Source organism: Paraburkholderia sp. BCC1886 (genome assembly GCF_900996245.1).
Lineage (GTDB): Bacteria > Pseudomonadota > Gammaproteobacteria > Burkholderiales > Burkholderiaceae > Paraburkholderia.
Genome location: NZ_CAAJGK010000085.1, coordinates 288,358 through 403,700 on the forward strand (window position 1 = coordinate 288,358; position 115,343 = coordinate 403,700).

At 63.0% G+C, this 115,343-nt stretch carries 95 protein-coding genes (2 of these 95 only partly in view); 54 read left to right on the forward strand and 41 right to left on the reverse strand.

The genetic code is table 11. The annotated features are described in order from the left end of the window. Nucleotides 1-219 carry the 3' end of an adenosyl-hopene transferase HpnH gene (gene hpnH / locus FQ746_RS27890; RefSeq protein ID WP_144113020.1) on the forward strand. Its footprint begins 933 nt before the window's first position, so the window shows 219 of its 1,152 coding nt (coding positions 934-1,152); the start codon falls outside the window, past its left edge; its stop codon occupies nucleotides 217-219. A gap of 90 nt (nucleotides 220-309) precedes the next feature. Here hpnH and FQ746_RS27895 read toward each other — a convergent pair whose 3' ends face one another. Then, the gene (locus FQ746_RS27895; protein WP_144113021.1) at nucleotides 310-915 is read right to left on the reverse strand and encodes a phospholipid-binding protein MlaC; all 606 of its coding nucleotides are present in this window, start codon (nucleotides 913-915) and stop codon (nucleotides 310-312) included. A gap of 286 nt (nucleotides 916-1,201) precedes the next feature. On the opposite strand from FQ746_RS27895, the gene FQ746_RS27900 reads away from it, so the two are divergent. Together FQ746_RS27900 and FQ746_RS27905 are read left to right on the forward strand one after the other, a co-directional pair. Further along, nucleotides 1,202-3,823, forward strand: coding sequence for an MMPL family transporter (locus FQ746_RS27900; protein ID WP_144113022.1), 2,622 nt, complete (start codon nucleotides 1,202-1,204; stop codon nucleotides 3,821-3,823). Beyond that, nucleotides 3,820-4,767 carry a VacJ family lipoprotein gene (locus FQ746_RS27905; RefSeq protein ID WP_144113023.1) on the forward strand — a complete coding sequence of 316 codons (948 nt, stop codon included), beginning with the start codon at nucleotides 3,820-3,822 and terminating at the stop codon, nucleotides 4,765-4,767. Before FQ746_RS27900 ends, FQ746_RS27905 begins: the two co-directional genes overlap by 4 nt. Nucleotides 4,768-4,822: 55 nt before the next feature. On the opposite strand, the gene FQ746_RS27910 is transcribed toward FQ746_RS27905, so the two are convergent. The 8 genes from FQ746_RS27910 to FQ746_RS27945 form a co-directional block, all read right to left on the reverse strand. After that, nucleotides 4,823-5,302, reverse strand: a complete 480-nt coding sequence (locus FQ746_RS27910; protein ID WP_144113024.1) for an acyl-CoA thioesterase — start codon at nucleotides 5,300-5,302, stop codon at nucleotides 4,823-4,825. Nucleotides 5,303-5,417: 115 nt separating this feature from the next. Beyond that, nucleotides 5,418-6,140 carry a phosphorylase gene (locus FQ746_RS27915; protein WP_144113025.1) on the reverse strand — a complete coding sequence of 241 codons (723 nt, stop codon included), beginning with the start codon at nucleotides 6,138-6,140 and terminating at the stop codon, nucleotides 5,418-5,420. A gap of 3 nt (nucleotides 6,141-6,143) precedes the next feature. Continuing rightward, complete coding sequence (gene shc, locus FQ746_RS27920) at nucleotides 6,144-8,201, reverse strand: squalene--hopene cyclase (protein ID WP_144113026.1); 2,058 nt, start codon at nucleotides 8,199-8,201, stop codon at nucleotides 6,144-6,146. Beyond that, nucleotides 8,198-9,466, reverse strand: a complete 1,269-nt coding sequence (hpnE, locus tag FQ746_RS27925; protein WP_144113027.1) for a hydroxysqualene dehydroxylase HpnE — start codon at nucleotides 9,464-9,466, stop codon at nucleotides 8,198-8,200. The genes shc and hpnE overlap by 4 nt, the downstream gene beginning before the upstream one ends. Nucleotides 9,467-9,478: 12 nt before the next feature. Further along, on the reverse strand, nucleotides 9,479-10,327 hold the full coding sequence (gene hpnD, locus FQ746_RS27930) for a presqualene diphosphate synthase HpnD (RefSeq protein WP_144113028.1): 849 nt from the start codon (nucleotides 10,325-10,327) through the stop codon (nucleotides 9,479-9,481). Between the two features lie 220 nt (nucleotides 10,328-10,547). After that, the gene (locus FQ746_RS27935; RefSeq protein ID WP_144113029.1) at nucleotides 10,548-11,486 is read right to left on the reverse strand and encodes a diguanylate cyclase; all 939 of its coding nucleotides are present in this window, start codon (nucleotides 11,484-11,486) and stop codon (nucleotides 10,548-10,550) included. Beyond that, entirely contained in the window at nucleotides 11,483-12,106 is a 624-nt protein-coding gene (locus FQ746_RS27940; protein WP_144113030.1) for a chemotaxis protein CheC, read from the reverse strand. Before FQ746_RS27940 ends, FQ746_RS27935 begins: the two co-directional genes overlap by 4 nt. Continuing rightward, entirely contained in the window at nucleotides 12,099-12,467 is a 369-nt protein-coding gene (locus FQ746_RS27945) for a response regulator (RefSeq protein ID WP_144113031.1), read from the reverse strand. The genes FQ746_RS27940 and FQ746_RS27945 overlap by 8 nt, the downstream gene beginning before the upstream one ends. Before the next feature lie 506 nt (nucleotides 12,468-12,973). On the opposite strand from FQ746_RS27945, the gene FQ746_RS27950 reads away from it, so the two are divergent. Together FQ746_RS27950 and FQ746_RS27955 are read left to right on the forward strand one after the other, a co-directional pair. Beyond that, entirely contained in the window at nucleotides 12,974-15,292 is a 2,319-nt protein-coding gene (locus FQ746_RS27950) for a hybrid sensor histidine kinase/response regulator (RefSeq protein WP_144113032.1), read from the forward strand. Nucleotides 15,293-15,547: 255 nt separating this feature from the next. After that, on the forward strand, nucleotides 15,548-16,594 hold the full coding sequence (locus FQ746_RS27955; RefSeq protein ID WP_144113033.1) for a hypothetical protein: 1,047 nt from the start codon (nucleotides 15,548-15,550) through the stop codon (nucleotides 16,592-16,594). A gap of 41 nt (nucleotides 16,595-16,635) precedes the next feature. Here FQ746_RS27955 and FQ746_RS27960 read toward each other — a convergent pair whose 3' ends face one another. Continuing rightward, nucleotides 16,636-17,187, reverse strand: coding sequence for an NADPH-dependent FMN reductase (locus FQ746_RS27960; RefSeq protein ID WP_144113034.1), 552 nt, complete (start codon nucleotides 17,185-17,187; stop codon nucleotides 16,636-16,638). Nucleotides 17,188-17,561: 374 nt separating this feature from the next. Between FQ746_RS27960 and FQ746_RS27965 the strand changes: the two genes are divergently transcribed. After that, nucleotides 17,562-17,768 (forward strand): hypothetical protein, encoded by a 207-nt coding sequence (locus FQ746_RS27965; protein ID WP_144113035.1) that lies wholly within the window; start codon nucleotides 17,562-17,564, stop codon nucleotides 17,766-17,768. A gap of 48 nt (nucleotides 17,769-17,816) precedes the next feature. Here FQ746_RS27965 and FQ746_RS35525 read toward each other — a convergent pair whose 3' ends face one another. The 5 genes from FQ746_RS35525 to FQ746_RS27985 all read right to left on the reverse strand — a co-directional run bounded on the left by FQ746_RS35525 (nucleotide 17,817) and on the right by FQ746_RS27985 (nucleotide 20,877). Continuing rightward, on the reverse strand, nucleotides 17,817-18,098 hold the full coding sequence (locus FQ746_RS35525) for a DUF6723 family protein (RefSeq protein WP_144113036.1): 282 nt from the start codon (nucleotides 18,096-18,098) through the stop codon (nucleotides 17,817-17,819). Then, on the reverse strand, nucleotides 18,098-18,382 hold the full coding sequence (locus tag FQ746_RS27975; protein WP_144113037.1) for a hypothetical protein: 285 nt from the start codon (nucleotides 18,380-18,382) through the stop codon (nucleotides 18,098-18,100). The genes FQ746_RS35525 and FQ746_RS27975 overlap by 1 nt, the downstream gene beginning before the upstream one ends. 441 nt (nucleotides 18,383-18,823) lie before the next feature. Further along, nucleotides 18,824-18,955 (reverse strand): hypothetical protein, encoded by a 132-nt coding sequence (locus FQ746_RS35355; protein WP_260854182.1) that lies wholly within the window; start codon nucleotides 18,953-18,955, stop codon nucleotides 18,824-18,826. Nucleotides 18,956-19,134: 179 nt separating this feature from the next. Then, nucleotides 19,135-19,425 carry a DUF1272 domain-containing protein gene (locus FQ746_RS27980; protein ID WP_144113038.1) on the reverse strand — a complete coding sequence of 97 codons (291 nt, stop codon included), beginning with the start codon at nucleotides 19,423-19,425 and terminating at the stop codon, nucleotides 19,135-19,137. A gap of 75 nt (nucleotides 19,426-19,500) precedes the next feature. After that, on the reverse strand, nucleotides 19,501-20,877 hold the full coding sequence (locus FQ746_RS27985; protein WP_144113039.1) for a gluconate:H+ symporter: 1,377 nt from the start codon (nucleotides 20,875-20,877) through the stop codon (nucleotides 19,501-19,503). 246 nt (nucleotides 20,878-21,123) lie between these two features. Between FQ746_RS27985 and FQ746_RS27990 the strand changes: the two genes are divergently transcribed. Further along, nucleotides 21,124-22,107, forward strand: coding sequence for a sulfonate ABC transporter substrate-binding protein (locus tag FQ746_RS27990; protein WP_144113040.1), 984 nt, complete (start codon nucleotides 21,124-21,126; stop codon nucleotides 22,105-22,107). A gap of 24 nt (nucleotides 22,108-22,131) precedes the next feature. On the opposite strand, the gene arsC is transcribed toward FQ746_RS27990, so the two are convergent. Beyond that, nucleotides 22,132-22,491: an arsenate reductase (glutaredoxin) gene (gene arsC, locus FQ746_RS27995; protein ID WP_144113041.1), complete on the reverse strand. Its 360-nt coding sequence runs from the start codon at nucleotides 22,489-22,491 to the stop codon at nucleotides 22,132-22,134. A 748-nt stretch (nucleotides 22,492-23,239) separates the two neighbouring features. Here arsC and parA point away from each other — a divergent pair. Together parA and FQ746_RS28010 are read left to right on the forward strand one after the other, a co-directional pair. Next, nucleotides 23,240-23,899, forward strand: a complete 660-nt coding sequence (gene parA, locus FQ746_RS28005) for a ParA family partition ATPase (protein WP_144113042.1) — start codon at nucleotides 23,240-23,242, stop codon at nucleotides 23,897-23,899. A 24-nt stretch (nucleotides 23,900-23,923) separates the two neighbouring features. Continuing rightward, entirely contained in the window at nucleotides 23,924-24,979 is a 1,056-nt protein-coding gene (locus FQ746_RS28010) for a ParB/RepB/Spo0J family partition protein (protein ID WP_144113043.1), read from the forward strand. A gap of 80 nt (nucleotides 24,980-25,059) precedes the next feature. Here the strand turns inward: FQ746_RS28010 and FQ746_RS28015 are convergent, their stop codons facing one another. Next, the gene (locus tag FQ746_RS28015) at nucleotides 25,060-26,409 is read right to left on the reverse strand and encodes a replication initiation protein (RefSeq protein ID WP_144113044.1); all 1,350 of its coding nucleotides are present in this window, start codon (nucleotides 26,407-26,409) and stop codon (nucleotides 25,060-25,062) included. Between the two features lie 1,863 nt (nucleotides 26,410-28,272). Here FQ746_RS28015 and FQ746_RS28020 point away from each other — a divergent pair. Beyond that, on the forward strand, nucleotides 28,273-29,478 hold the full coding sequence (locus FQ746_RS28020) for a DNA-binding protein (protein ID WP_144113045.1): 1,206 nt from the start codon (nucleotides 28,273-28,275) through the stop codon (nucleotides 29,476-29,478). A gap of 53 nt (nucleotides 29,479-29,531) precedes the next feature. Here FQ746_RS28020 and FQ746_RS28025 read toward each other — a convergent pair whose 3' ends face one another. From FQ746_RS28025 to FQ746_RS28035, 3 genes are all read right to left on the reverse strand, one after another. Continuing rightward, nucleotides 29,532-30,614: a tyrosine-type recombinase/integrase gene (locus tag FQ746_RS28025; RefSeq protein ID WP_144113046.1), complete on the reverse strand. Its 1,083-nt coding sequence runs from the start codon at nucleotides 30,612-30,614 to the stop codon at nucleotides 29,532-29,534. A gap of 73 nt (nucleotides 30,615-30,687) precedes the next feature. Continuing rightward, nucleotides 30,688-31,095, reverse strand: coding sequence for a DUF2471 family protein (locus tag FQ746_RS28030; protein WP_144113047.1), 408 nt, complete (start codon nucleotides 31,093-31,095; stop codon nucleotides 30,688-30,690). A gap of 139 nt (nucleotides 31,096-31,234) precedes the next feature. Continuing rightward, complete coding sequence (locus tag FQ746_RS28035; RefSeq protein ID WP_144113048.1) at nucleotides 31,235-31,873, reverse strand: helix-turn-helix domain-containing protein; 639 nt, start codon at nucleotides 31,871-31,873, stop codon at nucleotides 31,235-31,237. Between the two features lie 155 nt (nucleotides 31,874-32,028). Between FQ746_RS28035 and FQ746_RS28040 the strand changes: the two genes are divergently transcribed. Continuing rightward, entirely contained in the window at nucleotides 32,029-33,234 is a 1,206-nt protein-coding gene (locus FQ746_RS28040) for a glycine C-acetyltransferase (protein WP_144113049.1), read from the forward strand. Between the two features lie 22 nt (nucleotides 33,235-33,256). Beyond that, a complete protein-coding gene (gene tdh / locus FQ746_RS28045) occupies nucleotides 33,257-34,291 on the forward strand; it encodes an L-threonine 3-dehydrogenase (protein ID WP_144113050.1) in 1,035 nt (344 codons plus the stop codon). Nucleotides 34,292-34,344: 53 nt separating this feature from the next. On the opposite strand, the gene FQ746_RS28050 is transcribed toward tdh, so the two are convergent. Beyond that, nucleotides 34,345-34,995, reverse strand: a complete 651-nt coding sequence (locus tag FQ746_RS28050; RefSeq protein WP_144113051.1) for a YceI family protein — start codon at nucleotides 34,993-34,995, stop codon at nucleotides 34,345-34,347. Between the two features lie 93 nt (nucleotides 34,996-35,088). On the opposite strand from FQ746_RS28050, the gene FQ746_RS28055 reads away from it, so the two are divergent. The 4 genes from FQ746_RS28055 to FQ746_RS28070 all read left to right on the forward strand — a co-directional run bounded on the left by FQ746_RS28055 (nucleotide 35,089) and on the right by FQ746_RS28070 (nucleotide 37,715). Beyond that, nucleotides 35,089-35,730, forward strand: a complete 642-nt coding sequence (locus FQ746_RS28055; protein WP_144113052.1) for a TetR/AcrR family transcriptional regulator — start codon at nucleotides 35,089-35,091, stop codon at nucleotides 35,728-35,730. Nucleotides 35,731-35,797: 67 nt separating this feature from the next. Then, a complete protein-coding gene (locus FQ746_RS28060; protein WP_144113053.1) occupies nucleotides 35,798-36,277 on the forward strand; it encodes a DUF1348 family protein in 480 nt (159 codons plus the stop codon). A gap of 219 nt (nucleotides 36,278-36,496) precedes the next feature. Then, on the forward strand, nucleotides 36,497-37,015 hold the full coding sequence (locus FQ746_RS28065; RefSeq protein ID WP_144113054.1) for a hypothetical protein: 519 nt from the start codon (nucleotides 36,497-36,499) through the stop codon (nucleotides 37,013-37,015). 466 nt (nucleotides 37,016-37,481) lie between these two features. Then, nucleotides 37,482-37,715: a hypothetical protein gene (locus FQ746_RS28070; protein WP_144113055.1), complete on the forward strand. Its 234-nt coding sequence runs from the start codon at nucleotides 37,482-37,484 to the stop codon at nucleotides 37,713-37,715. Here FQ746_RS28070 and FQ746_RS28075 read toward each other — a convergent pair whose 3' ends face one another. Together FQ746_RS28075 and FQ746_RS28080 are read right to left on the reverse strand one after the other, a co-directional pair. Beyond that, nucleotides 37,716-38,963, reverse strand: coding sequence for an ATP-binding protein (locus tag FQ746_RS28075; protein ID WP_144113056.1), 1,248 nt, complete (start codon nucleotides 38,961-38,963; stop codon nucleotides 37,716-37,718). Continuing rightward, nucleotides 38,947-39,687: a response regulator gene (locus FQ746_RS28080; RefSeq protein ID WP_144113057.1), complete on the reverse strand. Its 741-nt coding sequence runs from the start codon at nucleotides 39,685-39,687 to the stop codon at nucleotides 38,947-38,949. Before FQ746_RS28080 ends, FQ746_RS28075 begins: the two co-directional genes overlap by 17 nt. Nucleotides 39,688-40,111: 424 nt before the next feature. On the opposite strand from FQ746_RS28080, the gene FQ746_RS28085 reads away from it, so the two are divergent. From FQ746_RS28085 to FQ746_RS28105, 5 genes are all read left to right on the forward strand, one after another. Beyond that, the gene (locus tag FQ746_RS28085; RefSeq protein WP_144113058.1) at nucleotides 40,112-42,508 is read left to right on the forward strand and encodes a HAMP domain-containing protein; all 2,397 of its coding nucleotides are present in this window, start codon (nucleotides 40,112-40,114) and stop codon (nucleotides 42,506-42,508) included. A gap of 37 nt (nucleotides 42,509-42,545) precedes the next feature. Beyond that, complete coding sequence (locus FQ746_RS28090; RefSeq protein WP_144113059.1) at nucleotides 42,546-43,283, forward strand: methyl-accepting chemotaxis protein; 738 nt, start codon at nucleotides 42,546-42,548, stop codon at nucleotides 43,281-43,283. Beyond that, complete coding sequence (locus FQ746_RS28095) at nucleotides 43,280-43,819, forward strand: hypothetical protein (RefSeq protein WP_144113060.1); 540 nt, start codon at nucleotides 43,280-43,282, stop codon at nucleotides 43,817-43,819. Before FQ746_RS28090 ends, FQ746_RS28095 begins: the two co-directional genes overlap by 4 nt. A 19-nt stretch (nucleotides 43,820-43,838) precedes the next feature. Continuing rightward, nucleotides 43,839-44,204, forward strand: a complete 366-nt coding sequence (locus FQ746_RS28100; RefSeq protein ID WP_144113061.1) for a response regulator — start codon at nucleotides 43,839-43,841, stop codon at nucleotides 44,202-44,204. A 268-nt stretch (nucleotides 44,205-44,472) separates the two neighbouring features. Beyond that, nucleotides 44,473-45,321, forward strand: coding sequence for a class II glutamine amidotransferase (locus tag FQ746_RS28105; protein ID WP_144113062.1), 849 nt, complete (start codon nucleotides 44,473-44,475; stop codon nucleotides 45,319-45,321). 93 nt (nucleotides 45,322-45,414) lie between these two features. On the opposite strand, the gene FQ746_RS28110 is transcribed toward FQ746_RS28105, so the two are convergent. Beyond that, nucleotides 45,415-46,380 carry a LysR family transcriptional regulator gene (locus FQ746_RS28110; protein WP_144113063.1) on the reverse strand — a complete coding sequence of 322 codons (966 nt, stop codon included), beginning with the start codon at nucleotides 46,378-46,380 and terminating at the stop codon, nucleotides 45,415-45,417. Nucleotides 46,381-46,617: 237 nt separating this feature from the next. On the opposite strand from FQ746_RS28110, the gene FQ746_RS28115 reads away from it, so the two are divergent. From FQ746_RS28115 to FQ746_RS28135, 5 genes are all read left to right on the forward strand, one after another. Then, complete coding sequence (locus FQ746_RS28115) at nucleotides 46,618-47,940, forward strand: MFS transporter (protein ID WP_144113064.1); 1,323 nt, start codon at nucleotides 46,618-46,620, stop codon at nucleotides 47,938-47,940. 10 nt (nucleotides 47,941-47,950) lie between these two features. Next, nucleotides 47,951-48,730, forward strand: coding sequence for an SDR family NAD(P)-dependent oxidoreductase (locus tag FQ746_RS28120; protein WP_144113065.1), 780 nt, complete (start codon nucleotides 47,951-47,953; stop codon nucleotides 48,728-48,730). 166 nt (nucleotides 48,731-48,896) lie between these two features. Beyond that, nucleotides 48,897-50,624, forward strand: coding sequence for a dihydroxy-acid dehydratase (gene ilvD / locus FQ746_RS28125; protein ID WP_144113066.1), 1,728 nt, complete (start codon nucleotides 48,897-48,899; stop codon nucleotides 50,622-50,624). Then, nucleotides 50,621-51,544, forward strand: coding sequence for an NAD(P)-dependent oxidoreductase (locus FQ746_RS28130; RefSeq protein WP_144113067.1), 924 nt, complete (start codon nucleotides 50,621-50,623; stop codon nucleotides 51,542-51,544). Before ilvD ends, FQ746_RS28130 begins: the two co-directional genes overlap by 4 nt. Before the next feature lie 158 nt (nucleotides 51,545-51,702). After that, on the forward strand, nucleotides 51,703-53,016 hold the full coding sequence (locus FQ746_RS28135) for an MFS transporter (protein ID WP_144113068.1): 1,314 nt from the start codon (nucleotides 51,703-51,705) through the stop codon (nucleotides 53,014-53,016). Here the strand turns inward: FQ746_RS28135 and FQ746_RS28140 are convergent. After that, nucleotides 53,005-54,300 (reverse strand): MFS transporter, encoded by a 1,296-nt coding sequence (locus FQ746_RS28140; protein WP_144113069.1) that lies wholly within the window; start codon nucleotides 54,298-54,300, stop codon nucleotides 53,005-53,007. The genes FQ746_RS28135 and FQ746_RS28140 overlap by 12 nt on opposite strands. Nucleotides 54,301-54,412: 112 nt before the next feature. Between FQ746_RS28140 and FQ746_RS28145 the strand changes: the two genes are divergently transcribed. After that, nucleotides 54,413-55,300, forward strand: coding sequence for a LysR family transcriptional regulator (locus FQ746_RS28145; protein WP_144113070.1), 888 nt, complete (start codon nucleotides 54,413-54,415; stop codon nucleotides 55,298-55,300). A 670-nt stretch (nucleotides 55,301-55,970) separates the two neighbouring features. Here the strand turns inward: FQ746_RS28145 and FQ746_RS28150 are convergent. Continuing rightward, entirely contained in the window at nucleotides 55,971-56,741 is a 771-nt protein-coding gene (locus FQ746_RS28150; RefSeq protein ID WP_144113071.1) for an SDR family oxidoreductase, read from the reverse strand. A gap of 71 nt (nucleotides 56,742-56,812) precedes the next feature. Beyond that, a complete protein-coding gene (locus FQ746_RS28155; RefSeq protein WP_144113072.1) occupies nucleotides 56,813-57,787 on the reverse strand; it encodes a GlxA family transcriptional regulator in 975 nt (324 codons plus the stop codon). 231 nt (nucleotides 57,788-58,018) lie between these two features. On the opposite strand from FQ746_RS28155, the gene FQ746_RS28160 reads away from it, so the two are divergent. Next, nucleotides 58,019-58,672, forward strand: coding sequence for an HD domain-containing protein (locus FQ746_RS28160; RefSeq protein WP_144113073.1), 654 nt, complete (start codon nucleotides 58,019-58,021; stop codon nucleotides 58,670-58,672). Here FQ746_RS28160 and FQ746_RS28165 read toward each other — a convergent pair. Beyond that, nucleotides 58,669-60,291 carry a Na+/H+ antiporter gene (locus tag FQ746_RS28165; RefSeq protein ID WP_144113074.1) on the reverse strand — a complete coding sequence of 541 codons (1,623 nt, stop codon included), beginning with the start codon at nucleotides 60,289-60,291 and terminating at the stop codon, nucleotides 58,669-58,671. The two genes, FQ746_RS28160 and FQ746_RS28165, sit on opposite strands and share 4 nt — an antisense overlap. A 434-nt stretch (nucleotides 60,292-60,725) precedes the next feature. On the opposite strand from FQ746_RS28165, the gene FQ746_RS28170 reads away from it, so the two are divergent. The 4 genes from FQ746_RS28170 (at nucleotide 60,726) to FQ746_RS28180 (ending at nucleotide 71,552) form a co-directional block, all read left to right on the forward strand. Next, entirely contained in the window at nucleotides 60,726-68,957 is an 8,232-nt protein-coding gene (locus FQ746_RS28170; protein WP_144113075.1) for a hemagglutinin repeat-containing protein, read from the forward strand. Next, complete coding sequence (locus FQ746_RS28175) at nucleotides 68,954-69,223, forward strand: hypothetical protein (protein ID WP_144113076.1); 270 nt, start codon at nucleotides 68,954-68,956, stop codon at nucleotides 69,221-69,223. Before FQ746_RS28170 ends, FQ746_RS28175 begins: the two co-directional genes overlap by 4 nt. Beyond that, entirely contained in the window at nucleotides 69,220-69,345 is a 126-nt protein-coding gene (locus FQ746_RS35360; RefSeq protein WP_260854184.1) for a hypothetical protein, read from the forward strand. The genes FQ746_RS28175 and FQ746_RS35360 overlap by 4 nt, the downstream gene beginning before the upstream one ends. A 452-nt stretch (nucleotides 69,346-69,797) precedes the next feature. Next, nucleotides 69,798-71,552 (forward strand): ShlB/FhaC/HecB family hemolysin secretion/activation protein, encoded by a 1,755-nt coding sequence (locus FQ746_RS28180; protein WP_260854185.1) that lies wholly within the window; start codon nucleotides 69,798-69,800, stop codon nucleotides 71,550-71,552. A gap of 83 nt (nucleotides 71,553-71,635) precedes the next feature. Here FQ746_RS28180 and FQ746_RS28185 read toward each other — a convergent pair whose 3' ends face one another. Both FQ746_RS28185 and FQ746_RS28190 read right to left on the reverse strand, forming a co-directional pair. Beyond that, nucleotides 71,636-73,744: a phosphocholine-specific phospholipase C gene (locus FQ746_RS28185; RefSeq protein ID WP_144113077.1), complete on the reverse strand. Its 2,109-nt coding sequence runs from the start codon at nucleotides 73,742-73,744 to the stop codon at nucleotides 71,636-71,638. A gap of 59 nt (nucleotides 73,745-73,803) precedes the next feature. Further along, nucleotides 73,804-74,154 (reverse strand): hypothetical protein, encoded by a 351-nt coding sequence (locus tag FQ746_RS28190; protein WP_260854186.1) that lies wholly within the window; start codon nucleotides 74,152-74,154, stop codon nucleotides 73,804-73,806. Between the two features lie 215 nt (nucleotides 74,155-74,369). On the opposite strand from FQ746_RS28190, the gene FQ746_RS28195 reads away from it, so the two are divergent. The 10 genes from FQ746_RS28195 (at nucleotide 74,370) to FQ746_RS28240 (ending at nucleotide 92,682) form a co-directional block, all read left to right on the forward strand. Further along, nucleotides 74,370-76,343: an amylo-alpha-1,6-glucosidase gene (locus FQ746_RS28195; protein ID WP_144113078.1), complete on the forward strand. Its 1,974-nt coding sequence runs from the start codon at nucleotides 74,370-74,372 to the stop codon at nucleotides 76,341-76,343. A 56-nt stretch (nucleotides 76,344-76,399) separates the two neighbouring features. Further along, nucleotides 76,400-79,165 (forward strand): MGH1-like glycoside hydrolase domain-containing protein, encoded by a 2,766-nt coding sequence (locus FQ746_RS28200; RefSeq protein WP_144113079.1) that lies wholly within the window; start codon nucleotides 76,400-76,402, stop codon nucleotides 79,163-79,165. 132 nt (nucleotides 79,166-79,297) lie between these two features. Then, on the forward strand, nucleotides 79,298-80,917 hold the full coding sequence (zwf, locus tag FQ746_RS28205) for a glucose-6-phosphate dehydrogenase (protein WP_144113080.1): 1,620 nt from the start codon (nucleotides 79,298-79,300) through the stop codon (nucleotides 80,915-80,917). Nucleotides 80,918-80,974: 57 nt separating this feature from the next. After that, the gene (locus FQ746_RS28210) at nucleotides 80,975-81,802 is read left to right on the forward strand and encodes an ROK family protein (RefSeq protein ID WP_144113081.1); all 828 of its coding nucleotides are present in this window, start codon (nucleotides 80,975-80,977) and stop codon (nucleotides 81,800-81,802) included. A 628-nt stretch (nucleotides 81,803-82,430) separates the two neighbouring features. Next, nucleotides 82,431-84,620: a TonB-dependent receptor gene (locus FQ746_RS28215; protein WP_144113082.1), complete on the forward strand. Its 2,190-nt coding sequence runs from the start codon at nucleotides 82,431-82,433 to the stop codon at nucleotides 84,618-84,620. Nucleotides 84,621-84,693: 73 nt separating this feature from the next. Beyond that, nucleotides 84,694-85,377, forward strand: coding sequence for a Fe2+-dependent dioxygenase (locus tag FQ746_RS28220; protein ID WP_144113083.1), 684 nt, complete (start codon nucleotides 84,694-84,696; stop codon nucleotides 85,375-85,377). Beyond that, on the forward strand, nucleotides 85,374-86,096 hold the full coding sequence (locus FQ746_RS28225) for a PepSY-associated TM helix domain-containing protein (protein ID WP_144113084.1): 723 nt from the start codon (nucleotides 85,374-85,376) through the stop codon (nucleotides 86,094-86,096). The genes FQ746_RS28220 and FQ746_RS28225 overlap by 4 nt, the downstream gene beginning before the upstream one ends. Nucleotides 86,097-86,540: 444 nt before the next feature. Then, nucleotides 86,541-91,505, forward strand: a complete 4,965-nt coding sequence (locus FQ746_RS28230; RefSeq protein WP_144113085.1) for a response regulator — start codon at nucleotides 86,541-86,543, stop codon at nucleotides 91,503-91,505. Nucleotides 91,506-91,643: 138 nt separating this feature from the next. Beyond that, entirely contained in the window at nucleotides 91,644-92,333 is a 690-nt protein-coding gene (locus tag FQ746_RS28235; protein WP_144113086.1) for a nitroreductase, read from the forward strand. A 37-nt stretch (nucleotides 92,334-92,370) separates the two neighbouring features. Beyond that, the gene (locus FQ746_RS28240) at nucleotides 92,371-92,682 is read left to right on the forward strand and encodes a high-potential iron-sulfur protein (protein ID WP_144113087.1); all 312 of its coding nucleotides are present in this window, start codon (nucleotides 92,371-92,373) and stop codon (nucleotides 92,680-92,682) included. 22 nt (nucleotides 92,683-92,704) lie between these two features. Here FQ746_RS28240 and FQ746_RS28245 read toward each other — a convergent pair whose 3' ends face one another. Then, a complete protein-coding gene (locus tag FQ746_RS28245) occupies nucleotides 92,705-93,055 on the reverse strand; it encodes a DOPA 4,5-dioxygenase family protein (protein ID WP_144113088.1) in 351 nt (116 codons plus the stop codon). A 572-nt stretch (nucleotides 93,056-93,627) separates the two neighbouring features. Between FQ746_RS28245 and FQ746_RS28250 the strand changes: the two genes are divergently transcribed. The 3 genes from FQ746_RS28250 (at nucleotide 93,628) to FQ746_RS28260 (ending at nucleotide 95,617) form a co-directional block, all read left to right on the forward strand. Further along, entirely contained in the window at nucleotides 93,628-94,074 is a 447-nt protein-coding gene (locus tag FQ746_RS28250) for a hypothetical protein (protein ID WP_144113089.1), read from the forward strand. 99 nt (nucleotides 94,075-94,173) lie between these two features. Continuing rightward, the gene (locus FQ746_RS28255; RefSeq protein WP_144113090.1) at nucleotides 94,174-94,446 is read left to right on the forward strand and encodes a DUF1488 domain-containing protein; all 273 of its coding nucleotides are present in this window, start codon (nucleotides 94,174-94,176) and stop codon (nucleotides 94,444-94,446) included. Nucleotides 94,447-95,143: 697 nt separating this feature from the next. Then, a complete protein-coding gene (locus FQ746_RS28260) occupies nucleotides 95,144-95,617 on the forward strand; it encodes a hypothetical protein (RefSeq protein WP_144113091.1) in 474 nt (157 codons plus the stop codon). 83 nt (nucleotides 95,618-95,700) lie between these two features. On the opposite strand, the gene FQ746_RS28265 is transcribed toward FQ746_RS28260, so the two are convergent. Beyond that, complete coding sequence (locus tag FQ746_RS28265) at nucleotides 95,701-97,659, reverse strand: carboxypeptidase-like regulatory domain-containing protein (RefSeq protein WP_144113092.1); 1,959 nt, start codon at nucleotides 97,657-97,659, stop codon at nucleotides 95,701-95,703. 234 nt (nucleotides 97,660-97,893) lie between these two features. Here FQ746_RS28265 and FQ746_RS28270 point away from each other — a divergent pair, with 234 nt between their 5' ends. Further along, nucleotides 97,894-98,871 (forward strand): CAP domain-containing protein, encoded by a 978-nt coding sequence (locus tag FQ746_RS28270; RefSeq protein ID WP_144113093.1) that lies wholly within the window; start codon nucleotides 97,894-97,896, stop codon nucleotides 98,869-98,871. A gap of 38 nt (nucleotides 98,872-98,909) precedes the next feature. Here FQ746_RS28270 and FQ746_RS28275 read toward each other — a convergent pair whose 3' ends face one another. Both FQ746_RS28275 and FQ746_RS28280 read right to left on the reverse strand, forming a co-directional pair. Next, the gene (locus FQ746_RS28275) at nucleotides 98,910-100,175 is read right to left on the reverse strand and encodes an MFS transporter (protein WP_144113094.1); all 1,266 of its coding nucleotides are present in this window, start codon (nucleotides 100,173-100,175) and stop codon (nucleotides 98,910-98,912) included. A 34-nt stretch (nucleotides 100,176-100,209) separates the two neighbouring features. Beyond that, nucleotides 100,210-101,349 carry a M24 family metallopeptidase gene (locus FQ746_RS28280; protein ID WP_144113095.1) on the reverse strand — a complete coding sequence of 380 codons (1,140 nt, stop codon included), beginning with the start codon at nucleotides 101,347-101,349 and terminating at the stop codon, nucleotides 100,210-100,212. A gap of 317 nt (nucleotides 101,350-101,666) precedes the next feature. Between FQ746_RS28280 and FQ746_RS28285 the strand changes: the two genes are divergently transcribed. Continuing rightward, the gene (locus FQ746_RS28285) at nucleotides 101,667-102,818 is read left to right on the forward strand and encodes a porin (RefSeq protein WP_144113096.1); all 1,152 of its coding nucleotides are present in this window, start codon (nucleotides 101,667-101,669) and stop codon (nucleotides 102,816-102,818) included. A 16-nt stretch (nucleotides 102,819-102,834) separates the two neighbouring features. Here FQ746_RS28285 and FQ746_RS28290 read toward each other — a convergent pair whose 3' ends face one another. Further along, nucleotides 102,835-103,722 (reverse strand): LysR family transcriptional regulator, encoded by an 888-nt coding sequence (locus FQ746_RS28290; protein WP_144113097.1) that lies wholly within the window; start codon nucleotides 103,720-103,722, stop codon nucleotides 102,835-102,837. 100 nt (nucleotides 103,723-103,822) lie between these two features. Here FQ746_RS28290 and FQ746_RS28295 point away from each other — a divergent pair, with 100 nt between their 5' ends. Further along, complete coding sequence (locus tag FQ746_RS28295; RefSeq protein ID WP_144113098.1) at nucleotides 103,823-105,130, forward strand: MFS transporter; 1,308 nt, start codon at nucleotides 103,823-103,825, stop codon at nucleotides 105,128-105,130. A gap of 46 nt (nucleotides 105,131-105,176) precedes the next feature. Continuing rightward, nucleotides 105,177-105,881, forward strand: a complete 705-nt coding sequence (locus FQ746_RS28300) for a DUF1028 domain-containing protein (protein WP_144113099.1) — start codon at nucleotides 105,177-105,179, stop codon at nucleotides 105,879-105,881. A 30-nt stretch (nucleotides 105,882-105,911) separates the two neighbouring features. On the opposite strand, the gene FQ746_RS28305 is transcribed toward FQ746_RS28300, so the two are convergent. Then, entirely contained in the window at nucleotides 105,912-106,397 is a 486-nt protein-coding gene (locus FQ746_RS28305; protein ID WP_144113100.1) for an Lrp/AsnC family transcriptional regulator, read from the reverse strand. A gap of 130 nt (nucleotides 106,398-106,527) precedes the next feature. Between FQ746_RS28305 and FQ746_RS28310 the strand changes: the two genes are divergently transcribed. From FQ746_RS28310 to FQ746_RS28320, 3 genes are read left to right on the forward strand one after another with little or no spacing between them, the layout of a single operon-like run. Further along, nucleotides 106,528-107,658, forward strand: coding sequence for a branched-chain amino acid ABC transporter substrate-binding protein (locus tag FQ746_RS28310; protein ID WP_144113101.1), 1,131 nt, complete (start codon nucleotides 106,528-106,530; stop codon nucleotides 107,656-107,658). Next, on the forward strand, nucleotides 107,655-108,200 hold the full coding sequence (locus FQ746_RS28315) for a peptide deformylase (protein ID WP_144113102.1): 546 nt from the start codon (nucleotides 107,655-107,657) through the stop codon (nucleotides 108,198-108,200). Before FQ746_RS28310 ends, FQ746_RS28315 begins: the two co-directional genes overlap by 4 nt. A gap of 7 nt (nucleotides 108,201-108,207) precedes the next feature. Continuing rightward, on the forward strand, nucleotides 108,208-109,158 hold the full coding sequence (locus FQ746_RS28320) for an aminotransferase class IV (protein WP_144113103.1): 951 nt from the start codon (nucleotides 108,208-108,210) through the stop codon (nucleotides 109,156-109,158). Here the strand turns inward: FQ746_RS28320 and FQ746_RS28325 are convergent. Beyond that, nucleotides 109,153-109,881, reverse strand: a complete 729-nt coding sequence (locus tag FQ746_RS28325) for a pirin family protein (protein WP_144113104.1) — start codon at nucleotides 109,879-109,881, stop codon at nucleotides 109,153-109,155. The two genes, FQ746_RS28320 and FQ746_RS28325, sit on opposite strands and share 6 nt — an antisense overlap. 93 nt (nucleotides 109,882-109,974) lie before the next feature. After that, nucleotides 109,975-110,736, reverse strand: coding sequence for an SDR family NAD(P)-dependent oxidoreductase (locus FQ746_RS28330; protein WP_144113105.1), 762 nt, complete (start codon nucleotides 110,734-110,736; stop codon nucleotides 109,975-109,977). A gap of 120 nt (nucleotides 110,737-110,856) precedes the next feature. On the opposite strand from FQ746_RS28330, the gene FQ746_RS28335 reads away from it, so the two are divergent. Together FQ746_RS28335 and FQ746_RS28340 are read left to right on the forward strand one after the other, a co-directional pair. Continuing rightward, nucleotides 110,857-111,789, forward strand: coding sequence for a LysR family transcriptional regulator (locus FQ746_RS28335; protein ID WP_144113106.1), 933 nt, complete (start codon nucleotides 110,857-110,859; stop codon nucleotides 111,787-111,789). Nucleotides 111,790-111,833: 44 nt separating this feature from the next. Continuing rightward, nucleotides 111,834-112,670, forward strand: coding sequence for an alpha/beta fold hydrolase (locus tag FQ746_RS28340; protein WP_144113107.1), 837 nt, complete (start codon nucleotides 111,834-111,836; stop codon nucleotides 112,668-112,670). A 92-nt stretch (nucleotides 112,671-112,762) separates the two neighbouring features. Here FQ746_RS28340 and FQ746_RS28345 read toward each other — a convergent pair whose 3' ends face one another. The 3 genes from FQ746_RS28345 to FQ746_RS28355 all read right to left on the reverse strand — a co-directional run. After that, a complete protein-coding gene (locus FQ746_RS28345) occupies nucleotides 112,763-113,524 on the reverse strand; it encodes an SDR family oxidoreductase (protein WP_144113108.1) in 762 nt (253 codons plus the stop codon). 104 nt (nucleotides 113,525-113,628) lie between these two features. After that, complete coding sequence (locus FQ746_RS28350) at nucleotides 113,629-114,771, reverse strand: DSD1 family PLP-dependent enzyme (protein ID WP_144113109.1); 1,143 nt, start codon at nucleotides 114,769-114,771, stop codon at nucleotides 113,629-113,631. Nucleotides 114,772-114,775: 4 nt separating this feature from the next. Further along, nucleotides 114,776-115,343: the 3' portion of an HAD family hydrolase gene (locus FQ746_RS28355; RefSeq protein ID WP_144113110.1), read on the reverse strand. 122 nt of this gene lie beyond the right edge of the window; the window shows 568 of its 690 coding nt (coding positions 123-690); its start codon lies beyond the right edge, outside the window; its stop codon occupies nucleotides 114,776-114,778.

Sequence of the window (115,343 nt, forward strand, 5' to 3'; positions counted from 1 at the left end):
TTCGAAGCGACGGCCGTGATGGATACGGTCGCGCATCCGCTGAAGGCGCTGAAGGTGAGCCTGCGCGGTCCGAAGACGACCGGCGCGTTCACGGAAGACATTCCGTTGGACAAGCAACGTCCCGCCGAATACGTGTTCTCGCGTCACGTCGAGATCAAGCTCGAGGAAATCGGCCGCACGGGTAAGGGCAAGAAGGTTCAGACGGCTTCGGTCCACTGACCTGATTTCTGCACGCTGACGATAAAAAGCGCGCTAGCCTTTCGGCCAGCGCGCTTTTTTCATGGGGCATGTGGGACCAGCGAGGAAGACTCAGCCCGCGCTGCGTGCGTTATGAGCGGTCAGAAACTTGATCAGCCCGTCGACGCCGCCTTTGTTCAACTGGTCGGCGAACTGCGTCTGATAAACCTGAATCAGCCACGCGCCCATCATGTTGATGTCGTAGACCTTCCAGCCGGTGGCGCTGCGGGTCATGCGGTAATCGATTGCGTCGTCGCCGCCGTTGCTCATCACATGCGATTGCACGACGGCGTCCTTGGCGCCGGCGGGCACGTTAGCCGGCAAGAACTTGAACTTCACGTCCTGATCGCGCAGTTGCGACAGCGAAGCGGCGTATGTGCGAACCAGCAGCAGTGTGAACTGGTCGTAGAGCTGCTTCTGCTGCTCGGGTGTCGCGGTGCTCCATGCCTTACCCACTGCGATGCGCGTGGTGCGCTGGAAGTCGGTGGCCGGCAGGAAGCGGGTTTCCACCAGCTGCGTGATTTTTGCCATATCGCCGCCGCGCGCTTGCGGATCGGCTTTCATCGCGGCGACCGTGCCTTCCACCGCACTCTTGACCACCGCATCGGGGGCACTCTGCGCATACGCCGCCGTGGACACCACGGCCGCTACTACAAAAGCAGACAGATAACGTTTCATACGCTCGCCAGGATCTGAGAAAAGTCAGCGCCGACGCTACCTGCAAGCCCATGCTCGGTAAAGCCCGTTTGCGGGTCCGTCGGCGAAAGCACAATAGACCAGTATATCGGGATTGCGTTCCCGCCCGGGTTGGGCCCTGCTGGTCTCCGGGTTGTGCCCGGGGTTCGTCCCGATTGGTCCCGCCACGCGCTGCGTTTGCCAGGGAACACGAGCGGGATCGTCCGTCTCTGTATACTTGTGCACTTTCCCGAACAACTCACCCCGTGATAAGGCCCAGTCCGCCTACATGCTGAAGTCATCTATCGTCCGTCTCGTCGCCTATTCGGTGCGCCATCCGCTGCGGATCATCCTGCTCTCGCTCGTGCTCGCGGTGCTGAGCGGCTTCTATGTCGCGCATCACTTCAAGATCAATACGGATATCAGCCGTCTCATCGAAACGGACGCGCAGTGGTCCGGGCTCGAACACGCAATGGACGACGCCTTCCCGGATCGCGGCCAGACCGTGCTGGTCGTGGTCGAAGCGCACGCGCCGGAATTCGCCGATGCCGCCGCCAACGCGCTGACGGCCGCGCTCAAAGCCGACTCGAAAGAGTTCGTCGCCGTCTCGCAGCCCACCGGCGGCGCGTTCTTCGATCACAACGGCCTGCTGTTCCCTTCCACCGATGAAGTGCTGTCGACCACCTCGCAGCTGGTGCAGTCGCGCCCGCTGGTCAACGCCCTCGCCCACGACCCGAGTTTGACCGGTCTCGCCAGCACGCTCACGACGAGTCTGCTGCTGCCGCTGCAGCTCGGTCAGGTGAAGCTCGCCGACATGAGCCATCTGCTGTCGCAAAGCGCGGACACGCTCGACCGCGTGCTGGCCGGTCAGCCCGCGGTGTTTTCGTGGCGCTCGCTGGTGGACAGGAGCACGGCGAGCAATCCGGCGCGTGCGTTTGTGATCGTGCAGCCCGTGGTGAATTACGACGTGCTGGAGCCAGGCGCGAGCGCGACGCAGGCGATCCGCAATACGGCCGCGTCGCTGCATCTCGATGCGCGTTACGGCGCCAGCGTGCGGCTGACCGGCGAACAGCCGCTCGCCGACGAAGAGTTCGCCTCCGTCAAGGACGGCGCCGCGCTCAACGGCATCGGCACGATCGTCGTCGTGCTGATCATTTTGTGGCTCGCGCTGCGCTCGGGGCGCATGATCGCCGCGGTCTTCATTACGCTGTTCGTCGGGCTGGCGATTACGGCAGCGCTCGGTCTTCTGATGGTCGGCGCGCTCAACATGATTTCGGTCGCGTTCATGGTGCTGTTCGTCGGGCTCGGCGTCGACTTCGGCTTGCAGTTCGGCGTGAAATATCGCGAAGAGCGCAACCGCGACGACCGGCTCTCGGCCGCGCTCGCGCACACCGCACATAGCATCGGCGTGCCGCTGACGCTCGCGGCCGTCGCGGTCGCGCTCAGCTTCTTCTCGTTTCTGCCGACCGCTTATCGCGGTGTGTCGGAGTTGGGCGAGATTGCGGGCGTCGGCATGTTCGTCGCCTATCTGACCAACATGACGCTGTTGCCCGCGCTGCTGAAAGTGTTCAACCCGCCGGGCGAAGCTGCTTCGCCCGGCTTCAGGCAACTGGCGCCCGTCGACGATTTTCTCGCCCGGCACCGCAAGCCGGTGCTGATCGGCACGCTGATCGTCGTGATCGGCGCTACGCCTTTGCTGTTCCATCTGCGCTTCGACTTCAACCCGCTGCACCTGAAGGACCCGCATACGGAGTCGATGGAAACGCTGCTCTCGCTAAAGGATTCGCCGCAAGCCGCGGTGAACAACGTGCATGTGCTCGCGCCGTCGCTGGCCGCTGCCGATCAGATGGCCGCGCGTTTGCGCACATTGCCGGAAGTCGGCCGCGTTACGACGCTCGACACCTACGTTCCCACCGAACAGCATCAGAAGCTGATGCTCGTGGCCAGCGCCGCGCAGCAACTGTTGCCGGCGCTGCAGCAGGCCGGCGCGCCGGCCGCGACCGACGCCGTGCGGGTCGATACGCTGAAGCGCGCGGCCAACCAGCTCGCGCTGGCGGCGGACGATCATCCGGGACCGGGCGCGGCCGAGGCGAAGCATCTCTCGACGACGCTGCAAAAGCTGGCCACCGCGAATGCCGCCACGCGCGATCGCGCCGAAACCGCGATGTCGGAACCGCTGCGGATCGCGTTGAAGCAGTTGGCCGATCTGCTGCAACCGGGCGAGATTACGCGCGAGAACCTGCCTGCCGATATCGCCAAAGGCTGGGTCGCGAAAGACGGCCGGGCGCTGGTCGACATCGCACCGAAGGTTAAACCCGGCACCGATCCGAACGACGACGCGATGCTCGCCCGCTTCGCCCACGCGGTGAAAAAGGCGGAACCGGGCGCGATCGGCGGACCGATCTCGATCCTGCATTCGGCCGATACGATCATCAAGGCGTTCCTGCAAGCGGCGGGTTATGCGCTGCTGTCGATCGCCATCCTGTTGTGGATCGCGTTGCGGCGCCTCGGCGACGTCCTGCGCACGCTGGTGCCGCTGCTGGTCTCGGCGCTGGTGACACTGGAATTGTGCGTGGTGTTCGGCATGCCGCTGAACTTCGCGAATATCATTGCGCTGCCGTTGATGCTCGGCGTCGGCGTGGCCTTCAAGATTTACTTCGTGATGGCCTGGCGCAACGGGCAAACCGGCCTGCTGCAATCGAGTCTCACTCACGCCGTGCTGTTCAGCGCGGCGACCACGGCGACGGCGTTCGGCAGCCTGTGGCTATCGCACCATCCGGGGACGGCCAGCATGGGACGTCTGCTGGCGCTGTCGCTGCTTTGCACGCTGATCGGCGCAGTCGTATTCCAACCGGTATTGATGGGCAAGCCGCGCGCACGTCGCGAGAAAAACAAGGGAATTGAAGCATGAAGCTGCGTACCACCGTGCTGGCGCTCACCGCGACCGGGCTGATCTCCGGCTGCGCCACCGGCCCCGACCGAAAACCCGGCGATCCGTTCGAACCGGTGAACCGGGTCGTGTTCAGGTTCAACGACGGGCTCGACCAATACGTGGCCGTGCCGGTTGCGAAGGGTTATCAGAAGGTGACGCCGCAGCCGCTGCGCACCGCCGTCAGCAACTTCTTCTCCAATCTCGGCGACCTGAACAACGCCGCAAATGCGCTGCTGCAACTGAAGATCACCGACGCGACCGAAGATATCGTGCGCTTCGCCTTCAACTCGACGTTCGGTCTGGGCGGCCTGATCGACTGGGCGACGCCGGCCGGGCTGCCGAAGCATCATCAGGACTTCGGTCTGACGCTCGGCCACTGGGGCGTGCCTTCGGGTCCGTATCTCGTGTTGCCGCTGTTCGGCCCGAGCACGGTGCGCGACAGCATGGGACTGATCGTGGACGTGAAATTCAATCCGCTGAACTACATGGAACCGGCGGTGCGTAACCCGCTGTACGTGCTGCAGTTCGTCAGCGTGCGCTCCGATCTGCTGGGCGCGACGGACCTGCTGCAGCAGGCGGCGCTCGACAAGTATTCGTTCGTGCGCGACGCGTATACGCAGCAGCGTCAGGCCCGTCTGCGCGGCTCGAACGGTAATGCCGCGCCGCTGCCGGATTACGACGATCAGGATGGGAATGGCGCGGGAGCTGCGACGCCGAAGGGCGCGGCCGGCTCCGGCTTGCCGAATTACGACGATCCGGGCGACGGCGCCACCGGTGCGCCCGCGGCAGCCCCGGGAAGCACCACGGCAGCGCCGGCGGGACTGCCTAACTATGCGGACCCGGGCGATACCCCGGCGTCAGCGGCGGCCCCGGCTAGCACTACGCCGGGCGCGGCTGCGCCTGTGGCGCCGGCTGCGCAGTAAAACTCGGAAGAAAGGCGGAAGCGCCGGAACGGCGCTCCGCTTCGAACCATCCCACTCAATGCAGGCTGTCGACTTCGCCTCGCGTCACCACCAACTCTTCTTCCACCGCTGCGGGGCCTTGCGGCACCGGCCGCGAATCTTCGCGATAACGGTTGAACGCTTCGTCGGCGTAACGGATTTGCGTGCGGCCATGCGGCGCCGGCTCGCCGTGTTCGTCGAGATTCACGAACACCATTTTCTCGACAGTCAGAATGCTTTTACGGGTGATCTTGTTGCGCACTGCGCAGCGCAGCGTGATGGAGGTCCGCCCAAAATGCGTGGCGGTCATGCCCAGTTCGATGATGTCGCCCTGACGTGCCGAGCTGACAAAATTGATCTCCGACATGAACTTGGTGACGACCCGTTGATTGTCCATCTGGCAGATGGCGTAAATGGCCGCTTCCTCATCGATCCAGCGCAGCAGGCTACCGCCGAACAATGTGCCGTTCGGGTTGAGGTCTTCGGGCTTGACCCACTTTCTCGTATGAAAATTCATCTGGTACTCCGTGCTTGATGGCACCGAAAGCCGGTAGCGAAGCCGCCGACCTAGGGTTAACACTGACAGTTTACCAGAGATAAGGGTTTTCCCTAGTTTTTCAATAAGGGCTGAATTACAAACGGAGCGCGTCCGCCAGCGTCATTGCGTGGCGGGCCTTAACCAGCGTCGTGCGCGCCGCGCGGGCGTCGAAGGCCACCTGAATCAGTCCGCGAAGCTGCGACGGCTGGCGCAGCAATTCCCGCAAAATCGGCCCGAGCGCGGTACTGCCGTCGTCCTGCAAGCCGGCTGTCGCGGCGGACGGTAGAGTCCGCCACGCCGGATCGACAATCGTGCGGCACACGGCGAACGGCACGCCATGCGCGGCTGCCGTCGCGCCCGCGATGTGCGACTCCATATCCACCGCCAGCGCGCCGGTCGAGCCGTGCAACGCGCGCTTGTCGTCCGCGCTGATGAGCGGCGCCGTGACCGCCGCCATCGAACCGCGCCGCAGACGCGCCCCGACCGGCTGGCCGCTCATCGCCGCGGCCAGCCGGTCGGCCCATGCCGGATCGGTCGGCAATCGTCCGAACGGCCCGTCGACCGCGTCCGCGATAATCAGCGCGCCCGGCTCCAGATCGGGTGCGAGGCCGCCCGCCGTACCGAAGCTGACGATGCCCGCGCAGCCGCGCGCTACCACCGCGCTGAGCGCGCGCTCCAGCAGATCGGCGCGCGCCGCATAGACCACTTCGACGCCGTCGCCGCGCGCGATGCGCGCTTCGAACGCCATGCCCGTCACGACGATCACCGGCCGGGTGCTGCGACCGCCGGCCGCGGTCGGCGCAATTCCGGACGACATCCGTTACATCCCGACCGTGACGCGCGTCGTGCCGGCGCGCGTCAGATTGCGGTAGCGCGCGAGCGCCCACAACGGGAAGAACTTGCGATAGCCGTGATAGCGCAGATAGAACACGCGCGGAAAGCCGGTCGCCGTGAATCGCGTCTCGTCCCACAGTCCATGCTCGCGCTGTTCCCGCTGTAGATACGCAATGCCACGCGCCACCGCCTCGTGATCGACCGCGCCGGCGGCCATCAGCCCCAACAACGCCCACGCGGTTTGCGACGCGGTGCTTGGCGCGCGCTCGTAGCCGCGATAGTCGAGCTTGTAGCTCTCGCCGCCTTCGCCCCAGCCGCCGTCCTGATTCTGGATAGACAGCAGCCACTGCACCGCGCGCTGGATGCGCGGGTCGTCGTGCGGCATGCCCGCGGCGTTCAGCGAACACAGTGCGGTCCACGTGCCGTACACGTAATTCAGGCCCCACCGGCCGTACCAGCTGCCGTCCGGCTCCTGCTCCTTGAGCATGTAGTCGAGCGCGCGCTGGGCCGGCGCGCTGTTCTGCGGCAGCTCGCCGAGTTGCGCGAGCATCGACAGACAACGGCCCGACACGTCAGCCGTCGGCGGATCGAGCAACGCGCCGTGATCCGAGAACGGGATGTTGTTCAGGTAGTACTGGGTGTTTTCCGGTTCGAACGCACCCCAGCCGCCGTCGCTGCTCTGCATCCCGACCACCCATTCGCGCGCGCGCGCAATCGCGTCGCGGTCCACGTCGGAGTGCGTGAGATCCGCCGAGCGCTGCATGGCCATCGCCACCACTGCCGTATCGTCGACGTCGGGGTAATGCGCGTTGTTGTACTGAAACGCCCAGCCGCCGGGACGCACCGTCGGACGGCGCGAGATCCAGTCGCCGCGCACGTCGAGAATCTGCAAAGGACGCAACCACGCGAGACCGCGTTCAGCGGCCTGCTCGGCATGCGCCTCGCCGGTTTCGAGCAACGCGTGCGCGACCAGCGAGGTGTCCCACACCGGCGACAGACACGGCTGGCAGTACGCCTCGTCGTCCTTGATCACCAGCAGCTTGTCGATGGACCGGCGCGCGATCGCGCGGTTCGGGTGATCGGCGGGATAGCCGAGCACGTCGTACATCATCACCGAGTTGGCCATGGCTGGGAAAATCGCGCCGAGGCCGTCTTCGCCGTTCAGCCGTTCGTCGACGAAACGCACGGCTTCGCGCACCGCGCGCTCGCGCGTGGCTTGCGGGAACAGCCCGTCGACCGCGCGCAGCAACACGTCCACGCCGCGGAAGAAGGTGAACCAGCCGGCGTGCTGATGCGGCGCCCGCTCGTTCATGCCGGTGTTGACCGGCGCACCGCGGAACAGCTCGTCGATCCGCACGCGACGCGGATTGCGCGCCAGCGGCCGCTTCGCATTCAACACGAGCAAAGGCACGATGACCGTGCGCGCCCAGTACGACACCTTCGACAGATGGAACGGGAACCACTGCGGCAGCAGCGTGATTTCGACTGGCATCATCGGCACCGCGCGCCATGACACAACGCCGAACAGCGCCAGCAGGATACGCGTGAACACATTGACGTTTTCCGCGCCGCCATGCCCGAGGATCGCGTCGCGCGCGCGGACCATGTGCTCGGCATCGACCGGGTCGCCGATCATCTTCAGCGCGAAGTAGGCCTTCACGCTGGCGCTGATGTCGAGTGCGCCGTCAGTGAAGAGCGGCCAGCCGCCGTTCGCGAGCTGGATGCGGCGCAGGTAGCGGCCGATCTTCTGTTCCAGTTCGAGGTTCGGCGTTTCGCCGAGATAGTGGACCAGCAGCACGTATTCGGCGGGAATGGTCGCGTCGGCTTCGAGTTCGTAGACCCAGTGGCCGTCCGCCTGCTGCGCGGCGAGAATCGCGTCGGTCGCGCGGGTGACGACGGCGTCGAGCGCGGGGTCTTGCGTTGCAGCCTGCGAAGCCGGGGGCACGGCGGCGCTCGCCGGCAAATCGAGCGTCAGATGCGCCAGCTCGGGTAGCACGGCAGGCGCCGCGGCATCCAGTTGCGGGTCTTGAGAGAAGTCGTTCATCGGCGTTCCATCGGTTGATTCAGTAGCAGGTCCGCGGCCTTCTGGCCGGAGCGGATCGCCCCTTCGATCGTCGCGGGCAGGCCGGTGGCCGTCCAGTCGCCCGCGAGCGTCAAATTGTTCCAGCGCGTGCGCGTGCCGGGACGCAACGTGTCCTGATCCGGCAGCGCCGCGAAGGTCGCGTGTTTTTCCAGCACGACCTGCCAGGCCGGCAGCGGGTCGACCGGCAGATTCACGGCGCGCGCTACCTCGGCCCACAGCGTGCGCGCGAGCTCGTCGCGCGGCATGTCGAGTACGCGCTCGGCCGCGTTCACCGTGACGGACAAACGGCCATCGGTGGCAAACAGCCAGCCGGCGGTGCCGTTCAGCAGGCCCGTGATGGGCGGCAAGCCGAGCGGCGGCTCGACGGCAAAATGAGCATGCGCGACCGCGGCAAACCGGTTCGGCGCACGCAGGCCCGGAACGAGGGTCGGCGCGACCTCGGGCGGCACGGCCAGCAGCACCGCCTGATTCGGCGCCAGCGCGACGTGTTCGTTGGCGAAACGCAGCGCCTGCACCCGCGTGTTGTCCGTGCTGAACACGATGTCGTTCAGCCGCGAGCCGAGCTGGATCGCTGCGCCGCCGTGCTGCAACAGCCGCAGCGCCGGATCGACGAAAGCACTGCCGAGCCCGTTGCGCGCCACCAGCGGCCGGCATGCGAGGCCGCCTGCCAGCAAAGTCTCGCGCAGCATGGCGCCGGTCAGTTCCGCCGACGCTTCGCGTGGTCCGACATTCAGCAACGCGTGAAACAGCGGCCGCAGCAGCCGGTCCCACAACGCGCCGCTGCAACGCATGGTCTCGCCGACACTCCGGCCCGGCCGCGCGAACAGCAGCGGCACGAGCGCGAGGTAATCGGCGGGACCGGTGTTCGGCACGCGCGCAGCCGCATCGAAAATCCACCACGGCAGATGGCCGGGCGAGACCCGTACGGTCCAGCGCGCGAGCGTCGCCAGGTCGACGAACGGAAACTCGGGCTGATCCGGGCCGACCAGTTCGTCGACCGCGCCGATTGCACGCAGGTAGTTCATCGTCGCGGCGTTGCCGGACAGCACCATGTGATTGCCGCTGTCGATGGTCGCGCCGAGCCGGCTGTCGTAGTACGAGCGGCATCGCCCGCCCGCGTAAACCGCCGCGTCGTGCAGCACGACCTGCGCGCCGCGCCGCTGCAACTGCACGGCGGCGGCGAGGCCGGCAAGACCTGCGCCGACCACGTGGACGAGCTTCTTCATCAGCTCAGAAGCTCAGAAGAACGCGTAGCGCGCGACGATCCACAGCAGACGCAAACGCGGCTTGTCGACCTTCGTACGCGGCAGGTCGAAGCCGCGCTCGAGCGTGCGCTCGAGCAGCACGCGGTAGACGCCCGACATGATGCGCGGCGCGCGCACCTGGGCGCGCGGCTCGCGGTCCATGATCGCGTCGGCTTCGGCGAAGTGGCGTTGGGCGCGTTCGGCGAGCGTCGCGCAGACGCGCGGCAGCGCCGGTTCGGCGGCGATCTGGTGCGGGTTCGACACCGCGATGCCCTCCCGCGCGAGCAATTCGCGCGGAAGATAACAACGGTCGATATCGGCGTCTTCGTCGATATCGCGCAGGATGTTGGTGAGTTGCAGCGCGCGGCCCAGATGGTGCGCGAGCAGACGGCCGGGCTCTTCCTGCATCCCGAATATCCTCACCGACAGACGGCCCGCGGCGCTCGCGACGCGGTCGCAATACAGGTCGAGCGTGGCTTCGTCCGGGCCGCAGATGTCGGCGGCCGCGTCCATGGCCATGCCGTCGATCATCGCGTGGAAGTCGTCGCGTTGCAGGTGGAAGGTGTGAATGTGTCGCGTGAGCGCGCGCAGCGAAGCGCGCGGTGCGCCGGCATAGCAGGCGTCGATGTCCGTACGCCAGCGCTCGAGCCCGGCGGCGCGTTCGGCGCGCGGCAGGTTGCTGTCGGCGATATCGTCGACGGCGCGGCAGAAAGCGTAGACCTGATACATGGCATCGCGCTGCGCGGCCGGCAGGATGCGCATGGCGAGGTAGAACGAGCTGCCGGACGTAGCGGCAGCGGCGTCGACTTCTGTATCGTCCACGGTGATATTGGAAACAGCCAAGACGATCTCCGCTGGAGGCGCCCGCTGAAAGGCGTTCATGAAGTTGGATGCGACCCGGAATCCGTCAGGATTTGCCACGACCCCTGAGGGCCGCTTGGGACCGGCGGCCGGCGCGCGCGAACAGGCGCGAAACACCCGGCAGGCAGGCCGGAAACGGCGAAAAGTATATCAACGTTTGTAAGAGGCCGCTGTCTTGCGGCGCCCGCGCCCCGCCCGGAGCCTAGACGAACGCCACCGAGCAGTTGCGCCCTTGCCGCTTCGCGCTGTAAAGCGCCGCGTCGGCTTCGTTGATCAGCACGTCGTAGGCGGGCACGCCCTTGCGCGCAGCCGCGCCGCCGACGCTCGCGGTGACCGGCACGCTGCGGCCCTGCACGTCGATCGGTGTATCCGCAATCGTGCAGCGGATTTTCTCGGCGACGCGCATCGCGTCCTCGAGCGGCGTGCACGGCAGCAGCAACGCGAATTCCTCGCCGCCGAACCGCCCGAACGTGTCCTGCGCGCGCACCACGCCGGCGACGCGCTGCGCCATCACGCGCAGCACCGTGTCGCCGACGCCGTGGCCAAACTGATCGTTGATGGTCTTGAAGTGATCGAGATCGAACAGCAGCACCGACATCTCGCCGCCGTAGCGCTGCCAGCGCGTGTATTCGTCGCGCAGCCGCGCTTCGAAGAAACGGCGGTTGGCGATGCCCGTCAGGCCGTCGAGATTGGCGAACTCCTGCAGCTTGGCGACCGCTTCCTCGCGCTCGCGCTGCACGATGCTGACGTGCGTCACATCGGAGATCGTCACGCACACGGCCACCACCTCGCGATCGCGCACGAGCGGCATGAAGGTGCAGTCCTGCTGCATGAAGTCCACGCCGCCGGTAATCGGCCGGTCGTGATCGAACTTGAACAGATACGGGCGCTGTTCCCACGAGCTGAATGCAAAGCTGCCCAGCTGGAATACGCTTTCGATCTTGCGCGACAGCCACACGCGCGGCAGTTCGGGAAAGTGCGTGAAGAGCGACTGACCGACCACCTGCTCCGCGGTCAAACCGCTGTGGTCCTGCATGAAGCGATTCCACATCAGCACGGTCATGTCGCGGTCGAGCACGAACAGACCGAAGCCGACCCGCTCGACCACCAGGTCGCTCAACGAAACGGCGGACAGCGTCATAGGCTGGACAGCAGCGCGTCGAGCGCGCCGTTCATCTGGCGGATCGATTCTTCGGCCATCAGCATCACGAGGTGGGCGCGGAAGCTGTGGTCTTCCAGCGCGAAATTCACTTCGACGAGCAGCGCAACTTCCCATTGCAGCACGCCGGGCTGGAACACCTCGTCGAGCGTCAGCGCCGCGCCGAGCAGACCCGGCGCCGAAAACACCGGCGTGCGGCCGAGCTGATCGAGAATCGACGATACGCAGGCGCCGGTCAGCACGTTGGCGACGTCGAACATCAATTCCTGCTGGCTGACCGCTTCGTAAGCGGAACTCGCATACGGGTCGCTCACGAGCGCGCAGAGTTCTTCGATGCTGTCGCTGCGGCAGATCACCAGCGCTTCGCCCTTGATGTCGGAGCGGAAACCCTGGCGCACCGCGCTCACCGTATCCTCGATGCCGGTCATCTCGCGCAACGCCGCGGCCGCCTCGGCGACCGCCACCACCTTCACGCGCGGCACCGATAGTTCGATGAACGCGTCGAGCAGCCGCGCGAGACGCGTGGCGGCCTGGCCCATCGCCAGATTGGCGACCTCCTGCAGCGCGTCGCGCTGATCTTCGTTCAGCACTGGCTCAGACATACAACCCGTACTCCTTGAGGATGGGGAGTAGCGCCTCGGGCGTCACCGGCTTCGCGACGAACGCCATCGCCCCGAGCGCGCGCACGCGCGACTGCGCCATCGGCTGAACATCGGCGGAGACGACGATCACGAAGGTGTTCAAATCCTCATGCTGGAGCGCCTCCAGCACCTGGTAGCCGGTCATGTCCGGCATCGTCAGATCGAGGAACATGACCGACGCCCGGCCCTCGCGATACAGGCCGAGCGCTTCGCGTCCGTTCGACGCGTACGACACGTCGACCTCCCAGTCCGGCGGCAATGCCTTGGTCAGCACCTTGCGGGCAAGCAGCGAATCGTCGGCGATCACAATGGGCAAAGACATGGGGCGGTCGATTATGCGAAATGAATTTATGCGGATTAACGGCGCGGCGCAGTCGTTTCTTTAGCGCGCCGGGCTGTCCGCCGGGCGCCGGCTATGAGAGGCGGAAACGGAGCCTGCGCTGAGAGCCTGTTCGTGCGGTAGGCGTGGTCGGGCTGCCCTGGCGGCAAATGGGCCCCGAAAATGAAGGGCGCATATTTTCCGATGGGGGCGATTCTCAAATCAATTGCACGGAAAGGCAACCCGACAAATTCCGGTTCATGGCGATGAATTTCCAGTTCACCCGGTCTTTCGAGTCGTTCTCTCGCACAAACGGGAGATTTCTCCGCGTTTCTGCTTTTGTGTACGTTTGCGCCCGGCGATTTGTCACTGATTTCAGCCGGTCGAAATCTCACACGCGATGCAATGAGCGCGGTAACTTGTACCGTCACGCTGTATGCTTCCGCTTGCACCCACCACTGCTTCCCGGTTTCCGTCCGTTTGTTCCAAACCGACTGGTATGAGCGACCATGACACCCGACCGGTTCAACCCCGCTGAGCCCAGCCGTCACGGCGACGACCCGCAGCAGGCCGCGCCGTTTCCGGTCGTGCCGGAACAGAACTTCCAGGTCCGCCGCGTCACGCTCATTGCGCTGCTGGCCGCCGCCGTCGTGCTGCCGTTCCTGTACGTGGTCGTCATGTCGGCGAGCGATCTGCGCACGCGCGAAGCAGAAGCCACCGACATCACGCTGCGCACCGTGCGCGTCGCCGAAGAACATGCGCTGAAAGTGTTCGACATGAACGAAACGCTCGACGCGCGCATCGTCGATCTCACGCAAGGCCTGAGCGACGGCGACATCCGCGCCGGCGAGGCGGCCATTCACGACAAGCTGCGCCTGATGGGCGGCGGTTATCCGCAAGTCGCGGCGGTGTCGATCTTCGGCAGCGGCGGCGCGCTGCTGGCGAGCAGCCGCTTCTTTCCCGTGCCGGCGGTGTCCATCGTCGATCGCGCGGATTTCACCGGTGTGCGCGACGGCCGCGACCTCGACCACGTGTCGAAGGTGATGACCGGGCATGTGGCCGGGGAACAGGTGTTCAACATGGGCGTGGCGCGGCACGCGCCCGACGGCGCGTTTGCCGGCGTGGTGACCGTTGCGCTGCGGCCCAACTACTTCGCCGCCTTCTACCGCGAACTGCTGGGCGGCGGCGACGTCTCGCCGATGAGCATCAGTCTCGTGCGCGAAGACGGCGCGGTGCTCGCGCACTATCCGCACATGCCGCGCGAACCGGAGACCATGCCGCCGCACTCGTCGTTTGCCGAAGCGCTACGGCAAGGCCGTCACACCGGCGTCGTGGAGATGCAGGCGGACGACGACGGCGACGGCCAGAGCGAGCGTCTGATCGTGGCGTTCCGTCACGTCGGCGCGTATCCCGTCTACGTGCTGTGCAGCTATAGCGCGTCGGCCATCTGGGCTGGTTGGTATCGGCACCTGAGCGTGCTGATCCTGTCGCTTTTCACGCCGTCCATCGCGCTGTGGTGCGTGATCTGGCTGTCGCTGCGACGGCTCGGCGCCGAGGAAGAAGCGTGGGCGCGCTGGCAGGCCGAAGCGTCGATGCGCCGCTCGATCGAGTCCGCGTACCGGCAATCCCGCAAGATGGAGGCGCTCGGCACGCTGGTCGGCAGCGTCGCGCACGACTTCAACAACCTGCTGATGATCGTCTCGGCCAACGTGCAGATTGTCCGGCATCGCGGCGTGGCGGGCTTCGAGCGCGAGTTGTCGGCGATGGAGCGCGCCCTCAAAAGCGGCCAGGCGCTCACCCGGCAACTGCTCGGGGTTGCGCGCAAGCAACCGTTGCGCAACGAGACGCTCGCGCTCGACCGCTGGCTGCCGGCGTGTCGCGAGTTGCTGGCTTCGTCGCTCGGCACGCGCATCGCGCTGGTGATCGACGTGGCCGCCGATATCTGGCCGGTGCGCGTCGACGAGGCCGAACTCGAACTCGCGTTGATCAATATCGCGGTGAATGCGCGCGACGCGATGCCGGCCGGCGGACGCTTCACGGTGCGCGCCACCCGGCTGGAGTTTCGTGCCCAGGACGGTTTTCCGCTGACCGGCGAGTTCGTGCAGATTTCGCTCGAAGACACCGGCACCGGTATGGCGCCCGAAGTGCTGGCCCGCGCTTTCGAGCCGCTTTTCACGACCAAGCCGACGGGCATGGGCACCGGCCTCGGCCTGCCTCAGGTGTTCGCCTTCTGCGAGCGCTCGGGCGGGCTCGCGGCGATCGACAGCGCGGTCGGCGCGGGCACTTCGGTGCGGCTTTACCTGCCGCGCTCGGCAGCGTTGCCGGAAGTCGTCGAGCCCGCGCCGGCGTCGGCGCCTGGCGAGAATCGCGCGGCGACGCCGGGCCTGCGCATTCTGCTGGTCGAGGACAACGAAGAAGTCGCCGCCGGCACCGAAGCGCTGCTGCAGATGATGGGCCACCAGGTCACCCGCGTGCTCAATGCCGACATCGCGCTGCGTTTGTTCGACGCGGCACAGGACCAACCGTCGCTCACTTTTCGCGATGCGCGATGCGGCGCGGCGCGGCCGTTCGACCTCGTGCTTTCCGACATCCATATGCCCGGCTCGATGAACGGCATCGATCTGGCTGAGGCGATCCACGAACTGGATCCGCGGCTGCCGGTCATCCTCGTCACCGGTTACGCCGAAGAACTCGACCGCGCCCGGCAGGCGGATGTCCGTGTGCTCTCCAAACCCTTCGATATCGCGTTGCTGGACAAACTGCTGCAAGGCGTTCAGCGCGATCTGGCGCAAAGCGGCGGCGACCCGGCCAGGCAGCGGGAGTCGTAGCGGACAGGCCAAAGCTCCGGGTCGAACCGCGGCCAGCCGGCTTTGTCCCGGGTTCATCGCGCGTTTGTAAAAACGCGCGCCATCTGCTCTCCATGCGCGGCGTACCTGGATACACGGTGCAGCGGGCCCGGTCGCCATCTGTGTGGCCTCCGCGAAGACCGCGGCACGATCGTTGCGGCATGACGTCACGAGCAGGAACAAGCCGGGCGGGGCTTTCAGCTCCGTCCATCCGCCCAGATACGTCGGGAGACAGCCATGCAACACACCGTGATCGGGTTATTCGATACCTACACTGACGCCGAAGCCGCGCGCGACACCCTCGTGCACACTGGCTTTGCCCGCGAAACCATCGAATTGCAGACGAACGCCGAGCCGAGCGTCGGCGCTGCTGCTACCGAAGTCGCCGGCGCCGGCATGCTGGCGAACATCGAACGCTTCCTCGCCAGCCTGTTCGCGAGCGGCCCACGGCCGCCCGACACGGCCCGTTACGCCGAAGCCGTGCGGCGCGGCGCGGTACTGGTCTGCGTGCATGCGGCCAGCGAATCGCACGCGGAACTCGCGCGCAGCACGTTTGCCCGTCTGGGCGCGACCGATATCGGCGAGCGGGCGCCGGAGCTCGACCCGGCCACGCCGGCTTCGCGCGACCACTCGATTCTGGATGAGCTTGGCATAGGCGCGGTGGCGTCGGGCACGCCTTATTCGTCGAGCGTGACGACCTCGGGTGTCACGACGTCCACGACGGCGACGACGCGGCCTGTTACTACGGTTGATCCCCGCGTCGACCCCGTCATCGATCCTGTTTATTCGCCGCCGCCGGGCAACACCGATGCCGAACCGTTCGTCCCGCCCCCGCTGGCCGAGCGCCCGCTGACCGATCCGGTCGGCGGTCCGGTGGTGGATCCGTTAGTGGACGATGTCGGTCGCAGCCCGATCGCCGTTGGTTCGATGCCGGGCTCGGGTGCGGTGATGCAACCGACTGAAGTCGTACCCAACGCGGGCGAGCCCGTGAGTCACGCGAGCGCGACCATTCCAAACGAATATCTGGAATACGAGGAAGACTTCCGCTCGCATTTCGACGAGCAATACGCGCAGGAGAGTTCCCGCTACGAGGACTACGTGCCGGCCTACCGTTATGGCGCTGAGATTGGCCACGACACGCGTTATCGGGACTTGCACTGGGAAGACGTCGAACCGGAAGCTCGCCGTCACTGGGAAACCACCTCGCCCGACAGCACGTGGGAACGCTTCAAGCTGGCCGTTCGCCACGGTTGGGAGCGCGTGACGGGCCATCACCACGTCTGAGGACCAGACGGCAGGATGGGCGACACGCGCCGGGCAACCGCTCAGGCGGCGTGTCGCTTGACCCACGCAACGTAGCGGTCGACGAATCCCTGCAGAAATTTGCGGGTGCCGTCGTTCAGAATCTCGCCTTTCTCGTTGATCACGGCGGCGTCGTGCTTGATGAAGACTTCGGGCTGCGCCAACGTCGCGACATCGAGATAGGCGAGCATATTGCGCAGATGCTGCTGCGCCAGCGCCGTCCCGGTCGCGCCAAGCGACGTGCCGATGACCGCGCCCGGTTTGTTACCCCACGAATTCGTTCCCCAAGGCCGCGAACCCCAGTCGAGCGCGTTCTTCAACACGCCGGGGATCGAACGGTTGTACTCCGGGGTGACGAATAGCAGGCCATCGGCGGCTTCCACCCGCTGCTTCAACTGCTTGCCTGCCTCCGGATAGTCGGCGTCGTAATCCTGGCTGTAGAGCGGCAACGTGCCGATCTCGATGAATTCGAAAGTGAAGTCTGCCGGAACGAGCGAAATCACCGCTTGCGCGAGTTGGCGATTGAACGACTCGCGCCGCAGGCTGCCGACGACAACTGCAATGTGATAAGCCATGTTCGTTTCCTCGATGAGTGGCGCATTCTGCGCGAAAGGGGTACGAGCCGTCCATCATAGGCAAAAGCCGCAGAGCTTGGGCTGCGGGGCGCATTCCGCCAGCCTCTGGCGGCTTGTGACTAAGGTATGCGCTGCGGCAGTGGATAAAACGCCAGCCGTCAAAGTTATCCACAGATTCACTGAATAACCTTGTGGATAACTAGGACTTTTGCCTTGTCAATCAAGCCTGCTTCCGGTTCGGAACGAATTGAGGCAAATGTGGTCACCGCGTTTTGCGGAAACGCGACCGGGAGGGTCTGCGGTAGTCGGGAATCGCGAGAGCAAGTACGGCGCTTGCTGCAACGAGAGTGGAGCCCACTTTGGAGGAGCCCATCATGACACTCGATTACGCAGGCAAATCGCACGACGAAGCCGTTGCCGCCCGCAAGAAGCAGAAGCAGCGGGCACAGGAGCAACCCGGTGGCGACATGGCTGTCGATGGCACGCAGGCCGACGCGGAGCATAGCTCCGGCGAATTGTCGGAACGCGGCAAGGAGGTATGGCGGCAGGGAGGCGGTATCGATGGCGGCGGCAAGCGCTGACGGTTGCGCCGGGTTAGATGCGCTGCCGCCCGCGATTAGTGCCGGCGCTTACTCCGGCACGGCGATGTCGCCATCCACGAGTTGCCAGCCATAGGCTTCGGCATAGGATTGCGCGGCTTCGCCATCGTCGAAAAACGGCATGTCCGCATGGCCTTGGAACGGGTAGATCACCCGTTCGTCACTCAAACGGATCACTTTCAAAGTCGGCACCGTACCGCTCGATGTACGGCGCGACGACGCCATAACCTGATAATTGGCACGGCCCGGCAGAGCGGGAGGGTTGGCGCTTTGTGCGCGCCGGGTAGCGTAACTGGGCATCGGCGCGCGCATCAGAGTCCGGCAACCGACTGGCCGGCCACCATACCGTCGATGACCCGCTCGGCGTAACTCGCCGAGGCGATGCGCGCATCGCCCGCTGCGCCAAACGGCGAACCGCTCGGCACGCGGAATACCCGGCTGCTGGTCACCGTATCGTCGGTGCCGCGGCGGCAGATGCGCACGGCGGCATCGAAACCGGAATCGTAGTGGCGCACGCCATCGACCCCACGCGGCTGGTGCGGATAAACCAGCGGATAAATCTCGAGACCCCGGTAGCTTCGGATCGTGTTGTTCATGGTAGTCGTCTCCGTGAGGTCTTTCGTGAAGGTCGCGCTGTGCGGCGGATTGCCTGCGAACCGGCGGCGTTTCGACGAAAAACAGGTGAGCGGCGATGCGGGCAAAGTGCGGCGAGTTGTGGACGCTACATCGAAGGCGACAACTTGCAACAGGGCAACGGATCGACGCGAGGTTGGTAGAGGAGGGACCCTGTTCATTCAGGGCGCGGGACAAGCGAGGGGATTGCGTGAGGAACGGCCAGCGCACTCGTGGAGCGGCGGCGGTTGACCTACTGTAACACGTTAATAGAGCAAATCCTCGCGGATTCGCAGCGCGGGCGCGACTGTTGCTTAGGTCGTGCCAAAGCAGTGCGCGAACACGGGTTAACGGAAAAGGGCGCCCGAATGGGCGCCCTTTTCATTTGGCGGCGATCGCCTGCGGCACTTGCTGGACCGGTTTGATCAGTTACCGAAAAACACGTTGCAGTACGATGCCGGACCGTTGCACTGCGCCGGAGCAGCAGCGTTGGCCACGCCCGATGCGGCGGAAAACAGAGCGACGGAAGCGATCAGGGCGGTCAGAATGCGTTTCATGGTGCTACTCCTCTTCGGCGTTGGTTCGCGATCAGGTGCGATCGATGGAGAGGAGATTAGCAATTCGGGGTTTCCCTACAAACACTTAATACGAAAAGATATTTTCTCAAATATCGCAATAATTATCGATCGTTGGATTTTTTAAACGATCAGATTTCAATTTTCGCAATAATCTGCGATCAACGTTTGCTTGCTGGCGTGTCCCGGTAGCGCTCGAAGAAATCATCGTGTGCAACGGTGTCGATTGAGATCGGATGGACCTCGTGCCCTGCCGGATGCTTTACTAGCTGCGCCCGCGTGCGGATCGGGCGATGCTGAAAATTGCCGCCGCAGTTCGGGCACACGTTGCGCAGTGTGCCGAGCGCGCAGACTTCGCAAAAAGTGCACTCGTAGGTGCAGATCATCGCGTCGGTGGCGTTCGGCGGCAAAGCCTTGCCGCATCCTTCGCAAGAAGGTCTGAGTTCAAGCATGGTTGCTCCATTTTTGGTGGCACGAGTTTCTAAATCGTTGGGAGACTTCCGGGTCTTACGTGCGCGGCCTCCGGGTCAGGTCAACAGTGTCCACATCACTAACGTCAAGACCAGTCCGACGACCGAAACGATGGTCTGGAGAACCGACCACACCAGCACCGTCTGTTTGAGTTGCAAGCCGAAATACTCGCGCACCATCCAGAAACCGGCGTCGTTTACATGGCAGAAGAACACCGAGCCCGAGCCGATCGCCAGCGCCATCAGCGAGTTGTGCGTCGCGCTGAGGCCCGCGACGACCGGCGCAACGATACCGGCGGTCGTCGTGGTGGCCACCGTCGCGGAGCCGGTTGCCTGACGCAATGCCACGGCAATCAGCCAGGCCAGCAAAATCAGCGGTAAATGCGCGCCGACGGCTATCTTGCCGACCGTCGTGCTGATGCCCGCGACCACCAAGGCCTGCTTCAGGCCGCCACCCGCGCCGATCGTCAGCAGCAGCGCGGCAATCGGCGGCAAGCTTTTGCGTAGAATCCCGCCGACCCTTTCGCGCGCCATGCCGCGAGACCAGCCAAGCGCAACGACCGCGAACAGCACGGTGAGGCCCAGCGCGACCAAAGGCTCACCTAGAAAATTCAGCGTATCGAACAGCAGAGTCTCGGGTCGCAACAGCAGCTTGGCAACCGTGCGGCCGAGCATCAGCGCGACCGGCAGCAAAATCGTAAGAAGCGAGATGGCGAAACCAGGCTGCCCGGCGGCGTCCTGCTGCTCGGGAAACAGCGTGCTCATTTCTTTCGGCTCGACCACGTGCATGCGTTTGGAGAGCCAGATGCCATACAACGGACCCGCCAGAATGACCGCAGGAATCGCGACGATCAGACCCAGCCCGAGCGTCAAGCCGAGGTCGGCATGCAAGGCACTGACGGCGATCAGTGGACCCGGATGCGGCGGCAACAACGCATGCAGCGTCGTCATGCCAGCGAGCGCGGGGATGGCGATACGCAGAATCGGTTGTTGCGAACGGCGCGCCATCACGAAGATGATTGGCACCATCATCACGAGGCCGACTTCGAAAAATAACGGCAGGCCGATGATGAGTGCGACCAGCGCCATCATCCACGGCAAGGTGCGGGGCGTGGAGTGCTTGAGAATCGTGGAAACGAGCCGGTCGGCGGCTCCGGATTCCGCCATTAGTGCGCCAAGCATGGCGCCAAGCGCGATGATGATGCCCACGTCGCCGAGCAAGGCACCCGCGCCTTTGCTAAACGCACTCGCCACCGCCTCGAGCGGCAGTCCAGCGGAGAAGCCCGCGGCGAAGGTGCCGACGAGGATCGACAGGAACGGGGCGAGTTTCAGCACGCTGATAAAGACGATGATCAGCGCGAGTCCGAGCACACATGACAGGATGAGTTGGGTGTCATGGGCGGCCCATGGCGCGAGGGTGGTGATCGGAGTCACGATTCTTCCTGGTTTGTTGGGACGGCCGGTGCCGCTTCGGGATGACGGATTGTAGCGGCGGGCGATGATGGGAAACAGCCGGGCTCGCGGGGCTGCAGGTTGAGCCGGTTCGTCAAGGGGCGTCAGCCTCTCGTTCGCAGCGTGATTTGCTTATGCGAAATGATCGGTTCGTCTAATGGAGCAGAGGATTTATCGTTTTAGTCAATCGGTCCGTTTTGCGTCCGTTCTTTAGACGAGCTTCTTTTTATGTCCCATCTTCCGCTGCTGACACGGCGCACTTTTCTTACCGGCGTAGGCGCTTCGATCGTTGCTGCCGCGTTTCCTTTTGCTTCGAGCCCGGCACTAGCCGCTGGCGCGCAGGCCAAGGAATTTCGCATTGGATATCAGAAGGCGGCAAGCACACTGGTTTTGTTGAAATCGCACGGCACGCTGGAAAAGCGTCTCGCGCCGCTTGGCATCACCGTCAAATGGACCGAGTTTCCCGCTGGGCCGCAATTGCTGGAAGGGCTGAATGTCGGGGCGATCGACTTCGGTTATGTCGGTGAGGCGCCGCCGGTATTCGCTCAGGCTGCGGGGGCTAACTTCGTCTACACCGCATATGAAATTCCGACGCCGCATGCTGAAGGTATCCTCGTTCATCAGGATGCGCCGATCAAAACCGTGGCGGATCTGAAGGGAAAGAAGATCGCGTTGAACAAGGGCTCGGATGTGCACTGGTTTCTGATCGCGGCGCTGCAGAAAAGCGGCGTGAAATTCAGCGAGATCGAACCGGTTTATCTTGCACCGGCCGATGCTCGCGCTGCGTTCGAGCGAGGCGCAATCGACGCATGGGCAATCTGGGATCCATTCCTGGAAGCGGCGAAGCGACAGTCGAACGCTCGCCTGCTGACCGATGCCCAAGGTATTGCCAGCCATCATCAATTCTTCTTGAGTGCACGACCTTTTGCCGAACAGCACGGCGACGTGCTGGCGATCACGATGGACGAAGTCAGTAGAGAAGGCGCATGGGTGCGCGGTCACTTTGGCGAGGCTGCCGCCCAGCTTGCGCCGATTCAGGGATTGGATGCGAGCGTGATCGAAGCTGGACTGAGGCACTACGAGCACATCTATAAACCGGTCGATGCGGGTGTGCTGGCGGAGCAACAGCGTATAGCCGATACGTTTACCGACTTGCGTTTAATTCCGAAGAAGATCGTGACGACGGAGGCAGCGTTGTCGGCTAAAGCATAAGTCTGGCCGCGGGCCTCGTCTGGCTCATGAGAACAGTGCAGCGACGTTTTCGGGCGGGCGGCCGATCACGGCTCGGCCGTTCCGAACTACGATGGGTCGTTGCAGAAGGATGGGGTGAGCCGCCAGAGCTTCGTAAAGTTGCGTGTCCGTTAGGGAGGTATCGGCGAGTCGGAGCTCTTTGTATTCCGGCTCGGTGTCGCGAATCATTTCGCGGATGGGACACGCCAGCTTTTCGTTGAGTTGCTCCAGCTCGGCGACCGTTAGCGGCTGCTTCAGATACTCGACTATTTCGGTGGGCTCGTTTGACGGGTTGTAAGCGCCAGTGATCAGTTCTAATGCGGCGCGCGATTTGGAACAGCGGGGGTTGTGGTAGATCGTGATCATGAGGTCGGGTGTGGCTGCGGTTTGGTGGCGGGTTATCGGTGCGAGCTAGGGGTCGGGGGATTTTACCCGGGGTGAGGGGATGGGTTTATGCGCATAAAGTTTGGCGGGGGGCGAGACTTCGGTCGCTTCGATGCGGGGGAATCTGCGGATGGATTGCATCCCGTCGATGCAGACGCAAGCAACCCGCGCCTGACTCGTTTCTCGGACCGCGTCGGCAAGCAGGGCAGGTGCAAGCCGACTTTATGCGCATAAACCGTCGCGGCCGGTCTCGGCGGTCTCGGCGGTCTCGGCGGTCTCGGCGGTCTCGGCGGTCTCGGCGGTCTCGGCGGTCTCGGCGGTCTCGGCGGTCTCGGCGGTCTCGGCGGTCTCGGCGGTCTCGGCGGTCTCGGCGGTCTCGGCGGTCTCGGCGGTCTCGGCGGTCTCGGCATTTTGTCGCGCGTTCGGTGACGCGTCCGCGCTCGCCTGAGAACCTCTGCTCGAATCGCAAGCAGCGACCTTCGCCGACTACGACCGATCTATCCTCTGTCCAAACACGGCCGAGGTGTATCACAACACCTTCTGCCACCTTTAGCGACAGACTTTCTATCAAAGCTCCCCCATCCCTCGTCCGCGCCAACCTCCGCCCTCGCCTCTTTATGCGCATAAACCTAGGCCGATCGGCTAATCGTTCTTGTGTTTACACAAAAACGATTGAAATGCCAATTCATCCAGGTAAAATCCGTTTGCGTCTAAAAAGAGGAGGTGAAGATTGGCAGCAGAAATCATCGCGGTCACACAGCAGAAGGGCGGAGTCGGCAAGAGCACAATCGCGATGCACCTCGGCGCGGCTTTTCATGAGAAGGGTAAGCGCGTACTCGTCGTAGACGCCGACGGGCAAAACACTCTGGTTCATTGGGCTAGCGCATCCTCCGGCGACAACGGCATCCCATTCCCGGTCATCAACCTCTCCGAAGCGGGCAGCCAGATCCACCGAGAGATCAAGAAGTTCGTGGCCGACTACGACATCATCGTGGTCGACTGCCCACCTTCCATCACCGAAAAAGTATCCGGCGTGGTCCTCCTGGCAGCCAGCGTGGCAGTCATGCCCACGTCCTCTTCGCCAGCGGATTACTGGTCGAGCGTCGGTCTCGTCAAACTCGTCCAGCAAGCGCAGGTGATGAACGAAGATCTGCGCGCGGTGTTCCTCCTCAACAAGACAGAAGAGAAACGGATGCTGACGCGCGAACTAAAACGCGCTCTCGAAGAACTTGGCTTCCCGTTGCTGAAAACCCAGATCCCCACGCGCGAAGCCTACAAACAGGCGATGGCGTTAGGACAGACTGTGCTTCAGATGAACGATCGCGGCGCGAAGCTCGCTGCCATCGAAGTCAGGGCGTGCGCCAACGAGATCGCCGCCTTGCTCCCGTGAATTTATGCGCATAAAGGACCCTGAATGAAACCCTCCCAATTTGCCAAAGGCTTTCAAGCACGTCCTGATACGACCAGCAGCGAAAAACGGACTGCGCTCGACAGGCTGAACGCCATCGACGGTCTGGTCAAAAACGGACCGGCCGGAACGGAAGCGCTCTCGCGTGCAACAACATCCAGCGCCACATACAACGTTGCCGACTCCGACACGATCGACGCCGCCAACGAATCTGCCGCGTATCGCGCATGGCGAACCGAACACGCATATCGACCCGGCCAGGTCATCGAGTTGCCGCTGAAGACCATCAAGCCGAGTCCGTTCAACCCGCGACATTTCTACGTGAAATCGTCGATCGCGGAGTTGGCCGTCAACCTGGCAAAGCAAGGGCAACAGCAAGCCATTCACGTCATTCCCGATTACGACAATCCCGGCACCTATTTCGTCAGCGATGGTGGCCGACGCGTGCGCGCGTTGAAGGAAGCCAACAAGGAAGCCGTGAAGGCGATCGTCATCGATCTTCCAATCGGCATCCAGAGCTACAAGCTCGGCTACGATCTCAATGTCCAGCGCGATTCTCAAACTGTGTTCGACAATGCGGTCGTCTGGAAGCGCTTTCTCGACGACCGTCATTTCCAGAGTCAGAAAGAACTCGCTGAACACCTTGGCCTCGACGAATCGACAGTCGCCGTTGCGCTGTCCGTCGCCAAGCTGCCCGAAGCCGTTATGCACGAGATGGTCGCGCGCCCTGACCGCTTTGGTTCCAACATGGCGTATCAGGTCGGTCGCTATCACACCGCTCGCGGCGCCGACGCAACGCTGCGGCTGATCAACAAGATTCTCTCGGACGACCTCAGCACGCGTCAGGTCGCGGACATCGTGAAGGGTCGAGCCACCGCTCAGGAGAGCAGCAAGCCAGCGGGTCGCCAACGCTACGCGCAGCGACTCGAGATCAAACTCGGCGGGGTGTCGGTGGGCGATCTCAAGTCGTACGGCGACGATCGGATCGAATTGCGATTGAAAGGGCTCACGCGGGAAAAACGCGACGAGATTCTCAAACAGATCGAAAAGATGCTGAAGTGACGATCAAATGAAAGAAGCCGGGAGGCTGCCAGCAACCTGACCCGGTTGCCAGCCCCCGCCCCTTCACCACCATTCAGCGATCAAGCCGCGCGAGACTGGCTCAAGGTGAAAGCAAGCAGATCGCCATCGGTCGGTTCGCCCCACGTCCTGCGAGCCAACCAGTCGAAGAACGCGGTCTCCACGATTTTCGAATCCAGTCCGCGACGACGCCAGTCGTCACGCATGTGCGAACCCATACCGGGCAATTCGTCCTCTTCGAACGACTGCCGCGCGACATCGCGCTCCATCTCCCCTTGCTCTTCGTAAAGTTCGCGGGCTTCCTTGCGGCGGTAGGCCGAGTATTCGCTCAGGAGACGCGCTTTCAGATCGTCGGCCGGCGCGGCCACGGCGGCCTTGGCGCCACCCGCGGTAGGCAGCACCTCGACCGGCGGCGCATAACCCTTTTTCAGCGCGTCCTTGAACAGAGCCGGCGCGCTCCGCACCGCCGGCAACGACGTGCTGCGCATGCGCTGTTCGGTCATCTGCAAAGCCGCGCGAATGCGGTTTTCCTCGCTGTCGGCGTATAGCGTTTGCGCTTCCTTTAGCGGAATGCCGATCTTCACCATCCGGTCGACCAGCGTGCTGTCGAAGACGTTCGGATGCTCGTCGAGCGCCAGCATCGGTTGCTTGCGCTCTGTCACCCTGAACTGGATTTCGGCGACCCGGCGTCCTTCCCGATGCTCGATCAGTTCGACGAAGATGTTGGTGACCGCATTCACCTCGGCAATGGCCGGGCGCAGGTAATCGCGCTTGAAGTATTTGTACTCACGCTTCGCTTCGTCGCCCGCTTCGGTATCGGGCGTACCGGAGAGAATCGGCCGCCACCAGTCCCACGATTCCCGCATGGTCAGGTGGCTCGGATTGGTCAGGTAACGAACGCAGATTTCGTAGAGCGCCAACCCGGCGCTACTGCGCAACTGGCTTTGAAACTGAAGACTCAATCGCGCGTACTGGACCGGATCGAGCAGCTTCTTTTTGATCTTCGGCGCAAACGAGAACTCCACCCAGACGCGACGGGTCGTCGGATCTTCGAGAATTTCGGCGTCCGCAATCAACGTCGAGATGCCCCATTTCCGGCCGGGTTTCTGACTCGACGTGCCCGTGCTCCATTCCACCTGAACCGACACCATGCGTCGTAAGTGCTCCTTGACGAGCGCAGTGTCGTTCGAATCGAAGGCGGAGTTAGCGACGATGTCGGAGAGCAAGGCCCGGTAGGTGTCGCCCGATTCGTCTGCCTGCTGCGCAACGGCGAGCAGCACGTTGAACAGCTTGCGGGTGAGCAGAGTGATTTTGCCGCTCTTGGGCTGAATCGCGATCGCCTCGACGGCTTTGCGCAACTCGGCCGAGCTCGGGCTGACTACATCGGTCTTCTTCGCGCGCTTCGTGGCCATGCGTCAGGTCGAGGAGGGATTTGGCGAGAGCATACCGGCTGTGGTGATAAGCGTCTACAGCTCGACTCTCACCGTTGCGGGTGAAGTGAGTTTACGAAGCATGACTCACCTCGAACGATTCCCGAAAAGACTCACCTCGACGATTCGGGTCCAGGTTCGCTGCATCCTTTTGCGTCGCGGGCCAGGCGTTTGGCGGTGTTTTAACGGTTGTCGCGAACCGGACCCAATCCATCCCGAATCTTCTCACCTCAAATTTTTTTCACGAACTTGGCGGCTGGAGACATCACCGGCGCGATGCCGACGCGCTACGTAGCGGGGTAGATCGCTCACAGGACCGAAGTACCCGTTCGCGCTGAAACCGTCTCGACGAGGGCTACGATGCGCCGTAACCGGGCTCAATAGCCGGCCTGCAGCGGAAGCGACGCCGGCCCGACGCATACCGCAGAACATAGCGCGATCTTCAAACGCTCCGGATCTCCCCTGAATATCCTCACCTTTAGATTCACGCATCGCGCCAAACGACGCCGTTTTCCGAGCGATGGTCGAAGAGAAGCGGCGATAACGGTTCCCGAAAAGCCTCACCTTTGCCTTTCTTGGGCGAGATGGTTGTCCGCAACAACACGCTCCCGAAAACGCTCACCTATGCTTCTCGATCAAAAATAGATTCATGTTTTCATATACTTATCGAATATAGCTGGCTTCGTATTTTCCACTCGCCTCCCGAAAAATCTCACCTTTGCCCTTATTCCCACCCAGATCGACCTTCAAATCACCCACCCGACATAGTCCCGAAAAACCTCACCTTGAGAGTTTTCTATGGTTCGACGATTCCATGTCGAAACTGCACCAGTAGGGCTTTTCCGGCCATCAGAGCGGGTTCTCATCCTGTATTTCCTCACCTAAGCGGCCCAAAGACCTGGAAATCGCTCCCGAAAAGTCTCACCTGAAGGCACAACATGCCCCAAGGTCGACCGCGATCCCGCGCAGCCGACCACGCCCCCGGATTTCCTCACCTTTGCCAATAGCCGTCTCATCTGGCGTTTCGCATCGACATCCCGATTCCATCCGCCCCGGCCCCTTCTGCTCCCGAAAAACCTCACCTTACCCCCGCGTTGCACAAAAATAAGGCAAAAACGAGGCTCATGCCCCGTAAAATCTCACCCTCGATGGCGTTTGGCTCCCGATATGCCTCACCAACGGGGTTTACGCACCATCAAAACACCCGAAAAACCCGGTTTGGGCAAGTCCCGAAAGCCCTCACCGGTCACCGACCGTCACGCGCTCCCTTCAATCGTGCGCTGTCGGGCGGTTCACAGCGCGAATGTCCCGAAAAACCTCACCTTTGGAATTACTACACTTTCAGGCCGGCTCCTGAACCTGCTCACGTTCTGTCCCGCACCCGCTCACCGAGCCTCCCGAACCTCATCACTGCTGAATCCCGCGGTAGCTCACCATCACTCCCGTAAAGCTTCACCTCATCGGTCTGAAACCCCAGCCTGGTAAGGCTTTGCCGTGGCGTTAACGTTTTTAACATGGGTTCAAAGGTGTTTACTTTTATTACTCTCTAGCGCTTCCCGAGTGTCCTTCGGAAAAATGCTTGCAACCCAGCACCAGGCAAGGCACTCTCTCCGTGAAACAGTGCGCAAACACTCCTATGGGCACCAAACCCTTTTGTATACAAAGATTTACGGCCAACTCTTAGTTTTGTTTCACGGGAAATTAAGCCAAAGGCGAGTCCGTGATGGACCTTTTGGCAAGACACGATCAAAAAACCGCACCGCAACCTTGCCACTTGAAAAATCGTATCGAACGTTACGTAAATTGTTATTATCCGAACACTTTTGAGCAAGTATCGAGGTGTCGATGAATCTGGATCAGGAAAAACAAGCCATTCGCAGCGAGCTTGAAGTCATGCGGGAAGGCGGAGCCCGACGGCAAGAGCTTTCATTGCACGCCTGCAAGCGTCTCTTTTTCGATTTGGGCATTCGCCCGTCCATGACCGCAGTCCGGGATCTGACTCAATCCGGCAGCGCAAGCGATATCCCGAAAGACATCGATCACTTCTGGGAGCGCATCCGAAACGCATCGCGCATCAAGATTGGCGCCGGCGCCATCCCGAAAGCATTGGAAGAACGTGCGGGCGAATTGCTCGGCGCACTTTTCGAAGAAGCGGTCGCCCAGGCGCGCGTGACGCTAGACGACGAACGCAGCGACCTACGCGATCAGATGAACACTGCCGATTCTCGTGTTCGTGAAGCGGAAATACGTCGGGAAGCCGCGGAAGAAGCGATCCAGCGAAGTGAGCAACGCGCGCAATCCGCATGGGAACGCATTCGCGAACTCGAGACCGCGTTATCCAGCGCCACCACCCAAGGCAACAGCGAGCAACAAGGGCTGCACGCCAACGTCTTGCGCCTCGAGCGCGAGAACGACGCGTTGCGGCAACGTCTCGACACCGAACTGGTGAGCCAAAGCAGCTTGCGCGACCGGATCGACACCTTGCATGTCGAGTTGCGCGAGCGCACCGAGCACTATGCCCAGCAAATCAAGGACGCGGTCGGCGAGGCCGAGCGCCGCGTAAAGCCCATGCTGGTCGAGCTGGACTCGTTGCGCAGCATGGCCGCGACGTATCAAACGGGAGTGCGCGACGCGAGTCGCAAGGAATTCGAGTTCATTCAGCAGATTGCAACGGCCAAGGCGCGCGGCGATCGGCTGGACGCGCAACTGCGCGAGCAGTCCGACGAACTGGACGCATTGAGCAAGGAAGTCGCGACGCTGCGGGCACAACAGGGGATCGATCCGTCGATTGCGCAGCTACTCTGCTCGCTGGCCGGATCGGGACGACTTTCCCCGGAAGAGCTACGCGCGATCGGCACCGCGGTCGACGGTCACGTGCCGTTGCCGCCGCACTGCCCGAAGTGCGAGGAAGGCGAGCCGGAGCTCTCGCAAGTCGATCACCGCTTCGAATTGCAATGCCCGGAGTGTGATTATTCGTCGGGACTCGCCGAGTCTCGCCTCGAAGCACTGAGCCGCTTCGAAGCAAACGACCCGGTTGCGGCGTCGTCGTGACCCGCAGGACCCGCTTAAGGTGAGGAAATTCGGGAGACTAAAGGTGAGGACTTTCAGGCCTCGTCCGCTCCCGGTTTTCTGACCAGACGGCCATCACGCCGGGGTGCGGCCATCGGCAGGGCGGCCGGATCCGGTTCGTTTTCAGACGACAATTCCTGCTGATCCGCCCATGCTTGCCACGCTCGATACAACCGGTTGGACGACACTGGCTGAACGAAGCCCAGCCATTGCCCGACCAGTTCCGCCTCGACGCCGTTCTCGAATAACTCCGCCGCGAACGTATTGCGCAGCGTATGCGGACTGGCGCGCAAGCCCCGTGATGCGGCGAATCCAGCGGCTTCCACCAGCGCATCGATTGCCCGCAGCATGGTCGCCTTGTGCATCGGGCGTCCGGAGGGCGCGGCGGGAAACACGAGATTGCCCGGCAGTTCGGAAAGTCGCCGCTCGGCAAGCCACGCGTCGAGCACGGCGACCGCGAACGGCGCGAGTCGTGTGCGCCGTGTTTGCATGGGATTCGCGGACTCGATGGTGACCCACGGCGACCCCTCCCGCACGCAACTAACCGTAAGCGCGGCCGCTTCGCCGGTTTTCACTCCGCCACCGAGAAAGACGGCGACCAGCGCACGGTCGCGCCGCTCGCGCCAACGCTGTGCGGCGGACAAATCCGGCAGCGGGGCGAAAAGCTCGGCGATCAACGCTGCGCGTTCCCGATGATTCAGAAAGCCGGTCGGTTCGTTGTCGCGGGCGTTTCGCCAGGCCGCATCGCCGTCTTGGGCGATGAAGCGTGCAGGATTGGTCGAAGCCGATTCGATCTCGCGGACGTGATCGAGCACGCGCTCGATCAGCCTCAAATAACGCACCCGTTGTGGTTTGCGAATCGGAAGACTGGCGACGAACTGGGCGATCGTTGCGGTATCCACGGTGGTGAGATTTTTCTGCCGCTCGCCGATCCAGTCCAGAAAAAGCCCCCATTGCGCCTGATAGACACTCGCAGAGGACTGACGGAAATGCTGTTTGGCGAGCCAGGCATCGAACGCTATCTGCGGGTTTCGCCGCCAGTCTTCTCGCTGCTGGTCGAACAGGTCGGTCGATGGCGTGGGCTTGGACGCGGGCTCGAAAAGATGCGGAGGGGACATGGGCATTCGTTCCGTTAGTTGCGCGCATTGTAGATGAATCGGCGCTTTGCCAACCGGTCGAGCCCGCCCGGATTCAATCTCCCCAGGCGCGCGCCCGTTTCGGCAACGGATTGTCGAGCGTCGTAGAGGTGGCTTTGCGCGCGGCTTCTTCATAAGCCGATACCGCGAACGCGAAAACGGCAGGCAATGCCGTCGACGTACCGAAGTCGACCGCCTCGTCCGTTTCGGGATACGGGATATCGGAGGGCCGTTGAAACAACCCCAGCATTAATGCGTCGTGCCGGCTGGCAAAGCCGAGATCGGCCAAGGCTTCGGCCTCGATGCCATGCAGCAGGCGCCAGGTTAGCGGCACTGCCTGAACGATGTAGCGTGCCGCGATATTACGCACGATATGTTCGAGATCGCGCGCCGCAGTGCGATAGCGCAGCGCGGCGAGCGAGTGGTCGGTCCGGGCGCTCGCGTGAGGGGTCAGGTCGTTCATGATCGGCTCCAATCGATACCCCGTACTGTACAAATATACAGTGTTCGACGCAACCGCGAGCACAGCCTGGAATCCGACAACTCCTCGCCGCGGGCCGCCTCGTGCGAGTCAGCAAGGTTTCGGGCGGTGAGCCTCGGACCTAGCCGTGAATCACCACAAGCAAAGCCTTCGCCTCGCTCTTGCCGACGTTGCGTATCGCGTGCGGTTCGTCGGCGACATAGCGCGCGGTATCCGCCGCCTTCAAACGCCGGGTCGTGCCGGCGGCCTCGATTTCAATCGCTCCCTGCAGCACCGTCAGATGCTCGCGCGTACCGGGTTCATGAGCATTCGACACCAACGCTCCGCCTGCCTGCAACGTGAGTTCGTACCACTCGAACTTGCCCGCCAGCTCGATGGGCCCCCACACCCGCAACTGATACCTGGCTTCGTGACCGCTCAAGGTCGGAATCTCGTGCGGACCAGAAACGGCGATCGCCTCCGGCGCTTTTTGCGGCGCGAACAGCGAATCGAGGCTGACGCCAAGCGCGTTGGTCAGCCGCCAGGCGACCGCGATGGTTGGATTCGCTTTGTCGCGTTCGATTTCCGACAGCATCGATTTCGACACGCCGGCCGCGCGCGACAGGTCGTCGAGCGTCATCCGCCGCTCGGCGCGCAGGCGTTGAATCTGCTCGCCGACGCGCGGCGGCGCCGCAACCGTGGAAGCCGATACATTGCTCGCCGATACGCCTCCGGGAACCGGGGTTTTGCCTGCCGCACGGCGGATACCCGAACTTGCCATTTACTGACCCATCGTTTAGAGTTTTTCGATATACCGGAATTTAGTTCGAAAAAACGAAAATATCCGATAAAACTGACAGCCGACTATAGCAGGCCGCCGCGTGGGCGAACATGCCACGCAGGCCGCACTCACTCATTCAGGAAGGAGTCTGGTTCATGCGTGATCATTACCTTGCCCATTTGCGCGGCACACTCGAACAGATTCGCGCCGACGGTTTTTACAAGAACGAACGCGTGATCGCCAGCCCGCAATCGGCGGACGTGCGGCTCGCGAATGGCGCGGAAGTCCTGAACTTCTGCGCCAACAACTATCTGGGTCTGGCGAACGATGCCCGGCTCATCGAGGCAGCGCGAAGTGGTCTCGAGCGCGACGGTTTCGGCATGGCATCGGTCCGCTTTATCTGCGGCACGCAAACGGTTCACAAGGAACTCGAGCAGGCGCTCTCCGCCTTCCTGCAAACGGACGATTGCATTCTTTACTCCAGCTGTTTCGACGCGAACGGCGGCCTGTTCGAAACGCTACTCGACGAACACGACGCGATTATCAGCGACGAACTGAACCACGCGAGCATCATCGACGGCGTGCGGCTTTGCAAGGCAAAGCGCTTCCGCTACAAGAACAACGACCTTGCCGATCTCGAAGCGCGACTGCAGGAAGCCGATGCCGCCGGCGCACGCTTCAAGCTGATCGCGACCGACGGCGTGTTCTCCATGGACGGCATCATTGCCAACCTGGCCGGCATCTGCGATCTGGCCGACCGTTACGGCGCGCTCGTCATGGTCGACGACTCGCATGCAGTCGGTTTTGTCGGCGAACACGGACGCGGCACGCCGGAACATTGCGGCGTGCTCTCGCGTATCGACATCATCACCGGCACGCTCGGTAAAGCGTTGGGTGGCGCATCGGGCGGCTACGTCGCGGCGCGCAAGGAAATCGTGGAGTTGCTGCGCCAGCGCTCGCGCCCCTATCTGTTCTCCAACACGCTTACCCCGAGTATCGCCGCCGCCTCGCTCGAAGTACTCGACCTGCTTGCCAGCGATGAAGGCGCCCAGTTGCGCGCCCGTGTTCGTGAGAACGGCGCGCGTTTTCGCGAGGCGATGAGCGCGCTCGGCTTCACGCTAGTGCCGGGCGAACATCCCATCATCCCGGTCATGCTCGGCGACGCTCAACTGGCTTCCAGCATGGCGGATGCGCTGCTGCAAGAAGGCGTCTACGTCATCGGCTTCTCGTTCCCCGTCGTTCCCAAAGGGCGCGCGCGCATCCGCACGCAGATGAGCGCGGCGCACACGCCGGAACAGATCGATCGCGCGGTGGATGCTTTCGCGCGCGTCGGCCGGAAACTCGGCGTGATTGCCGCCTGATCCGAAACGGAGCCCATCATTCATGAAAGCACTGGCAAAACTCGAACGCGCGCCCGGCCTCACGCTCACCGATGTCGACAAGCCCGAAGTCGGTCATAACGACGTGATGATCCGCATTACGCGCACGGCGATTTGCGGCACCGACATCCACATCTGGAAATGGGACGACTGGGCGCAGAAAACCATTCCGGTGCCCATGCACGTCGGCCACGAATACGTGGGCGAAATCGTCGAAATGGGCCAGGAGGTCCGCGGTTTCGCGATTGGCGACCGGGTGTCCGGCGAAGGCCACATCACCTGCGGCTTCTGCCGGAACTGCCGCGCCGGCCGCCGCCATCTGTGTCGCAATACGGTCGGCGTCGGCGTGAATCGCGAAGGCGCATTCGCCGAATATCTTGTGATTCCCGCCTTCAACGCGTTCAGAATTCCGCCGGAAATCTCCGACGATCTGGCCGCAATCTTCGATCCGTTCGGCAATGCCACGCATACCGCGCTGTCGTTCAATCTGGTCGGCGAGGACGTGCTGATTACCGGCGCCGGCCCGATCGGCATCATGGCCGTCGCCATCGCGAAGCATGTCGGCGCGCGCAACGTGGTGATCACCGACGTCAACGACTATCGACTCGAACTCGCGCGCAAGATGGGCGCGACGCGCGCGGTCAACGTCTCACGCGAATCGCTCGGCGATGTGATGGCCGAATTGCATATGGCCGAAGGTTTCGACGTCGGTCTCGAGATGTCGGGCGTGCCGAGCGCATTCACCAGCATGCTCGAAGCGATGAACCATGGCGGCAAGATTGCGCTGCTCGGCATTCCGCCCGCGCAAACGGCGATCGACTGGACCCAGGTGATCTTCAAAGGCCTCGAGATCAAGGGCATTTACGGCCGTGAGATGTTCGAGACCTGGTACAAGATGGTCGCCATGCTGCAAAGCGGTCTGGATCTTTCGCCGATTCTCACGCACCGCTTCAAGGTCGACGACTATCAGCAGGCATTCGCGACGATGCTCTCGGGCGAGAGTGGCAAGGTGATTCTCGACTGGACGGCAGCCGCTTAACGCTTAAGGCGCAAGCGTCTGCCCGATCGCCAATAAAAACGCCCGCACCGTGCTTACGCGCCTGCGGGCGTTTTAACGAACTCCGCCTGAATGCGCACGTGAATGTCGTCGCCGACCGCCGGATACCACGTCGACAAACCAAACTTCGCGCGGCTGAAATGGCCGTCTGCGGAAAACCCGAGCGTGTCTTTTTTGTTCAGCGGATCGCGCCCAAAGCCGTTGAAGCTCACATCGAGCGAAACGGGCTGCGTGACCCCGTGTATCGTCAGATCACCCGTCAACGTGCCGCGCGATTCTCCGCTGCGTTCGAAGTGCGTGCTGACAAAACGGATCTCCGGATAACGCGACACATCGAGCATGTTCGCGCCTTTCACCATCTTGTCCAGCGCCGGCACGTTCGTGTCGACACTTTCGGCGTCGACGACGATCGTCGCGACGCTGCTGTCCATTCCCCCATCGTGCCAGTCGAGTTGTCCCTGCTTGCGGTCGAAGCGCATCGTAAAACGCGTGTACTTGAAGTGATCGACATCGAACGTAATGCTGCAATGGTCCGGATCGAGCGCATATTGGCCCGGGGGCACGCGCGTTTCGTTCTGACTGACCGTATGCGTGAGCACTTGCACCGGCGTACATGCCACCGCCGTGAACACGGTCACGCCGAGCAACGCGCGGCCGAGCACTGCCCGGATGTTTGAAGAGAGCATGAGGTTCGTTCCCGTCGGCTGATGGAGACCACAACATACACCGTCGGCACGAAAAATGTTGACGCGGGAGAATGATCGTTCTACTCTTCGCGGATGGCCAAACATACTGAAACCGCTGCTAGAACCGCTTCTGAGACCGACACCGTTCCAACCGGCGGCGCCCGCGAGCGTCTACTGCAGGCGGCCGAAGCGTTGATCTACGCGGGCGGCATTCATGCCACGGGTGTCGACGCCATCGTCAAGCAGTCCGGCACGGCCCGTAAGAGTTTCTACACACATTTCGAATCGAAAGACGCGCTGGTCGCGGCCGCGCTCGAGCGACGCGACGAACGCTGGATGAACTGGTTCATCGCGGGCACGCACCGTCGCGGCACGACAGCGCGCAAGCGGCTGCTCGGCATGTTCGACGTGTTGCGCGAGTGGTTCATGTCGGCGGATTTTCATGGCTGCGCGTTTCTCAACGCCGCCGGAGAAATCGCCTCTGCGGACGATCCCATCCGCGTCGTGGCGCGCGAACACAAGGAGCGTCTGCTCGCTTTCGTGCGCACGCAATGCGACGACTACGCCGCGCAGTTGCAACTCGATTCGCGGCGAAGCGCGCGCCTCGCCCGACAGTGGCTGATTCTGCTCGACGGTGCGATTGCCGTGGCGCTGGTCAGTGGAGAAGCCGACGCTGCGCTCGATGCACGGGCTGCGGCTCAGGTCCTGCTCGACGCCCTCGACGCGCGCGAATAGTCCCGGCAATAGTCCTAGCGTTCCCGACAAACCTGAACTCGCAACCAAACCTCGCAAGGAAAAGATCATGGCCGATACCATCGAAACCCGCCCTCCGCTTCCACCGTTCACCCGCGACACCGCGATCCAGAAAGTGCGCGCCGCGGAAGACGGCTGGAACACGCGCGACCCGCAACGGGTCTCGCTCGCCTACACGCCGGACAGCGTGTGGCGCAATCGCGCCGAGTTCATCCAGGGTCGTGCGGAGATTGTCGGGCTGCTGCAGCGCAAATGGGCAAGGGAACTGGACTACCGCTTGATCAAGGAGCTATGGGCGTTCAGCGATCACCGTATCGCGGTGCGCTTTGCCTACGAGTGGCATGACGATTCGAACCACTGGTACCGCTCGTACGGCAACGAGAACTGGGAGTTCGATGAACATGGGCTGATGGCGCGCCGTCACGCGAGCATCAACGATCTGCCCATTCGCGAGGCCGACCGCCTGTATCACTGGACGCTCGGCCGCCGTCCGGACGATCATCCGGGCCTCTCCGATCTCGGGCTCTGAGCCGGCGCGGCTGTCGAGCCGCGCTTTCGCCTGTCTTCATCCGCTTGCCATCGGTTTTCCGCTATCGTTGCAACGCGCTCGTCACGGGCGTCCGCATGCCAGTCGTCCGAGCGCATCCTCGACATCGCAATCGCGGGTTGAGGTACAGTGCGCGACGGACAGCAAGCAGCAATACACAAACACCGATGACCCCGGCGCTCGACCGGTGGCGGAGAAGACATGCACTTTCGGCAGATTCAAACACACATCCGGCGCACGGCGGTGGCGCTCGTCGCGGGTCTGGCCATGGCCTCGACGGCGCACGCGGGCGATTGGTGCGAGGGCGGGATATGGGTCGATGCGATGCTCGGCTCGTACCATATCGACCCCGATCCGAACACCGACTTCGAGCAGTTCAATCCGGGTCTTGGCGTCGAGTGCTGGATCAACAATCAGTGGGCCGTGACCGCCGGGGGCTTTCGCAACTCGTTGCGGCGGCCTTCTTATTATGGCGGCGGCGTCTGGGCGCCGGAGTTCGCGCACTGGGGGATCGTGCGGATCGCCGCGATTGGCGGGATTATTTCGGGCTACAACTACGGCAACTGGGGTCTTGGGCGCAACCATACGATCGGACCGGTGGTGGCGCCGATCGTGATGGTCGAATACAAACGCGTTGGCGCGAACTTCATCGTCATCCCGCCGATTCCTTCAGATAACCTGCCGTTCACGGTGGGGTTTCAGGTGAAGGTGAAGTTTTGATTCTATGGAAGGCGCGGCGAAGGTGAGCTCTTCCAGGATGGTGAGGAGTTTTAGGAGACGCCCATCACGAGGAAAGGTGAGGAATTCCAGGAGACCGCGCAAAGGTGAGCGAATCCAGGAGGTGAGCTTTTCCAGGACCTCGCCACGTCCTTCATGCACTCGCTGCAAAACATCACCCGCCGCGCCATCTCCTTACACGCTCTTCCATTTCCGAACAAAGGGTGAACGGCTCGCCCGCATCGCACCCTCGCATCTATCCCACGTGTATCTCCGCCCCACAGGCGACTAAGCCCGAAAGCACCTCATCCACGACGTCACGACGAGCGTCTCATCGCGCCGACCTTGTAACGTCTTCGTAAAACATGATCCCGCTGTGATTGATAAGTTGTGACCAACGCGTCGGCATGTTGTTCGGCATCAAGGCAACGTCCGCGGCGTGACTGATCGATCTACCGAAGGAGCAAGCATGAAGAAACTATTGACGATTGCGGTACTGGCCGCTCTGAGCGCGACCTTGAGCGGCTGCTGGTGGGGACCGCCGCCAGGCGGTGGTGGCGGTGACCACCACGGCGGCGGACCCGGCGGCGGCGGTGGCCCCGGCGGCGGTGGTGGCCCCGGCGGCGGTGGCGGTGGCGGAGGCGGAGGCGGTGACGGCTTCCACGGCTCCATCGTCATCCCCAGCAACACAGCCCAAGGCTGATCACGCCGGAAACGTCAGCGACACCTCGAACCCACCCGACGCGGCATTACCCGCATGAAAAACGCCGCCGTTATATCGCACGAGGCGTCGCACGATCGCAAGACCGAGGCCGCAGTGCGCATCGCCGCTGCGCGCCTCGTCGAGTCGCACGAACGGCTGCAACGCGCGATCCAGTTGCGCAGCAGGAATCCCACCGCCATGATCGCGCACCGTCAGCATGAATTGTCCGTCGACCCGCGACGTGGAAATCTCGACCGGCGGCTCGCCATACGTCAGCGCATTCTCGATGAGATTCGTCAGAATCCGGTCGAGGTCGACGAGCGGCAAACCGAAGTCTTCTCCCGCCTGCAAATCCAGCCGCACCAGCGAATCGTCCGCGAGACTGTCGCCATAATGCCTACGGCAATGCGCATCCACGCTGGTACGCGGTGAGGTATCGGCCGACTCGCGCGCGAAATCCAGGAATTGCGTCACGATTCGCGACAACGATTCGGAATCGCGCAGAAAGCCGCGGCGGTTCGCTTCGTCCGGCAGCAAGTCGGCACGCACCTGCATCCGCGTAATCGGCGCGCGCAGATCGTGCGCGACACCCGCCAGCATCACGGCGCGCTCGCGTTCGGCTTGCGCGAGTTCATGCACCATCTGGTTGAAGTCGCCGATCAGCTCGCGCAATTCGCGCGGACCGCTGGCCGCGACCACCGGCGCGCGATGACCAATACGGAACTCCCGCGCAGCATGAGCGAGACGCCGCAAAGGCCGCTGCAACTGCCAGGCGCCATACAGCGCGGCACAGACCGCAAACACCAGCGTGAGTAGCGACGCGCTGAGAAAACGCCGCGCCGGCAACACCGAACTCTGCAGTTTCAGCCAGGCGGGATTGGCGCCGTAGCGAACCCAGACGTTGCCGTTCTTCGGGTCGGCCACGACGTGACTGCCTGCCGGCAATCGGGTCCGCAAGCTGTCTTCGAACGGTCCATACGTGTCGCTGCACGGCGCGGGGCATCCGTTTGCAATCGCGTCGCCCGCATTCACATAGGCAATGCGCAAGTCACGCGAGATAGTCGAGGCCGGTATCGACCCGACATGCTGCGCCTCGACAGCCAGCGCGAGGGCGCGCTGCGCATGACCGGTATCGATCTGACCGCGCTCGCGGTCCACCAGAACCATGAAGACCAGATGCACCATCACGATCAGGCTCACCGTCATCAACGAGAGCTGACCGAACAGCGTGTTAAAGGGGTTCTTCATCTTGACTGCCGCCGGGGACGAACATGTAGCCGATACCGCGGATAGTTTGAATCCGGCGCGGATTGGCCGGGTCGTCTTCGAGCAATCGGCGCAGGCGCCACACGGGCACGTCGATGCCGCGTTCGGTCACTTCCGAATGCGGGCCGTGCAGCAGATCGACGAGCCGGCCACGCGACAGCGTTTCCATCGGATGCCGCGCAAGCACGTCGAGCAGCGCATATTCGCTGCCGGTCAGCTTGAGCGCTTCGTCATCGCGAAACAGCGTGCGGCTCGCGAAGTCGAGCCGGAAGCGGCCGAAGCGAAGCGCTTCGCGCTGGTCCGCCGCCGCGGCCGCTGCCGGTGCGGGTTGCGCGTGACGGCGCAGCACCGCATGGATGCGCGCCAGCAGTTCCTGCGGCATGAAAGGCTTGCCGAGATAATCGTCGGCGCCGAGTTCGAGGCCGATTACCCGGTCCACGCCATCGGCGCGCGCGGTCAGCATGATCACGGGAATCGTGTCGCCGCTCGCTCGCAATTGACGCAACGCGGTGAGGCCGTCCACGCCCGGCATCATCAGATCGAGCACGATGATCGACGGCCGCTCGCGTTCGAGCCGGCGGCCGAGGTGGTTGGCGTCGTGCAGCACGGACATCTCGATGCCGCGTTGCTGGAAGAAGGTTCTGAGCAGGTCACGGAGGTCGGCGTCGTCGTCGACCAGTAAGACCTGGATGGACGGGTCGGACATGGCTGGGCCCTGATCAAAAAGAACGGTAAGTGGCAGACACTCAGATACGCAGATACGCGCGCGCGTCTGAGGCACGCTGCAATATAGCGAATCGCATCGCGACGGCGGTTTCGGGTTCTTATGTGCGCTTACAGTTTATTACGGGGACCGTCTCGCGCGAAGCGCAACGCCATAGGTGAGGGAATTCGGGAGCCGGTGCGATGAGTCCGAGGTGACGATATCGCTACCTGTGCGCTCACTTCATCCAGAAAGGTGAGGGAATCCGGGAGCCGGCGCATAGGTCTTCGCGATCGAGATTTAATTCAGTCATCGCTGAGTAACATGCGACCGGAATAATGGCCAGTGCTCCGCACGAGAGCAGACTTTTTCAAAAGCACGGCCCCGATCGAGGGCCGATGCATAGGCCAGCATCGGGGGTTTTACCGTGACGATCCGTCATCGCATTACGCTATTGGTTGTCTTGATGTTCGTCGCGCTATCGGTCATTGGCGGCTACGCGGTCTATCAGACGCGCGGCAGCGCGACCGAAGTGCGCAAGGTCACCGAAGGCGTCGTTCCCAGCGCGCTCGCATCCGCCGACCTCGTCTCGCAGGTCAAGGACGTGCAACTCGCCATCATGACGCTCGTCTACGCGCCGGACGCCAACATGGTGAGCCAGGCCCAGGACGAACTGGGCAAAAAGAAAACTTCGCTGCAACAGGCGCTCGCCGTGCAGGCCAACGACGCAGCGAGTCACGCGCAAAAGGGCCTCGTCGCACAGGCCAACGAAAGTCTCGGCAACTACTTCGCGGCTATCGCCGATACCGCAAAGATGAAGGCCGAGGGCAAGAACGAACTCGCGCAAGCCTATCTGTTCGCCAATGTCGCGCAGTATCGCGACGAACTCGAAGGCATCGTCGAGACCTTGCGCGTCGAGAAGAACCGCGAGAAAGACGACGCCATCGCCGCGCTGAACGCGACGCTCGCCACGACCGCCACGGCCATCGCGCTCGTCACCGGCGTCGCGATCGTGCTGCTCACGTTGATCGGCGCGATGCTGTACCGGCAGATCACGCGCCCGCTCAGCCGCATGCAGGCGATGATGAGCGAGATCGCCGCGAGCCAGGACTTCACGCGGCGCGTGCCGGTGGGCCGGCTCGACGAAATCGGCCGCTCGATCGTCGCGTTCAACGGGATGATCGGCAAAATCGAAGCGAGCTCGGCGCAACTCAAGCAGAAGACCGCCGACATTCAGGCCATGTTGCAGAACATGCAGCAGGGCATTCTGACGGTGATCGACGGCGGCGTGATCCACGCCGAGTATTCGGCCTATCTGGAAGATATCTTCGAGACGCAGGAGATCGCCGGTCGCGACCTGATCGAGCTCGTGCTGTCGGACACCGACCTGGGTTCGGACACGCGCGCGCAGGTGGAAGCGGCGGTGCATGCGTGTCTGGGTGAGGACTGCATCAACTTTGCGTTCAACCAGCACGTGCTGGTCAACGAGATTGCGAAGCGCATGCCCGATGGCCGCGTGAAAGTGCTCGACCTGAACTGGTCGGCCATCACCGATGAAAACGACACCATCGTGCGCCTGATGCTCTGCGTGCGCGATGTGACCGAGTTGCGCAAGCTCGCCGCGCAGGCAAGCGAACAGCGCCGTCGTCTGGACATGATCGGCGAGATTCTCGCGGTGGGCGAAGAGAAGTTTCATCACTTCATCGAGAGTTCGGCCGGTTTCGTCAGCGAGAACGAGCGCATCATCCGCAAGCATTCGGAAGCCGATCACTCGGCCATTGCCGCGCTGTTCCGCAACATGCACACCATCAAGGGCAACGCGCGCACTTACAACCTGCAGCATCTGACGAGCGTCGTGCATGAAACCGAGCAGAGCTATCACGCGCTGCGGCAGCCGGACGCCGATCGCCAGTGGGACCAGGCGCATCTGATCGAGGAACTCACGCGGGTGCGCGACGCGATCGAGAGCTACGCGCAGATCAACGAGCAGAGCCTTGGCCGTAAGGGCCGTCCCGGCACGCCGCTGGCGCGCGAAACGCGCTTCGTGATGGTCGAGCGCGACACGATCGAACACACGCTCGCATTACTCGACGACACGCCGGCGCCCGAGGCGCCCGCGCTGCAATCGCTGCACGACCGGCTGCGCCTGACGCTGCGCTCGATGGGCAGCGACAGCGTGCAGGACGCGTTGTCGTCGGTGCTGGAGTCGTTGCCGTCGCTTGCCGCGGAACTGGGCAAGGCGCCGCCACGCGTGCTGATCGCCGATCACGGTTACCGTTTGCGCAACGACGCGTGCGCCATTCTGCACGACGTGTTCATGCATCTGCTGCGCAATTCGCTCGACCACGGCATCGAAACCGCCGACGCTCGCAGCGCTCAAGGGAAACCGGCGACGGGCACGATCGCAATCGAAGTCGACGTCGCCGCCGGCGCCTTGCAACTCAAGCTCCGCGACGACGGCCGTGGGCTCGCACTGGCGCGCATTCGCCACATCGCGATGGAGCGCGGCTGGATCGGCGCGGACGAAGCCGTGGGCGACGAAGCGATTGCCGAGTTCATCTTCCGGCCGGGCTTTTCGACGGCGGAGACGGTTACCGAAGTATCCGGCCGTGGCGTCGGCATGGACGCGGTGCGCGACTTCCTCAAGCGCGCGCACGGCCACATCGAACTGCGCCTGACCGACGATCGGCCGGGTGCGCCGTTCCGCCAGTTCGAGACGATCGTCCGTCTGCCGGAGAGCGTGGCGGTCGATACGCTCGACCGCGCGGCACGGGCCGCGAGCGCTGCGAATAACGCATCGCAACTCGACGCAATGGTGGATTGAGCGTCGCCAGCAGCGCAACCAGACTCAGGAAGGCAAGATGTCGATTCAACAATACGGATTGGCCGTGCTGGCCAGCGGCGCGGCAACGGCTTTGCTGGCGTTCGTCGCGCACAGGCTGCACGGCAATAAACGGGCGGCGCAGGTGCGCGCCGAAGCGCAAGCCAGAATCGATGCGCTCGAAGCCACGCAGGCCGCGCGTGACGCCGAACTGCGCGAGCGCGAGCAAGCGTTGCAGGCACTCGGGGCGTCGGCCGACCAGTTGCGCGTGGCGCTCGCCCAGCGGTCCGCGAGTGTCGACGCATTGGAAAGCGCGTTCAGCGCGGCCGCCAGCGACCGGGCCCAGTGGGCCAACCAGGCTCGCCATATCGCCGGCGAGGCCGCGCGTCTGAAGAGCCTCGGCGCGACGTTCGAGCGTTGGCACGAGCAGATGATCTCGCTGATGACGCAGAACCACGATATGCACGCGAAGAATCAGGAACTGTCGTCGATCGTGCGGCACGTGGTGATCGTGTCGCTGAACGCGTCGATCGAAGCGGCGCGCGCGGGCCCGGCCGGCCGCGGCTTCGCCGTGGTGGCGAGCGAGGTGCGCGCGCTCGCTGCGCGCTCCGAGGAACTGTCAAAGAGTTACCGCGACAGCCTGCACCGCAACGACCTGACGACCGCGTCGACGTTTCAGGACATTCAGGCGGGCGGCAAGATGATCGCGGCGTCGCTGGCGAGCGTCGAGTCGCTGAGCCATCAGTTCTGTTCGGCCTTGCACGAGGAAGCGACGTGATCACCGTTCAGGCGCAGGAAAGTTTCGAGCGCATCTTCCGCGAGTCCGCGCGGACCCGTTTGGTCCGCAATGCGGGCGACACGTGCGAGATCGCGCCGCTGATCGAGGTGGGCGAAGGCGCGACGCGCGACACGCGGGTGGTGGCGCTGACCATCTCGTCCATCGCATACCGGTTGCTGCTGCTTCTGCACTTCGACGAAGACGCCGGCACGCGCGGCTACTACCTCGATGCGCTCGACGAGCGGCCGCTGGAGGAGGTCTTTCTCGAGACCTGCAACCTGTGTTGCGGCGCGATGAATCAGGCGTTGCTGCGCTATTTCCCCGATCTCGGCATGTCGACGCCTTACGTGTTGAGCGCGCGCTGCCTGCCGCATCTGCGTGAATTGAAGCCGGGGTGGCTCGCGTCGTATTCGATCGTGCTGAACGGCGAGGCGCAACTGGCCGCGACCGTTTGCGTCTGCGCGCACGCGCCGATCGATTTCGTCGCAGACACGAGCGTCATGGAAGAAACCAGCGGCGAGCTGGAACTGTTCTGAGTATTGTCATAGGAAAAACATGTCGAAAATTCTGGTGGTGGATGACTCGAGCGCGGTGCGCGACGAAGTGGCCGGCTTTCTGAAGCGAAACGGTCTGGACGTCGACACGGCGGTGGACGGCAAGGACGGTCTGGCCAAGCTCAAGGCGAGCCCGGGCATCAGACTGGTGGTGAGCGACGTCAACATGCCGAACATGGACGGCCTGACGATGGTCGAGAAAATCCGCGGCGAACTGGCGAACCAGACGGTCAACGTCATCATGCTGACCACCGAAAGCAGCCCGGCGATGAAGGAGCGCGGCAAGGCGGCGGGCGTAAAGGGCTGGATCGTCAAGCCGTTCAAGGGCGAGGCGGTGCTGGAAACGTTCCGCAGACTCGCAGGCTGAAAGCCACGACAGCAGGGCGAACCGGCTTGAGGTGAGGTTTTACGGGAGCCGCCGCCGCGTGGGCCGCCGCCCTTGCGCGTCCGATGATTTGCAAAGCAGGAATCGCTATAACCTGGACCCGAGAAACACGTTATCTTGGCGCAACGGTAACGATCGGAGGTCCCACAGCATGACGGCAGCAATTGCACCAAGCACGTTGAATCGCCCGTCGAAGCGCGCCAGCGCAACGTCGACGCGACCGGCGCGGTTCGAATAGGACTCGCCGATCATGTGCCAGCTGCTCGCCCTCAACTGCGCCGAACCGACCGACGTCAGCTTCTCGCTGCGAGGCTTTGCCGCGCGCGGCGGTCTGACCGATCATCATGTCGACGGCTGGGGCGTGGCCTTTTACGAAGAGCGCGCATGCCGCGTGTTCGTCGATGAAAAACCGGCTTGCCAGTCGCCGGTGGCCGATTATCTGACGCGTCATCCGATCAAGTCGCGCAACGTGGTGGCGCATATCCGCAAGGCGACACAGGGTGGCGCACGGGTGGAAAACTGCCATCCGTTCATGCGCGAACTGCGCGGCCAGCAATGGGTGTTCGCCCACAACGGCGACCTGCGTCCACTCGACAAGCCCGAAGCCGGGCCGTACGAGCCGGTCGGCACGACCGATAGCGAAGCCGCGTTCTGCTTCATCATGAACCGCCTGCATGCGCATTTTCTGACGAATGCCGACGTGGACGACCTCGACGCGGTATTCGAAGTCATCCAGCAAGCGACCCGCGTGCTGAACCCGTTCGGCATCTTCAATTTCGTCCTGTCCAATGGCGTGGCGCAATACGCGTTCTGCTCGACGCGTCTTTCGTATGTGATTCGCCACTGGCCGTTTTCGAGTGCCCGTCTGGTGGACGGCGACCTGTCGGTCGATTTCTCCGAGCGCGGCACGCCGGCCGATCGTACCGCGGTGATCGCCACCACGCCGCTCACCGACGAAGTGTGGACCGCCTGTCAACCTGGCGATCTGCTGATGTTCCGCGGCGGCGCACTGGTGCATCGCGCGCATGTCGCGGTGCCGGCTCACGTGCTCGCCAGTTCCAGATACGCGCTGTCGGAACAATCCGCACTGGCTGCCTGATCTGCGCAGCGGCTCCGGCAAGCCGGATCGCCACATCAAAGGTGAGAAGATTCGGGAGCCGCTCGCTCGCGACGACGAGTGAGCCCGCACCGTTCACTCCACCTCACCCTCCAGCAGTTCCGACGACGATTCCCGCAGACAATCGCTGAACAGATCCGCCGCCGGCGCAGCCGTATCGGCGCGCCAGACCAGCACCACTTCACCCAGCGGTTCGAGCGGCGCGAGCGGCAGGACGCGCATGCGTCCGCGCCGCACGTGATGCCGCGCGACCGACAGCGGCAGGATCGACACGAAGTCTCCGCCGATCAGCAGCGTCAGGTTCAGACTCAGCGAACTCGATTCCACCGCGCTGCGATCCAGCGGAATGCCTTGCTCCGCGAGCGTTTCGGCGAGCGTTGCGAAAGCCGGCGAGCCGCGAATCGGCGTAATCCAGCGTGCGGAGCGCAAGTCGCTCCAACTCACCGGCAGATCCACCTTGCCGAGCGGATGACTGCCGCCCACCACGAACACGAACGGCTCGCGGTGCAGCGTCTCCTGCGTCAACAGCCCTTGCTGGTCGACGACGCGATTGCGGCCCAGCGCCAGATCGAGCTCGCCTTCGTCGAGCATCTTGATGAGCTTGTCGAGCGTGGTTTCGACGAACGACAGCGTCGCCGACGGCGCGCGCCGCATGAACAGTTCGACCGCGTGAGCGATGAGCGGCTGCGGAATCGTCACGACCGCGCCGAGCCGCACGTGGCCCGCGGTGCCAGTGGTCAGCGCGCTGACGTCGCGGCGCGCCAGTTCGATATGGCGCAGGATTTCGCGCCCGCGCGCGGCCATCACCTTGCCGATGCCGGTCAGCTCGACCGCATTGCCTACTCGCCGCGCGACCGGCACGCCGAGCGCTTCCTCGATTTCGCCGATCTGTTTGGAAATGGCCGGCTGCGTCACGTGAAAAGCGGCGGCGACGCGCGTGACCTGACCGAGCTCCGCCAGGCTGACGAGAATTCGCAGATGCGGCAGCTTCAGACCGCTGCGAAAAAAGCGGTCGATCGCGTCGTTTTCCGTGGTGACCATCAGGGTTAACTCGGTTTCTATAACTGAAAGGTAATGACCTGCGCCGAAACGGTGATTTGCGGTGAGGGCGGCAATGCGGCTACTCTTCCACATCGGCAGGACGGTAGCGTGTGATACGAACGATTCGAGCATAGCAGTCAGGGTTGGCCGCATGACTCAGGGTATAACCGGATACAAATCACGCACCGCAGCGCCGCGACCACAGCGCGCCTCCAAGCGCGCGGAAGGAGACACCCCATGAGTACCCCTGTCTACGGCGGCGCCCAACAGCCCGCTCTCCCCGCCGAATCCGCCGAGCGCGCCGCCTTGTATCGCAAGCTGGCCTGGCGGATCGTGCCGTTCCTGTTCCTCGCGTTCATCGTCGCGTATATCGACCGTGTCAACGTGAGCTTTGCCAAACTGCAGATGCTCACCGATCTCTCGCTGAGCGAAACGGTCTACGGCGCGGGCGCCGGCGTGTTTTTCTTCGGCTATTTCATCTTCGAGGTGCCGAGCAATATCGCATTGCATCGCGTCGGCGCACGGGTGTGGATCGCGCGGATCATGGTCACCTGGTCGATCGTCTCGTGCCTGACCATGTTCGTGAGCGGCGCCACCTCGTTCTACGTGCTGCGCTTTCTGCTCGGCGTCGCCGAAGCGGGTTTCTTCCCGGGCATCGTGCTGTATCTGTCGAGCTGGTTCCCGTCGAACCGCCGCTCGCAGATCATCGCGCTGTTCATGGCGGCGATTCCGGTGTCGGGCGCGATCGGCGGTCCGCTATCGGGCTACATCATGCAGCAGCTGGCCGGCGTGAACGGTCTGCCCGGCTGGAAATGGCTGTTCCTGATCGAGGGGATTGCCTCGCTGGTGGTCGGCATCGCGGCGTTTTTCATTCTGCAGGACAAGATCGAATCGGTGAGCTGGCTCGACAAGGACGAGAAGGCGCTGCTGGCCGCCGACCTCGCAGCCGACGCGCAGACCCGCGCGCATCAAACCGTGGGCGGCGCGTTTGCCAATCCGAAAGTGTGGCTGCTCGGCCTGCTGTACTTCTGCATTGCAATGGGCAACTACGGTCTCGTGTTCTGGCTGCCGACCATGATCCGCTCGAGCGGCGTGGTGAGCGTCGCGAATATCGGCCTGCTGTCGGCCGTCCCGTCGCTGATCAGCGCGGTGGCGATGATCCTGATCGCCCGCCATGCCGACAAGCACGACGAACGCCGCAAACACGTGGCCGTGTGCGCGCTGCTCGGCGCGGCCGGCATGCTCGCTTCGGTGCTGCTCGGCACGCACGTCTGGCTCTCGATGGCGGCACTCGTGGTCGCGGCCATCGGCATCAATTCGATCGCTCCGGTGTTCTGGGGCATTCCCACCGCGCTGATGGGCGGCGTGGGCGCGGCGGCGGCGATCGCGGTGATCAATTGCACCGGCAATCTGGCGGGCTTCGTGAGCCCCTATGTGATCGGCTTTCTGAAGGACACGACCGGCACCTTGCTGCCGGGCATGATCGTGCTCGCCTGCGCGCTCGTGCTGGCCGCCGTGATCGTCATGGCCATGCCGGCCGCACGAAAGAAAACAGCTTGAGGAGAGCAGTATGACGCAGCAGGTTTGTATGGTCACCGGCGCGGCGACCGGCATCGGCGCGGCCACCGCGCTGCGCTTTGCGAGCGCGGGTTGGGCGGTGGCGATCGGCAACTTCGACGACAGCACGCGCGACTCGGCGCTCGCCGTCGAAGCGCAATGCCGGCAACTCGGCGCGGACACGCTGGTGTACGACGTCGACGTGGGTTCCGACGCGTCGTGCGTGAAGGCGGTGGCCGCAGTCGCGGCGAAATGGCAGCGCATCGACGCGCTGATCAATTGCGCGGGGACCACGCGCTTCATTCCGCATGGCGACCTCGCGGCGATCGACGACCTGGAATTCGAACGCGTCTATCGCGTGAACCTGATCGGCATGTTCCAGATGACGCGCGCTGCGGTGCCCGTGCTGCGCGATTGCGCGACGGCGACGCAGAGCACGTCGGTGATCAACATTTCGTCGCTGGCGTCGCTGAACGGCACCGGCTCCTCGATTGCTTATGCCGCGTCGAAAGGCGCGGTCAATTCGCTGACCTTGTCGCTCGCGCGCAATCTCGCGCCGCATATTCGCGTGAACGCGTTAGCGCCCGGCATGGTGGACGACGGTTTGCCGCGCCGCGTGCTGGGCGAAGCGGCCTATGCGAAAGTGGTCGACACGCTGACGCAGGCCGCGCCGCTCAAACGCGTTTCGCAGCCGGGCGAAGTGGCCGACCTTGCCTGGTTCGTCACCGCGCACGCGCCGGCGATGACCGGCCAGGTGATTGCCGCCGAGAACGGCTTGCTGCTAAACGGCTGAACGGCTGACCGGCTGAACGCCGGGTTCAAGCGTCGGCCGGCCGACGCGGCGAGCGACGCGAACGGGCCATACAGCACGCCACCGCAGCACGCCACCGCAGCACGCCACCGCAGCACGCCACCCCGGCACGCCACCGCAGCGCCTAACAACACGACCAGGATTCCCCATGAGCAATCTTCACAAACACCGTTCGCGCACCGTCACCGAGGGCATTACCCGTACGCCGCATCGCGCGTTTCTGCGCGCTACGGGTCTGGACGACGCCGCGATCGAAAAGCCGTTCGTCGCCATCGTCGATACGTTCGGCGAGAACACGCCGTGCTCGATGTCGCTGAACTCGGTGTCGGACAATGTCCGGCTCGGCGTGGCGGCCGGCGGCGGCGTGCCGATTCGCGGCTCGGCGATCTCGGTGTCCGACGGCACCTCGATGAATCACTCGGGCATGCGCTTTAGCCTCGTGTCGCGCGAGATCATTGCGGACAGCGTCGAAGTGTTCGTGCGCGCGCATTGCTACGACGCGTTCGTCGGCGTGGCCGGTTGCGACAAGACGCTGCCGGGCATTCTGATGGGCATGGTTCGCGTGAACGTGCCGGGCGTGTTTCTGTTCGGCGGCGCGATGCTGCCGGGCATCGCACCGGATGGCTCGCAAGCCACCATCCTCACCGCGATCGAAGCGGTCGGCGCGGCGCAACGTGGCGACATGTCGCTCGAAACGCTGCGCGGTATCGAGAAGCGCTGCACGCCGGGCGCCGGTTCCTGCCCCGGCCAGTTCACGGCCAACACCATGGCGATGGTCGCCGAAACGCTGGGTCTCGCGCCGCTCGGTTCGGCGATGGTGCCGGCCGTCTACGCCGAACGGATCGCGATTGCGCGCCGCGCCGGCGAAACGGTGATGAACACGTTGAAGAACGGCGGCCCGCTGCCGCGCGATCTGGTCACCCGCAAGAGCCTCGAAAACGCGTGCGCGGCCGTGGCCGCGACCGGCGGTTCGACCAACGCCGCACTGCATATTCCGGCGATCGCGCACGAAGCGGGCATCCGCTTCACGCTCGACGACGTCTCCGAAGTGCTCGCGCGCACGCCGCTGATCGGCGATCTGCAACCGGGCGGCAAATATCTCGCGTTGGACCTGTATCACGTCGGCGGCGTGCCGGCGGTGCTGAACGCGTTGCTGGCAGGCGGCTACCTGCACGGCGATACGCTCACGCAATCCGGTGAAACGCTCGAGGTCGCATTGAAAGCCTTCGCCGGTCCGGATGGCCGCGTCGTGCGTCCGCATAACGAACCGTTGAGCCCGAACGCCGGTCTGGTCGTGTTGCGCGGCAATCTCGCACCGGACGGCTCGTGCCTGAAAACCGCGGGCCTGAAGTCGATGACATTCAGCGGCACGGCGCGCGTGTTCGAAACCGAAGAAGCGTGCATGGATGTCGTCTCGAAGCGCACGTACAAGGAAGGCGACGTGCTGGTGATCCGCAACGAAGGCCCGAAGGGCGGCCCCGGCATGCGCGAAATGCTCAGCGTGACGGCCGCTATCTACGGTCAGGGCATGGGCGAGAAAGTCGCGCTGCTCACCGACGGCCGTTTCTCCGGCGCGACCCGCGGCATGTGTATCGGCTACGTCGGACCGGAAGCGGCGGCGGGCGGCCCGATCCGCTTGCTGCGCGACGGCGACCGCATTCATATCGACGCGCACAAGGGCACGCTCAACGTCGATCTGACCGAAGGCGAACTGGCGCGTCGTGCCGAAGAAACCAAACCGTTCGTGCGCGGCCATCTCGGTGGCGCGCTGGAGAAATACGAAGTGCTGGTGCGGCCGGCGAATCTCGGCGCGGTCACGCACTCGGGTGCGGTGGAGTGGCCGTACGAAGCGTCGATCGGCGAGGCAGAAGCATGAGCGCCACGTTGGCGTCCAACGCGCCGCGCGTCGGCTTTTGCGGCATCGGCAAGATGGGTGAGCCGATGGCGCGGCGTCTGCTCGCCGCGGGTTACACGTTGCAGGTGTGGAACCGTTCGGCCGCCAAGCTGACGCAATGGAACGAGCCGGGCGCGAATGCCGCCGCGACGATTGCCGCGACGCCCGTGCAACTCGCCGGGTCGAGCGACGTCGTGATGCTCTGTCTCGGCGATGGCCGTGCGGTCGAAGAAGTCGTGTTCGGCGATCAGGGTCTCGCGCGCGCATCGAATGCGCCGCGTGTGCTGATCGATCACTCGACCATCGCGCCGAAAGAGACGCTGCGCTTCGCCAGCCGGTGGCATGAGTCGACCGGCGGCGTGTGGATCGATGCGCCGGTTTCCGGCGGTACGGCCGGTGCGGCTGCGGGCACGCTGGCCATTATGTGCGGTGGGGCCGCCGAAGAAATCGCGGCAATCGAACCGGTGTTGCGCACGTATGCCGCGCGCGTCACGCGCATGGGCGATACGGGCGCGGGTCAGGCCACCAAGCTCGCGAATCAGGCGATCGTCGTGACGACCATTGCGGGCGTGGCCGAAGCTTGCGTGCTGGCGCAGCGCGCGGGCATCGACGCGTCTACGATGCCGGCTGCGTTGCAAGGCGGCTGGGCCGACTCAGTGTTGTTGCAGACGTTATTGCCGCGCATGCTGACGCCGCCGGCGAGTCCGTCGGGCACGATCAGGATCATGCTCAAGGATCTCGATGCCGTGGCCGAACTGGCGCAGGAATCCAGCGCGCCGTTGCGTGCCGTCGAGGCGGTGCGGCAGTTGTTGAAGGACGCCGTGGATCGCGGGCTCGGTGAAGCCGATATCTCGCAGATCGTTCAGGTGTTGCTCGAGCAACCGGTCGCGCTCGAGTCGTAAGTCGGTAGTTCGGCGGTATTCGCAGTATCAGCAGTATCAGCAGTGATTGCCGGCGCCGCGTGCCCTGCGCAACATGCAGCGGGACGCGGCTCATAAAAATAGAAACAGGCGAGGCCGCGAGCGTGGCAATCCCGCGCACCGGCTCGCAGGAGACAACCATGTCCAGTCTTGAATCGGCCCGCTTTCCCACCGATGCGCCCACGCGGCTCACGCGTTCGCAATGGCGCATGATCATTCTCGCGAGTCTCGGCGGCGCGCTCGAGTTTTACGACTTCGTCGTGTACGGCATCTTCGCGCAGTTTATCGGCCGCGCGTTTTTCCCCATGCAGGATCCGATTGTCGGCCTGATGCTGTCGTTCGCGGTGTTCGCGATCGGCTATCTGTCGCGGCCGGTCGGCGGCATCGTGCTCAGTTATTTCGGCGACAAGTACGGGCGGCGACGCGTGTTCATCGTGTCGGTGATCGTCGTGTCGATGTGTACGATCGGCATGGGTATCGTGCCGACCTACGCGACCTGGGGTATCACCGCCACGGTGCTGATGATCCTGCTGCGGCTCGTGCAAGGCTTCTGCCTCGGCGGCGAATTGCCGGGCTCCATCACGTACGTGGTCGAAACCGTGCCGCGCCGCGCGGGCTTCGTGTGCGGCATCGTGTTCTTCTGCGTGAACTCCGGCGTGTTGCTGGCGGCGGCCGTCAACCTGACGGTTCATGACGTGCTGACCGGCGACGATATCGCGGCCTATGGCTGGCGCATCGCGTTTCTGTTCGGTGGCGCGATCGGTCTGTTGAGCTTCTGGCTGCGCCGCAAGCTGGAAGAAACGCCCGCGTTTGCCGAGATGAAGCATCTGGCGGCGAAGCATCCGCTGTCGGAATTGCTGCGCGACCATTGGAAGCCGGTGTTGCTCGGCATTGCCACGACGGCGGTGACAGCGGCGTTCAACGGTTTGCTGTTCGCGCATATGCCGGCCTATCTCGACCGGGTGCTGCATTACGATCCGCGTCGTGTTGCCATTGGACAGAATGTCGGGCTCGCGGTGGTGTCGACCGGTATCCTGCTGTCGGGCTGGCTCGGCGACAAGTTGCCGCGCCGGCATCTGTTGCGCTTCGGCTCGCTGCTGCTGATGGTGCTGAGCTACCCGTTCTATCTCGTCGCGTCTCATCATTCGATCGACGTCGTGGTGTTGCTGGCGCTCGTCGGTGTGGCGGGCAGTCTCGCCAACGGCACGTTCGCGTGCATCATCGCCGATATGTTTCCGACGCGCGTGCGGTTCAGCGGTGTCGCGATATCGTTCAATGTCAGCTTCACGATATTCAGCGGCACCGCGCCATTGATCGCGACGTGGCTGATTTCGGCAACCGGGGACGTGACTGCGCCCGCTTATTTCATGAGTGCCTGTGCAGCGCTGGCGTTTGTCGCGAGCTTTGGGTTGAAGGCGGTGAGCGGGAAGATCGGGGCGGCGTCAGCGGGGTGATCGGTGCCCGGAGGAGGGCGCCTTCGAGATGGCGTTGCTCCTCATTGCTTCCGGCGTGCGACCGTCTCGCTGCCCGTAGAAGAGCATCATCAGCGCGCTGAGAAGGAAGCTTATTCCACCGGTCAGCAGCAGGCCAATGTCCCCCACCACCGGCAGCAGATTGGTTAGCAAGCCGGTCACGACCCATGCGATCGCCATCACCGATCCCGCGACTCCGAGCGACCATCCTTGACGCTCTGCCGTGACGGCGTCGGAGAATGCGGTGTACATCGTCGTGTACGCCACCATATCGAAGCAACCAACGAGAGTCGCGAGGCACCAGAGTGCGATCTCGTGAGGAAACAGGGCGGAGAGAATCTGGCACACGCCGGCAACGACGAGGCCCATTTTAGCGATGTCGATCACCCGCCAGAATCGGAGCATCACGCGAACGACGAAGCGTAGACCGAGCACGAACGATACGCCGATCACGCCGCTAAATAGCCCGAGTTGCGCGCTCGCGTAATGAAACCTCGTTTGCAGCACCAGCATGATGGTCTGCAGATAAAGGCCGTAGCCTACCTGCATCAGGAAGAACACTGCCGAGAGTAGGGCAACGTCCTTGTTGGTCGCCGCCTGATAGATAATCCGCAACGGCAGCGCAAGGTCGATGCGCGCATTGCCCGATGCGGCATCGGCGTCACGATAGGACACCCAGGTCCAGACCGCGCAGAGCGCCGAGAGCAGGCCGACCAGCAGAAATGGCGTGCCGTAGTTGAAGACGGGCGAGACTGTCCGGTCAGACGTGACGCCGCCCAGCACCGGTCCGACGATGACGCCCGCACTGAAGGCCATCGACATGATGCTCATGTTATAGGCCTTGTTTTCGGGCGTACTCATGTCGGTGATCGCTGCCTGTGCGATCCCCTGACACCCAGCCATCAGCCCGCTCAGTCCTCGTCCGAGCAATAGCCACCACACCGAAGACATCAGTGCACCGATTGCCATCAGCCCATAACTGACCGCGAGGCCCGAGAGGCAAAGTAGCAGGATCGCGCGGCGTCCGTAGCCGTCGGACAACTCGCCCATCAACGAGGAACCGAAGAACATGCAGAACGGGAAAATTCCGTATCCGAGTCCGAGATAGAAGTTGCGCAGCAGCGGACTCGTGTCAGCGGCAAGCATGCCCGCATGGGGATCGCTGAAAATCGCGGACATCATCGGGTAGACGAGTCCAAAGCCCATCGCATCGATGGCGATTGCAAGCAGGCAGGGACCAAGGCGTTTCAGATCGAGTCGTGACATGAGGGAGGGTCGGGCGGTTAGCGGTGAGTCGATACAGTAGAGTCCGCCTGGTCGTCCCGGTAGCCGTCCGCTGCCGATATCACTTATCGGAGAAACTGATACGATCGGCCGCATGGATATCCTGAGCGCGATGCGAATATTTGTCCGGGTGGTGGAGCGCGGCAACATGTCGAAAGCAGCGCGCGACCTGGGCATTGGGCAACCGGCCGTCAGCGAACGGATCGAGCGGCTGGAGCGTCATCTCGGCGTCAGGCTCCTGCGCAGAAATACGCGGGTCGTGTCGTGCACGGACGAGGGCGCGCTGTTCTACGAGCGCAGCAAGCGGGTCATCGATGCAGCGGATGACGCTTGTGCAGCCGTGTCGGAAGGGCGTCACGAACTTGCCGGGCTACTGCGGATCGCAGCGCCGCAGGGTCTTGGCGAAGTCGTCATGCCGCGCATCCTGATCGCAATGCGCAAGGCGCACCCTAAACTCAATATCGACCTCGTGCTCAACGACCGGATCGTGGATCCGGTCACCGAGGGCGTCGATATCTCGTTGCGACTAGGGCAACCCGGGGAGGGCAGCTTTATCGCGCGGCATCTTGGTCACGTCCGGCGTGTGCTGGTCGCGTCCCCCGACTATCTGGCGCAGGCCGCCACACCACGGGAACCGGACGAGCTGATGGATCATCCGTTTATCCGCGTGATGGGGCTGTTCGGCGATGGCTTCGTCCGCCTCGTGGGCGGGCACGATCAGGTGTCCGCCCGGATCAGCCCTGCCATCAATGCCAGTCATTGGCGCCCCGTCTACGAATCGATTGTCGCCGGGGCAGGGATTGGTGTGCTGCAGGAGCCGGTTTGCGCGCAGGCAATCGCGAGCGGTCGACTCGTCCGACTACTACCTCGATACACCGTGCCGGGATTCGACCTGCACGCGTTGTTCGCGCGCCCGGTTCCGCTGAAGACGCGAGCCGCCATGGCGTTTCTCGAGAGCGAGTTGCCGGTCGCGCTCGAGTGATTTTCTGTCTTGTGCTGTCCCGGGAAAGAACGCTCGCATCACAGCGATCCTCTGCGTATCGCAAGATACGTACACGTCGGCTGATTCCGGCCCGATTACGCTACGAATACGTAAGAACACGGGTCTAGTAAAAGAACCACTGGAAATTGCGCTGGTCGGGGGTTGATGTACCGGTGCGTAGCCAGTTGGAAGTGCGCTGCTAACTTCACGCTGCCCGTCGGAGGACTTCGCCTCCGCAAGCGTTGGGCTTGCCTGGGTATCCCGACCACCCCTATCGTTCTAAAGGTGAGAGTTTCCGGGAGTGGCCCGTTTCGCGATCACCGGATCCCGCCCAGCATGCTTTTGCGACCTGCCCCCAAACGCTTGAGGTGAGCTTTTTCGGGAGCGCCGGTCATGCTCCTGGTCGCGCAAGCCGCATTGCTTCGGGCGAAAGGTGAGGTTTTTCGGGGGCTCGCGAGCGTGAGTCGAGGCAGTGAAGCGGACTCACCGCTGATCGCTACGCCCAAATCTGCCTGTGCCGCCGCAAAGTCACGCCCACAAGGGCATCCGGCTCAAACGCCGCCGTGACGGGAGTTCGGCGCGAAACACCTTTGGACCATCCTTCCTGCTTATCCAGTCGCATCAAGACGTCCAAAGGTGAGGCTTTTCGGGAACCGGGCGCGCGATTTTTTCAGGCCGGTTTCGTCACTTCACGAATGTCGGCGACCGGCGTCTGGCCAAAAGCGTCGCTGAGCGCGTAGTCGAGCAACTGGGTTGCGCATTGCTCCGGCGTTGCGAGTTGACCATTGCGTTTGAGGTCTTCGAACTTGTCGCGCAACGGGAATTGCTCGACGCCGCTGCCGCGAATCTGTTCCTGCATGTTCGTATCGATCACCCCCGGCGCGAGGCTGCAGATGCGCAGCGCGCGATTCGCGTCGAGTGCCACCGCGCGCGCGTGATGGTCCAGCGCCGCCTTGGTTGCGCAGTACACGCTCCAGCCCGGATACGCGTTGCGCGCCGCGCCGCTCGAGATATGCACGATGCGCCGGTCGTTCACATCGGTGCTGGCTGCGGCGAGGGCGCTTGCCAGCATCAGCGGCGTGGCGACGTTCAGACTGACGGCGAGGGCGATATCCACGGCCGCCTGTCCTTCGATCGGACCGATCGGCTGCACCACGCCCGCGTTATTGAACAGCACGACGGTGTGTGCGCCGCTCGTGAAAGCGCGCAACGCGTCGGTCGCGATCCATTGCGCGACGCGCGCGGAGTCGGCCAGTTCCAGTTCGACTTCTTCGAGCAGATCGGGGAAGCGGGTCTTGAGCGTCGCATGGCGCGCACGCGACACGCCGAGCACCGCGATGCCGCGCGCGAGCAGTTGTTCGGCGAGCGCCGCGCCCACGCCACGCGTATGGCCGGTGACGATGGCACGGGTCGGAGCGCGGGACGGAGTAGGGGAGGTCATGTCGTTCCTTGAAATCGGGCTGGGAGAGGCGAGCATTTTCTCACGACGCCGGCGTGTCCCCGACACCAGACTCACGCCGAATGAAACCGCTCGCGATACTGCATCGGCGTGACGCCAATGCGTTTCGTGAAGACGATGCGCATACGGTCGGCCGTGCCGAAGCCGCAGTCGTAAGCGATGGCCTTGAGCGCTGCGGCGCTGCTTTCGAGCAACTGACGCGCGGCATCCACGCGCGCGCGCTCGACGAATTCGTGCGGCGTCACGCCGGTCTCCTGCACGAACACGCGCGCGAAGTTGCGCGCGCTCATGCCCGCGACATCGGCCAGTTGCTTCACCGTGAAGCTCTCGCGAATGTGTTGCATGACGTGCGCCTGCACTTTGGCGACGGGCGACGTGTCGTCGGCGGGCGCCGTGAGATACGGGCTGAATTGCGACTGTCCGCCCTGCCGCTGTGCAAACACGACGAGCCGTTTCGCGACCGCGAGCGCCGTATGCGGACCGTGGTCCTCGGCGACCAGCGCGAGCGACAGATCGATGCCGGCCGTGACGCCCGCCGACGTGACGAGCGGCCCGTCCCGCAGATAAATGCGGTCGAGATCGACCCGCGCGTTGGGAAATTGCGTGGCGAGTTGCGTCGCGTGCTGCCAGTGCGTGGTTACGTGCCGGGCTTCGAGCAGGCCCGCATGCCCGAGCACGAAGGCGCCCGTGCAGATCGACCCGTAACGGCAGCCCTGTGCATCCGCATGACCCGCCACCCGGCCGAGCCATGTCAGCAGACTTGGCTCGGGCGCCGCGCCTTCGGGTAGCGACGGGCCGCCCGCGACCAGCGCGAGATCGAAGGGTGTCTGCGTGTCGTCGAAGGTGGCGTCGGCCGTGAGCGTCATGCCGTTCGCTGCGCGCAGCGGCCCCGGCTCTGCGCTGAGCAACGCGATCTCGTAACGATCGGTGGAGTCGATGAAGCGGTTGGCTTCGGCGAAGACGTCGAGCGGACCGGCGACGTCTAGCGCCTGCACACCGGGAAAGATCGCGATCGCGACGGTTGGCATCGAAGCTTCCTTGGATGAAAACGGGTGTTCACAGCCTGCGGCAGACAACGCCGTACGCCTGGCAGGGTTCGACGGTGCCCGGCGATTGTCCCGACCCGCCCGTTGGCCAATACTGGCTTCATTGGACGCGCGGCCTGCCAGGCGGGCGCCGCGAGCCAGCATACCAAACGCGCTTTCGCTGCACCAAGCCCTGCGCGTTCCGTTCATCCGAACCCTTCAAGGAGTATTTCCATGACCACGATCGCAGGCATTCAGATTCCCGACAGCATGATGGCGCGCGAAGCCACGCAACTCGTACGCGACACCGAAACCGACCTGCTGTATCACCACTCGCGCCGCGTGTTTCTGTTCGGCTCGCTGGCCGGCGCACGCAAGCAGTTGAAGTACGACCCCGAGTTGCTTTACATCGGCGCCATGTTTCACGACATGGGACTGGTGGCGCCGTATAGCAGCGAGCACGATCGCTTCGAAGTGGATGGCGCGAATGCGGCGCGCGATTTCCTGCACGGTCATGGCATCGGCGAAGACGATATCGATCAGGTATGGAACTCCATCGCGCTGCATACGACGCCCGGCATTCCGCAGCATATGAAGCCGGTGGTCGCGCTGGTGACGGCGGGCGTCGAGATGGATGTGCTGGGGCTCGCGTACGACGAGTTCAGCGAACAGCATCGGCATGAGGTGGTGCATGCGCATCCGCGTGGCGCGCATTTCAAGGAAGGCATTATCGACGCCTTCGCGCAGGGCACGATTCACAAGCCGGAGACGACCTTCGGCAACGTCAAGGCCGACGTGCTGGCGTTGAAAGACCCGCATTATCATCGCGGCAACTTCTGCACGATGATTCTCGGGTCGGCGTGGAAAGACTGCGAGTGCTGTTCCTAACCCTTGCCGTGCAGCGCGGCGATCTCCTGCAAATCCAGGTCGTGTTCCAGCAGGGTGAGGAGTTCGTCGTGAATCAGGCCGGTGCGGTGCAGCCGCAGTAATTCGACGCGGCCCGCCGAGACCGCCGCGAGGATCACGCCGTAATGGGCGGCGCGCGCGTCGGCGGGGAAGTTGGCTTCGTGCTGAAAGCTCTCGGTGATGCGCGCGCGATAGCTGTACTGCTCCAGCAAACGCGGATGGATCACGTCGCCGTCGGGCCCGTGCACCAGCGGTTGAATCGCCGCGAGTTGCGCCGCTTCGAGACGCGCCCAGGCTTGCGGCTCGCTCAGGTGGCGGGCGTTCCTGTCAGCCCCATGGTCGGGATCGAGCCAGCGGATCAGGAGGCCGATCGTCGTCCCCTGCCCCAGCACGGTCACGAGAATCACCGCGAAGGACGCGACCAGAATCAGATCCCGGCCCGGCATTGTTTCCGGCAACGCGAGCGCGATAGCCAGCGTGACCACGCCGCGCATGCCGGCCCAACTCGTGACGGTGGCCGAGCGCCAGTCGAATGCGGCGCTTTTGGGTCGGCCGTCGCGCTGTCCGCCGCGCTGGCCGCCGCGCTGCCTTGCGAGACCCACCAGACGCTTGCATCCTTCCACAGCGAAGACCCAGACGAAGCGCGACAGCACGACGACGCCAACGACTGCGCCGACGGCGGGCGCAAGCGTGCTCAACGTATCGCCGAGACCGCCTAGCCGCACGATCACGCCGCGCAGCGACAGTCCGATCAGGATGAACACCAGCGCTTCCATCAGAAAGATGATGACCTGCCAGAAGGCGGTGCCGCGCATGCGCACCGACGCCGTAAAGACTTCGTGCTGATGCCAGCCGAGCATCATTCCGCAACTGACGGTGGCGATGACGCCGGACACGTCGAGCATATCGCCGACGATGTAGCTGATCCACGCGGAGAGCGTGGAAGCGGTGATGATGAGGTATGCGTCGTCGAGATAGCGCAGCAACTTCACGACCACGAAGCCGAGCGCGACGCCCACGGCGACACCGCCGAACGCCAGCACCGCGAAACGGCCGAGCGCATGTTCCGCGCTGAAGGAGCCCGTCAGCGCCGCGGCCACCGCGAAGCGCACCAGCACGATGCCGGCCGCGTCGTTGAGCAGGCTTTCGCCTTCCAGCAGCACCATCAGACGGCGTGGCAACGCGACCCGTTCGAGCACGGCTTTGGCCGCGACCGCGTCGGGCGGCGAGACGATCGCGCCGAGCGCGAAACACGCACCCCAAGGCAACGCGGGCACCACCCAATGCACGACCAGACCGACCGTGAGGGTGGTGAACGCGACAGCGCCGATCGCCAGCAGCAGGATGCCGCCCAGGTGACGTTTGAACTCGTCCCACACCGACGTGTAGGCGCCATCCATGAGCAGCGGCGGCAGGAACACGACCAGCACCAGTTCCGGGTCGAGGTTGAAGCGCGGCAAGCCCGGCATGAAGGCCATGGCTGCGCCACCGACCAGTAGCGCCGCCGCGGGCGGCAGGCGCAGCCGCCTGGCGAGAAGCTCGAGTCCGATGATGGCGACGAGCGACAGCAGGACGAGTTTGAAACCCATGACGGAGGACATGAGGAGGCGCTTGGGGAATGGGTAGGAGGCTTAGGTTTTATCACAGCGGCGGGAGCGTGCCACTTGCCGAGCCGTCGGGCGATTCGTTTGCGGGATCAGTGACTTGGGTAGGCTGTGCTCAGGTTGTCCACAGGCTTGCAAACATTAACTGTGGATAAAGCTATGGTGGGTTGGTGTGCATCCACTGGTGTCTTGGGGGAGAAGTTGATTACGTTCAGGCACTTAGGCTAGTAGCCCCGGAGTTATTCACAAAGCTGTCAACAAAAATTGGGGATAAGTAGGCGGGTTTCCTGTGTCGTGCTCGATATCGCGGGGAGGGTCGATAGGAGTAATCCGATTTGATTCGATATGTTGTTTTGGCGGGATGCGTCGAGCTGCGTGCGTGGGTCTGCCGATAAATTGCACGTCGGTAAAAAAACATAAAGACGCGGCAGATGAACAGAAATAGACACCGGCTGGTGTTCAGCCGATCGAGAGACATGCTGGTTGCAGTGGCGGAGACCGCTTGGGGTGGAAAAGCACAGCAGGTGATGGCTTGCCTGCCAGAGGTCGCGTTGATGCTCGTCGGTGTATGGCCCGCGTGGTCGGCGGCGCAGATCGTTCCGGGCGGTGAGCAAGCGCCTTCGGTGGTGCAGACGCGTAATGGGTTGCCGCAGGTGGATATCAACCGGCCTTCGGGGGCTGGCGTGTCGATCAACACGTATGGCCAGTTCGATGTGCAGTCGCGTGGCGCTATCCTGAACAACTCGCCAGGGCTCGTGCAGACGCAGCAGGCGGGGATGATCAACGGGAATCCGAATCTGGGTGCTGGTCAGGCTGCTCGGGTGATCGTCAATCAGGTCAACAGCAGCGCGGCGAGCCAGATCAATGGTCATGTCGAGGTCGCGGGGCAGCGCGCCGAGGTGGTGATCGCGAATGGGTCCGGCATCAGCGTGAACGGCGGTGGCTTTATCAACACGTCTCGCGCGATTTTGACGACGGGGACGCCGAACTATGCGGCAGATGGCTCGCTTGCCGGTTTCGATGTAAGAGGCGGCAGCATCGATGTCCAAGGTGCAGGCCTCGATGCGAGTGCGTCCGATCAGATCGATCTGCTGTCGCGTGTCATGCACGCGAACGCCGCGATTCATGCGAAGAACCTGAACGTCATTGCGGGGGCTAACCGGATCGGCCATGAGGCGCTCGATACGACTGCCATCGCCGGTGAGGGTTTGACTCCGTATATCTCCATCGACGTCAGCCAGATCGGCGGGATGTACGCGAACAGTATCGTGCTGGTGGGCACGGAAGCGGGCGTAGGTGTTTCTAGCAAAGGCGTGCTGGCGGCGCAGGCGGGTGACTTCACGGTGACCGCGGAGGGCAAGCTCATCCTGACGGGACAGACCAATGCGAGCGGCGACATCACGCTCTCTGCGTCAGGCGGCATCGACAACAGTGGCACGACTTACGCGCAACGGAATGTCATTGCGAACACGTCTGGCACGCTGACGAACGGCGGCGTGCTCGCGGCGCAGCAGGACACGACTGTGAATGCGGGCAGCGTCGCGTCGACCGGCACGCTCGGCGCAGGCGTGAACGGGGATGGCAGCCTCGCGCGGTCCGGCGACCTGTCGGTGACGGCGGGTGGCGTGCTGGCCGCGACCGGTCGCAATGCGGCGGGTGGGAATGCCGTGCTGACCGGCGTGTCGGTCGATCTCGCCCGAAGTCGCACCTCGGCTAACGATGCGCTGGCACTGTCGGCCACCGGCGCCGGCCTGAACCTGTCGGGCGCAACCGTGACGGCGGGAGCCGCGCTCGACGCGCGCGCCTCCGGAACGCTCACGAACGACGGCGGTGTAGTGTCCTCGGGCGGTGCTCAGACCGTGACGGTGGGCGCACTGTCCAATCGTGATGGGCAGATTGTGTCGGGCGGTGCGCTCGACGTCGCCGCAACTGGGGACTTGCAGAACCAAAGCGGCACACTGCGGTCCTCAGGCGCGCTCTCCGTCAATGTGGGTTCGCTCGACAACACGGGCGGCACGATTGCGACCAATGGCGCGCTCGATGTCCGTTCCGGTGCCGTATCGAACCGTGGCGGCACACTCGCGGCGGGCGGCGCGGCCACGGTGCAGTCCGCTGGCACGCTCGACAACCGGGCAGGTCTGATCCAGGGCGGTGGCGCTGTCTCCGTGTCTGCGCAAGGCGCTATCGACAACATGGGTGGCCAGATCGAGGCGGATGGTGCAGACACCACTTTGCAGGTGACAGGCGCATCGCTCGACAACACGAACGGGCGTATCGCGAACTCCGGCTCCGGCGCAACGACGGTTAGCGCGGCTACTCTCGTGAACAGCAATGCGGGCGATGTGGCTGGCGCGGGCACTATCGGCGGCAACGGCGACCTGACGGTGAACGCGGACACGCTGTCGAACACGAACGGCGGGCAGATCGTGTCGGGCCGTGACCTGACGCTGGATATCGCCCAGCTCGCGGACAACACCAACGCGACCCTGTCGGGTTCGAACAACGTCACGCTGAACGGCGCTCACGCAGGCGTCGTCAATGCGGGCGGGTCGATTCACGGGAACGGTGCGATTGCCCTGAACGTCGGCTCGCTCGATAACACGTCGGGACGCATCGGCAACGATACCGGAAGCGGTGGCTCGGTATCCGTCAATGCGGACACGCTGGCGAACCAGAATGGCGCGATTGGCAGCGACCAGAATCTGTCGGTCGTGACGAACCTGCTCACGGGAGATGGCAGGATCATCGCCGGACAAGACGGTGTGGTCACGGTCAACGGTGACTACACGCTCACTGGCCGCAACCAGATTCAGGCTAACCACGACCTGACGTTCACGACAGCAGGCACCTTCACGAATCTGGGCACGCTCGGTGCGGTGAACGCGCTGACGGTCGACGCGGCAAGCGTCGACAACCTTGCCGGCGCAAACCTGAATTCGTCGACCACGACGGTCAATGCTGCGAACGCGATCAACAATGAAGGCCGCATCGAAGGCGATATCGTTGCGACGACCAGCGGGTCGCTGGTTAACACGGCAGCGATCACCGGCAACATGGTTACGCTGAACGCCGGTTCGATCGGCAATAGGGGCGCTGCCGCCGTGATGGCCGCGGCTTCGCAACTGAATCTGTACTCGCGTGGCGATATCTCCAACACGGGTGGCGCAAACCTTTTCAGCCTGGGGGACATCCATATTGCTGCGGATGGTGCGCGCGATGTGAACGGCCTGCTCGCAAATCGCAGCAACTCCGTTATCAACGACCAGTCGACCATCGAGGCGCAGGGCAATGTCGAGGTCGCCACGCACAGGCTGACCAACACGCGGCCAGCGCCGACGGTGGAGACGGTGACAACCCGTGTCGAAACCGAACATCGAACCAAGCGCTCAAAGTACCTGACCTGTACGACGACGGGCGCCGACAAGGGTTACTGTACGCAGGCCATGTGGGACAGCGGCTATCTTGCGCCGCTCGACACGACCTTCTCCGGCGCAGATGTCGTGTCGCAGAGGTTCGGTCCGGATGCGACCGACAAGCTGCTGGTCGTGAACATCGACGGTCAGCCTACGACCATTTACTACGACTCGCTGACGACCAACACGGACGGTTCGATCACCGTCAGCTACTGGGACGGCTACGATCCGACCGTCAATTACGATCCCGGCACCGAATACGCATCGCGTAACGACGCGCACAAGGGATACCAGCGCGTCGAGATTGCACGCGATACGACGACCACCACGCAGCAGGATCGGGTAACTGGCCCGCAGGCGCAGCAGGCGCAGATCATGGCGGGCGGAAATATCGTGTTTGCAAACGTCGGCACGCTGGACAACGAATACAGCGCAATCGGCGCGGGCGGCTCGATCCAGATTGGTAGCGCAGACGCGCAAGGCGATGTCACGAGTGGCAAGTATGGCGGCACGCTGGTGAACAACATCGGCCAGACGCTCTACCAGTACCAGAAGCAGGACATCGTTTCGACTTACGCGTGGAACGAGAACGTCGCTCGAGACGTGGGGACGGTAGTCGAGCCGTCGATGGTCCTTTCACCGGTCGCCATCGGCGGCACGGGCGGCACGATCGTCGCGAACAACTCGATGCAGATCAGCGCGACCGATATCGCCAATACGAACGTGGCCGCGGCAAACTCGGCGACCGGTGCGACGGGCGGCACGCTGGGCGCGAATGGGAGCGTAGGCGGCATCACTGGCACAGGTGCGCAGACCGTCGACCTCGCTACGGGCGAGATACAGAATGTCGATGCGCTGCAGTCCATCGCCGGACCGGGCGGCGCGCTCAGTATCACGCTGCCGTCGAGTGGCCTGTACACCTTCAATACCGCGCCTGGCGCGTCGTATCTGGTTGTCACAGATCCCCGGCTCACCCGCTACACGAGTTTTATTTCGAGCGACTACATGCTGGCTGCGCTCGGTGTCGATCCTTTGAAGACCATCAAGCGGCTGGGCGATGGTGTGTATGAAGAACGGATGGTGCGCGACCAGATCACGCAACTCACGGGACGTGTCTATCTGCAGGGCTATACGAGCAACGAGGACGAGTATCGCGCGCTGATGAGTAACGGTGTGAACGTCGCGAAGGCATTCAATCTCGAACCGGGGCTGGCGCTGACCGCCGCGCAGATGGATGCACTTACCAGCGACATCGTCTGGCTGGTGAGTCAGACGGTGACGCTGCCGGATGGCAGCACGCAGGAGGTGCTGGCTCCAGTCGTTTATCTGGCGCAGATACACGCGAACGATTTGCGGCCGACCGGGGCGCTGATCGCCGCCGATGATGTGCAGATTCACGCTTCGGGCAGCGCAACGAACTCGGGCGTTATCAAGGGCGGGACGCAGACTGTTATTGCCGCGACCGATATTTTGAACCGGGGCGGCGCAATTGGCAGCAGTGCGGACAGTGGCACCACTTTGGTTTCTGCTACGAACGATGTCGTTAACGCGTCGGGACGTATCAGCGGTAACCGCGTGGCCGTGCTCGCCGGGCATGACGTTTTGAACACTACGTTGGTGGATACAGTAGGCGTTGGTTCGGTGGCGGGCAACAGCATGGTTGGCCAGAGCCTGCTCGGCGCACAGGGCACGATTGCGTCCACGGGGGACCTGGTAGTCGTGGCGGGTAATGACCTCGCGGTTCATGGCGCGAGTATCGCTGCCCGCGGTAATGCGCAGATTGCAGCGGGGCACGACATGACGGTGGATACCGTGCAGTCGGCTACGTTGCAGTCGGTGGCGAACAACGACCAGCACCATTGGGAAACCAGTACCACGCTCAACCAGACCAGCGGCATCAGCGCTGGCGGCGACCTCGCGATGCAAAGCGGCAACGATACGACGCTCAAGGGCGCAACGGTCGTCGCGGGTAGCGACATGGCCGTGGTCGCGGGCGGTAATCTGACAGCAACGACCGCCACCAACACCGCGACCTACAACAATGTCGCGATGGACGACAAAGCCCGCAAGCAGGCCGATCGCAGTTACGACGAACAGGCAGTCGGGACGAATATCAGCGCGGGCGGCAATGCCACGCTTGCGGCCCTGAGCGACGATCCCGTGAAAGGCCATGTCACGCTCACGGGTTCGTCGCTGGCGGCGGGTAGGGGTGCAGCAGCCATCGCGGCCTCGGGTGACGTGGTGATTAGCGAAGGCCGGGAGGAACATGATTCGTACTCGGCTACTCAGTCGCAGCGCGGCAGCTTCGTGCATGGATCGACCATCGACACGATGCAGAGCACGCAAGCGAACATTGGAGTGGGAAGCACCGTGTCTGGCGATACGGTTACGGTCAGCGCGGGTCGCGACCTGAGCGTGAAGGGTTCGACCGTCGCGGGTACGAACGACGTGAAACTGGCGGCCGGCGGGAACGTCGCGATCACGACGTCGCAGGATACGCAGAGTACAGCGAGCTATTACCAGAAACACGAGTCCGGCTTTGGCACGGGCGGAGGGATCGGCATATCGGTAGGCAGCAGGACGCAGACCGATACGGCGCACGACGCCACGGTAATGAACGCGGGCAGCACGGTTGGTTCGCTCGACGGCAGTCTGAACATCACCGCCGGCAAGGACCTGCATGTCACGGGTAGCGATCTGGTTGCCGCGCAGAATGTCACCGGCACCGGCGCCAACGTCACGATTGACTCTGCCGTCGATACGATGCATCACGACGATTCGCACGAGGTCAAACAGAGTGGGTTTACGCTCGCGATCAAGGCACCGGTGATCGATGCGGTGTCCAACACGGTCGATCAGGCGCATGCTGCGAGCCACCGCCGAGACGATCGCGCGGCAGCGCTGCACGGCATGGCGGCGGCGAGCAGTGCGATTGATTCGGTTGGCGCGGCTCGCGCGGCGTTGGACTCGCTCGCCAACGGCCAGGCGCCATCGGCCAAGATCGAACTCAGTTACGGTAGCAGCCACAGCAAGAACACCTACGCCGAGGACAGCACCACCCATCGAGGATCGCGCACCACATCGGGCGGCACGGCTGCGTTTGTTGCAGCCGGAGACGACACGCAGGGGAGCGGCAACCTGACCATTGCAGGGTCGAACGTGAACGCGAACGACGTGATCCTGGCGGCGAAAAATCGGGTCGATCTCGTCAATACGACCGATACCGACTCGACGCGCAGCAGCAACGAGTCCAGCAGCGCGAGTGTCGGTATCTCCTATGGTACGCAGGGCTTCGGGGTCGATGCGTCGATGTCGAGGGCACACGGCAATGGCATCAGCGACACCGCCATGCAGAACAACACGTACGTGACGGCGGCGAATACCGCAACGATCATTTCGGGTGGCGACACTAACATCATCGGATCGAAGGTGAATGGTCGCCGGGTGAATGCCGATGTTGGCGGCGACCTGAGTATCGAGAGCGTGCAGGATACGATGTCGAGCAGTGCGCATCAGGAGAGCACGGGCGGTGGCTTTGCGATCAGCCAGGGCGGTGGCAGCGCGAGTTTCAGTCATACCAGTGCGAACGCCAGTGGTAGCTATGCGGGAGTGAATGAACAGGCTGGCATCCGGGCGGGGGACGGTGGGTTCAATATCAATGTCGAGGGGAATACGGCGCTCAAGGGTGCGGTGATTGCAAGCGACGCCGACGCATCGAAGACCACGCTTTCGACGAGCACGCTGACGTATGGCGACATGCAGAACTCGTCGAGTTATAACGCACACACGGGGGGTATCGGCGGGGGGGTAACGACCGGCGACGGCGGCGCGAACTACAGCACCCATGGTTCGGGTTCCACGGCGAATGGGCCTAATGCGGGTGGCCCCGCGCCGATGCTGAGTCAGAACGATAGCGGTAGCGATAGCGTGAGGACTCGTAGCGGCGTCAGTGCGGGCACCATCATCATCACCGATGCGGACCACCAGACGCAGGACGTTGCGAGCCTGAACCGTGACACTTCGAAGACAAACGGCACGGTTGCCACACTGCCGGACGTGAACAACCTGCTCGAACGTCAATCGGACATGATGGCCGCAGCGGGCGCGGCAGGCGAAGCCGTCTCCCGGCGCATCGGTGACTCTGCCGACGTGCAGGCCACGGCGACGGGCGATCCTGAATGGGCGGCGGGCGGCAAATATCGGGCAGCGATGCAGGCAGCCGGCGCGGCACTCGTGACCGGACTGGCGGGCGGTAACGCAATCGGCGGCGCAGCGGGTGGAGGTAGCGCGTCGATTGCAGCGGGAAAACTCAATGTTCTGAGTGGCGCCATTGCAAACTCGGACCCGACCGGCAACGCCAACATGAACACGGCGCTTGGCAACATCGTCGCGAACGCGATTGCTACGGGCGCGGCTGCCGCGGTGGGTGGCGACGCGGGCGCGTTCTCTGGCTACAACGTTGACCGGTACAACCGGCAATTGCATCCTGAGGAAAAAACATTGGCAAAGCAGATCGAGGACAAGAGCGGCGGTCAGTACACCCAGGCGCAGGTCGAGGACCAGCTTCGTATCATGGGCGTCACCGTGAACGGGGCGAACGAGTCGGGCGCACCGACCACCCTGATTGGTCAGGTCCCTACGGACTCGAGTGCACAGTGGATATCGGGTGGGACGGCGGCGGACGGCAAACCGATCCTCACGCAGGTTACGGCGCAGGCCGATCCGCAGTTGCAGTCGTATATTCTGGAGAACTACAACAGCGCTTCGCCGGGTGGAGTGCCGAGCCAGTTCTCGTATCAGCAGACTAGAAGCGGCTCGATTAACATCACCGGCCCGTTCACGAAGTTCGATAAATCGGACGCGGACTTCATGCGGAATACGAGCGCCGACACGGCTTCAATGGTTTCTAACACTGCCGGATGGATCAGTTCTGCTGCGGCAACCGGCGCAGTATCACCGTCTCCGTTGGCCCCTGCTTTCGGTGAAATTGCCTTCGGTGCTACGGTAGTAGGCATTGCTGCAGACGGGGTATCGCAACTGGTGCGGCCTAACGTCGGACAGTACACATATCAAGGCGCAGTGGCACTAGCAGGCCAGATCGCAGCGGACCGCGCTCCGACAGCATCGTTGGTGGTCAATGGAGTCGCAACTACACTTAACAACGCTCCATATTCGACACAAATCCAAGATTGGATAACTCGTCAATCCAATTCGATATTCAATGTAAATTCAAATGGAACAAGGAAATGAGATTTGTTGAGGCCGGAAATTTATCTGGCTGGGTACGCATTACGTTGTTCGTGGTCGGACTTACCGCATTCGGCATGAGCCTCGCGCTCGATTGGTTGCCGCGCTGGCTCAGGATGGCGGCTTTCCTGTTGGGCTTTGGGCTAATGGCTGTAGGCGGAATTTCGAGTCGCGCCCACATGCTTAACATCAAACCCTTCGACAACAGCTACAAGAAGGCGCGCGAGAGCTACAAAACCGAAGACGATAAACAGGATGAACCGAAATGAAGCGAACCAACAACCCAACCGATGTCTCGCGCAAGTTTAATTTGATGAACTCGGACATGGACTACATGCTGGGTATGGTTGAGAAGGTGGTGTCCGAAAAGACCTGGATCGCGGGAGCGTAGCGTCCCTGACGCGAAACATCAGTGCCGACTCATAGACGGATCAATTATTTGACAGATATCGGATGGCGCTTGAGGGCCGAGGTTGGAAAGTCATGCAGCACATCCACAACAAAAAATGGGAGGCGTGCAAACTCGGTGCGCGAGCCAAGCTCAACATTAAGCCAGAATTCTTCCCGGCGCTCTCAACCAACACGTATGAAGTGCGCTTCGCGTATTCGCCACCTGCACACCGACGAATTCGCGAACGGTCTATTCCTCTTCCGATAAAAACTGGTTGAGCCGCGGGAGCACAAAAGCCCTTTTCCCGCTGTCGTTCCCCTCTCCCTTCAAACCCCCCAACCCCGGCATAACCAATTCGCTTCGTGATCCGACCTAATTGAGATGGACTGATCGCACCCTCTGGCAGACTCGCGTCTTCAGTCCAGAAATCCGCGTCGGGGAAAAGATCTGTCGTGAAGAACTGCATCCGGGAACTTGCTGTTTTGCTCACAGCTTTCGTATCACTCGCATCAAATGCCCAGCACGTCCCGACGCCAGCCGACGAAGCCGCCGCCGCCCGTGCCAACGCCGAGCAGAACCAGCAGATCCAGCAACAACGCGACGCGCAGCAGCGTGACGCAACCGTGCAGGCTCCCGCCGTGCGTTCGACGCTGCCAGAGATCGAGGGCTATCCGCTGCTGCCGGTCGAAACGCCATGCTTCCGCATCAAAAAATTCGAACTCGATGTCCCAACAACTTTGCCTGACGCTGTACGCACGGCGGGAGCCTCAACCCTGCCACTCGACCCTTTCGCCTTCGCGCGCAAATGGCTCGATCACTACAGCGGCGAATGCATCGGCACGGCCGGCATCGGCACACTAATCGAGGGTCTGCAGCACGCAATCCTCAGCCGAGGATATGCGACTACCCGAGTGCTCGCATCACCTCAGGACTTGTCTAACGGCACGTTGGCCCTGGCGCTCATCCCCGGCGTTCTGCACCAACTCCGCTGTGCTGATCCAACCACACGCGGCACCTTGAAAACCGTATTCCCGATAAGCGAAAGCGATCTGCTCGACCTGCACGACCTCGAGCAGGGCCTGGAACAAATGAAACGCGTCGCTTCGCAGGAAGTGGACATTAAGATCGAGCCGACCGACACCCCCGGCGAAAGCGATGTCATCGTGACCGTTAACCGCTCGAAGCCATGGACCTTCGTCGCCTCCATCGATAACTCGGGCACGGACGCCACCGGCAAGTGGCAAGGCAACGTGAGCCTCGGCATCGACAATCCGCTCGGCCTCAACGACCTGTTCACGGTCGGTGCGAATCAGGACCTGTCGTTCGCCAACAAGTCGCTAGGCTCGCACGGTTTCAACGGTTCGTATTCGCTGCCATGGGGCTACTGGACGGCCACAGTGTCCGGCAACACGAACACCTACTACCAGAACATCGCTGGCGTGAACCAGACGTTCGTGTCCAGCGGCAACTCGCAGACAGCCGCACTCAGGCTATCGCGTGTATTGAGCCGCAGCAAAAGCGACGTGTTCGGCGTGGAGTTCCAGCTATCGAAGCGCTTCGGGGCGAGCTTCATCGACGACACCGACATACCGCAGCAGCATCGCAACAACACGTTTATCGAAGCGGGCCTGACCGACCGGCACTACTTCGGCGCGTCGCAGTTCGATGGCACGCTTGCATATCGTCAGGGTATCGGCGGGCTCGGTGCAATGCCTGACCCCTACGCTAACGGCCCGACGTACCGGTTTCACATGGCCGTGCTCGACGCGAATCTCTCGGTGCCGTTCGCGGTCGCCCAACAGAAGTTCCGCTATGTCACGACCATGCACGCGCAGTTCACCAACGACACGCTCTTCTATCTGGACGACCTCACCATCGGCAGCCGCTACACGGTGCGTGGTTTCGATGGTGAAACGATGCTGGCAGCCGAGAAAGGCTTCTATTGGCGCAATGAACTGCAATGGCGTATCGGACAAACAAACCAGACGCTGTACGCAGGCATCGACTATGGGCATGTGTTCGGACCGAACACTCTGTTCCTCGCTGGAACACAACTGGCCGGCGCGGTGATCGGCATCCGGGGAGGCCTGCCTTCCCGCCTTGCCGGCGTCTCGTATGACCTGTTCGTTGGAGTACCCGTTTATAAACCCAACGGTTTCCCAAACTCCCGGGCGACGCTGGGCGTGCAGGCCACCTCACAGTTCTAGCGTGGCGCGAAAGCGCAATCGCAACTCCGACAGACCACGATAAAAAAAGCGCGAGCCCGCCACCCGCGCTTCTTCCCTTCCGCTTACCCCACCACCAGCACCGGCGCCACCGCCGCCGGATCGCTGATACTCGCGCGACCGTTCTCCACATGCCCGGCGACGCGCCGCGAGAACCCATCGTCATCGAGACTGGTCACCGTCAAGTCATACCAGTGATGACTCGAAGCCAGCACCCACGCCTCTTCGATATTCAGATGCGCGGGCACCAGCACCGGCCGCGTCCGCGCGCCGTAAGCGTTGTCCGTCACCGTCAGGCGTGCAATCCCGCGTCCCTGATTGGCGAACTTCAGGAACACGTTTCCGTTGGCCACATCGTATTGCACGGTAATTTCCGGCAACGCGCCCGTCCCTTTCACATTGCCCGCAAACTTGCGCACGAACCCGTTCGGCCCGAACACCTCGAACGCGTACACACCATCGGTGGTCGTCAGATCGAATGTCTCATCGAGCGACTTGCCCGCTTCGACGGTATAGCGCCACGGACCGTCCGTGCGATTCGTCGAGTACACATAAAAATGCGCGCCCTGATCGCCGGTATTGCCCAACGAAATGGCGAACGTATTCTTCTTCGTATCCACATGCCCATTCACGTGCAACTCGTACGGCAATGCACGGGCAAAACGAATGCCGCTTTCCTGGGGATCGATTGCGCCCAGCGTCGCGGGCACGGTCGGCGCCGGCTGACTCGCGCACTGGTTATCGGCGATGCTTTTGTAGTTGCTGGTATCGGGCAGCGTCGGCACCTTCGAGTCCGGCGTACGGAAGTCGAACGCCGTGGTCAGGTCGCCGCACACCGCGCGACGCCATGCTGTGATGTTCGGCTCATGCACGCCAAAGCGCGTTTCGATAAAGCGGATCACGGAGGTGTGATCGAACACCTGCGAACACACGAAGCCGCCCTTGCTCCACGGCGAAACGACGGTCATCGGCACGCGCGGGCCGAGGCCGTACGGCAAGCCGTCGGCGGTATAGCTGCCGCCGCGCGCGGGATTCACGACGTTATGAATTTCGCCTTCGGTGCTGACCGTCGACTTGCCTTGCGCGGCCGTCGTCGCTGGTTGAGGCGGCACGAGGTGATCGAAGAAACCGTCGTTCTCGTCGTACATGATGAACAGCACGGTCTTGCTCCACACCTCGGGATTCGATGTCAACGCATCCAGAATCTGCGAGGTGTATTCGGCGCCGTAAGCGGGCGTGTATTTCGGATGCTCCGAATACGCGGCAGGCGGACACAACCACGACACTTGCGGAAGCTTGTTCGCGAGCACGTCGGCTTTCAGATCGTCGATCGTGCGCACGGTCTGCGCGCGCTCGTAGAGCGGCGTACCCGGCTGTGCATTGATGAAGTTCGTGAAGTTCTGCAGGATGTTGGTGCCGTAATTGCCGTTCAGCGGATCGGCGCCGGTCAGCCCCTGTTGATAAACCTGCCACGAAATGCCGGCGGCCTGCAGACGTTCCGGGTAAGTGGTCCACGACAACAACTGATAGCTCGGCGGCACGTCGCCATCGACGAAATCGTTGTTGTCGAGCAGCGGACCGCCGAACTTGCCGCTCGGATCGACCATACCGGTCATCAGATACGAGCGGTTCGGGTGCGTGGGTCCGGGCAGCGACGCGAAATAGGCATCGCACACGGTGAACGCATCGGCCAGCGCATAGTGGAACGGAATATCGCTGCGCAGGTGGTAGCCCATCGTCATGTCGGTCTTGTTGACCGGCCACTGGTCGTAGCGGCCGTTGTTGATCGCGGCATGCGTGGGGTACCAGTTATGATCGAGATCGCCGACGCATTGAGCGCTGGTCGTCGCGGTGTTCAGATGGAACGGCAGCACCGGCTTGGTCGGGTCTTCCTTCGACGGCTGATACCACACCGGCTTGCCGCCGGGCAGCGGAATCGGGAAGCGGTCGTTGTAACCGCGCACGCCACGCAGATGGCCGAAGTAATGGTCGAACGAGCGGTTCTCCTGCATGAACACGACGATGTGCTCGACATCGCGAATCGTGCCCGTGCGGGAAAACGCGGGGACGGCAAGTGCATTGCGAATCGACTCGGGCAGCGCGGTGAGCGCGGCGGCAGCACCGGCGGATGAAGCGACGGTCTGCAGGAAACGGCGACGGCTAGTGGATGTCATCGAAGATCACCTTCTGCGGGAAAAAAGAATAGCGCGGCTCGCGCGCCGGGGGAATCGGGTTAGTGGCTGCCGGCGCTGTCGCCAGGCGCGTAACGCATGACAGGACTCACCTGCTGGTTGTCCGCAGCGAGGCTGGCTTGCATGGTCTGTGTAATCACGTCGTCGGAGGCGGCGAGCGGGTCCGCGGCAAGCGGTGCGGAAGCGGGCAATGTCGCGGCGTTTCGTGCCGGGACGTTCGCCGCGTTTGCCACATCCGCATAAGCGGAAGTGTCTGAAGCAGTGTTCGCAGCAGTCGAGCCGCTCGCGGAGTCCGAAGCGGCGTCGTCCGCGCCGCACGCGCCGAGTGTCAACGCGGCGAGCGCAGCCAAAGCCGCACTGGCCATGCGGAGTGGGCGGAGTTTTTGTCTCATGGGGCATCCGGTTTTTGTGGAAGCGGATGCAGTCTCCAATCCTTTCAAGAAATAATTGTGAAACGTTTGCGCCTGGTGAAAATTGCGTAAAAACGTGGGTTGGTTGAAAGGATCTGGAAAGTACTTCGAATGAAAATGGTCATGTCGCTGCCACGAGAAGCGAAGTCTTGTACGGTTGCGCGAAGATCGACGATAAGGCCCACCCTGGTGAACTCATGACACGCATCGACACACCTTTCGACATTACGTTGCTCGAAGAAGAATGGCTGGAGGCCGACGGCTTCGGTGGCTTCGCGTCGGGTACCGTCGGCACGCTGCGCACGCGCCGCTATCACGCGTTGCTGCTGGCTGCCACGCGGGCGCCGGGCGGTCGGGTGGTGCTCGTGAACGGCGTGGAGGCATGGCTCGAAGCGAACGGCGCGCGCTATCCCGCGAGCATGCAACGGTACGCGCCGGACCTCGTCTATCCGGACCTCACGCCCACTCTGCTCGCGTTCGATACCACGCCGTGGCCGACGTGGCGCATACGTATCGACGCCTCCACTACGCTCGTCGCCGAACTGTTCGTCAGCAAAGCGACCTGCGAAACCGTATTGCGCTGGCAACTGGAGGGCGACACGGCGTCGCTTGCGTCGAGCGCGTTCACGCTGAAAGTCAGGCCGTTGTTGTCGGGCCGCGATTACCACGCGCTGCATCATGAAAACCCGGCATTCGATTTCAACGCCCAGGTAAGTGCCGATGCGAGCGGCGCGAGTTGGCAACCGTATGGCGATCTGCCGGTCGTTCACGCGGTGACGAACGGTACCTACGCGCATGCTCCCGACTGGTACCGGAACTTCTGCTACGTTCGCGAGCGCGAGCGTGGCCTCGATTTCAGCGAAGACCTCGCGACGCCCGGCGTATTCAGCTTCGATCTCTCGCAAGGGTCGGCAGTGATGATCCTGAGCACATCGACGCCGCCGACCGCGGCCGCCGCTCATGCCACCGCCCTCGCTCAAACCGAACTCCAACGCCGCAACGCGTTTCCTTCTCTTCTTCAACGCTCCGCCGATGCCTACGTCGTCGCGCGCAACCAAGGCCGCACGATCCTCGCGGGCTTTCCGTGGTTCACCGACTGGGGCCGCGATACCTTCATCGCGATGCGCGGCTTGCTGATCGCAACGGGCCGACTGGACGAAGCCGAAGCGATCCTGCTCGAATGGTCGGGCGTGCTCTCCGAGGGCATGTTGCCGAACCGCTTCCCCGATTACGGCGACACGCCGGAGTACAACTCGGTGGATGCGTCGCTATGGTTCATCGTCGCCGTCCACGACTATCTGGCGACAGCGCACGCGAGCACGGCGACGCAAACGCGTTTGCGAGCCGCCGTGGAGGCTATCCTCATGGGCTATACCCACGGCACGCGCTTCAATATCAAGGCGAGCGTCGCGGATGGCTTGCTGGATTCCGGCGTTCCCGGCGTTCAACTGACCTGGATGGACGCGAAGGTCGGCGACTGGGTGGTGACGCCACGCATCGGCAAGCCGGTGGAAGTGCAGGCGCTATGGATCAACGCGCTGCGGATCGCCTCCGCGTGGAACGCGCAATGGGCGCCGGCCGCCGAACGCGCGTTGCAATCGTTTCATACGCGCTTCATCGATCGCGACACGCAAGCGCTGTTCGATAACGTCGACGCGGATTTCGAGCCCGGCAAGCTGGACCGCTCGATCCGCCCGAACCAGATCTTCGCGTTAGGCGGTCTACCGTTCCCGTTGTTCGACATCGAGAAAGGCAGCGCGACGGCCCAGGCCATACTCGATCAGGTCGAAGCCCACCTGCTGACACCGCTCGGCTTGCGCACGCTCGCGCCTTCCGATCCGGCTTATCGCGGCCATTACGGCGGCACGCCGCTGGAACGCGATGGTGCGTATCACCAGGGAACGGTCTGGCCGTGGCTGTTGGGTCCGTTCGTCGAAGCATGGCTGCGAGTGCACGGCGCATCGACGGCGGATGTGCGCGAAGAAGCCCGAACGCGTTTCCTCGAACCGCTCCATGCGCATCTGAACGATGCCGGTCTCGATCACCTGTCCGAGATCGCCGATGGCGACGCGCCGCATGCGGCCGCCGGCACGCCGTTTCAGGCCTGGTCGCTCGGTGAGTTGCTGCGCGTCGAGCGGCTGCTTGCCGGGTTGCCGCCCGCCTTCGACTAAACCACGCTAGGATGTGTGTCCTATCGCCACGCCAGATCTGATGCAAGGACGTCGTCATGCCACCGCTGCGCGCTGCCAATCTGCTCGCCACCATTGAAGGTTCCCGTCTGCATTCGGCCGAATGCGCTCATTGGCAGCGCTGGGGACCTTACCTCAGCGAACGTCAGTGGGGCACGGTGCGCGAAGACTACAGCGAGGGCGGCACCGCATGGGACTCGTTCCCGCACGACCACGCGCGCAGCCGCGCCTATCGCTGGGGCGAAGACGGCATTGCCGGTTTCGGCGACGACAAACTCGGCTGGTGCGTGTCGCTTGCGCTCTGGAATCGCAAGGATGCGATCCTCAAGGAACGCCTGTTCGGGCTGACCAATGCGCAGGGCAACCACGGCGAGGACGTGAAGGAGTTGTACTTCTACGTGGACGGCACGCCCACGCATTCCTACATGCGCATGCTCTACAAGTACCCGCATGCCGCTTATCCCTACGAAGACCTGATCGAAGAAAATGCGCGGCGCGGCGGCGACATGCCGGAGTACGAGATTCTCGACACGGGCGTGTTCGACGATTCGCGTTACTTCGACGTGCAGGTCGAATACGCGAAGCAGGGTCCCGAGGATATCGTGATGCGCGTGACGATCGAGAACCGCGCGGACCAGGCGGCGTCGCTCGACGTGCTGCCGCAAATCTGGGCGCGCAATTCCTGGTCGTGGAAGGAAAACGCGGACAAGCCTTCGTTGACCGCCGGTAAGAGCGCGAGCGGTGCCGCGCAAGTGGTCGGGCATCTGCATGGCCATGAACCGATCGTGGTCACGGCATGGTCGAAGGACGCGCCGCAGGTGGCGTGGCTGTTCTGCGAAAACGACACCAACGTGAAGCGTCTTTTCAACATGGACGGCACGGGTCCGTTCAAGGACGGCTTCAACGATTACGTGGTTCACGGCGACGAACAGGCGATTCGCCACGACGCGGGCACCAAGGCGGCTGCGCACGCACCGATCGAACTCGGGCCGCACGGTCGCGCGGTCGTGTATATGCGCTGGCGTTTGCAGTCGCGTCCCGACGACAAGCCGCTCGACGCAGATGCGCTGTTCGCGCGCCGTATCGCCGAAGCTGACGAATTCTACGGCGCCCTGCAGCACGAGATCGCCGATCCCGATGCGCGCCTCGTGCAGCGTCAGGCACTCGCGGGCATGCTGTGGTCCAAGCAGTATTACCAGTACGACGTGCACCGCTGGATCGAAGGCGATCCGCTGCAACCCGCACCGCCGGCATCGCGCAAGCACGGTCGCAATGCGGACTGGCGGCATCTGTGCAACGCGGACATCATCTCGATGCCCGACAAGTGGGAATACCCGTGGTACGCGTCATGGGACCTCGCGTTTCATGCGGTAGCGTTCGCGCTGATCGACCCGGCCTTCGCGAAGCGGCAATTGCTGATGCTGGTGAAGGACCGCTACCAGCATCCGAACGGCCAGTTGCCCGCTTATGAATGGGCGCTCGGCGACGCGAATCCGCCAGTGCATGCGTGGGCTACGTGGCGGGTCTACGAAATCGACCGGGCGCTGACCGGCTATGCCGATCGAGACTTTCTGGAACTCGTGTTCCACAAGCTGTTGCTGAATTTCTCGTGGTGGGTGAACCGCAAGGACGCCGACGGTCACAACATTTTCCAGGGCGGCTTTCTCGGGCTGGACAACGTCGGCATCTTCGACCGTTCGTCGCCGCTGCCGACCGGCGGTCATATCGATCAGGCCGACGGCACTGCGTGGATGGCCGCGTACGCACTGGACCTGATGCGTATCGCGCTCGAACTCGCGTACGCGAACCACGTGTTCGTCGATATCGGCGTGAAGTTCTTCGAGCATTTCCTGTACATCGCCGAAGCCGTGAGCAGCGACGACGACTGCGAAACCGGCCTGTGGGACAACGGCGACGAATTCTTCTACGACAAGCTGCGCCTGCCCGACGGCACCGATGTGCCGATGCGCGTGCGTTCCATCGTCGGGCTGATTCCGCTGTTCGCGGTGCATGTGCTGGAGGAGCGGTTGCATGGCAGTCTGCCGGGTCTGCGCGAACGGCTGGTGTGGTTCCTCGACCATCGCCCCGATCTGGCGAAGCTGGTGTCGCGCTGGAACGAACCGGGCAAGGGCAATTCGCTGCTGCTCTCGCTGTTGCGCGGACACCGTATGAAAGCGCTGCTGCGCCGCGCGCTGGACGAAAGCGAATTCCTGTCCGACTTCGGCGTACGGGCGTTGTCGCGTTATCACCGCGACCATCCGTTCGTGTTCAAACACAATGGCGACAGTTTCGAAGTGAAGTATCTGCCGGCCGAATCGGACTCGCGCGTATTTGGCGGCAACTCCAACTGGCGCGGGCCGGTCTGGATGCCGATGAATTATCTGCTGATCGAATCGCTGTACGAGTTCCACCGCTATTACGGCGACGATTTCCGCGTCGAGTACCCGACGGGTTCCGGCAAGCAGTTATCGCTGAACGACATCGCCGACGAACTGGCGCGCCGCGCGACGACGCTGTTTCTGCGCAACAAGGATGGCGAGCGGCCGGTGATGGGTGCGTACCCGCTGTTGCAGGCCGACCCGCGCTCGCGCGACCTGATCCTGTTCCACGAGTACTTTCATGGCGATAACGGGCGCGGCGTCGGCGCTTCGCATCAGACGGGCTGGAGCGGGCTGGTCGCGTTATTGCTACAGCCTCGTGCGCAGGCAGCCTCCGGTACGTTGCCGATGACCGGCGACCCGGAGCGCTCGCCTGCGCCGGCGTCGGCGCCAGCGAAGCCCGCGATCGCGCCGGAGGTTACATAACGCCTACGAGGCGGCAGCCTTGAACCAGCGTCCTCGCATCGCGCTGGTTGCGTCGTTTTTGAACTGAGTGGGTTCAAGCGTGGTCACTGCTATACACCACGTCCGTTTCATTGGTTTCCTAAAGTGAATCCTATGCCGACTACACCGAACACCGCTTCAACTTCCGACCGCTCCGGCAATCAGGCCGAGCCCACTGCCAAGGTCAGCTCGACCGCGCATGCAGAACCGGCGTCGCCGGCCGGCAAGCGTCCCGCACCGCCTTGTACGCTCGTCATCTTCGGCGCAGGCGGCGATCTCACCAAGCGGCTCCTGATGCCCGCGCTCTACAACCTCGCAGTCGACGGCCTGCTCGACGACGGCATGAAGATCATCGGCGTGAATCACGGCGAGCGCGAGACGAAGGAGTGGGTGGACGACCTGCACAAGTCGCTGCAGCAGTTCGCCGCCGACAAGGCGAGTACCTTTCATGCCGGTAAGCTCGACGACAAGGCCTGGGACTGGGTCGCACAACGTCTTGAGTACATGGCCGGCGAATTCGAAACCGACGACGTCTTCACGCAACTGAAACAGAAGCTCGAGAAGTCGTCCGGCGGCAACGTGATCTTCTATCTCGCGGTCAGCTCGCGTTTCTTCAAACCCATTACCGAACATCTCGGCGGCGCGGGACTGCTGAAGGAAAGCGACGACGGCAAGAGCGGGTTCCGCCGCCTCGTCATCGAGAAGCCGTTCGGCACCGACCTCGCTTCCGCCCGCGATCTGAACGAACACATTCTGTCGTTCGCGCAGGAGTCGCAGGTCTATCGCATCGATCACTTTCTGGGCAAGGACACGGTGCAGAGCATTCTCGCGGTGCGCTTCGCGAATGCACTGTTCGAACCGGTCTGGCGGCGCGAATACATCGACAGCGTGCAGATCACCGCGGCCGAGACCATCGGCGTGGAAGGACGCGGCGCGTTCTACGAGCAGACCGGCGCGTTCCGCGACATGTTGCCGAATCACTTGTTCCAGTTGCTCGGCATGGTCGCGATGGAACCGCCCAATTCGTTCGACGCCGAAGCCGTGCGCAACAAGAAGGCCGACATCTTCGACGCGATCAAACCGCTGACGCCGGACGACGTGGTCTTCGGTCAGTATGAGAAAGGACCGGCGGGCGTCGGGTATCGCGAGGAACCGGACGTCGCCAAAGACAGCACGACGGAAACCTATGCCGCCGCGCGCGTGTTCGTCGAGAACTGGCGTTGGGCGGGTGTGCCGTTCTATCTGCGCACCGGCAAGCGGCTGGCCGCGCGCCGCACGGAGATCTCCGTGCAACTCAAGCCGGTCCCGTTCCGGCTGTTTCGCGACACGCCGGTCGATGCGCTCACGCCGAATGTGTTGACGCTGCGCATCGATCCCGCGCACGGCACGAGCTTCGACTTCAACGTGAAAACGCCGGGACCGGTGATGCAGATCGGCGCGGTGAAATCGTCGTTCGACTACGCGGACTTTTTCGCGGAACGCGCCAACGTCGGCTACGAAACCTTGCTGTACGACTGCATGCTCGGCGACGAAACGCTGTTCCAGCGCGCCGACAGCATCGAAACGAGCTGGGCTGCCGTGGACGACGTGCTGCATCCGAAAACCGGCGGCGCGGTGCCGGTGCACGGCTACGCGGCCGGCAGCGAAGGCCCGGCCGAAGCCGATGCGCTGCTGGCGCGCGACGGTCACGCCTGGCGGCTGTTGCGCGAAGAAGCGACGCCGGAGAAGAAGTAACGCGTCGAACGCGCATCGGCACCTGCCATCATTACGTCATTCAATCGGGGGGACATCTTGCCTACACGTAAGACGAGTAAAACGACGGTCAAGAGCACGACCAAAGCGAAGAGCACCAGCGAACGGATTCTGGCGATCGACGTCGGCGGCACGGGCCTGAAGGCCGCCATCATCGATGCGAGCGGGCAGATGAAAACCGAGCGCGTGCGCGTGGCAACGCCGCATCCGTGTACGCCCGAACAACTGGTGGATACGTTGACGGACCTCGTGACGCCGCTCGTCGCGCAGGAACCGGCCACGCTGATCTCCATCGGCTTTCCGGGCGTGGTGCGCAACAACCGCATTCTGACGGCGCCGCACTTCGGGCAGGAAGGATGGCACGACATTCCGCTTGCGGACTCGCTGGCGAGACGCCTGGGCGGCTTGCCGGTGCGGATGATCAACGACGCGGAGATGCAGGGCTTTGCTGCCATCGAAGGGCATGGCATCGAGTTCGTACTGACGCTCGGCACCGGCGCCGGCACGGCGCTGTTTCGCGACGGCGAACTGATGCCGCATCTGGAACTGGCGCATCACCCCGTCAGCAAGAAAGGCGTGGCCTACGACGAATACATCGGCGATGCGGCGCGCGAGAAGATCGGCAACAAGCGCTGGAATCGCCGCGTTCACAAAGTGATCGGCATTCTGAGCACGCTGGTGAACTACGACAAACTGTGGATCGGCGGCGGCAATGCGGCGCGGCTCAAAATCGATCTGCCGCCCAACGTGGCGACCGTCTCGAACGATGCGGGTATCGAAGGCGGCGCGCGCTTGTGGCATCCGCGCTCGGTGCGTGAAACGCGGCAGTTGCCGCAAGCCAACGAGCGCACCGGCCATTTCGCCTGACGCTTCTTCTTATGCTGGACGCCGCGTGTGCAACGCACGCGGCGAGTGGCTTTCGATTACCTCGACGGCACGCGTAGCAGTCAAGCTCTCCGTAAAGTGTTGTAAAAATGCTAAATCGCGCGCGATTTTTCGCGAAAGCTCGAACGGAGTTTTGTGTTGGCAAACTGAAAGTTTCGCGGCAGTCGATCTCTTGTCTTCTGCATAGCTCTCTGCTGATACGACGCTGACGCTGTTATCCGCGCAAATAACCAGGAAAGTTTTTGCAAGAAATTAGGCGGCATATCGCGTTAGTAAGCCTGCTTCCTAATTGTCCGACTAAACGCGCAAGCCCAGCGTTATCGTTCATTCCGACGCTTTCGGTATGTAATAAATCGTCGCGTCGAGGTGAGATAAATTACGAAATCCCTACGGTAGTAAAAGCGCCGCATCACTTTGCGTCGACCGGTAAAGCATTCTGCGATTGAACAATTTTTATGCGTGGGGAATGATATCGATTCTCATTAACCACCAGCCAGCCATCCCGTCGAAGCTGCACCAGGCAGTCGACCGGTCAGCCAGCCAAATGCGTTGTCAGCGATCCCGTGCCCTCGATGCGGATCCGGCAAACGCCTATCTGACGGGATTTCCAATGTTCAACCACACGCCGCTCGCGACTGCGTTAGCGCTAGCTTTTGCCGTTCCGTTCGCGACGCCCGCGCTCGCGCAAACCGCGCCTCAGACCACGGCGCAGCCGGCTACTCAGCCGGGTTCGCCGCCGGCAACAGGGGACAACGGGACGCTACCGGCAATCGGCGTGGCAGGACAAACCGAACAGGATTTCCAGGCGGAGCGTGCGACCGTCGGCGCAAAGACGCCGACCGCCTTGCGCGATATTCCGCAGACCGTCACGGTGATCAACAAGAGCATGCTGCAGTCGCAGGGCGCGACGTCGTTCCAGGATGCGCTGCGCAATGCGCCGGGTGTGACGATCGGCGCGGCCGAGGGCGGCCAGATCGGTAACAACGTCAACCTGCGCGGCTTCACCGCACAGAACGATATTTACCTGGACGGCTTTCGCGATCGCAACCAGTACTATCGCGACACGTTCGACCTCGAAGAACTCGAGGTGCTGTACGGCCCATCCTCGATGCTGTTCGGGCGTGGATCGACCGGCGGCGTGATCAACCAGGTCAGCAAGAAAGCTAACCTGAAGGACTCGGCGGAAGTGTCGACGACCCTCGGCACCGACGACCGCTATCGCACCACCGTCGACGTGAATCACAAGCTGACCGACACCTCGGCGATCCGTTTGAACGCGTTCGGCCAGAGCCTTGGCTCGTCGCGCGACGAGATGCGCAACAAGGACTACGGCATCGCGCCGGAAGTGCGCTTCGGCATCGGCACGCCGACCGAAGTGACGATCTCCGCGCTGATCCAGCACAACTACGACATGCCCGACTACGGCGTGCAGGCACTCAACGGCCATCCGTCGCCGGTGTCGAAGAACACGTTTTACGGTCTGACTACCGACCGGACGATCCAGGACGTGCAGACCTTCAACGTGGCGGTCAAGCACAAGTTCTCCGACAGCCTGACGCTGACCAACCAGACGCAGTTCTCGCACTCGCTGACCGACGCGCGCGAAACCGCGCCGCAAGCGGTGTTGACGGGCCCGCTTGCGACCAGCCCGGCACTGACGAACGGCAATTACACGAGGCTCTCGCCGTCGCAACTGTTCATCAAGTTGCAAAGCCATGACCGGGTGATCGAAAACCATTCGCTGTACAACGACACGATGGTCGAATACAAGTTCGACACCGGGCCGCTCAAGCACGACATGATCGCGGGCGTCGAACTCGGTCACGACAGTTATTCGAACCAGGCCTACACGCGCAACAACCTGCCGGTCGTGTCGATGGTGAACCCGGCGTACCTGTCGTCGCCTGCGGGCGTGACGACCACGGTGGGCAATTACGCCGACTCCGGTTCGAACGAAATCGCCGCGTACCTGAACGACACGGTGTCGCTGGGCCAGCACTGGAAGGTGATCGGCGGGCTGCGCTGGGATCGCTTCCAGGCTCAGATCCACAACTCGGTCAGCTTGCCGAACTACGCTACGCAAACCAATTTCTTTACCAGCGTGCGCGCCGGCGTGATCTATCAGCCGACCGACTGGCAGTCGTACTACGTGTCCTACGGCACGTCGTTCGACCCGTCGCTCGAAGCGTTGACCGTCACCAACCTGACGCAGAATCTCGCGCCCGAGTCGACCAAATCGTATGAAGTCGGCGGCAAGTGGGACCTGTTCGGCGGCAATATTTCGGTGACGTCGGCGTTCTTCCGCGAGGAAATGGACAATGCCCGCACCCAGGTTTCGCCCACCGAATACGAACTCGATGGCGACGTGCGCGTCGACGGTTTCCAGGCCGGCGTGACCGGACACATCACCGACAAGTGGCAGGTGTTCGGCGGCTACACGTACATGGACGCGGTCATTCTGAAGGCGCTCGACGGCACGCAGGGTCACACGCCGGCGAACACGCCGCGCAATACGCTGACGCTGTGGTCCACCTACGCCATCACGCCGCATTGGGAAGTGGGCGGCGGCCCGACCTATATGTCGCCGCGCTATGCGTCGAACACCAACTACGTGGAAGTGCCCGGCTATACGCGCTGGGACGTGACCGCGGCGTACCACGCGAAGAAGTACGACGTGCGTCTGAACCTGCTGAACCTGACCAACAAGCGCTACTACGACGCGTTGATTCCGTCGGACGGCGGGCGCTCGGTGCCGGGTATCGGTCGCGCATTGCTGGCGACGCTGGACTATCGCTTCTGATACACACCGGTGCGATAGGTTAGGCTAGCGGCTTTTCATTTTGTAAGCGGCTAGCCGACACCGAGGAAATACGATGCTGCTGCACATACCGAATGTATTGAACGCCGAGCAGTTGCGCTTCGTGCGCGAGCGGCTCGACGAGGCCGGCGACGCCTGGGTGGATGGCCGCGCGACCGCCGGCTATCAGGGCGCGCCGGTCAAACGCAATCAGCAGATCGCCGAGCATTCGCCGGTGGCGCGCGAACTCGGCGACGTGATCGTCGGGGCCATCGAGCGTCATCCGCTGTTCATCAGCGCGGTGTTGCCGAACCAGGTGTACCCGCCGCTGTTCAACCGTTACGAAGGCGGCATGCAGTTCGGCAGCCATGTCGACGGTGCGGTGCGGGTGTTGCCCAACGGCGTGAAGCTGCGCACCGACGTGTCGGTCACGCTGTTTCTGTCCGACCCGGGCGACTACGACGGCGGCGAACTCGTGATCGAAGACACATACGGGGTGCAGCAGGTCAAGTTGCCGGCCGGCGACATGATCGTGTATCCGGCCACGAGCCTGCACCAGGTGACGCCGGTCACGCGCGGCGTGCGCGTCGCCAGTTTCTTCTGGGCGCAAAGCCTCGTGCGCAGCGACACGCAGCGTGCGCTGCTGTTCGATCTGGACACCGCCATTCAACGTCTGAATGCCACTCAAGCCGACGATGCCGCGCGCCGCAGCCTCGTCGGCTGTTATCACAATCTGTTGCGTACCTGGAGCGAAACGTGAGCGTACCCGAGGCTTTGAATCTACAACCGGCGCATGGTAGCGACGCCGCCGCGCGTGAGCCGCACCGTCTTTCGCCCGATGAACTGAATGCGCGGCAGCAGCGTTCGCGCCGCGCCACCTTCGTCAAATGGCTGCGCAAGGTGCATGGCTGGGTCGGCTTGTGGGGCGCCGCGTTGGGGTTGCTGTTCGGCACGACGGGTTTCTTCCTGAACCATCGCGCCGGGCCGCTGCGTGTGTCGACGGGTGCGCCGCAAGTGTCGGTCGCACAAGTGTCGGTGCCGCAACCCGCGCCCGGGAATCCGCGCGAACTCGGCAATTGGCTCAAGCACGAGCTGAAAATTGCCGGCACGCTCGGCCGTGTGCAGAAAGAGCCTTCGCATCCGGTGGAGTGGGGCGATCGCACGCTGGTTCAGCCGGAGCATTGGCAACTGAATTTCGCCTCGCCGAAAGAGACGACGTCGGCCGAGTACTGGGTCGGCAGCGACTACGTGACGGTCAGGCACAACGAGAACTCGTTCATGGCGACGCTGACGAATCTGCACAAAGGCGTCGGCCTGAGCGTGGGCTGGGTGCTGCTGATCGATACGCTGGCGGGCAGCATCATTCTGCTGTCGCTCACGGGCGTGTTGTTGTGGACCGAACTGAATAAACGCAAGACAGTTGGCGCGGTATTGGTGATTGGATCGATCGTCGCCGCCGTGTGCATGGGATTGAGCTAACGCTTACTGGTCTGTTTGTTTGGCGCCGCCGCGCATCGAGCACGGCGGCGTACCTCGCCTCGCCGCCTCGGGAAAATCGCCTTGCCCGCGTGGCTGCAAGGTACCTCTTACCGGTGCTTGCACGAGACATCGACGCTCTCGTGTCCTGACACCGCGTCGCTCGCCGCATCTACGGCACCAAACTTTCAATCGGCTTCGAAAACCCCTTCTTTTGTAGGCCTTTGCGCGCGCACTCGCCTTCCTGCCGCGTGCTGCTCCGTGCGAAAATCGCCCCACGTCGAAAGTTGCTGCCGATGGTTGAGCGGCCGGTCGGCCATCGAATCTGGCCGAGGCTCCGACGAACCACCAGCCGCACGTGTCAGGCACCGGATTTGCAACGCCCGGTCCGCACGACAATGACACCGCCGCGTCGAGGAGATCGCGTTGAAAGAGCCGGACAGCTTCATGTCGAACACCCTGCCTGCCAATCCCGCCATGCCGTCGTTTCTCTCCGGCGGCGGAGAACTGGGCGCTTTGATTCGAGCCTACGACTGGACCCGCACTTCGCTCGGCGCGCCGGACACGTGGCCACAAGGCCTGAAGATCGCCATCCGCATCATGCTCACGTCGCGTCAGCCGATCTGGATCGGTTGGGGCGACGAGCTCGTTTATTTCTACAACGACGCGTACAAATCGATCATCGGCGGCAAGCACCCGGCCATGCTCGGTCAACCGACCCGCGTGGTGTGGCGTGAAATCTGGACCGATATCGAGCCGCTCCTGAACACGGCGCTCAATGGCGCCGAGGGCACCTTCGTCGAACAGAAGCTGCTCATCATGGAGCGCAACGGCTTTCCCGAAGAGACGTATTACACCTTCTCGTACAGTCCGATTCCCGGCGACGACGGCTTACCCGGCGGCATCATCTGCGCGAATAGCGACGGCACCATGCAGGTGTTCGGCGAACGGCAACTCGCATTGCTGAAAGAACTGGCGGCGGCCAGCCCGGACGGCCGCGACTGGCGCGAGGCGTGCGAACTCTGCATGCGTGCGCTGTGCTCGAATCCGCACGACCTGCCGTTCGCGTTGCTGTATGCGGCCGAGCCCGGCAGCGACACGGCCACGCTGGTGGGTTCGGCCGGCATCGAGCCGGGTCATCCGGCTGCGCCGGCGAGCATGCGAATACTCGAAGGTGCCAGGGCGCTTCTTTACCAGGACGAGGACGCCAACGCAGACACGAACGACGAGCCGCATTGGCCGCTCGCAGAGGCGTTTGAAAGTCAGGCGCCGCAGTCGGTCCGCAATCTGACGCAGCGATTCGGCGTGAGCTTGCCGGGCGGTCCGTGGCCTCTGCCGCCCGAACACGCGGTGGTGCTGCCCGTGTCGGCCGGCAGCGAGACCGCCCCTGCGGTGCTGCTGGTCGTCGGCCTGAACCCTTACCGGTTATTCGACGACTCGTATCGCAGCTTCCTGAATCTGTGCGCGGGCCAGATCGGCGCCGCCATCGGCTATGCACAGGCTTATGAAGAAGAGCGGCGGCGCGCTGAAGCACTGGCCGAAATCGACCGTGCCAAGACCACGTTTTTTTCGAATATCAGTCACGAATTCCGCACGCCGCTCACGTTGATGCTCGGTCCGCTAGAAGAACTGCTGGCGCGTCCGCAACTGGCCACGAGCACCGGCGCCGATGCATCGAGCGAAGCCGGCGGGCAGACCGACGACCGCGCGCTGGTCGAGATTACGCATCGCAACGGCTTGCGCCTGCTGCGGCTCGTCAATGCGCTGCTGGACTTCTCGCGCATCGAGGCGGGACGCATTCAGATTCACACGCAACCCACCGACGTCGGCGCGTTTACAGCGGAACTCGCGTCGCTGTTCCAGTCCGCGATCGAGACGGCAGGCTTGCGGCTCGTAGTGGAGGTTCCCTCTACGCCCGTGGTCGTGCAGATCGATCGCGAGATGTGGGAAAAGATCGTGATGAACCTGCTGTCGAACGCGTACAAGTTCACGTTCTTCGGCACGATTCGCGTGACGGTTAGCGAGGCGGCCGGCGGCAACGTCGAGGTCAGCGTCAGCGACAGCGGCATCGGTATTGCCGAAGAAGAAGTGCCGCGACTGTTCGAACGGTTTCATCGCGTGGCGGGCGCGCCGGGCCGCTCGGTGGAAGGCAGCGGCATTGGACTCGCGATGGTGCAGGAGCTCGTGAAGCTGCATGGCGGCGCGGTGCGCGTCGAGAGTACGTTGGGCGAGGGCGCCCGCTTTACGGTGACGCTGCCGCGCGGCGTCGCGTCGGCCGGGTTGCACGATGCCGGCACTGAGGCCGCGACCCATGCCGCGATGAGCCAGCACGCGCGCAACTATGTCGACGCTGCTTTGCGCTGGAGCCCGGAGCACGAAATTCTCGGCGACGTGCGCAGCGCCGCGACGCCGGGCGGCGAGGCCGCCGCCAACACGGGGCCGCAGGCCGTCGCGCGTTTGCTGGTGGTCGACGACAATGCCGATCTGCGTGAGTACATGAGCCGGATCCTGCGTGCGGCGGGTCACGAAGTGCAACTCGCCGCCGACGGTCAGGCCGCCCTCGAAGCCGCGCGCGCTTCGCCTCCCGACCTGGTGTTGTCCGACGTGATGATGCCGCGGCTCGACGGCTTCGGCCTGCTGCGCGAGTTGCGCAACGACCCGCTGCTGTGCGATACGCCGGTGCTGATGCTGTCTGCGCGCGCCGGCGAGGAAGCGCGTGTGGACGGCATCGAGCAGGGCGCCGACGACTATCTGACCAAGCCGTTCTCCGCGCGGGAACTGCTCGCGCGCGTGTCGGGCAATCTGCAACTCGCGCGACTGCGCCGCGAAACCGAAATGAAGCTGCGTGAAGAATCCCGCACGCTGGAGATACTGAATCGCGTCGGCTCGACCGTGGCGGCCGAACTGGATCTAGAACGCGCGGTGCAGATCGTGACCGACGCCGCGACCGAACTGACCGGTGCCGCGTTCGGTGCGTTCTTCTATAACGTGCTCGACGAACAGGGCGCGAGCTACATGTTGTACACGCTCTCGGGCGTGTCGAAAGATTCGTTTGCGCAGTTTCCGATGCCGCGCAACACGGCGATCTTCGCGCCCACGTTCGGCGGCGAGGGTATCGTTCGCGTCGACGATATTACGCAGGATCCGCGCTACGGTCTCAACGCGCCGCATCGCGGCATGCCCGAAGGGCATCTGAAGGTGCGCAGCTATCTCGCCGTGCCGGTGCAGTCGCGCAATGGCGAGGTCGTCGGCGGTCTGTTCTTCGGTCATCCGGACGTCGGCGTATTTACCGAGCGTGCCGAACGCATCGTGACCGGCATTGCCGCGCAGGCCGCTATCGCCATCGACAATGCGCGCCTGTATCAGGCGGCGCAGAGCGAAATCGCCGAACGTACCCGGGCGCAGCGTGCACTGCACGATCTGAACGGGACACTCGAGCGCCGTGTCATCGAAACGGTCGCGGACCGCGACCGTTTGTGGGAGCTCAGCGAAGACCTGCTGGTGGTGGCCGATATAGAAGGCCGCTTGCAACGCGTGAGCCCGTCGTGGAGTCACGCGCTCGGTCACAACACGACGTGGCTGATGTCGCGCGCGTACCAGGACCTCGTGCACCCCGACGACATCGAGACGGTCGGCCGGCATCTCACCGAATTGCGTCGTACGGGCGTGCCCGTGCGCTACGAAAACCGCTTCAAGCGGATCGACGGAAGCTGGCGCTGGGTCGCTTGGACGCTCGCGCTCGATCCCGACACCGAGCGCATTCACGGCGTAGGCCGCGACGTGACCGCCGACAAGGAAACCACCGAGGCGCTCCGGCATGCGGAAGAAGCGCTGCGCATGGCGCAGAAGATGGAGGCGATCGGCAAGCTCACCGGCGGCGTCGCGCACGATTTCAACAACCTGCTGCAGGTGATCGGCGGCAATCTGCAACTGCTCGCGAAAGACGTCGCGGGTGCGGAGAAGGCCGAGCAACGCGTGCGCAATGCGCTCGCCGGCGTGGCGCGCGGCGCCAATCTCGCGTCGCAATTGCTGGCGTTCGGACGACGTCAGCCGCTCGCGCCGAAGGTGGTGAACCTCGGCCGCTTCGTCCGCGGACTCGACGACATGCTGCGGCGTGCGCTGGGCGACGGCGTCGAAATCGAAACCATCGTCTCGGGCGGCTTGTGGAATACGCTGGTCGATCCGTTCCAGGTGGAGAACGCGCTGCTCAATCTCGCGATCAACGCCCGCGACGCGATGAGCGGTCATGGCAGGCTGACCATCGAAGCGGGCAACGCCTCGCTCGACGATGCATACGCCAAGCGCAACGCGGACGTGACGCCGGGCCAATACGTGATGCTCGCGGTCACCGATACCGGCGCGGGGATGTCGGCCGAAGTGCGTGAGCGGGTGTTCGAACCGTTCTTCACGACCAAGCCGGAAGGTCAGGGCACCGGGCTCGGCTTGAGCATGGTGTATGGCTTCGTGAAGCAGTCCGGCGGCCATGTGAAGATCTATAGCGAGCCGGGCCACGGTACGACGATCCGCGTTTATCTGCCGCGCGTGCGTCAGGAAGAAGACCTCGAAACGCACGTCGTCGCCGGACCGGCAAAAGGCGGCACGGAAACGATTCTGGTCGTCGAGGACGACGAGGAAGTGCGGACCACGGTGGTCGAGTTGCTGGCCGATCTCGGTTATCGCGTGCTGAAGGCGAAGGACGCGCAAAGTGCGTTGGCCATCGTCGAAAGCGGGGTGCCGATCGATTTGCTGTTTACCGATGTGGTGATGCCGGGTCCGCTGCGCAGCACGGAACTGGCGCGCAAAGCGCGCGAGCGGCTGCCGTCTATCGCGGTGCTGTTCACCTCGGGTTACACCGACAATGCCATCGTCCACTCGGGGCGGCTGGACGAAGGCATCGAACTGCTGAGCAAGCCGTACGCGCATGAAGCGTTGGCTCGCAAGGTTCGTTATGTGTTGCAGACGCAGAATCCGCAGCGGGAAGAGATGGCGTCGCTCGAGTCGCCAGAACAACCCGCTGCGTCAGAGCAGACCGACAGTTTCACCGGGGAGAAGAAAATGCGTATTTTGCTGGTGGAAGACGACGAATTGATTCGAGTGAGTACGGCCGAATTGCTGCGCACGTTCGATCTCGACATTCTCGAGGCGGAAGGCGAGCACGACGCCAAACAGATTCTCAGCGAGCAGGCCATCGACGTCATGCTCACCGACGTGGGGCTCGCGGGTAAATCCGGCGTCGACCTGGCGCTCGAGGTGGGCCGGGATCGGCCCGATCTGCGGGTGATCTTTCTGACGGGTTACGACCTCGTGCTGACGCCGCAGCAGCGCGAAGTGCTGCCGCATGCCATTGCGCTGCGCAAGCCGTACGATCCGCTGCAACTGGTCGAGGTGTTGCAGAAGTCGCAGCAAGGCTGACAGTCGACGCGGGCGGCGCGAGCGGCGCGGGCAGCGCGGCGCAGGTCGAGGCGTTGCCGTTTCCAGAGCAGTCCAAGCGTCGCTCGCGCTAGAATCGTTGCGGATCGCCACGCCTTCGGGCTTAGCCGGAATCTCCCCATGACCACTCCCGCCAATGCAGTCGATGCCGCGCTCGTCACGCGGCGGTCAGTGCGCGCGTTTTTGCCCACCGCAGTGCCGCGCGCCGAGATCGAAGCGATTCTCGAAGCGGCCAGCCGTGCGCCGTCCGGCACGAATACGCAGCCGTGGAAGGTCTATGTGGTGACCGGCGACTCGCTCGCCAAACTGTCACACGCGCTGCTCGCCGCTTACGATCATCCCGAGCGTGACACGCTGTATCGGGAAGACTATCCGTACTATCCGCGGCAATGGGTGTCGCCGTATATCGATCGTCGCCGCAAAGTGGGCTGGGACCTGTATGGTCTGCTCGGCATCGAAAAGGGCGACAAGGTTCGCATGCATGCCCAGCATGCGCAGAACTATCGTTTCTTCGGTGCGCCGGTGGGGTTGTTCTTCACGATCGACCGCGTGCTGGAGCGCGGCAGCTGGCTCGACTACGGCATGTTCCTGCAGGCCATCATGACCGCAGCCCGCGGGCGCGGGCTCGACACCTGTCCGCAGGTGGCGTTTACCCAGTTTCATCGCGTGATCGCCGGGCATCTCGGGCTGTCCGAGGCGGAACAACTGGTGTGCGGCATGTCGCTGGGTTTCGCCGACAACCATGCGCTGGTCAACCGGCTGCGCACCGAGCGCGTGCCGGTCGAACGATTCACGCAATTTCTCGATTGATTGCGCCGCCCTGTCCTCCACTTTCCCGTTTATCAAAATGAAAACATCGCGTCGCCATTTTTTGTTGTTGAGTGTCGGCGTCGGCTCGTCGCTGGCGTTATCGTGCGCCGCGTTCGCCGAGCCTGCCGACCGTCTCAGCGAAACCGATCCCAAGGCGCAGGCCGTCGGCTATAAAGAAGACGCGTCGAAGGTCGACAAGGCAAGATTTTCCGCTTACGCGGCAGGCCAGACCTGCGCCAGTTGCACGCTGTATCAGGGCAAGCCCACCGATGCTTATGGCGGTTGCGTGCTGTTCGCGGCGAAACAGGTTGCCGGGCGCGGCTGGTGTAGTTCGTATTCGACGATGTGACCCGCAGGTGACGCGACGTGCGTCAGCGCAACGCGCTCAACACCAGTTCATGCGAGTGCCCGATCCATACTGCGGCATCGCGATGATCGCGTAATGCGTCGCCCGTGTTCGGATGAACGAAGACGTCGAGCGCGCCATGATTGAGCGTGAGCCAGCCGATTGCCTCGGCGAACAGGGCGTGCGTGAAGGCAAGCTGGAACGACCACATGGGATGCGGGCCGACCGGTCGCTCGTGAAAGCGGCCCACTTGCAGCTTGTCGGTCCAGTGGGCTTCGATCTGTTCGCGGAAAGCCCACGCGGCGTCGCGGCTCGTTGCATCGAAGTAGATGTGGGCGTGCCAGCTTTCGATGGCGGAAGTATCGCGTAAGGTCATGAGGGTCCGGTGCTATCAGTCTGCGGTTAGTGTCTATCCGACATTCATTCTGCTTGAGTTTCCGCGGCCGCGCGCGCCACATTTGCCATGTAAAACTCACGGTTCGGCGTCGGGCCGAACGCTGGTACTTCACCGAGCCTTGGGTTCCAGCGTCGAGATCGCCCGATTATCCGCTAGTAAGAATTGACGCGAATTGTCGTCCCAGCAGCGCGTTTTTACCACGCGACGCGGCCTGAGTCCTCCGGCCGTCGACGGCAATGCCAGTAAGTCGCTACCTTGCACTCCGGGGTACGCCGACGCGAGTGGAAGTCGAACCGGGTACGCAGCCATGAGGCGCGGCCGGTGTTTGCAGCGCAAACGGCGCACCCGGAACACGAGCGACAATCTCGGCAGACGTGCGCAACCAGCGTGCAGCGACGTTCGCCGGATGCCCGCGCAGCGCGGGTTGCATCGATGGCATGCGCTTTGCTTTTGCCTTGTCGGCAGTCTATTGACGCGCACGGTTCAATCGAACCTCGTGCGCGAGACGTCGATCCGGCCAGGAGCGGCGTCCATCTGGCAAAAAACGAAAAATGCTGAAGACCAAACCACACATTGTTACGCGCGGGGTGGGTGGCGACGCGATGACGCTCGCCTTCTACGCCGACACCGGTTGCCTCCGCTTTTCAGATGTACGCGGCGTTTGTCACGAACTGAGACCGCCGCACTCATGGCTCGCCATGTCGGGCGTATCGCGCGGCGTGCAAAGAAGCGAACACGCGATGACCGAAAGTTTGCGCACGTTGCTGCATGATTTCTGCGCGCGGCGTCCACGCGGGTTGAGCGGTCCTGTCCGTGTTTCGTCGAGTGCGCCGTTCGGCGTGCCGGCAGTGACGTCCGATTCGGCGCATGCGTCGGTGCTTCTGTCTGCAACGGCAGCGCGGCACGCCGCAGCGGCTAACGAGCCGAACGTCGAGCCGGACGTCGAGCCGGACGTCGAGCCGAACGTCGACATCGCGGCGAGTGCTGCGGCGGCCTGACCCTGAGTCGGGTCAGTCGGGCGCACGGCGGCAATTCAGTTTTCCCGGTGGTGTTCGTTCGACACGGCGAACGGCTTAACGAACTTTGCGAGGTGGGCTATGGAGATTATCGAGCTTGAACCCAGCGTCTCGTCGGATGGACGCGCGGTGATTTTCCTGCTGTCGACGCGCGGACGCGATCTGGAATGCGCGGTCACACGAGAGGCGCTGGAGCAGCATTTCTGGTTACAACGCGGAGCCGGCGAAGAACGCACGTTGAAGACATTCGCCGACGGACGCAAACGCATTACGGCCGTCGCCGAGAGAAAAATGCTGGCGCGGCCCGGCGAAAAAGTTTTACTCACCATTAGCGACTTCGCGGCTCGCGGATAAGCGCGGATGTCGGGTTTTCTGCGGTGCCGCCGCGCAATGCGGCGCACTCGCAGCTTGCAAAACACCCACTCCATCTAACCGGTTCGCCGTGTTACGTCGATTCACCGAAGTAGCCTGCCTATCCCCCTCGCTTCGCCCAATTGCCTTTCTGCCTGCTCACATAAACTGTTTTCCATGGCGCGACAACTGACCGAGCCCATCGATGCGGTCTTCCCCCGCATCGTGTTGAACCGTACCGTTGATGGCAGTGTGCAGCGCGAATTCGAAGTGAAATAACGAGGGGTTGCAGCGGGGCGTAGTGAAGGCGAGGGACCGAGCTGCAATGAGAGTGGTTACAAGAAGCAGCAGTAGCGCATCGCAGTAGTACAAGTCAAAAGAGCAGATTGGTTTTGGTGGTCATAGGTCGGCAAGCATCCACGCGCGAGCACGACTGTTCCATCCTGTCAGGCCCTGTTCCCTCACCGGAACAGGGTTTTTTTTGGGACTTTTTTTTCGTCGTTGTAGAGTACGCCCTTGTATTTCGCTGTTTCGAACCGACTTCCATCGCTTAAGTTTGTCTTAATAGTCGCTTGCCATGATGGTTGCACAGTCTCATATTAGAGGCCTGTCGAGTCGCCGGGAAACCGGCGACGTTTGCCACCGGAGAGAAGCAGCGTTCAGTGGCAAAGCCAAGAGTTAGCGAAGGGAGTTTGAATCGATGTCCAGTAAATCGCGAGTCCGTAAGTTCAACCAGCCGGCCATGTCGCCGCTGCTGCGTTCACTCACTTATAGCCGCACCGCACACGAACCCGTTACTTCCGCCATGCTGTTGCAGTGTTATGCAGCCCTCGATGCGTTCCGGCGCGGCCACGGCTCGCGCAATCTCCACACGACGTTGAGCCGGCATCTGCTGGTCTCGCAAGAATTGGCCCGCGTCGGCCTCGGCGACGCGCTGCTTGCCGACATCGAAAGCGCCCATGCGGCCCTGGTGCTGATCGATGCGCGCGAACGCCGCGACGGCGCGTGGTCCCTCGAAGAAAGCGAATACGCGCGCCTGTGTACCGCGCTGGCGATTCTCGACGAACAACTCGCGGCGGCTTCGCTCAGCGAGATCGCGGCCGCGGAAGCCAAGATGATCGAAGGCCTGATGCGCTCCGCTCAGGCTCACGCGGTGATCGAAACGGTGGCCTGAGTTTCATCGGCTGCCGCGCCTCGCCTCGCCGTTAGAACGAAAAAAAACGCCTCACGCGAGGCGTTTTTTTCATGGAGCGACGTTCAGTCGTTGTACTGCGTCACGTTGTAGTAGCGAACGCCGCTTTGCGCACCACCCAATAGCACGGCACGCGATCCACCCGTGGTGAGCGCCGGGAACGGGCAATTCGTGCAGGTTTGCGTGCCTGTCGCGTCGACACCCGCCGAGATCGTCGTCTGATACTGACCCACCGTGGTGTTATTCGGCGTGCCGTTCGAAAAGCCGTCGATCGTCGTGGTCGATGCGTCGGCGGTGCCCGGCGTTGCCTGAATCTGCACCGACGACACCGGATACGCGACATCGAGCCCATTCACCAGACTCGACCACGTGACGCTCATCGCATACTGTTGCGCAGCCAGTGAACCGGTCGGCGTCAGGAACTGCGTGGCGAAATCGGACAACAGCGTTGGCCATTGCACGGCGCTGCCCGCGACGGCGTTCAACGGCGCGCCGGGGTTGATGACCGACGACTGGCCAAGCTGTGCGCCGTTCTTGTCGTAGAACGTGACCACATACGTCGCATAGAGCGGCACCGTGCTCGCATCGACCGATTGCGCGGCGTAATAGCCGGTCGTGGTCGACGGCGTGAAGGTCGCCGACGACGACAGCGATTCCCACGACCAGCGGTACAAGGCCGTGTTGCTGCTGGTCGTCGCGGGCGATACCGGCGCGGTCGTGGTGGCCGCATCGGTCAGACCGAGCGTGCTGTTGCCGAGCGCGGTGCGTCGCGTCAGCCAGACCGGCGCGGTCAGACCCGGTCCCGTCACCGACGCCGAGTAGACCGCCGGATTCAGCGTGGTCGAAATACCGATGGCGAGACCCGACTCGTAGCGGTGAACATCGCCGAGTCGCGTATCGAGGAAGCTGCGCTGCGTGACTTGCGAATTGATGTCGACCGCGTACGACGACTGATCGCCGATCAGATCCCAACTCAGTTGCGTGCCGCCGGCAACCGTCACGGGCGTGGCAAGCGGCTGCGCGATGCTGTAGAGCACGGTTGCCACGCCGCTCGCCAGCGTGACGGGCAATCGCACTAAAGCCAGTTGCTTGCCGTTGCGGGTGAAGAACGCCAGTGTGCGCGGCGAGCCGAATACGGCGCCGCTGAATGCCGCGTCCGTCGCGCCGTGCGCGATGGCCAGGTCAGTCGAGCCGCCTTCGAGATACGCGGCGTCGATCGCGGGCGAGCACGACGTATTGAGTGTGCCGCTTGCCGCGCACGCGGTCAGCAACGACGCGAGCGGCTCGAGATAATTTGCCGCGACGCTCGGTGCGGCCAGCGTGACCGACGACGTGGTTTTGCTGTTCAGCGCGATGGTCGTGCCGGTTGCCGCATTCGACACGAGCAGCGAGCCGCCGCTCGCGGCCGGCACGACGGATACGGTGTCGATCACTGCATCGGCGCCAGTATGGTTCGGCGTGAATGCGGTGCGGATCGGATCGAAGCCGGAGGTCTGCAGCCCGTTCTGCGTGAGGATGCTGGCCAGAATCGTGTCGAGCGTGATGGTGGCGAGTTGCACGTTCGCCAGCGTGACTTTGGCGAGCGTCGCGGTGGACGCGAGATCGCCCGCATTTCCCGAGGCGGTCAGCATGGCGGCGATCGCGGTCGTCAGTGTGGTGACGTTGGCGACGGCCGGCGCGCTACCGGCCGGCACCTGCGCGAGCACCGAGTAAAGCGGTGCGGACAGACCGGCGGCATCTTTTGCGACGATCAGGAGCGGCGCGGTGAGGCCGCTGAGCGGGATCGTGTATGCGCCCTTGGTGTCGGTGGTCACGCTCACCTGCGTGCCGGTCGCGTCGGTCAACGTGACCGTGGCGCCGACGAGCGCCGTGCCGCTCGCCACCGTGCCGCCGACCGAGGTGGCGGTGACCGTCGTCGTCGTGCCCGATCCCGTGCCCGAGTCGCCGCCACTGCAGGCGCTCAGTTGCAATACGGCACAAGCGACGGCGGCGGCGATGCCGGTGCGCATTGACGATCGATACATGGTTTTCCCCGCTACTCTCTTGGTTGATCTAATTGGGCATCACGTGCGATGCCGGAGTGACCGGCGACGGCGCGTCGACGCGTTGGGAGGATACTGCAAAGCAGCGGCGTCGTGTCGTCGTCCGATTAACGATCACATGCACACGCGCTATTTGATTCATTAGAATGCCGGGGCAGAAAAAATCGTCTGGACCGAACCCGTTTTATGCGAATTAATAGATACCCCATCCGTGCCATGGCTTTAGTCGTGGTACTGGCGGCAGGGGGCTGCGCATCATCCCGCCAGGCGGCAACGCCCGCGGCGGTGCCCTATACCGGCTTGCCGATCAGTTTGCATCCGGCATCGGGACCGCACGGGTTCGATGCATCGCTTACCGGCAATCCGCTCTCTTATATCAACGCACGCCGTGCGGAAGTCGGTTTGCCTCCGATAGCAAGCGACGCGGCGGTCGCCGCTGCCGCTAGGGCGCACGCGCAATACCTGCGTCTGAACGGTGCTCGCGGGCACGATGAAATTGCCGGCACTCAAGGCTTTACCGGCGTCGATGTCACCACGCGTGTGCGTGTTCACACGCCCGTTTACGGCGCAAGCGAAGTGCTCGCGGTATTCGGCGGTTTTGAGCAACCGTCATCGGCGATTGCGGAGATTTTTGCGGCGCCTTATCACCGTGGCGCCGTCTTCTTCGACTGGGCTCGCGCGGGTGAAGCGGTCGATGTGCAGAAGGAGGGCATCACCGTCGTCGACTTCGCCGATATCGCGCCGGTTCTGAAGGATGCGGAGCTGATCGCCTATCCGTACGACGGCCAGGCCGACGCCCCTTCGTCATGGGTCGATATCGAACAGCCCGATCCGATGGGCGCGAATTCGGGCTATGGCGGCGCGGAAGTCGGTTACCCGATCACGCTGTCGGGCGGACCCAACGCGCACATCGTCCTGACGTCGCTCAGCCTGACCGATGCAGCCGGCAAGCGGGTGGCTTGCCGGATCGCACCGGTCGGTATCGCCGATACCGGGCGCAACACGGCGGTCTGCACGCCATTGCAGCCGCTGGCGCGGGGCATGCGATACGGCGTGCACGCGGTCGGTGTTCTGACGCAGGCATCGCCGGTAAAGGCGCCGTTCGATTTGCAGTGGACGTTCAGCACGGCCAATAGCGGCGGTGGTGCGATGGGGCAGATGCTGACGCGTAACGGCCTGCCGCGCACGCCCTGACACCCTGCCGAGGTGCGACCTGCCGGTTCACGTCGACGTCACCCTTTCTGCATGCCCAGGTGCGCCGGTACCGGCACCTTCTCTTCAGCGCGCACGAATAGCAGGATCGCCGATGCGCCGACTACCGCCACGCCCGCTGCCAGTGCGAACGCTCCCGAGAAACTGCCGCTCCACGTCAGCATGTAGCCGGTCGCCATCGGGGCGACGACGCCCGCGAGGTTGGCGGTCAGATTGATGAAGCCGCTCACGCCGCCGGACACCTGGTCCGGAACGATCTTCAACACCAGCGCGTAATAGAGGCTCGACGTCACGTAAAGCGCGAACACGCCGATCGTCATGAGCACCATCACGCCGACGACGCTCGTCACGCGCCCGGCAAAGCCGACACATATTGCCGTGACGAACAGACACACACCGATAAGCAGCTTGCGCGCAAGCAGTGGATTGCCGATGAAGCGCGAGAACGCATCGCACAGCACGCCTCCTGCCGCGAGTCCGACCGTGCCGGCGAGCCACGGAATCATGCTGATAAAGCCCATCTCCGACAGCGACAGGTGGTAGCTTCGCACCAGATACGTCGGGAACCACGACAGAAAAAAGTAAAGCACGTACGCGTAGGAGAAAAACGCGATACAGGTCGCGATAATCGAGCGATGTCGCAGCGTCTTCAGCAAGCCGGGGCGGTCGGGCGCAGACCCGGCCGCCTGCTCGACAGACGCACTTTGCTCCACGACGGGCACCGCGGCCGGGCGACGCTCCGCCGCGAACAGATACCACAACAGCACCCAGGCAAGCCCGAAGCATGCGATCACGAGGAACGACGTGCGCCATCCGTACAGGGTTGCCACGAGTCCGACGATCGGTCCCGCGAGTGCCGCGCCGAGCGGTTGACCGGCATACGCCAGGCCGATTGCGCTCGCCTGACGTTCCGGTTCGAAGTGATGCGAGACCATCTTCACCGCGGTCGCGCAGAACGGCCCTTCGCCCATTCCGAAGATCAGGCGGATGACGATCAGAAAAGCCAGCGTGGTGGCCGCGGCGGTCGCGCCACACGCGATCGACCAGATCGTCATGGCAACCAGCAGCACGCGGCGCGGTCCGAACCGGTCCGCCGCGGCGCCGCCGATGAACGACATCGGCGCATAGCCGAGAAAGAACACGCTGAACACGATGCCGAGATGCGCGGCATCGAGATCGAGCGCTTTGGCTATGAGCGGCGCAGCTACCGACAGCGCTGCCCGGTCGAGATAACTGATTGCACCGCCTGTGAACAGCAAGGAAACAATTAACCATCGGGCGCGCATGTCGGCTCCTCGTGTCGTGGATAAGAAACGTCGCTCAGGCGCCGAGCGCGAGCGGTTCGCCCAGCACCGGAATCTCGAGCGGCGCGAGACCGTGGGTCAACAGGCGGTTCCCGTCTTCGGTGATCACGACCAGATCTTCCGTGTGATAGAAGTTGCCGTCGGCATCGCGCGTCATCGGTTCGATGTTGATGACCATGCCGGGTTTCAGCAGGATCTTTTCGCCGGGGCGGATCATCGGACGCTCATGCGCTTCGATACCGAACGAGTGGCCGATATGCGGAAGCGTGCAGGGCAGTCCGCGCGTTTCGAACGCGTCCTTGCAGGCGAAATAGATCTGTTCGGCAGGCACGCCCGGACGCATCTGCGCGATCGTGTCGCGCTGGATTTCAATGAGCGTGCGATAAACATCGCGATGGTGTTGCAGCGGTTTGCCGGTCGAGTAGGTCCGCGCGACATCGCTCGCATACTGCCCATACGTCCCGCCGATATCGAGGCGCAGAATCTCGCCCGTCTGTGTCGCGTCGTCCGACGGGTGGTTGTGAACCAGCGGCGTGCGCTTGCCCGATGCGAGATGCAGATGCTGCACGCCATTCGCGCCTTCGTCGAACATCCGCTTGATGATGCGGTTGGCAATCGTCCGGTCGGTTTCGCCCACGCGACTCTCCGCCAGGCCGTCGACAATGGCCTTGTGAGTCTGCCGCGCAATCTTCTCCAGTAACGCAATCTCCTGGTCGGACTTCACCGCGCGAATGGCGGCCACCTGTTCGGTCGTATCGACGAAATTCGCGCCGGGCAACGCCGAGCGCAGCCGGCCGAACGAGAGTGCCGGCAAGTAGTCGAGATCGAGTCCGAGCGTACCGCGCTGCAATTTCATCGAATCGAGCGTTTCGACCAGTACGTCGATCGGGTCCTCGATGAACTCCGTGTAACTGCGCACCTCCGCGCACCAGCCTTCTTCGCGCACGAGGCTTTCCTCGATCGAACACACCACCACGCGTGCCCGGCCGTCGCGAGTGAGGATCATGTGCGCCTGCCGTGGACGGATCGTCTTGATGGTCGTGACGAAAGCGCCGGCGAGATAAGTGAAGTTCTCCGGGCTCGTGCAGACGATCGCATCGAGTTTCAGCTGCTCCATCATCGTTTGCAAAGCGGTGAGGTTGGGCGTCGTTTTCATGGAAGTCTCCTGGTCGGAAAGTATCGGTGTGGAAATGGATCGAAAGCGTCTAGCTCCTTTTTCAATCTTTCATTGTCAAAAAGTTTTGGCCATCAGGAATGCGTCGGGGCCAGCTTCGGAAAATCCTGAACCTCCCGGCGTCAGGATTTTCCGAAGCTGGGCGCATGCAATTCCAGATTGAGTTGCGGAAATTGAAGGGGAAAACTTCGGGCCGTCGTGAGCTTTCGCTCATGAAGCTTCCGGCAGCATCTCGCAGCTTCCGGTAATCAACCCCCCGACGGCGCACGATGGCGTCGCCCCGAATCGTCGAGACAATGATGAAAAAATACTCTCTGTGTGGTGCCTTGATGGTGATGCTGTGCACGAGCGCACAGGCGCAAAACAGCGTCACACTCTACGGCGTGGCCGACGACGGTCTGGTCTATTCGAATAACGCGGGCGGTCATTCGCAACTGCAGATGAATAGCGGCAACATCATGGGAAGCCGCTGGGGATTACGCGGGACCGAGAACCTCGGCAATGGTCTGTCCGCCGTGTTCGTGCTCGAAAACGGCTTCAGTCTCGCCAACGGAAAATTCGGTCAGGGTAACGATGAGTTCGGCAGACAGGCGTACGTCGGTCTGTCGCAGTCGCAAGCCGGTTCGCTCACGCTGGGGCGGCAGTACGATTCGATCGTCGACTTCACGGGGCTCTTCGAAGCGGGCACGCAATGGGCGACATCGTTCGCGGCGCACCCTGGCGATCTCGACAATATGAACAACACGAATCGCACCAACAATTCCATCAAGTACACGAGCAGCACGCTCGCGGGATTGACGCTCGGCGGTATGTACAGCCTCGGCGGCGTGGCAGGCGATATTCACCGCAATCAGATCTGGTCAGTCGGCACGCGCTGGTCGTCGGGACCGCTCTCGGTGGGCGCGGCGTATGCGAACGTGTCCGATCCGAACTTCTCGTTCTTCGGTAACAACGCGGCGTCGAGCACGACGGCGAGCAACATCACGTCGCGGGTCCTGAGCGGCTATGCATCCGCGAGCCGCCAGCAGATTGTCGCGGCGGGCGCAGCTTATACGCTGGGCGCGTCGACGTTCGGCCTGACCTACAGCAATACCGCGTTCCAGAACATCGGCGCGGATAGCGTGGGCACGACGGTCGCGGCGCGAGGCGACGCGCGTTTCCATAACGTCGAAGCAAACTACAAGTATCAGATCACGGCGGCGTTACTCGCTGGCGCGGCGTACGACTTCACCGATGGCTATGGCATTCATCACGTGCGCTATCAACAGGCGGCGGCGGGGCTCGACTATTTTCTCTCGAAGCGCACCGACGTCTACGTGACAGGCGTTTATCAACACGCTAGCGGAACGGATTCCACCGGGCGTCCGGCGGTTGCGAACATCACGCTGCTTTCGCCTTCGTCGACGGCCTCGCAAATCGCGGCTATCGCGGGGCTGCGCGTGAAGTTCTAGGCGCACCGCGCGTGCATCAAGGCGATGCTGCGATCAGGCATTCGAGCAGCGATGCGGCGGTGTTGGGCAGATTGGCGCGGTTCTGAACGACGGCGCTCGTGTTGTACGCGGTCCAGTCGTCGCTCAGTTCGACGATCCGGCATTCGCTGCCGTGAAAGCGCGCGGCGACGCGGCGCGGAACGATGGCGATGCCGACGTTGTTGAACACCAGCCGGCAGATCGCATCGAGATTGCGGGCCCGTGCACGGTACCGCATCGATGTGCCGGCTTCGCGCGCGTGCGATTCGAGTTGCTCCTGAAGACGGCTACCCGGACCCAGGCCCAGGAAATCGAACGACAGCAGGTCGGAGAACGCGCAGCGCGACGGGACTTCCGCGGCGAACTGGTTGCCCGTGAACGCGACGAGCGTGTCTTCCAGCAACGGCACGACCTCGAGCGAGCCGGTCTCGACGAACTCGCCGATGATGCCGATTTCCGCGCTGCCGCCCGCCACGGCGAACACGATGTCTTCGCTGTGCTGCTCTTCGATGATGAGATCGGAATTCGGGTTGTCGGCGAAAAAGGCGGGCGCGGCATTCGGCAGGATTTCGGAGACCGCGTACGTGGTGGTGTAAAGCCGCACGTTGGTACGCAACCGGCTCGTGAAACTGACCAGGTCCTCGTTCATGAAATCGACCTGGCGGAGCACCTTGATCGCGTGATGCAGCAGGACGCGACCTGCTTCCGTGGCGACCACGCCCGAACGCGAACGCGACAGCAACGGAACGCCGACCTGATCTTCCATTTGCCTGATGCGCTCGCTGACCGATGCGACGGTCAGATGAACCCGCGAGGCTGCTTTGGTCATGCTCGCCGATTCGACGACCGCTTTGAAGATACGTAGGTCAGAGACGTCGAAGCGCATGGCGTTCCTTAGGAAAATCCACAAGACGGTTAGCAATTTCCTGATTGTACCGAGCTTTTTGTAACGACAAACTTGTCGAATACGCTACAGGACATCGACTATGAACATAGCCACCAACGCTGCCGGAAAGGACGACGAAGTGTCTTCGCGAACCATCTCCGGAGCCGGGGTGATCGTTGCCACGACCATTGGCAACGCACTCGAATTTTTTGATTTCACCGCGTACAACTTCTTTGCCGTGCTGCTCGGCAAACTGTATTTCCCGACTTTGAGTCCGCTGTTTCAACTGGTGATGTCGACGGGTACGTTTGCCATCGGCTATTTTTTCCGGCCGCTCGGCGGCGTGCTGATCGGCGTGTACGCCGACAAGATCGGCCGCAAGGCCGCGCTCACGCTGACGGTCGGCATGATGGCGCTCAGTTCGGCGATCATCGGGTTGGCGCCCACCTACGCGACCATCGGCATCTGGGCGCCCATCCTGATCCTGCTCTCGCGCATCCTGCAGGGTATTTCGGCGGGTGGCGAAGTCGGTGCCTCCACGGCGCTGCTGGTCGAATACGCCGGCCCGCGGCAGCGCGGCTATTTCGGCAGCTTCCAGTTCGCGAGCCAAAGCCTCGGCATCGCATTCGGTGCGATCGTCAGTTCCTTGCTGTCGCGCTACCTCGACCCGCAGGCGCTCGCTTCGTGGGGGTGGCGCACGGTGTTTCTGATGGGCACGATCATCGCGCCGGTCGGTATCTACATTCGCATGCGCATCAACGAGACCTTGCATCTGAAGCCCGATGCGACGGCGCGCCGCTCGCTGTTCACGATTCTCATGGCTCACGCGAAAGAGCTGACGCTCGGCACGCTGCTCACGTTCGGCGGCACCTCGGCGAATTTCATCATTCTGTTTTCGCTGCCCATCATCGCAATGAAGTCGCTTGGCCTGTCTCAGGCCGACAGCATGATGGCAGGTGTCGTGACGGGGCTGGTCGGGTTCGTGGTCAGTCCCATCGGCGGCTTCGTCTCCGACCTCATCGGCAGAAAGCCGGTGATTCTCATCTCCCGCGTACTCGTGATCGCCGCGGTCGTGCCGCTGTTCGTGTGGCTCAAGGCCGACCCGACGGTGACTCGCCTGCTGATCGTCGAAGGCGTGCTGGCCGCGCTCGCGGCGTTCGGCGGCGCGACCGCCATCGGCTGGATGACCGAGCTTTTTCCGGCCTCCGCGCGGGCGACCGGCATGGCGATCGTCTACAGCCTCGGGGTCGCGCTTTCCGGCGTGATCGCGCAATTTGTTTCGACGTACTTCGTCGGCATTAGCGCGAACATCATGCCGGCCGCGTGGTACGTCGTGGTGTGTCTCACTTTCACGAGCATCGTCCTGTTCTGGCTGCCGGACACCGGTCGCACGGCGCAGAGCGAATGATCGAGCCTCAGCAACAGCGTTATCGAATCGGGAAACAGGAAAACTCATGACTTACAGCATTCTTGCCAAGTGTCCGGACACCGGCCGCTACGGATTGGGCATCGCGACGTATTCGGTCGCGGTCGGACAGTGGTGCGACGGCCTCGACCGCTATGCAGGCGCGACGATGAGCCAGGCGTTCGTGCGCACGACCAATAACGCGCTCGCGCTGAATCTGCTCAGACTCGGCCACTCGGCGAAATACGTGAGCGACGCGCTGGTTCGCGACGACGACTTCGCATCGTATCGGCAGATCGGGGTGATTTCAGCGGACGGCAGTGCAAGCTGTCATTCGGGCGAGCACACGCGCGGTTGGGCGGGGCACCGTATCGGCGACGGGTACGTGGCGATGGGCAACGTGTTGAGCCGCGCGGCCATTGTCGAGGCGATGGCCGACGCCTTCGAGCAAAGCGCGACGCGGCCGTTCGAAGAGCGCCTGCTACGCGCACTCGAGGCCGGCCGTGACGCGGGTGGCCAGGGCAACGGCACGCGCGCGCTGCCGGAACGCTCGGGCGCGTTGATCGTGACGGCGTCGGACCATCTGGATGCGGTCAATCTGCGTGTCGATCTGCATCCGCATGCGGTGGACGAACTGCGCCGCGTGCATTCGGTGTGCAGTCAATACACGGGTTATTACCGTAGCCGCGGCATCAATCCGCCGGACGCGCCGGGTCAGGAAGTGTTCGAGCAGCAGAACGGAATCGCGGCCTGAGGCGAAACGGGGTGTGCAACCGCCGCCCGACTAGCCGGCCACCTCGATGGGCAACGAAAAGCCCACCTTCACCTTCGACATCACCACCATCGTTTCGAAGTGCCGGATGTTCTGGTTCTGCCTGAACACGCGGGTCGCGAACTCGTCGTAGTGGTCGATGTCGCGCACCGAGATCATCAGGACGAAATCCGCCTTGCCGGTGACCACATAGCACTGCATGACCTCCGGCAGGGCGCTCAGGAATCGTTTGAACTCGTCCAGCAGGTCGACGCGCTCGCGCTCGACCTGCACCATCACCAGCATGGTGAGCGGCAAGCCGACCTTGTTCGGATCGACCACCGAAATATCCTTGACGATGTACTTCTCGTCGCGCAGCCGTCTGACGCGACGCATGCACGCGGGCGGACTCAAGCCAATCTCAGCGGCGAGTGCCTGATTGCTGATCTGGTTGTCGTTCTGAAGGATGGAAAGGATGCGCAGATCGAAGTCGTCGAGCGCGCCGGCAGTCGTGGCCATCATAATTTCGTTTTGATCCGGAAAAAAGAAATCGGCGAAAGTCGGCCACGGGTGCAGCTTTATTGGATTTCGCGGTGCCTCCCTAGAATCGTAGCATCGATCAACAGCCTGAGGCACACCGGAAAATATCATGCAAAAACCGCTATTAGTCGTCGCCTGTCTACTGTCCTCTTGCAGCGCCGCCGCGTTTGCAGAGACCACCATCACCATCGGTTACTCGGGCGCGCTGACCGGCGCGCAGGCGCATTTCGGCAAGGACAGCCAGCGCGGTATCCAACTCGCGATGGCCGAAATCAACGCAACGCATCCCGTGATTGGCGGCGTGCCGATCAAGCTGGTGCTCGACGCCGAAGACGATGCGGCCGACCCCAAAACCGCCACCACGGTCGCGCAGCGGTTCATCGACAATCACGTGAGCGCGGTGGTCGGCCATCAGAATTCGGGCACGTCCATCGCGGTGGCGCGGCTCTATTCGGCGGCGCATATTGCCGAAGTCACGCCCTCGGCGACCAATCCGCAATTCACGCATCTCGGTTACCGCACCACGTTCCGGATGCTGGCGAACGACACGTTTCTCGGTACCGCGGTCGCGCAATACGCGGCCAATCAACTGCACGTGAAGCGCGTTGCCGTGATCGACGATCGCACCGCTTACGGGCAAGGCATTGCCGATGTGTTCGTCGACGGCATCGGCAAGTCCAACGTTCCGGTCGCCGCGCGCGAATATACGACGGACAAGGCATTCGATTTCGGCGCATCGCTCACGTTGATCAAAGGCACGAAGCCCGACGCGATCTTCTTCGGCGGCATGGATACGCAGGGCGGTCCGATGCTCAAGCAGATGGTCAAGTATCAACTGGATATTCCGCTGATGGGTGGCGACGGATTGTGCACCGAGGAAATCCAGAAGCTGGCCGGCGATGCGCTGAACGGCAATCTGGTCTGCGCGGACGGCGGCCGCCTGGTCGCTAAAATGCCTGGCGGTCCGGCGTTCGCGAATCGTTTTCAGGCGGCGTATCACGAGCCGATTCAGCTCTACGCGCCGTATGCCTACGACGCGATGATGGCGATCTATCACGCGATGGTGCAGACGCAATCCACCGACCCGGCAAAAATCGTCGAAGGCTTGCATCAAGTGGCCTTCCAGGGTGTGACCGGTCAGATTGCATTCGACGATCACGGCGATCTTCGCGCACCGTCGGCCACCATTTCGACTTTCAAAGGAGGCAACAAGATCGCACTCGCCGAGGTAACTCAATGACGACTGACATTCTTCCGGTCGGCTCGCCTTCGTTGCGCGAGATCGCCGTTGCGGTGGTCGATGTCACCGCGCCCGACGTGTTGCGCGATGCCGGGTCGCTCGGCGAAGCGATTCGCGCATTCCGCGCCAAACATGGTTTTGGCCGTGCGATTGCCGCGCCGCAAATCGGCATCGGCAAACGGATGATCGGCCTCGCGTTGCCGGATTGGCCGACGGTGATTCTCAACCCGGAGATCGTCTGGAAAAGCGAGACGCGCATGACGCTGTGGGACGACTGCATGTGCTTCCCCGATATGCTCGTGAGAGTGGAGCGCTATGCGTCGGTCTCGATTCAATACATGGCGCTCGACGGCGAGCGTTACCGCAAGGAAAGGCTGAGTCCTGCCGAGTCGGAACTGATCCAGCATGAGATCGATCATCTGAACGGCCTGCTGTCTTTCGACCGCGCGACGGGCGCTAATCCGTTCGTGCATCGCCGTGCGTTCGAGGCGGATCGCGACGCCTTCATGCAACAGGTCGACTACGTTCCGCAACCGGGTTAACACTACGATGAGTACGATGACAACTGGCGCCGACATCGGCCGCATCGACGGCCTGACCTATCCTACCGGCGTGGCGTACATGGCCGGCCAATTCATGCCCATGTCCGAAGCACGGATCTCCGTGCTCGACTGGGGCCTGCTGCATTCGGACGTGACGTACGACACTGTCCATGTCTGGAACGGCAGGTTCTTCAGACTCGATCTTCATCTCGCGCGCTTTCGCCGTTCACTCGCGAAACTGCGGCTCACCGTCAGTCTCACCGACGACGAAATACGCGACGTCCTCGTGGAATGCGTGAAGCGCTCCGGCCTGCGCAATGCGTATGTGGAAATGCTCTGCACGCGCGGCATCTCGCCAACTTTTAGTCGCGACCCGCGCGAGGCGATCAACCAGTTCGTCGCATTCGCGGTGCCGTATGGGTCGGTGGCGAACGCGCGGCAGTTGAAAGAAGGGCTGCATCTGCATGTGATCGATACGGTGCGGCGTATTCCGCCGGAATCCGTCGATCCGCAAATCAAGAACTACCACTGGCTCGATCTGGTGACGGCGTTGTTCGAAGGCTACGATGCGGGCGCGGAAACGGTGGTCATCAAGGATACCGCTGGAGATATTGCCGAAGGTCCGGGCTTCAATATCTTCATCGTGAACGAGGGCGAGCTTTATACGCCGGAGCGCGGTGTGCTGCATGGCATTACACGGCGCACGGTATTCGATCTGGCCGAAGCGATGAACCTGCCCGCTCATGCTTGCAACATGAGCGAGACTGCGTTGCGCGGCGCCGATGAAATCTTCATTACGTCGACGGCCGGCGGCATCATGCCGGTGACGAAACTCAACGGCGCGCTGGTGGGCGATGGCAAGCCGGGTCCGCTCACGCGTGCGTTGTTCGACGCGTATTGGGCGAAGCACGAGGATCCGGCGTGGGCGGTGACGGTGGAATACGACAGCGCGTTATGAAGCATCCAGATGGGCCGGTGCTAGCAGTTGCACCATGACGATGGCCGTGTCGTCGACAGCCGTGATGGTGAGCGACGTTCTTTCGCTCACGGCCAGGCCATCGCGCGGTGCCATAAAGACGCCAGCAACGTCGAGACGACCGATGGTGGTCACGAGATAGGCCTGCGAGCGCGGCGGCATCGCATGCACGAAGGTGTCTCCGGCGCGCAGTTTCATGCCGAGCACACGGGCGTCGGCATCGATGAACAACGCGCCAGCCCGGACGTCAGCGTGCTCGCCGCTGGCGAGCACGGCAAAACGCCCGCTTTCTTCACCAGCGTCGATGCGGCGCGTCGCCCAGCGCGGTTTGCCGTCCGTGGAGCGCGGCGCAAGCCAGATCTGAAAAAGCCGCGTCGGTTGCGCTTCTTCGTTGCGTTCCGAGTGAAGCACGCCTGAGCCCGCGCTCATCACCTGTACGTTGCCTGCCTCGATGCGGGCCGCGTTGCCAACGTTGTCCACGTGTGTAATGGCCCCGTCGCACACATACGTGACGATTTCGACATTGCGATGCGGATGCATGCCGAAACCCGAGAGCGGCGCGAATTCGTCATCGTTCCAGATGTAGAGCGCGCCTAGCGGATCGTGCTCGGGACGCCCGAGTTCGCCGAAGCGGAAATGCAGTCTGGCCTTTAGCCAGTCGCGCCCGATCCCGCCGAGCGACTCATACGGCCGATGTTCGAGCATGGCTCGGTCTCCGGGTGGGCTATGCGGGAGCGACGATCGTGCCGCTCCCGCGAAGCGCTGGTGGATTTGGTGCACTCGCGCCCGTTGACGCGTTCAGATTTGCGCCTGGCCGCCGTCCACGAACAGTTCGATGCCGTTCACGAAGCTGGCGTCGTCAGAGGCGAGGAAGAGCGCCGCGCCGGCGATTTCTTCGGGCTCGCCGACACGTCCCATCGGAATGCGCGAAGCGAGATAGTCGACGAGACCCTGCTGGGCTGCCTTGTCCGGACCGGCCAGTTCCACGAGACCAGGCGTTCTGGTCGCGCCGGGGCTGATTGTGTTGACGCGAATTTTGCGGTCCTTCAGGTCGAGAATCCAGCTACGAGCGAAGGCGCGAATCGCGGCTTTCGACGCGGAGTAGACGCTGAACGCGGCAGTGCCTTCGATCGTGGTCGTCGACCCGGCGAGAATCACCGAGGCGCCGGCAGCGAGCAGCGGCAGCGCTTTCTGCACGGTGAACAACGTGCCCTTTACGTTGCGGTCGAACGTGTCGTCGAAATGCGCTTCGGTGATGTCGGCGAGCGGCAGCATCGAACCGCCGCCGGCATTGGCGAACAGCACGTCGAGGCGGCCCTTCTCGCCGCGAATCCGCTCATAGAGCGCGTCGAGTTGTTCGAGCTTCGAGGAATCGACGCGAACGCCGGTCGCGCTCCCGACTTCGTTGATCGCGACGACCGCTGCATCCAGTTCGGCCTGACGGCGGCCGGTTATATACACGTGTGCGCCTTCTGCCGCAAAGCGCTTCGCGGTGGCGAGGCCAATGCCGCTCGTGCCGCCGGTGACCAGTGCAATCTTGCCTTCGAGTCTGCGTGTCATGGTGTTTCTCCTTCGTTTCCGTTGGGTACTTCGTCGAGTGGCGAAGCGATGTGAGGAGAATATCGACACGGCGACATATCCGAAATAGAATTGATTGCAAACCATCATTGCAAAAATGAAATGACGAGAATCCCGGATTTCGAAGGATTGGCGATGTTCGCCAAGGTGGCCGAAGAAGGCTCGTTCGCCGCGGCGGCGCGCGCCATGGGGGTGTCGGTCGCAACGGTGTCGCGCGGCGTCGCCCGGCTGGAAGCGCGGCTCGGGGCGCGGCTGTTCAACCGCACTTCGCGTCAACTGGCACTCACCGAATTCGGCGGCACGATCTGCGAAAAGGCCGGCGATATCTATCGGCAAGCGGAAGAGGCCGAGAACGCGGCGCGCGAGATGTCGGTTCAGCCGCGCGGACTGATCCGCTTCGCCGTGCCGATGTCGTTTGGTTTGCGGTGGGTTGCGCCGCTGCTGCCAGAGTTTTTTCGGCGCTATCCGGACATATCCGTCGATCTGCATCTCTCGGACGCCACGGTAGATATCGTCGCGGAGGGTTTCGACGCGGCGCTGCGAATCGCGGCGTTACCCGACTCGTCGCTTATCGCGAAGCGCCTGTGTGCGGTATCGCAACGTGTCGTCGCGTCGCCCGACTATCTCGCCCGATATGGACGGCCGGCACATCCGCGCGACCTGGTTGGACGGCCATGCCTGTCGTATGCCTATCGCGCACGCAGCGCTGTCTGGCGCTTTACTAACGACACAGGAGAGGAAGAGGCGATTACGCCTGTCGGTCAGCTACGTGTGACCAATGCGGATGCGTTGCTGCCGTCTCTGCTCGAGGGACTTGCGATAGCCGAATTGCCGGACTTCATTGCCGCCGAGTATCTTGCCGACGGACGCCTCGAAGCGATCCTTCCCGACTGGCATCTGACGCGTGGCGGCTTGTACTTCGTCACGCCCTCGGCACGTGCGAGACCGGCCAAAGTCGCGGCGTTGGCGGAGTACTGCGCCGAATGTCTTTCTGAACCGGTATCCTTCTCCGGTCTCACCCCTGTCGCCGGATGATGCTGGACCGGTTTCCACTCAATAACGTCGAAGAGGAAAAAGATATGCCGTACGTCACAACGAAAGACAACGTCGAGATTTTCTACAAGGACTGGGGTCCGAAAGACGCGCAGCCCATCGTGTTCCATCACGGCTGGCCGTTGTCGTCCGATGATTGGGACACGCAAATGCTGTTCTTCGTCGCGAACGGATATCGCGTCGTCGCGCATGACCGGCGCGGCCACGGGCGTTCGTCCCAGGTGCCCGAGGGTCACGATATGGACCATTACGCGGCGGACGCTTTCGCGGTTGTCGAAGCTCTGGATCTGCGCAATGCCGTGCATATCGGCCACTCGACCGGCGGCGGCGAAGTCGCCCGTTATGTGGCGAAGCATGGCGAGCCCGCCGGCCGCGTCGCCAAAGCGGTGCTGGTGAGCGCGGTTCCGCCGCTCATGCTCAAGACCGAAGCCAATCCCGAAGGTTTGCCGCTCGAAGTATTCGACGGCTTTCGCAAAGCGCTCGCCGACAATCGCGCACAGTTCTTCGTCGACGTGCCGGCCGGTCCTTTCTACGGCTTCAATCGTGCGGGCGCGACCGTGCATGACGGCGTCATCCGGAACTGGTGGCGGCAGGGCATGATGGGCAGCGCGCTCGCGCATTACCACGGCATCAAGGCGTTTTCGGAAACGGATCAGTCCGACGACCTGCGCGCGATTTCGGTACCGACGCTGGTGTTGCACGGCGAAGACGACCAGATCGTCCCTTATGCCGACGCCGCGTTGAAATCGATCAAGCTGCTCAAGAACGGTACGCTGAAGACGTATCCCGGTTTGCCGCACGGCATGCTGACGTTGAATGCAGACGTACTGAATGCGGATTTGCTGGCGTTCGTGAAGGCGTAACCACGCAGACGCAACAAAAGACACGACGAATAGACACGAAGCCCGCAAATGCGGGCTTCGTGTCGGGGGCACGTCGGTGCGCTTACTTCAACTTACTTCCCGCCCGTCACGTCGAGAAACGTGCCGGTGATGAACGAGGCCTCGGCGCTCGCCAGCCACAGAATCGCGCGCGCCACCTCTTCGGGTTGACCGCCGCGTCCCATCGGGATCGAGTCCTTGACGCGATCCACCCGTCCCGGCTCCCCGCCGCTCGCATGCATCTCGGTGTAGATATGTCCCGGGCGAATGCAATTCACGCGTATGCCTTCGCGCGCCACTTCTTTGGCGAAACCGGTCGTAAAGGTTTCGACCGCGCCTTTAGACGCAGCGTAATCGACATACTCGTTGGGACTGCCGAGGCGCGCCGACGCCGACGAGATGTTGATCACCGAGCCGCCTCGCCCGTTGTGACGGAACGCCATGCGCTTGACCGCTTGCTGCGCGCAGAGAATCGGGCCGATCGAGTTGACCGCGAAAATCCGCTGCATGCGCTCGAAACCGAGGTCTTCCAGGCGAGACTGCCGCGCGAGCATGGCGGCATTGTTGACGAGTACGTCGATGCGGCCGAACTCGCGATCGATTGCGGCGAATAGCCGGGCGACCTGTTCCGGGTCCGCGCTATCCGCGCGCATGGCGAGAGCACGCCGGCCCAGTGCTTCGACATCGGCCGCCACCGCGAGCGCGGCCGGTTCGTTGGAGACAAAACTGATTGCGACGTCGTAGCCTTGCGCGGCGGCGAGGCGCGCAGTCGCTGCGCCGACGCCACGACTGCCGCCCGTAATCAGAATGAGCGGTGCCTGCGTTACGGTATTCATGGAGCGAACCTTCGTGTGACGGTGCCGCAAGAATAACGATGGCGACTGTCGAAGGCAAAGCAGATTAAATGCGGGTACGCGTTAGAAAAACTCTTTCGACCGAATCACCAACCGTGAAAGCGAGGCCAGACTGCCAGATCGCCGTCCGGGTGCAGCGCGTGATACTCGGGAAATTGCGCACCGGTTGCACAAGCGTGATTGGGCAGAATGCGCAGGCGCGTTCCCACTGGAAAACGGGCTTTGAGATCGGCGTTGTGTGAAGCGGAATTGGCGTCGATCGGCGCCAGAATTCCATGTTCCTGATTCGCGCCGATCAGCACGAAACCTTCCAGCGGCGTGCCGTCCAGCGTGCAAGGCAAACCGTAGCCGAAATCGTGAGACTGTTTCGACGTGCCGCGGTCGCGGCTCATTGCCATCCAGCCCGCGTCCACGATGACCCAACCTTTATCCGTTTGATGACCGATGACCGTGGTCAACACGCTCAGCGCAATATCGTCGATCGGGCACACGCCGACGTTATGCATGACGAGATCGAAGAACGCGTAGACGCCGGCACGAACCTCGGTCACGCCGTCGAGTTGGCGGGCAGCCAGCGCGGTCGGCGTCGAGCCGACGCTGACCGTGTTGCATGGAATGCCGGCTGCGCGCAGGCGTTCGGCGGCGTGCATGCAGCCCGCGCGTTCCTGCTCGGCGAGCGCTGCCAATGCTTCCCGCGTGTTCAGTTCATAGCTCGAACCCGCATGCGTGAGCACGCCGCCCACTTCGACGCCGCCCGCGTGCAGAATGCGACCGATATCCAGCAACGCGTCTTCTTCCGGCGTAATGCCGGAGCGATGCCCGTCGGTATCCACTTCGATCCACACTTCGAGCGTTTCATGCGTGCTCTGGCAGAACGCCACGATGCCCGAAGCGGCGCTCGTGTTATCGACGATGATCTTCAGATCGCAGCCCTGCTGTCTGAGCGCCGCGACGCGCGCGAGTTTGGAGGGCGCGATGCTGACGGCGTAAAGAATGTCGGTGATACCGGCTGCGAAGAACGTCTCCGCTTCTTTCAGCGTGGAAACCGCGATACCTTGCGCGCCCGCTGCAATTTGCGCCTTGACCACGTCGAGGCATTTCGACGTCTTCACGTGCGGGCGGAATTTCACACCCAACGCGTTCATCCGCGCCTGCATGGCGGCAATGTTCGTTGTCATCCGGCGGACGTCGATGATGGCCGCGGGAGTATCCAGTAGATCGAGGGTCATGATGTCAGGGCGTGTCGTGGTCTTTGTTCTGGAGCGATGACGTGCGGCGGCTGGCCCACGCATCGAGCGAATCGAGTGTCGGCGACTCGATATCCGGTTTTAGTGCGCCGGGCACGAGCGGCAAGCCGATGCGGTTATGCCAGTAGGTCCGCAACCCGACGGCCGCGGTCCCGAACATGTCGTAACTGGAGCCCGCGACGAAGGCGGCGTCGCGGGACGCGACGTTCAGTGCATCGAGCGCAAGCCGGTAAGGGCGCGGATCGGGCTTATAACAACCGGCTTCTTCTGCCGTGACGATCGCGTCCCATTGCACGGGCAGCAGCGCAGCCGCTTGCCGGCCGAGTCGGCGGGAGCAGTTCGTGACGACGGCGAGCTTGCAGTGAGGCCGCAGTCGTTGCAGCGCAGTCAGCGCGCCGCTCCACGGCGCCAGGTCGAGCCAATGTTCCTCGAGTGCTTGCGGCGCGGACAGGGCAAGGCCGACTCGTTGCGCCGCCTGCTCCACCAGCGTTTCATAGGCAACGTACTGGCCGCAACCGTAGGTCAGCCGCAGATATTCGGCCCGCCACGCGCGG

Bases quoted from the DNA above. Each gene is read 5' to 3' on its own strand.
- FQ746_RS27895 (WP_144113021.1), bottom strand. From the start codon at position 915: ATGAAACGTTATCTGTCTGCTTTTGTAGTAGCGGCCGTGGTGTCCACG.
- FQ746_RS27900 (WP_144113022.1), top strand. From the start codon at position 1,202: ATGCTGAAGTCATCTATCGTCCGTCTCGTCGCCTATTCGGTGCGCCAT.
- FQ746_RS27905 (WP_144113023.1), top strand. From the start codon at position 3,820: ATGAAGCTGCGTACCACCGTGCTGGCGCTCACCGCGACCGGGCTGATC.
- FQ746_RS27910 (WP_144113024.1), bottom strand. From the start codon at position 5,302: ATGAATTTTCATACGAGAAAGTGGGTCAAGCCCGAAGACCTCAACCCG.
- FQ746_RS27915 (WP_144113025.1), bottom strand. From the start codon at position 6,140: ATGTCGTCCGGAATTGCGCCGACCGCGGCCGGCGGTCGCAGCACCCGG.
- shc (WP_144113026.1), bottom strand. From the start codon at position 8,201: ATGAACGACTTCTCTCAAGACCCGCAACTGGATGCCGCGGCGCCTGCC.
- hpnE (WP_144113027.1), bottom strand. From the start codon at position 9,466: ATGAAGAAGCTCGTCCACGTGGTCGGCGCAGGTCTTGCCGGCCTCGCC.
- FQ746_RS27935 (WP_144113029.1), bottom strand. From the start codon at position 11,486: ATGACGCTGTCCGCCGTTTCGTTGAGCGACCTGGTGGTCGAGCGGGTC.
- FQ746_RS27940 (WP_144113030.1), bottom strand. From the start codon at position 12,106: ATGTCTGAGCCAGTGCTGAACGAAGATCAGCGCGACGCGCTGCAGGAG.
- FQ746_RS27945 (WP_144113031.1), bottom strand. From the start codon at position 12,467: ATGTCTTTGCCCATTGTGATCGCCGACGATTCGCTGCTTGCCCGCAAG.
- FQ746_RS27950 (WP_144113032.1), top strand. From the start codon at position 12,974: ATGACACCCGACCGGTTCAACCCCGCTGAGCCCAGCCGTCACGGCGAC.
- FQ746_RS27955 (WP_144113033.1), top strand. From the start codon at position 15,548: ATGCAACACACCGTGATCGGGTTATTCGATACCTACACTGACGCCGAA.
- FQ746_RS27960 (WP_144113034.1), bottom strand. From the start codon at position 17,187: ATGGCTTATCACATTGCAGTTGTCGTCGGCAGCCTGCGGCGCGAGTCG.
- FQ746_RS27965 (WP_144113035.1), top strand. From the start codon at position 17,562: ATGACACTCGATTACGCAGGCAAATCGCACGACGAAGCCGTTGCCGCC.
- FQ746_RS35525 (WP_144113036.1), bottom strand. From the start codon at position 18,098: ATGCGCGCGCCGATGCCCAGTTACGCTACCCGGCGCGCACAAAGCGCC.
- FQ746_RS27975 (WP_144113037.1), bottom strand. From the start codon at position 18,382: ATGAACAACACGATCCGAAGCTACCGGGGTCTCGAGATTTATCCGCTG.
- FQ746_RS35355 (WP_260854182.1), bottom strand. From the start codon at position 18,955: ATGAAACGCATTCTGACCGCCCTGATCGCTTCCGTCGCTCTGTTTTCC.
- FQ746_RS27980 (WP_144113038.1), bottom strand. From the start codon at position 19,425: ATGCTTGAACTCAGACCTTCTTGCGAAGGATGCGGCAAGGCTTTGCCG.
- FQ746_RS27990 (WP_144113040.1), top strand. From the start codon at position 21,124: ATGTCCCATCTTCCGCTGCTGACACGGCGCACTTTTCTTACCGGCGTA.
- arsC (WP_144113041.1), bottom strand. From the start codon at position 22,491: ATGATCACGATCTACCACAACCCCCGCTGTTCCAAATCGCGCGCCGCA.
- FQ746_RS28010 (WP_144113043.1), top strand. From the start codon at position 23,924: ATGAAACCCTCCCAATTTGCCAAAGGCTTTCAAGCACGTCCTGATACG.
- FQ746_RS28015 (WP_144113044.1), bottom strand. From the start codon at position 26,409: ATGGCCACGAAGCGCGCGAAGAAGACCGATGTAGTCAGCCCGAGCTCG.
- FQ746_RS28020 (WP_144113045.1), top strand. From the start codon at position 28,273: ATGAATCTGGATCAGGAAAAACAAGCCATTCGCAGCGAGCTTGAAGTC.
- FQ746_RS28025 (WP_144113046.1), bottom strand. From the start codon at position 30,614: ATGTCCCCTCCGCATCTTTTCGAGCCCGCGTCCAAGCCCACGCCATCG.
- FQ746_RS28030 (WP_144113047.1), bottom strand. From the start codon at position 31,095: ATGAACGACCTGACCCCTCACGCGAGCGCCCGGACCGACCACTCGCTC.
- FQ746_RS28035 (WP_144113048.1), bottom strand. From the start codon at position 31,873: ATGGCAAGTTCGGGTATCCGCCGTGCGGCAGGCAAAACCCCGGTTCCC.
- FQ746_RS28040 (WP_144113049.1), top strand. From the start codon at position 32,029: ATGCGTGATCATTACCTTGCCCATTTGCGCGGCACACTCGAACAGATT.
- tdh (WP_144113050.1), top strand. From the start codon at position 33,257: ATGAAAGCACTGGCAAAACTCGAACGCGCGCCCGGCCTCACGCTCACC.
- FQ746_RS28050 (WP_144113051.1), bottom strand. From the start codon at position 34,995: ATGCTCTCTTCAAACATCCGGGCAGTGCTCGGCCGCGCGTTGCTCGGC.
- FQ746_RS28055 (WP_144113052.1), top strand. From the start codon at position 35,089: ATGGCCAAACATACTGAAACCGCTGCTAGAACCGCTTCTGAGACCGAC.
- FQ746_RS28060 (WP_144113053.1), top strand. From the start codon at position 35,798: ATGGCCGATACCATCGAAACCCGCCCTCCGCTTCCACCGTTCACCCGC.
- FQ746_RS28065 (WP_144113054.1), top strand. From the start codon at position 36,497: ATGCACTTTCGGCAGATTCAAACACACATCCGGCGCACGGCGGTGGCG.
- FQ746_RS28070 (WP_144113055.1), top strand. From the start codon at position 37,482: ATGAAGAAACTATTGACGATTGCGGTACTGGCCGCTCTGAGCGCGACC.
- FQ746_RS28075 (WP_144113056.1), bottom strand. From the start codon at position 38,963: ATGAAGAACCCCTTTAACACGCTGTTCGGTCAGCTCTCGTTGATGACG.
- FQ746_RS28080 (WP_144113057.1), bottom strand. From the start codon at position 39,687: ATGTCCGACCCGTCCATCCAGGTCTTACTGGTCGACGACGACGCCGAC.
- FQ746_RS28090 (WP_144113059.1), top strand. From the start codon at position 42,546: ATGTCGATTCAACAATACGGATTGGCCGTGCTGGCCAGCGGCGCGGCA.
- FQ746_RS28100 (WP_144113061.1), top strand. From the start codon at position 43,839: ATGTCGAAAATTCTGGTGGTGGATGACTCGAGCGCGGTGCGCGACGAA.
- FQ746_RS28105 (WP_144113062.1), top strand. From the start codon at position 44,473: ATGTGCCAGCTGCTCGCCCTCAACTGCGCCGAACCGACCGACGTCAGC.
- FQ746_RS28110 (WP_144113063.1), bottom strand. From the start codon at position 46,380: ATGGTCACCACGGAAAACGACGCGATCGACCGCTTTTTTCGCAGCGGT.
- FQ746_RS28115 (WP_144113064.1), top strand. From the start codon at position 46,618: ATGAGTACCCCTGTCTACGGCGGCGCCCAACAGCCCGCTCTCCCCGCC.
- FQ746_RS28120 (WP_144113065.1), top strand. From the start codon at position 47,951: ATGACGCAGCAGGTTTGTATGGTCACCGGCGCGGCGACCGGCATCGGC.
- ilvD (WP_144113066.1), top strand. From the start codon at position 48,897: ATGAGCAATCTTCACAAACACCGTTCGCGCACCGTCACCGAGGGCATT.
- FQ746_RS28130 (WP_144113067.1), top strand. From the start codon at position 50,621: ATGAGCGCCACGTTGGCGTCCAACGCGCCGCGCGTCGGCTTTTGCGGC.
- FQ746_RS28135 (WP_144113068.1), top strand. From the start codon at position 51,703: ATGTCCAGTCTTGAATCGGCCCGCTTTCCCACCGATGCGCCCACGCGG.
- FQ746_RS28140 (WP_144113069.1), bottom strand. From the start codon at position 54,300: ATGTCACGACTCGATCTGAAACGCCTTGGTCCCTGCCTGCTTGCAATC.
- FQ746_RS28145 (WP_144113070.1), top strand. From the start codon at position 54,413: ATGGATATCCTGAGCGCGATGCGAATATTTGTCCGGGTGGTGGAGCGC.
- FQ746_RS28150 (WP_144113071.1), bottom strand. From the start codon at position 56,741: ATGACCTCCCCTACTCCGTCCCGCGCTCCGACCCGTGCCATCGTCACC.
- FQ746_RS28155 (WP_144113072.1), bottom strand. From the start codon at position 57,787: ATGCCAACCGTCGCGATCGCGATCTTTCCCGGTGTGCAGGCGCTAGAC.
- FQ746_RS28160 (WP_144113073.1), top strand. From the start codon at position 58,019: ATGACCACGATCGCAGGCATTCAGATTCCCGACAGCATGATGGCGCGC.
- FQ746_RS28165 (WP_144113074.1), bottom strand. From the start codon at position 60,291: ATGTCCTCCGTCATGGGTTTCAAACTCGTCCTGCTGTCGCTCGTCGCC.
- FQ746_RS28170 (WP_144113075.1), top strand. From the start codon at position 60,726: ATGAACAGAAATAGACACCGGCTGGTGTTCAGCCGATCGAGAGACATG.
- FQ746_RS28175 (WP_144113076.1), top strand. From the start codon at position 68,954: ATGAGATTTGTTGAGGCCGGAAATTTATCTGGCTGGGTACGCATTACG.
- FQ746_RS35360 (WP_260854184.1), top strand. From the start codon at position 69,220: ATGAAGCGAACCAACAACCCAACCGATGTCTCGCGCAAGTTTAATTTG.
- FQ746_RS28185 (WP_144113077.1), bottom strand. From the start codon at position 73,744: ATGACATCCACTAGCCGTCGCCGTTTCCTGCAGACCGTCGCTTCATCC.
- FQ746_RS28190 (WP_260854186.1), bottom strand. From the start codon at position 74,154: ATGAGACAAAAACTCCGCCCACTCCGCATGGCCAGTGCGGCTTTGGCT.
- FQ746_RS28195 (WP_144113078.1), top strand. From the start codon at position 74,370: ATGACACGCATCGACACACCTTTCGACATTACGTTGCTCGAAGAAGAA.
- FQ746_RS28200 (WP_144113079.1), top strand. From the start codon at position 76,400: ATGCCACCGCTGCGCGCTGCCAATCTGCTCGCCACCATTGAAGGTTCC.
- zwf (WP_144113080.1), top strand. From the start codon at position 79,298: ATGCCGACTACACCGAACACCGCTTCAACTTCCGACCGCTCCGGCAAT.
- FQ746_RS28215 (WP_144113082.1), top strand. From the start codon at position 82,431: ATGTTCAACCACACGCCGCTCGCGACTGCGTTAGCGCTAGCTTTTGCC.
- FQ746_RS28220 (WP_144113083.1), top strand. From the start codon at position 84,694: ATGCTGCTGCACATACCGAATGTATTGAACGCCGAGCAGTTGCGCTTC.
- FQ746_RS28230 (WP_144113085.1), top strand. From the start codon at position 86,541: ATGTCGAACACCCTGCCTGCCAATCCCGCCATGCCGTCGTTTCTCTCC.
- FQ746_RS28235 (WP_144113086.1), top strand. From the start codon at position 91,644: ATGACCACTCCCGCCAATGCAGTCGATGCCGCGCTCGTCACGCGGCGG.
- FQ746_RS28240 (WP_144113087.1), top strand. From the start codon at position 92,371: ATGAAAACATCGCGTCGCCATTTTTTGTTGTTGAGTGTCGGCGTCGGC.
- FQ746_RS28245 (WP_144113088.1), bottom strand. From the start codon at position 93,055: ATGACCTTACGCGATACTTCCGCCATCGAAAGCTGGCACGCCCACATC.
- FQ746_RS28250 (WP_144113089.1), top strand. From the start codon at position 93,628: ATGCTGAAGACCAAACCACACATTGTTACGCGCGGGGTGGGTGGCGAC.
- FQ746_RS28255 (WP_144113090.1), top strand. From the start codon at position 94,174: ATGGAGATTATCGAGCTTGAACCCAGCGTCTCGTCGGATGGACGCGCG.
- FQ746_RS28260 (WP_144113091.1), top strand. From the start codon at position 95,144: ATGTCCAGTAAATCGCGAGTCCGTAAGTTCAACCAGCCGGCCATGTCG.
- FQ746_RS28265 (WP_144113092.1), bottom strand. From the start codon at position 97,659: ATGTATCGATCGTCAATGCGCACCGGCATCGCCGCCGCCGTCGCTTGT.
- FQ746_RS28270 (WP_144113093.1), top strand. From the start codon at position 97,894: ATGGCTTTAGTCGTGGTACTGGCGGCAGGGGGCTGCGCATCATCCCGC.
- FQ746_RS28275 (WP_144113094.1), bottom strand. From the start codon at position 100,175: ATGCGCGCCCGATGGTTAATTGTTTCCTTGCTGTTCACAGGCGGTGCA.
- FQ746_RS28280 (WP_144113095.1), bottom strand. From the start codon at position 101,349: ATGAAAACGACGCCCAACCTCACCGCTTTGCAAACGATGATGGAGCAG.
- FQ746_RS28285 (WP_144113096.1), top strand. From the start codon at position 101,667: ATGAAAAAATACTCTCTGTGTGGTGCCTTGATGGTGATGCTGTGCACG.
- FQ746_RS28290 (WP_144113097.1), bottom strand. From the start codon at position 103,722: ATGCGCTTCGACGTCTCTGACCTACGTATCTTCAAAGCGGTCGTCGAA.
- FQ746_RS28295 (WP_144113098.1), top strand. From the start codon at position 103,823: ATGAACATAGCCACCAACGCTGCCGGAAAGGACGACGAAGTGTCTTCG.
- FQ746_RS28300 (WP_144113099.1), top strand. From the start codon at position 105,177: ATGACTTACAGCATTCTTGCCAAGTGTCCGGACACCGGCCGCTACGGA.
- FQ746_RS28305 (WP_144113100.1), bottom strand. From the start codon at position 106,397: ATGGCCACGACTGCCGGCGCGCTCGACGACTTCGATCTGCGCATCCTT.
- FQ746_RS28310 (WP_144113101.1), top strand. From the start codon at position 106,528: ATGCAAAAACCGCTATTAGTCGTCGCCTGTCTACTGTCCTCTTGCAGC.
- FQ746_RS28315 (WP_144113102.1), top strand. From the start codon at position 107,655: ATGACGACTGACATTCTTCCGGTCGGCTCGCCTTCGTTGCGCGAGATC.
- FQ746_RS28320 (WP_144113103.1), top strand. From the start codon at position 108,208: ATGAGTACGATGACAACTGGCGCCGACATCGGCCGCATCGACGGCCTG.
- FQ746_RS28325 (WP_144113104.1), bottom strand. From the start codon at position 109,881: ATGCTCGAACATCGGCCGTATGAGTCGCTCGGCGGGATCGGGCGCGAC.
- FQ746_RS28330 (WP_144113105.1), bottom strand. From the start codon at position 110,736: ATGACACGCAGACTCGAAGGCAAGATTGCACTGGTCACCGGCGGCACG.
- FQ746_RS28335 (WP_144113106.1), top strand. From the start codon at position 110,857: ATGACGAGAATCCCGGATTTCGAAGGATTGGCGATGTTCGCCAAGGTG.
- FQ746_RS28340 (WP_144113107.1), top strand. From the start codon at position 111,834: ATGCCGTACGTCACAACGAAAGACAACGTCGAGATTTTCTACAAGGAC.
- FQ746_RS28345 (WP_144113108.1), bottom strand. From the start codon at position 113,524: ATGAATACCGTAACGCAGGCACCGCTCATTCTGATTACGGGCGGCAGT.
- FQ746_RS28350 (WP_144113109.1), bottom strand. From the start codon at position 114,771: ATGACCCTCGATCTACTGGATACTCCCGCGGCCATCATCGACGTCCGC.